Raw genomic sequence first — 115,343 nt, 5'->3', positions numbered from 1 at the left:
CAGGCTCCCAGGCGATGGGCTACCGAACGCGGATTGACCGGCTTGCCCGGCGCTGGCGCGTCCAGCAGCCACTTGCGGATCAGGAAGTTCCAGATGGCCACCACCACGGTGGCTGTGATCTTGGCAATGTTGGAGTAGAGCAGGTAGCGGGCGTGCATGGTGGTAATGGCATCAGGGGGCAGCATGGCAGTGCCCATCCACAGGATCACTTCGTTGATCCCCAGGCCGATTACCGAGGAGACCAGGAAGACCGCCATCTCCATCCACCGGGCCATGTCCTCACGATGCTTGAAGACGTAGCGCATGCTGGCCAGATAGTTGAAGACCAGGGAGATCAGGAAGGAGATGGCCCCGGCCAGGACATTGTTCAGGTGCGGTCCCATGATCAGCAGGTTCATGATACCGATGTCGATCAGGAAGGCGATGACGCCCACGATGCCGAACTTGAGCAGCTGCCCGATTAATCTACGCACGGTAGCCCATTCAACCATTCCTCTTGCGCTGGCGCGGTATGGGGAGCCGCTTGTGCGCAAAAGCCTTACGTTACGCCCTCAGGCGGGCAACTCGGTCAGGATGGGTTCCTCGGTGCTGTTGCGAATTTGACGGAAGCCTACGAAGGCGATGGCCAGCGAGGTCAGAGCCAGAGTAGTGACCACCCCGAACCCGCCCTGGGAGCCGTAACGGTCGATGAACTGTCCGGCCACAGCCGAACCGGCCGAGGAACCGATCGAATTCATGGCGCTCAGCCAGGCCATACCCTCAGTGAAGCGGATGGGGGGCACCAGATGGAGCATAAGCTGGTTGCCGTTGATCCAGGTGGGTGCCTGACAGACGCCGATGACCAGGTAGATGACCATGATGGTCCATAGATTCCTGGCGAACATGAAAGTGCCGATGCCTAGGTTGACCACCAGCAGGCAAAAGTAGAAACGTTTCCAGAGGGGGATGGTCCAGTTCTTGGCCCCGTAAAGCAGAGCGCCGACCAGGGAGCTGAAGGAGAAGCAGGCGAAGACGAATCCGGTCATCTGCTTCATTCCCTGCTCGGTGGCGAAGGCGATGATGGAGATGGATGCTGCGCTCTGGAAGGCTCCCAGGCCGAACCATGTAGCGCAGACGACGATCATGCCGGCACTCCAGAAGGCGCCGCTGCGGCCGTTCCCGCCTTCTTGGGACCGCAGACGAGCCACCTGCTGAGCCTGCCGCTCCCGATACTCTTTGCGGGTGATGCCTTGGGCGCGAGCCATGTCCGTCTGCGAGGGCGGCTCGGTTTCTCGACAGGAGAGGAACATAAAAGCCCCGACCAGCACGCAGATCCCAGTGAAGGAAAAAGCCAGCACGCCTGAAATGACCGCCAAGATGGAAGCCAGTGGGTTGCCGATCACCCACATGGCCTCGTCGAAGACCCCAGACAGGGAAAGGGCTTGGTTGGTGGCCCTGTGGTCGCCACGCAGCAGATGCGTCCACCGGCTACGGCTCATGGCTCCCCAGGGCGGAATGGCCGCCATGAAAGGGGTGACCAGATAGAGCACCCAGGTGGGGGCGTGGGCGGTGATGGCCGTGATCAGTACCGTGGCCGCGACAATCCAGACCAGAACCGTGGGAATGGAGACCTGTCGTTGACCGAACTTGTCAACCAACTTGCCCAACATGGGGCTTACCAGGGCCAGAGCTACGGCTTGGATGGCGGTCAGAGCCCCGGCCAGGGAATAGCTGCCGTAGTAGTGCTGCACCGAGATGGTGATGGTCATGCCCACCATGGGGAAGGGCATGGAGGCGATGACTGACCCTACTGCGAATCGCGCAGTGCGAGGCAGCCGCAGGAGCGCGGAGTACCCTCCGAAGACTCTGTGTACAGCTTCGACCAGAGCCGCCTTCAATTGCCGTGGCATGGACTGTTCGTCTCGCTTTCTTTGGATGCTTTCACAGTCCCGAAGTATGTCTGCATGCAGGATTTCCAGATGCATAGAGAGGTGTGGGGATAATCGGGGTACTGCTACAGTGGTAACCATATCGGCGTCTGATGGGCGCCATTCGAATACTGAAAATTCTACCCCTCGCTATGGTCTTTCATGGGGCCCGCTGGGGGTTTTGGGAGGTGGGTTGTGCCCGCGACGACCATTCATTTCGTCCGCCATGGCCAAGTTGATAATCCCGACCATATCCTCTATGAGCGATTGCCGGGATTCCATCTGTCCGACAGAGGCAGGGCCATGGTCGATGCGACGGCCCGTTTTATGGCCGAAGCTCCCGGCATGCGTGATTTGGAAGCTGTCTATTCCTCTCCGCTGGACAGGACCAGGGAGACCACGGCCATTCTGCTTGAGCAGATCAACCCCGCACGTGTTCAGCACGGTTTGAAACCGTTAAAGCCTATTTACGACCGCCGTCTGATCGAGGCCGGTAACGAATTCCGCGGCAAGCGCATCGGTCGTGGGCAAGGAGCCCTCTGGCGGCCCTCCAACCTGCGGCTGATCCTGGACTTGCGCCGTCCCAGCTGGGGGGAGTCCTATCGGCAGATCGCTCGGCGAGTGGGGGATTTCGTTCGGCAGATGGTAGTCAGCCATCCTGATGCGCAGATCCTAGCCGTCTCGCATGAGTCGCCCATTTGGTCATTTCGTCATCTCTTGGAGACCGGTCACCCCGAGCACAATATGCTTCTGCGGGCTACCGCTCTGGCCTCGGTAACCTCTATCACCCTGGACTGTGACACCGGCAAAGTGTTGGGAATCACCTATGCGGACCCAGCGGCAAGCGTGTGAAGACTGCTTGAGCGGCCTAGGATGGCTAGGGATACTGTCGTGGACGACTGTCCGAGAACCCGATGAAGGAGCGTGATGATCATGGTGGATGTACAGGCGAGCACTGAGGCGATGGCCGGACGGCCTGCCGTGGCTGAGGCGGCTGAGCAGGGAGCCAGACTTGTAGATCTTTGGCCCTTGACGGATGCCGGGCATCTGGCCAACGATGCCAAGTATGCGGAGGACCTGCAGGTGCGCATCAGCATGGTGTTGGCGCAGCTGATGACGGGCGAGGATGTGACCATTCCTGACGCTGAATACGTCTATGAGGGGGCTGAAGACATACCTGGTCGTCCCCAGGAACTGGTGGATGCTCTCATGGCGGCCAACGATGCCATCGAAAAGGCTGCACAGGCGCAAGGTGATCCGTCCAAGACGCTTGCGGATTTGGCTGAAACATTGGGCAGCAGCTGGGATCAGGCTCGGCAGCAGGATGTGGCTGCTGGCGTAGCCAATGCTGAGCGGTCCTTGAATGACCAGAACGAATCCCCCAAATTCCCGCATGACAAGGAGGGGGTGGCCCAGGCCCTGGCTACGAGTCTGGAGGTCTGTCGTGATCTGCTTCGGCGTGCAGGCGCTGACCCTGGCCATGCTGTGGACGCCGCGCCAATCCTGGTCTATGTCAATGAGCTCAATGAGCGACTGGGCATTCCCCGGGGCTTCCTGTCCGACGAGGATGTCACCCGCGCCCTGGGGTTGCTGGATGATCCGGAGGCTTTCGCGGATCTGCTGGCCCCTCTGACTGGTGCTGAGTGGGACCATCATCGTCAGGAAGTGCTCTGGGATCCCGAGGAGGCCAAGCGTAAGGCCAAGGAGGATGACGAGCGCAAGAGCCGCGAGGCCTTGCAGGCCAAGTTTGCCCACGTGCCTGAGGACCCCAATAAGCCTCACGTAGAACTTTGAGAACCTCTATCCCCCGCCTTGGCATAGGTCGGTGCGAGGGACAAGCCTGGACTCAGCGGTCGAAGCGGGCTCCTCGTGGATCGCTGGGCCGGGCCAGCAGAATGATCCCGGTGACGGTTCCGGCGATTATGAGCAGTATGCTGAAGCCTAGCAAGGAGAGCGAGGATCCCGGATGCCCGTTTACGGCAGCCAGGATGGCGAAGACCAGAGGAATGCAGCCCACCAGATCGCATACGAAGGGCAGGAGTATCCAGAAGCCGGACAAGTTGGTGTCATGAAGTCGCCGTATGCCCACTGCCAGATTGGGTATGAAAAGTCCAAGGGAGACAAGGAAAGACAGGATCTGTCCCAAGACGAGGGATTCTGAGGAGATCAGCGAGAGCGCGAAGTCGATGAGGAAGGTCATGAGAACAGGCCACCAGAATTCTCCTCGGGAGGCCCTTCCGGAGAAGACGAAATACTTGACGAAGAAACGCTTGCAGGCATTTACGAAGTCGATGCCGTGCCAGGGCGCGTTCAGTGGCGGCTCGCCATTGAATCCGGCATCTGCATTGGGGTAGGCCGGATACTGCGGAACTTGGGGTCCAGGCTGGTAGCCTGCTTGATATCCCGATTGATAGCCTGTCTGTGACCAACTCCCGGGCGACTGATAAGGGTTGCCTGATGCATAGCCAGCCGGAGATGTTGTGCCATTGGGCTGACCATTGGCCTGGACAGGACTCGGACCTTGCCCATAGGGCCCCTGCGGCTGTCTGTAATGCTGCTGTCCATAGGGCTGTTGCTGGTTATAGCCTGGCTGCTGACCGTAGGTTTGTCCTTGGTAGGGCTGTTCTTGGCGATAATCGGTGGCGGGGTTCTGAGCCTGACTGATTGGGTGGTAGATGTCGCTCTGGCCCGAGGCTGCTCCCGTGTAGCTGGATTGTTCTGGCTGGGGCTGGTTCGGATAGGCTGCGGGTCCTGAGCCGGTTCCGTCCGCTTGGTTGTTCTGTGCCCAGCGGTTGGCCGAGCCTTGATCATTGGGACCCTGGTTCACACTGCCTGCATCATCGGGATAGCTCATGGATATCGTCCCTCTCATCCTCTGTTGATAATTCTGGATCTGACTTATCCGTAGATTCCTATTATGGCAGACAGGTTCTTCTGCGCGCCGGCCATAGATAGTGCAGTGGACAGGGAGTTCGCCACTCTCATTCGGGTCGGTCAGTCACATTCGGCACCTGGTTGTCGTTGCAGGATGCTTCAACCATCGTCCGGATTAACCATATGATCATCGCCGGTATCGCCCAGCAGTAGGTCTTCAGCCAGGTTAATCAGGCCCAAGAGGAGGGCGGTCAGCAGGATGATGACCAGCGTGGCCGAGAAGATCAGCGGAGTTCTAAAGGAGTTGAAGGCCGTCTGCAGCCATATGCCCAGGCCGTTCCTGGCGCCCAGATACTCCGAAGTGGCCGCTGTAGCGAAGACATAGGCGGCACTGATGCGCAGTCCGCCGAAGATCTGCCCTGCAGCCACCCTCAGCTTGACGTGCCAGAGGGTCCAGGTTCGGGTTGCCCCGCAGTTCAGCGCCACATCCTGGTAGAAGCGTGGTACGGACTTGAGACCCCGGTAAGTCTGGACCACGATGGGGAAGAGGGCGAAGACGGCCACGATGACCACCTTGCCCAGGGGCTCGAATCCGAACCAGATCACGAACAGAGGGGCAATGGTGATCAACGGAATCATCTGTGCGCCTGCGATCAGGGGGTAGAGGGCATCGTGCAGGGTTCGCCAGCAGTAGAGGACCAGGCCCGTCACCAGTCCCAGGGCGGTGGCCAGAAGGAAGCCCAGCAGTCCTTCAAGGGCGGTGATGGCGGTGGCGGGCAGCAGCTCCTTCCGGGACTGCACTGTGGCAACCAGGATTTGGCTGGGAGCTGGCAGAGCCTGTTCGCTGATTCCTCCCAGGCGGGCAGCCAGCTCCCAGATGACCAACAGCGCCAGCAGAGTGAGTATCGGAGGCAACGCCCGGGCTCTGCTCCGCTCATGCTCCTTCATCGACCGGCTGCTTCCCGGACGTAGCGATCGGTCCACAGATCACTGGCCTGTGGGGCCTTGTTGGGGTCGCCTTTCTTGGCATCCCGATAGGTGCCCGCCTTGAACTGGAAGTCCAGATAGTCCTGGGCATCCTTAACGTTGATCAGTCCGCTGATGTTCTTTTGATCCGGGCTGTCGACCCAGTACCCCTCCTTGACGATGCTCTCCATGGAGTGTTTGGCCAGGGTTGGATCGATGGCCGATCCCTTGGTCTCCTGGACCAGGATGTCCGCTGCCTGGTCTGGGTGGCTCAGGGCGTAGTTGTAGCCCTTCAGACAGGCCTTGACGAACGCCGTCAGGGCACGACGGTGGCCCTCCTGCTGCAGCCAGGAATTCTTGACCACGAAGCCGAGTTGGTCGGGGTTGCCGGGCACCCCCCAGTCGGCCTGGGTGAAGCAGTGCAGGGCCGGGCCCTTGAGCTCGCTCTCTACGCCCTCCCAGTTGGCGTAGAAGCCGGCGAAGTCGCCCTTGCCGCTGGTCAGGGTGGCGAAGGTGTTGGTGCCGCTGGTCACCCGCTTGAAGTCGCCCTTGCCGCCTGCATACCGGATCATCTGCTTGACTACGGCAGTCTGTTCGGCCGAGCCGAAGCTGACGAATGTCTTGCCGTCGAAGTCCTTGGGGGTCTGGATGTCGGTGCGCGAGGCCAGCGAGCACCAGCGCGCCACGGAATGCTGGCCTATGTTGAAGACCTGCCGCAGGTCGGCTCCCTGGGAGTTGAAGGTGGCCAGGTTGCTCAGCTTGGAGAAGCCCACATCGGCAACCCCGTTCTGGACGGAGGTCTCGGCTCCCGCCTGAGCCGTGGGCAGGATGGTCAGCTTCAGACCGGCCTTGTCGAAGTAGCCCAAGTGCCGGGCTACGTAGATGCCGACATGGTTGGTGTTGGGTGTCCAGTCCAGCATGAAGGAGAGTTTGGAGCTGTCGTCAGCCTTGTCCTCTGCTCCCTTGGCCCCGCAGCCTGCGCTTACAGCCGTCAGGCAGAGCGCTGCTGCTAGGGCGAGCGCCCGTACGATCAGCCTGTGGTTGAAAATTCCCTTGAAGCTGCTGCTCTCCGACATGCTCATCACTGTCACCTTGCCTCTCCGGCACCTCTAGTGCCCATCCGCATCGGGGCCGCTACGGGAAGGTGAGGAGCCCGCGCGACGATCCGGTACGGTCTTGACCGATGGAATTCTGCGATGCGTGCCACGGCTGCTGCCACCAGCCGCGCGAACAAGACCACTCTAGTCCAACCCAGCCGATCCTGCCTCGCCGTGATAAAAGGTTGCATCATATGCCTCTATACTGGAAACTCACGAGAGGTCTGTGCGGGCCGGCCAGCGTCGGTCTCGTCCGGAGCAAGACAACCGATTTCGGTAGGGGTCGACGGAGGGTTCCCATGTCGGTGACCATCAGTGATGTGGCCAAGCAGACGGGCATGTCCGTATCCACGGTCTCCCAGGCGCTTAACGACAAGGGGCGCATCTCACCGCCCACCAAGGACAAGGTGCGCCGGGCGGCTATGGAGTTGGGCTACATCCCCGACAGTCGAGCTCGTTCCATGCGGTCCTCGCGTTCTCATGCCGTAGGTCTGCTGGTTCCTGATATCCGCAACCCCTATTTCTCAGAGCTGGTTTACGCTGTCCAGGACCAGCTCTACTCGGCAGGCTACGCGCCCCTGATCGGCGTGTCCTCTTGCCAAGCCAGCAGGCTGGAGGACTATTACCGCATCCTCCTGTCTCGGCATATGGATGGCGTTCTGGTCGTGCCTGACGGGCCCACGTCGCCTATGCTGCGCACCATGCTGGCACAGGAATTTCCCGTGGTTTTCGTGGACCGCCCTGACCAGGCCCTGCCCGGTGTCCCTCTAGTGGATTCCGACCCTGTGCCTGGCATGGAAGCGGCTCTGGACGCTCTGGCAGCCAGGGGATGCAGACGAGTGGCCTTCGTTCCGGGCCCAGAAAGCCGCTCATATACTTTCCGCGAACGCGAGCAGGCCTTCCTGGCTGGCGTGGAAGCCCGCCCAGGACTGACAGGATCGGTGGTTCGCCAAGGGTTCGAGGACCGTCCTCAGGCGGCCGCGACCATGCGCCACCTGCTAGGCAAGGGTGTGGACGCGGTCATCTTCGGCTACTCGGCCGATGCCATCAAGGCCGTCGCCATGGAATGGGACGGCGACTTGCGCTCGCGTTTGTCGCTGGTCTCCTTTGATGACCTGGAGGTCTTTCAACTGATCAGCCCCCAGGTGTCGGTCATCTCCCAGCAGGTGGATCGCATGGGCCGCCAGAGCGTTGACATGCTTCTGTCCATAATCGAACCGGGGCGGCAGGCTCCGGAGGGCATGAGTGTGGATCGCCGTCTGCGCACCCAAACCCTTTTCGTACCCAGGGGTCTGCTGGCCTAGGTCTATTCCTGCTTGGAAAGGGGACGGGGCTCGACAAAATGTGCGCGTGTCGGGAGGCTGTGTCGTCCTCGTAAATGATTTCCACCGACCTTTCGGCCATTTGCCGCCTTTGTTCAGACTTTCCAATTTGTGACTCAGTTCACAAAATATGAGAATTACTAAATATAGTCGACTAATCATCCTCAGGCACTACATATGGTGGTCAGGGCGTGATAGAGTGAGTCTTGTCAGCAATAATAACATCCATGTGATTCGCCGTTCCTGGTATGGAATTCGGGAACGCCAAAGCAACTGCACATGAGCAATCGTATGAGGTATTGAGGAGTGACGATGGATACTGAGGTCATGACCGATCCCGTGAAGGAGCGTGGCATTTCGGATCGCGATGCTGTCGAAGGCATTCTGGTTGAGAAGCGCGACGGCCGGATCGTCGATTTTGATCCCGTCAACATCATGAACGCCATCGAAGCCGCCTTCAAGGATGTCAAGCACGAGGTCAGCCCTGAGGATCGCCAGCAGATCCGTGGTATGGCCTTGACCGTTCAGTCCGAGATCACCGATCGCTACACCAACCCGGTCAAGATCGAAGACATCCAGACCCTGGTCGAGCATGCCCTGGTCAATGCCCATCTTTACGAGATCGCACGCTCCTATACCTCCTACCGTCTCGACCGCGACATTCAGCGTGCCAAGGCCACTGATGTCAACGAGGCTGTTCACCGCCTGACCAGCAAGGACGAGACCTTGGTGCGTGAGAACGCCAACAAGGATGCCAACGTCTACGCCACTCAGCGCGACCTGCTGGCCGGAGCGGTCTCCAAGGCCTCGGCTTTCGCCATGCTGCCCAAGGATGTCTCCAATGCCCACATGAAGGGCGATATTCACTTCCACGACGCGGACTACTCGCCCTTTACGGCCGAGACCAACTGCTCCCTGCCTGACTTCGGCGACATGCTGGCCCATGGCTTCGAGCTGGGCAACGCCATGATGGACTCGCCCAAGTCCATCGGTACAGCCGCCACGCAGATCACCCAGATCATCAAGGACATCGCAGGCTCCCAGTATGGCGGCCAGACCGTCAACCGCTGCGACGAGATGCTGGACAAGTATGCACGTCTGGACTACAAGAAGAACTATTCCATGGCTGAGGCTGTTCTGCCGGACGAGGAGCCCATTGACGTGGCCAAGGATGTCGTCCGCGGCCTCAAGGCTCGGGAGGCCGACTGGCTGCACCTGGACGATCGCGCCCCCATCGGCGAGGATGCCCCCTTCGATCTGGATGCTCCGCAGATCGTTCGGCTGCGTCAGGTCTATGCCAAGATCCTGACCCGCAAGAACATCTACGATGCCATGCAGACCATGGAGTACCAGATCAACTCCAACCGTGTCAGCAATGGACAAACACCTTTCGTTACCGTTGGCTTCGGTCTGGGCACCTCCTGGTTCGCCCGGGAGATTCAGCGGGCCATCTTCCTGATTCGCATCCGCGGACTGGGCAAGGATCGCCACACCGCCATCTTCCCCAAGCTGGTCTTCACCATCAAGCATGGTCTGAACGCGGACGAGGGCGATCCTAACTACGACATGAAGCAGCTGGCCCTGGAGTGCTCGACCAAGCGCATGTATCCTGACGTGGTCTTCTACGAGAACCTGGTCAAGATCACCGGTTCCTTCAAGGCCCCCATGGGCTGCCGCTCCTTCCTGCAGGGCTGGACCAACCCTGAGACGGGTGAGGACGAAGAGGACGGCCGTATGAACCTCGGCGTCGTCACCGTCAATATCCCGCGCATCGCTCTGGAGTCCCGCGGGGACAAGGATCGCTTCTGGAAGATCTTCGACCAGCGCATGGAGGTGGCCCACCACGCTCTGCAGTTCCGCATTATGCGCTGCAAGCAGGCCACGCCCATCAATGCCCCAACTCTCTACCAGTACGGCGCTTTCGGCAGGCTGAAGCCGACCGACAGTGTGGACACCCTCTTCCGTAACAGCCGCGCCACTGTTTCGCTGGGTTATATCGGTCTTTACGAGGCCACTAGTGTCTTCTACGGCAAGGACTGGATGAAGGACCACAGCTGGGATCCGGATGGTAAGGAATTCGCACTGAGCATTGTGCGCCGGATGAACCAGCTCTGCAAGCAGTGGGAGAAGGCCGAGGGATACCATTATTCGGTCTACTCCACCCCGGCCGAGTCGCTGACTGATCGCTTTGCTCGTATGGACAAGGAGAAATTCGGCGTAGTCGACGGTGTGACCGACCATGACTTCTACACCAACAGCTTCCATTACCCGGTCTGGCTGCGGCCCACGCCTATGGAGAAGCTCAGCTACGAGCGGGACTTCCCCTATCTGGCCTCGGGCGGGTTCATCAACTACTGCGAGTTCCCCTCCATGCAGCAGAACCCCAAGGCCCTGGAGGCGGTCTGGGACTACGCCTACGACATCGGCATCGGCTATCTGGGCACCAACACCCCTATCGACCACTGCTTCGTATGCGGCTATGAGGGTGATTTCGAGCCCACTGAGGAGGGCTTCAAGTGCCCCGAGTGTGGCAACGATGACCCTGACAAGTGCAACGTGACCAAGCGCACTTGCGGCTACTTGGGCAACCCCGTTCAGCGGCCCATGGTCCACGGCAGGCACGAGGAGATCGCCCACCGCGTCAAGCACATGGAGGGTGAGACCGGCCATGTGGTCCTCAAGGACGGCTCCACCAAGGAGTGGTTCGACGACAAGGCCGAATAGGCTCTGAGAAGACGCAACCAATGGCGGGCCGGGCAGTTTGCGGCCCGCCATTGTCATGAGGAGGATCAGATGACAGGCAAACAGGGGGGCATGAGAAAGACAGGCGGCCACCGTGACTTTGCGGCTGATGAGCAGGGGCGCGGTCCAGGGGTTCCCTCTGTGCTGACCAACAATCCCAAGGCCGGCCAGTGGGACGGACGTCGGCTTAGCCGCGGAATTGTGGCGGACTATAAACGACTGGTCATGACCGATGGCGAAGGCATCCGCTGCTCCCTATATGTCAGCGGTTGCCCCTTCCGTTGCCAGGGGTGCTACAACTCATCCATCTGGGACTTCGGCGCCGGGCACCCCTACACCCAACAGCTTGAGGACCGCATCATCACGGACCTGTCGTTGTCTTATGTGCAGGGCATCACCTACCTGGGCGGGGAGCCTCTGCTCAACACCCCCATGCTGCTTGGCCTTTCGGAGCGGATCCGGCGTGAGTTCGGCCACGAAAAGGATATCTGGTGCTGGACCGGCTACACTTGGGAAGAGCTGAACCGGCCGGGGGAGACCCCGGACAAGGCCCAGCTGATCTCCTATCTTGACGTGCTGGTGGACGGACGGTACTTGGAGAATCGGAAGAACAGCCTGCTTCAGTTCCGAGGCTCCGACAACCAGCGGATCATCGACGTACCGCGTTCTTTGGAGCAGGGCCAGGTGGTCATCTGGTCCAAGCTGCACGACCAGACCAGGTTTATTCCGGAGAACTACAGCAAGGACCGGCAGCAAGAGCAGCAGCGGGGCTAATGCTGGCTCCTGCCCGGTCTTGGTCAACGTCGCCTTGCCGGGGCACAATGGGTGTCATGACTGATGAGCATGATCACGACGCTAAACCCGACCTGCCCAAGGACCTGAGGGTCCGCTTCTGCCCTTCGCCGACCGGCACCCCGCATGTGGGCATGGTCCGCACAGCCCTCTTCAACTGGGCCCAGGCACGGCACTCGCACGGCACCTTCGTCTTCCGCATCGAGGACACGGATGCCCAGCGCGACAGCGAGGAGAGCTACCGGCAGATTTTGGACGCTCTCAAGTGGCTGGGGCTTGACTGGGACGAAGGGGTCGAAGTAGGCGGTCCGGACGGCCCCTACCGGCAGTCGGAGCGCGGCGACATCTACCGCCATGTTGCTCGGCAGCTGCTGGATGCCGGCTACGCCTACGAGTCCTACTCCACCGCTGAAGAGATCAAGGACCGCAACCTGGCTGCCGGCCGTCCGGCCGCTTTCGGCTATGACGGCTATGACCGCGACCTGAGCGAGGAGCAGCGGCAGGCTTTCCGCGAACAGGGCAGGCGCCCCGCCCTGCGCATCCGCATGCCCGACGAGGACATTGCCTTCGACGATCTGATCCGTGGGCATATCGAGTTCAAGGCCGGATCCGTGCCCGACTATGTGATTGTGCGCCCCAATGGCGATCCACTTTATACTCTGACCAATCCGGTCGATGATGCCCTGATGCGCATCAACGTGGTCCTGCGCGGCGAGGATCTGCTCAGCTCCACACCCCGGCAGATCGTCCTCTATCGGTACCTGATGAAGCTGGGCATAGCCCGGGCCATGCCCCTGTTCGGGCACCTGCCCTACGTCATGGGCCAGGGCAAGAAGAAGCTGTCCAAGCGCGACCCTGAGTCCAATCTTTTCCTTCACCGGGAGCATGGCTTCATTCCTGAAGGTCTGCTCAACTATCTGGCCCTGCTGGGCTGGTCAATCGGTCCGGATCGTGATGTCTTCTCCATGGATGAGATGGTTGAGCACTTCGACATCCGCGATGTCAAGGCCAATCCGGCCCACTTCGACATCGACAAGGCCGTGGCCATCAACGCCGAGCACATCCGCATGCTGGAGCCGCAGGACTTCCTGGACCGGTCCCTGCCCTACCTCAAGCGCGACGGGCTGGTGAGCGCCGAGCACTGGCAGGACCTGAGCGATCGGGAGCAGAGAATTCTGACCGCTGCCGCCCCCTTGGTCCAGCCTCGTGTGCGCCTGCTGGGCGAGGTTTCCGGCATGGTGGGCAGTCTCCTCAGCCAGGAGGAGTACCTGGAACCCGAGCCGGATGCCCGCAAGCAGCTCAAGGATTCCGCCGGACAGGTCCTGGACTTGGCTATTGCCGCTCTGCAGGATGTGTCCACCCAGGACTGGAAGACCGACCACCTGCACGATCTGCTTACTCGGGCGCTGGTGGAGGAGGGCGGCTATAAGCCCCGCCTGGCATTCGGTCCGGTCAGGGTGGCGGTCTCGGGAAGGCGGGTCTCGCCGCCTCTGTTCGAGTCCCTGGAGATCCTGGGCAAGGACACAACACTCCGAAGGATGATCAACTTGCGCCAAAACCTCTGATCGGGTATATTTCTTTTTTGTTGTGCTACTGACCTGTTGAACCGGGTTCGTACGCGGCGAAAAGTGAAGCCCCCGTCGTCTAGCGGTCTAGGACTACGCCCTCTCACGGCGCCAACACCGGTCCAAATCCGGTCGGGGGTACGACATGTGGCAACCGTCCAAGCGATTGTCGCACAGCCAATTGGGGTATGGTGTAATTGGCAACACAGGTGATTCTGGTTCATCCATTCTTGGTTCGAGTCCAGGTACCCCAGCGGTAGAGACATCAAGTCTCAAGGAGCGGAACACCGACACGGTGATCCGCTTCTTTTTATTTACGGATTACCATAGTTCTTAGGATTGCTTCCGGTCCGCAAAGCGGCGGCTGGATGTGTCCACGAAAGTTGCCTGCGGTGTGAGCAAGCAAACAAAAAGAGGAGGCCCGGCAGACTGCTATGTCAGAGTTTCCGATGATGGAATCTGCTACTTTGAGCATAGAGGCTTGAGTGATGGACCCAATCATCGGCTGATCGGGCAACATCACCCGGTATACGAATTATCGTACGATTTTTTTGGTAGAGGTGTGTGATTATGACGACAATCATGGTGTTGGGAGCTGGTTATGCGGGTCTTCGCGCAGTCAAGAAGCTGGCTCATGCAAAGACTGATGCCCATGTAGTCCTGGTCAATCAGAATGAATACCACTACGAGTCCACCCAGCTGCATCAGGTGGCGGCGGGCACCAAGGAGCCGGCGGACGTAGTCTTCGACCTCCGCAAGTCCCTGCCTGATTCGGTGGAGCTGATCGTCGACAAGGTGGTCGGCATTGATCGGGACAACCGCCGGGTCAGCCTGGAGCATCATGATCCCCTTTCCTATGATTATCTGATCAATGCCCTGGGATTCGAGTCCGAGACTTTCGGCATCAAAGGAGCCGATGAGTACGGCTGGCCCATTATTGACGTGGATACAGCCCTGGCGGCCCGCAAAAAACTGGAGCAGACGCTGGCTCGCTACCAGACCAGCCATGATCCGCTGGATCTGAGCATCGCGGTATGCGGCGCGGGCTTCACCAGCATCGAATACCTAGGTGAGCTGGTCTACCGGCTGCCTCAGCTGTCCAAGCGTCTGGGCTTCCCTATGGATCAGGTCAAGGTGGACTGCATAGAGGCCTCGCCAAAGATTCTGCCCATGTTCAGCAAGGACCTGGTCGACTGGGCTGTGGATTACCTGCGCAAGCGGGGAGTTACTTTCCATACCTCGACTCCTATTACTGAGGTCAAGGAAGATGCCGTTGTCTCCAATGGCCAGGAGTTCAAGGCCCATACAATCATTTGGACAACGGGTGTGCGCGGCAGCCACATCATTGCCGACTCCGGGTATAATCAGAAGCGTAACCGTGTAGTGGTCAGGGATGACCTGTCGGTGGATCAGCATCCAGAGGAATTCCTAGTGGGTGATGTCAGCGCCGTTCCCGACCCCCAATCGGGTCGGCTCTACCCCACTACTGCACAGATTTCGATGGCCCAGGCTGAAACTGCAGCCGCGAATGTCCTCGCCAGACTGCGGGGGCAGGAGCCCCAGCGGTTCACCTTCCGAAGCCTAGGGACCGTGTGCTCTCTCGGTCCTCACGACGGGGTTGCCGAAATCGACCGAATGGGCACGCTGAAGCTCAAGGGCAAGGTTGTTTCGGTTCTGAAGTGGATCGTCAACGAGCGGTCGGTTCTGGAATTGGCCGATGTGCGTACCATGTTGGAGAGCAACTGAACCGCCGTTGCAATGGACGCAATGGGTAAGGCGATCAGGGAAAGGAGGACGAACATGGTTCATGCCATGAGGATGTTGCAGCATCGTTCTGCGATGAGAAGCATGTCCGCCCCACTCCTGCCTCGAATCGGCTCGTCCTTGTCGACGATGGCCCCCAGTCCCGTGTTCATTAAGAGTATTGACTACCTCCTGCTCTTCCTCTTCCAGGTGGGAACCGTGGTCGGCTGCGGTCCCCGCCAGGATTGCGGAGATTCCCGTGCTGGTACGCGGATCGGCAGGAGCGAGAGGAGAGTGGTATTAGCATGAGTTTCCTACAAGGTTTCTGGTTCTTCATCATTGGTCTGCTTTTTGCAGGGTTCCTTCTGCTGGAAGGGTTCGACTTCGGCGTTGGCATGGCCACCAGGTTCGTGGCTCGTGACGGTGATGAGCGCGCCACTTTCATGAGGGCTATTGGCCCCCATTGGGATGGCAATGAGGTCTGGTTGATTACCGCCGGCGGCGCTATGTTCGCAGCCTTCCCGCTTTGGTATGCTTCCCTCTTTTCGGGGTATTACCTCCTGCTCTTCCTGGTGCTGGTCTCTCTGATCCTGCGCGGCGTCTCCTTCGAGTTCGCCTCCCATGCCCTGACCAGCCGTGAGCGTGGCGTCTGGCAGTGGGCCAACTTCATCGGCTCCCTCTTCGCTCCTTTCTTCCTGGGCATGATGCTGACCAGCCTGATCCAGGGCATTCCCATGGACAAGAACGGTGATGCCTGGCCCGGGTTCTTCGACGTTTTCAACTGGCTGTCTGTGGTTGGCGGCATTGCTGTAGTCTTCTTCAGCTTCGTTCATGGCCTGCACTTCCTGAGTTTGAAGCTGGGTGCCATGGACTCTCGGCGGATGCTCAACGTCAGTGAGAAGGCCTACTGGATCGCCTATCCGGCCCTGGTTGTCTTTGTGCTTCTAGCCATTTTCAACACTGATTTCTACAAAGCCCGCCCCCTGTCTACCTGGCTGATCACGGTGATCATCCTGGCGTCGGTCATCGGAGGCCATGTTGCCGACTTCAAGAAGCGCGGCGGCTATGCCTTCACTTGCTCGGGCATCACCTTGATGGCCATCATCGCCTTTATCTTCAACGGGCTCTTCCCGCGCGTGATGATCGCTGACGACCCGGCCCACAACCTGCTGATCCAGGATGCTTCGGCTTCTCCGTTGACCATGAAGATCATGACTGTGGTGCTCTGCATCTTCCTGCCCATCATGCTGGCCTACTTCATCTGGAGCTACTTTATCCAGCGCAAGCGGCTGGACACCGATGGCGCCCATTTGACCACGCCTGTGGCTCCTTCGGCCACTGTGGCTGAGACCCTCTGAAAATCAACGGGGCCAAGGGGACAGTGCTGGCAGGACCTGAGCGTATCCAGAGGATGATGCATTGATCGATAAGAGTCTCTTCCGTTTCGACGGCGTCAGGTCCACCCTGGGCCTGCTGGCCGCACTGTCCCTGGTCCAGGGCGTCGGTGTAGTGGTACAGGCCTATGGGCTGACCTTGGCTTTGGTCCGTATTTGGCACCTTCAGAACCTGAAGGTGCTGGTGGCGCCAGTACTGATCTTCTTGGCTGCCTATACCTGTCGACAGCTCTGCGACGTGGCCAAGGACCGTATCGCCACAGACCGTGCTGATGCCATTGTGTCCGAGTTGCGGCCGAGCATCCAGGACAAGGTCTTTTCGCTGGGACCATCGGCTCTGGCTCGGCGTGGCACGGGTTCGGCCGTCACCATGCTGGTTGACGGACTCGATCAGGTGCGTACCTACGTGCTGACGGTTCTGCCGAAGATGATGGATCTCATCTTCATCCCCCTTATTGTCCTGGCGGTGGTCTGGACTCAGGATGCGGGTTCTGGGCTGATCCTCCTGCTCATGCTGCCCCTGCTTATCTTCTTCATGGTCATCCTGGGTCTGGCTGCCAGAGACCGCTCCAGTCGGCAGTACGCCCAGTTCCGCAAGCTCAACACTAGATTCATGGATACGGTCCTGGGTCTGCCGACCCTGAAGATGCTGGGCATTGATAAGGAGTATGAGGACGAGATCTATTCGGTTTCGGACCGCTTCCGCAAGAGAACCATGAGCGTTATCCGCGTGGCCATGACCTCCACCTTTGCTCTGGACTTCTTTGCTACCTTGGCCATCGCCATCATGGCCGTCTTCCTGGGCAACAATCTGATCAATGGCAAAGTGGAGCTCTTTCCTGCTCTGCTGGCTCTGATTCTGGCTCCTGAGTACTTTATGCCCATCCGTCAGTTCGGAGACGACTTCCACGCTACTCTGAACGGCAAGAATGCCCTGGATGACATCGTGGATATGCTGGCACAACCTGAGCCTAAGCGCTTGGAGAAACTGGACTGGTCCGGGTGGACGGAAGACAGCCACCTGCGTCTGGAAGGAATCGACTTCGCCTATCCCGGCCCCAAGCCGGTGGAGAGCAACGCTTCAGCCGGCGCTCAGATGGATGCCATGGCCAAGTCCGAGAGTCAAAAGAGCAGCAAGAAGAGCCACATGCCCAAGACATCCAAGGTTCATGACGGTGATGGGACGCTGGTTTTGTCTGAGTCCGGTTCTACAGCACCACAAGGAACCAGAGTCGAGGCTGCTGCGGATTCACCGATCAGTGGGTCCGAGGTGAGTTCGGAGGGGCAGCCTCTGGCATTGAGCGGTCTGGACTTCAACCTGCATGGTTTTTCGAAGGTGGCCATTGTCGGCCGCTCGGGAGCCGGCAAGTCCACGCTGATGGATCTGCTGGCCGGCTTTGACCAGCCCAAGGCAGGCACCATCGATCTTGATGGTCATCAGCTGGAGCACTGCAACGTGGCTGCTTGGCAGCGGCACATCAGCTATATTCCGCAGAACCCCTTCATCTTCCACGGCACTGTGTCCGACAATATTCGCTTCTACAACCAAGATGCAGATGATGACCAGGTGGCCCGCGCAGCCGACCGGGCTGGACTGACCGACTGGCTGAAAACATTGCCCGACGGTCTGGGTACCCAAATCGGAGAGGGCAACCGCGGCATCAGCGGAGGCCAGGCCCAGCGAATCGCCTTGGCCAGGGGGATCCTGGACCCCTCACGCGAGATCCTGTTCTTTGACGAGCCCACAGCCCACCTGGACATCGAGACCGAATACGACCTGAAGCAGACCCTGCTGCCCATCATGGACGGGCACTTGGTTGTCCTGGCCACCCACCGGCTGCACTGGCTGGCCAACATGAACTGGGTGATCATGCTGGAGCATGGAAGAATTGTGGCCCAGGGCGATCCGCGCAAGCTGATCGGTCAGGGCGGACCCTTGGATGCGCTGATCGATGAGATGGGAGGGAACCAGATTGCCGACTACCAGCAGGACTGAAACCGCCGGAAGAAATGGCACGGGAACGTCGCAGTCCTCCCGCCGCGGCCGCGGGCTGTCAGGCTACATGCATATCTGGCACCGGGATCATTGGTTCTGGCCCTACCTGCGTGAAAACAAGGGGCTGCTTGCCCTGATCTTCTTCCTGGGAACCATCACCTTCGTGTGCGCGGCTGGACTGATGTTCACATCGGGATTCCTGATCAGCAGGTCGGCCCGCCATCCCTTCAACATCTTCGCCGTATACGTGCCGGTGGTCCTTACCAGGGCTTTCGGCATCGGACGACCCACATTCAAGTACATGGAGCGCATCAAGAGCCATGATTGGGTGCTCCGGGTGGTTTCCAAGCTGCGTGTTCAGCTCTACCGCACCCTCTCGCAGGATGCGGCCTTCCTGAACGAGCATGAGCGCACAGGCACGGTCCTGGGCATGCTCTCGGACGACCTGGACCATCTGGAGAACTTCTACCTGCGCACCATCTTCCCCACGGTCGTAGCCTATATGATGTGGGTGGTGGTGACCATTGCCGTAGGCGTCTTCTCCTGGCTGACCTCGCTCCTGCTCTTCCTGCTTTTCGCCCTGATCTTGATCCTGATCCCGCTGGTCTCGCTGGCTTATTCAGACGGGCGTTACGACATGGAGAAGGCACGGCGGCAGGATCAATACACTGCAGTGACCGAGAGCTACATGGGCCTGGGGGATTGGGTGATTACCCGCCGTCGGCGGCGCTTCGTGGACACGGCGTCCGGTGACTTCAACGACATCGCCACCGGCCGCAAAGAGCAGAAGCGGTTTGAACGCTGGCGCAACTGCGGCATCCAGATGATTTTCGCCCTCATGGTGGTGGCTCTGATTGTAGGAGCGGATCTGCGTATGACCAGCTCCACCTCTATTGCGGACTTCGCGGCAGCCGTGGTCCTGGCGGTTTTCCCCCTGGTCGACTGCTTCATCGTGGTCTCCCAGGCCGTGGCCGAGGTTCCCCTCTACACAGACTCGCTGGACCACCTGAATGATCTGACCGAGCGGGTCGAGTCCCGGAGAATTGAGCCGAGCGCCCAGACCAGGCTGGAGGGGCCGATCAAGTCAATCGTCTTCGACCATGTCAGCTTCTCCTATGGTCCTGATGACCCCCTGCTGCTGGACGACTTCAGCCTGCGAATCGAAGGTGGGCAGCGCGTGGCCCTGCTCGGTCCCAGCGGCGAAGGCAAGACGACGGTCCTTCAGCTGCTCCTGGGCGACCTGCGCCCCACCAGTGGCCGCATCCTGATCAATGGAATACCGGTCGATGCCTTGCAGGATCAGCGTCCTGAGCTCTTTGGCTACCTGAACCAGCAGGCCTTCCTCTTCAACACCACTATTGCCTCCAACGTGCGTCTGGGCGCTCCCCAGGCCGATGATGATCAGGTTCGCCAGGCCTTGAGGGCTGTACAGCTGGATCAGGTCGTGGCTGGCATGCCCCAGGGGATAAACACGTTGGTGGATGAGGCTGGTGGCCGTCTTTCAGGTGGCCAGCGCCAGCGTCTGGCCCTGGCCAGGATTGTGCTGAAACGCACGCCGATCATCCTTCTGGACGAGCCTACCATCGGTCTGGATCCTATAACCGAGCGTCGGCTGATGGCCATGATCTTCAAGATCAGCCAGGATCGCACACTTCTTTGGGTGACCCACCACCTGCAGGGGCTGGAGGAGGCAGACCAGGTCATCTTCATGCAGGACGGTCACATCGCCATGCAGGGCCGCCCGGTTGATTTGTACCGGGAGAATGCCCGTTTTCGTGAACTTTATCGCATGGACGTCTCCGACGTGGACAAGGACGACGGTCAAGGGATATACTTGGGAAAGCAGTCAGATTCAGATGGACGGACCCCTGTTGAATGACCATCAGGCTGTTTCCCGAGCAATGAATTTTGCACGGTTGTCGGGTCGTCGATCCTGGCGGATGGCTTCCCGGCCGGTCACTGTGCGCCGTCGGTTCATGGACTGGACGGTATGGAGGCCGGAGCCCGTGGAAGCGACCAGGTCGCGAAGTCGGGGAGAACTGAAAGGCTCTCTTGGGCACAAGCTTGGTCATATCTGAATCTGCTCGGATTCGACCCGTGTACCCGCGCCCGACGAACCCTGCAGAGAGATTGGGAGGAACGATGTTCACTGTATTGGGATTGTCCAGATTCCAGTTCGCCATGACGACGATATTCCACTTCTTCTATGTCCCCATGACCATCGGTCTGGCCCTCGCTGTCGCGATCATGGAGACCATCTATGTGGTGACCAAGAAGGATGTCTACAAGAAGATGACCATGTTCTGGTCGAAGATCTTCCTGCTTTCCTTTGCGGTCGGCGTTGTCACCGGCATCATCCAGGAGTTCCAGTTCGGCATGAACTGGTCCAACTATTCCCGGTTTATGGGCGATATCTTTGGCGCCCCTCTGGCTATTGAGGCCTTGCTGGCATTCTTCCTGGAGTCAACCTTCATCGGCGTGTGGATGTTCACCTGGAATCGGTTCAAGCCGGCTGTGCATGCGCTCTTTATCTGGCTGACTTTCCTGGGCTCCTCTATGTCGGCCATCTGGATTCTGGCTGCCAACAGCTTCATGCAGCACCCGGTCGGCTTCGAGATCAACCAAGCAACCGGTCATGTGCGACTGCGCAGTTTTGGTGACGTCATGTCCAATCCTCAGCTGTGGATCGAATTCCCCCATGTCTTCTTCGCCGCCGTCTGCACAGGGGCCTTCGTGGTCATGGGCTGCAGCGCTTTCAGCTTGCTGAGGATGCATATGGGGAACAAGGACAAGGCTGTGGCCGCTGTCGAGGCAGACTCGGAGAAGCAGGCCAAGGTCAACCTGTTCACCAAGTCCATCCGTCTTGCCGCTCTGATTGGGCTTATTGGCTCCATCTGCGTGATTACCTACGGCGATCTGCAGGGCAAGTACATCGTGACTGATCAGCCCATGAAGCTGGCCGCCACTGAGGGCATCTACGAGGACACTGGCGATCCTGCTCCTTGGAATGCCGTGGCACTGATCAATGAGAAGGATCATAAGATCGAAGGGTCCATCGAGATTCCCGGGGCCATGTCTCAGCTGGCTTACGGCAAGAAAACCGGCGCTGTCAAGGGAATGAACTCCATCAACAAGGAGCTGCACGAGAAGTACGATGCCAAGTATGGCAAGGATATGAACTACTACGTGCCGGTCACCACCTTATTCTGGGTCTTCCGCCTGATGGTCGGGATCGGGTTCTCCTTCGCGCTGATATCGGCATTGGTGCTTTGGTTCACGCGCAAGAAGAAGAATACGCTGTTCACCACGCGTTGGAAGCTCTGGATCATGGGCATCTTCACCTTTGCCCCCTTCGCTGCGACGACCAGCGGCTGGCTGGTGACGGAGCTGGGACGCTATCCTTGGCTGGTTTATGGTTTCCAGACCATCGCCGATGGAGTTTCACCCACTAGCACCGTACCGAACCTGCTCTTTACCTGCATTGTCTACTTCCTGCTCTTCCTGGTCCTAGGCGGAGTCATGATCTTCTACACCAGGCGGACCCTGCATCAGGGACCCTTCTATAAGCCGGATGACGGCAATGGGCCGCAGACAACCAAGGTGCATGGCGCACCGGCCCGTGTGGCCTTGGCCTGACGGTCGACTAACTCAAAACGCTTCCTTCCCCTTCGGCGAATCCCCCGCTTCGGACCCTAAGGTTCGGGGCGGGGGATTCGCTGTCGTCGAGCTTTGCTGCCAGTGGTGGACGGCGTGAAATTCAGAGAAGAGAGCGATCCTGAGCATGAAGTGAAAGTTGCGACGGATGTTCGGCTTATGCCTGATACCGGACTGGTCTCACCCGCTTTGCTTTGATCACACGGGTTCTGTCACACCGATTTGGTCAGACCTGGGCGGTCAGCTTGGCTATAATTTGCTGCAACAGCTCACGCAGGCTCGGGTCCATGAGGGAATCCACCAAGCTGTCCGCTGCACGTTGCAGATAGTCCTTGGCGGTTTGCCGACTGCTCTCCATCAGCTGTGGATGGGCTCTGAGGTAGTCGACCACCTGGTCGGGGTCATCCTGCTGAACCAAAGCTCTGAAGTTCTCATCTTCCTGGAATCCCAGCAGAACCGGCAGGGTGTAGATTCCGTCGCGGATATCCTCCAGCTTGGGCTTGCCAGTGTCGCGATCCAGATCGAAATCGTTGATGTCATCGATGATCTGAAAGGCCATGCCCAGATTGCTGCCGAAGTTACTGGCGGTACGCTCCAAAGCCGGGTCGGTTGACTGACCGTCAAGGCGGATCCCGGTAAGACATGCCAGGCGGAAGAGGGCTGCAGTCTTGCCAGAGATGGCTCGGTCGTAATCGTCCACGGTTATATGGGTGTGATGACGTTCGGACTCCTGGTAGAGTTCGCCGCCTATAATCTCGCACACCGTGCCAGCCTGCTCGCGAATAAAGTCCGTGTCAGGAGCGATTGAGGCCATGATCTCCATGTAGCGCGAGAGGATCAAGTCTCCCAGATAGATAGCGGCCTTGTTTCCTCGTGTGGTGTGGACCGTGGGCTTGTTGCGGCGGATGGATGCATTGTCCAGAACGTCGTCATGAACCAGTGTGGCCAGATGAAGCATCTCGATAGCGGCGGCGCCAGTGATGACAGTGTCGTCCAAGTGTCCTTCAGCGTCTGCGTCGGCTCGCGCAAAGAGGACCACCATGGCAGCGCGGATCATCTTGCCGTGGTTGTCCAGCAGTCGACGGTAATCCTCCTGGTATGGGGCCACGTGGGTACGCTCTTGATGCAGGCGGTCGACGACTCGCTCAAGATCCTTGCGCAACAGGAGCTCTTGTCCTTCTGCCATGGAGGTATGCTCCCTCTAACTCGTTGAGAACCGCAACATAACCAATATACCAAGTTCAAGACTATGCGCGGAGATTGTCGGCTTGGTCCTGGCTGTTACCGTGGCCAATGTGGCCAAGCTAACATCAGGCTGCTGTCACGATGAGGTGAAGCCTCAAAATGAGAACCAATCGTAAGGGGGCAGCACAGATCAGCCGAGTACGAAAGCCGAGTGAAGTAGTGTAGGTGTATGAGTCAGCATTACCGCGCAGATCAAGTCTCCCCACAAGGCGGCGAGGAAGAGCATGATCGACCGCTGTCCGTTTCGGCCCGGCTGGGGCGGCTTCAGTTCCATTACTCAGGCAAGTTCAGACTCCTGCAGCTGGCCGACGTTCAGGAAGGCCCCAAGGTCTCCCCGGACACTATCAGGCTGATAGGCGCCGCTTGTGATGCGGCTAAGCCCGATCTGGTGGTCTTCTCGGGCAACCAGGTGGCTGGCTATGACACAGCCTACGAGCGTACCTTTCGTAAAAGGCGTTGGAGCACTCCTCTGGACGGCATATACTCTGCTGGTCTGAGCATGGGGGGTGCCCTGGGGCTTGGCGGAGCCTCCCTGAAGCGCTCCTCCAAGCCCCAGGATGGCCCGACAGCTGTAGACCGCCGGGAACCAGAGCATCAGGGGGGCAGCAGCAGGGATGCCGAGCGTGTACGTCGGCAGAACATCAAGCACACCGAGGATCTGGTTCGCAGAACCGTTGGCCTGATCACTGGCCCGCTGGTTGAACGCGGGATTCCCTTCGTCGTCACCTATGGCAACCACGACTTTCAGTGCGGACTGGACACCGATCAGATGGATGCCATATATCGGGAAGTGCCCGGCTGCCTGAACCCGGAGGCTACGGTCGCGCATCCTGATCGGGTCCATGCGCTGATCGGCTCGGCCCTGCCCTACCAGACGGCCTTCGTCTGCGCTCCTGGCACCTTCGCCCTGCCTGTGGCGGATTGCGATGGTCGTGGAGTGGTCATGGGCCTGGTCCTGCTGGACTCTGGCGACTATGCCCGCGCAGGCGGCTATGGCTCGCCTTCGGCCCAGGCTCTGGACTTCCTGGCGGCTGCTCCTGATCTTCTGGGCAACCGATCCATAGTCTTCCAGCACATGCCCATTCCCCAGTTCTATGATCTGCTCAAGCCGGTGCCGGCCACCACAGCCTATGCAGTCCAGGGATACCGAAGCTTCGACTCCCGGTGCTACATCCTGGACGAATCACGCACCTGCCCGGGCTCCTACCTGGGCGAAGGCGTCTCCTGCCCGGATGAGGACAGCGGCGAGTATGACCTGCTGACCCGGAAACGGGGCTACTTCGCTCTCTTTGCCGGGCATGACCATCGCAATGGCTTCGTCGGTCGCAGCGGGGATCTGACTCTGGGCGCTACGCCTACATGCGGATTCGGCTCCTACGGGCCGGTACCCGGCAAGCGGGCGGCCCGGCTTTTCGAATTCGACATCCGCCATCCCCATCATCCTCGCACCCAGCTCCTGGAATTCGGGCAATTGGTGGGGCGCCCCGGATCCCACAAGGTCTATACCTTCGCTATGAGCCACGTGCCCACCTCAACCGGGGACGCGGTCAACCTCTTGCGTCGGCCCGGGTTCTTGGCAGGCGGCCTGACGGCCCTTGCAGGGCTGATCGCCTCCTGGGGCTCCACCCGGCGGCGGTAAGGACGGAGATAAAGGCCAGGAATCCGCTCAGACCCTACGACGTGCGGGGGACGAGGCTCGCAGCAGGGCCTCGGTCAGGTATTTGCCAGCGGCCATGACCAAGGGGGCGTAGCGTCTTCCTGGCGTGGTGGACATGCGGTTGACCGGTCCGGAGATGGATATGGCAGCCATGACCTGACCTGATCCATTGCGGATGGGGGCCGAGATGGAACAGACACCCTCTTCGCGCTCGTTGATGGACTCGGCCCAACCGCGCTTGCGGACTGAGGCCAGAGTCGCTGCGTTGAACTTGGCGTGTCGCAGACCCTGATGAAGACGCTCAGGCTCCTCCCAGGCCAGCAGAATCTGCGCTGCCGACCCGGCATCCATGGACAGCAGGGCGCCTACGGGGATGGAGTCGCGCAGGCCCGAGGCGCGTTCCACTGCAGCGATGCAGACCCGGACCTCCCCTTGGCGACGGAAAATCTGGGCTGATTCGCCCGAACGGTTGAGCAGTGTATGCAGGATGGGCCCCGAAGCGGTCAGCAGTCGATCCTCGCCGGCGGCAGCAGCCAGTTCGGCAAAACGGGAGCCTAGGACGAAGCGGCCATGCGCGTCCCGCAGGACGAAGCGGTGGCGCTCCAAAGCTATGGCCAGTCGGTGAGCCGTGGGGCGAGCCAGCCCGGTGGCGTTGACAAGCTGGCCCAGGGTCATGGGTCCAGTCTCCAAAGTGTCCAGAATTCGCACCGTCTTGTCCAGAACGCCGACGCCCGAATGAATCTCCTCCTGATGCACGGTCTGATCGTTTGTGGAGGGGTATTTGTCGTCGTCGTTCAAAGAAAGTGTGTCCATGGTTGAATTATGCCATCTCAGTATATGAAATGCAAAAGTTCATAACGCTTGGGCAGTTCCATACTCGGTGGTAAGAGGCCGGCGGGGTGCCGATAAGGTTGGCGCCCTGGCCGGTCGTAGACTTTCAGGAGGCGATATGGGACGCACAATGGCGGAAAAGGTCTGGACCGATCATTTGGTCAGAAAGGGCCAGGGAGGCGAGCCCGATCTGATCTACATCGATCTGCAGCTCATGCACGAGGTGACCAGTCCACAGGCCTTCGAGGGTTTGCGTATGGCAGGTCGAAAGATCCGCCACTTGGATCAGGTCATCGCCACTGAGGACCACAACACCCCCACCATCGATATCGATCGGCCCATTGCCGACAAGGTATCAGCACTGCAGATCTCTACTCTGGAGCGCAACTGCCGCGAGTTTGGGGTCCGTCTGCATCCATTGGGGGATGCGGACCAGGGCATCGTCCATGCTTTTGCGCCCGTCCTGGGACTGACTCAGCCAGGCATGACCATCGTCTGCGGTGATTCGCATACCTCGACCCACGGGGCCTTTGGAGCTCTGGCCTTCGGCATCGGAACTTCCGAGGTGGAGCATGTTCTGGCCACTCAGACCCTGAGCCTGAAGCCTTTCAAGACCATGGCCATCACCGTCAAAGGACAGCTCAAGCCGGGGGTGGGTGCCAAGGACGTCATTCTGGCGGTCATCGCCAAGATCGGCACCGGCGGCGGCCAAGGACATGTTCTGGAGTACCGCGGTGAAGTCATTCGACGCATGTCCATGGACGCGCGCATGACCATCTGCAATATGTCCATCGAGGCCGGGGCTCGTGCCGGGATGATCGCGCCGGATGAGACCACCTTTGCATACTTGGAGGGTCGGCCGCACGCCCCCAAGGGAGCCATGTGGGAGCAGGCCTTGGACTACTGGCGGACCCTGCCCACCGATCCGGATGCCGTCTTCGACAAGGAGGTCATTCTGGATGCCGACCAGCTGACCCCCTACGTGACCTGGGGCACCAACCCCGGACAGGGCCTGCCCATTGCCGCTGACGTGCCTGTGCCCGGAAAGATCGCCGACCCGGCCAAGCGCCAGGCAGCTCAGGAAGCCATCGACTATATGGGTCTGCAGCCGGGTATGCCCATCCGGGACATCGCTGTGGACACCGTGTTCATAGGCTCCTGCACCAACGGGCGCATCGAGGATCTTCGTGCTGCTGCGGCCATCATGAAGGGTCACCACAAGGCCAAGAATCTGCACCGCGTCTTGGTAGTTCCGGCTTCTTCGCGAGTTCGCATTCAGGCTGAAAAGGAGGGGCTGGACCGCATCTTTGAGGACTTCGGAGCCGAATGGCGCAACGCCGGCTGCTCCATGTGCCTGGGGATGAACCCGGACCAGCTGGTGCCGGGGGAGCGTTCCCTTTCCACATCCAACCGCAACTTCCAAGGTCGTCAGGGCAAGGGCGGCAGAACGCACCTGGCTTCGCCCGAGGTGGCCGCGGCGACGGCCATCAGGGGGACCATCTGCTCCCCGGCCGATCTGTAAGCCCATCAATCATTCATCATCGTCATCCAGCAGGCAGGAGGTCATCATGGAGCCACTTTCCGTTGTAACCGGGGTTGGAGTGCCCTTGCGCCGCTCCAACGTCGACACCGATCAGATCATCCCCGCCGTATTCCTGAAGCGGGTGAAAAAGACCGGCTTCGAGGATGCCCTCTTCTACGCCTGGCGAAGGGATCCGAATTTCGTGCTGAACCGGCCTGAATACTCAGGTGCACGCATTCTGGTGGCCGGGCCGGACTTCGGCATCGGCTCCTCGCGTGAGCATGCGGTCTGGGCTCTGCGGGACTACGGCTTCCGGGTGGTAATTGCTCCCCGCTTCGCCGATATATTCTATGGGAACACCGCCAAGAACGGTGTTCTGGCCGCCATCATGCCCCAGGAGTCAGTGGAATTGCTCTGGAAGCTCCTGGAAGAGGATCCCGGCACCGAGATGACCGTAGACCTGGGCGCGCGCACAGTCACCTGCACGGACGTGACCCTGCCCTTCCAGGTGGACGACTATGTGCGTTGGCGGCTTATGAACGGCTATGATGACATCGATCTGACTCTGCAGCATGAGGATGACATCCGCGCCTATGAGCGCATGAGGGCCGAGCGCTTCCCCTTCAAGCCACGCACCCTGCCGGCCCAGCACCTGGCTGAAGAACCGGTCACTCCGGCCAGGGAGGGCCAGATCGACTGGCCTGGACCGCTGGCTGACCGCGGTATCATCTGACCGACTGGCCGGTGCCCTCATATGAAAGGCATTCGCCCTCTCTTCGCTTAGCATGGACTATGACAGCCGGGCCGGCCATGACCCGCTGGCAGCGAAGAAGGGCGGTAATTATGAGGCACAGCAGAGGTGATGTGCACGGCTTGGGCGTCAGACGGGCGGTGAACGTTCTGAGCGCCTTTGCCTTCGTTTATGTGGCTATTGAGACTCTGGCGGGCCTTTTGGGAGCCAAGGTGGTTCTGCCTGCCCTCTTCCCGCACGCTTCCAAGGCGGAGCTCAACGGTCGCCTGGGAGACTGGACCGTAGTCGCCTCTGTAGTGCTGGCCCTGCTGTTTGCTTTGATCAGTCAATGGCCGGTCATCGTGGGCCGCGAACGCCATGGCCAGGACCAGGTGCGATGGGTGACCGCTCGACGATTCAGCCTGCTGGCATTGATCATCGCCTTGGCTTGCTTCTTCCTCAGTCAGCTGGCGGCTGGAGTGGCCGACTCCGGGCTGAGGACCGTCCTCTCCGGTACTGGGCTGCACCCGCCGGCCGCATCCAGCGACGGCGGCCTGGACACGCCGATCATGCTCTTCTATGGCATTCTGCTGGGGCCCTTTGCTGAGGAGCTGGTCTTTCGCGGGGTCATTATGAATGGCCTGCGCCGCTTTGGCCGGGTCTTCGCTATTATTACTTCTTCTTTACTCTTCGGCTTCATGCATGGTTCCTTGGTCCAGGGTCTGTTCGGCTTCATTTCAGGCCTGGTTCTGGGTTATCTGGCCATGGAGTATGGGCTGGTCTGGTCCCTGCTGGTGCACATGCTCAACAATGCCTTCTCCTCGGGCCTGCTGGCCAAGTACATGCCCTTGGCGCCCGAGGTGCTCCGCATCGGATTGGGTCTGCTCATGATGCTGGTCTTGCTGATCGGGGTCATCGGCCTGCTGGTCAAGCTGCGCGCCCTGCGAGATTACTGCCGTGTCAATCGTGCTCCCAAGGGTATTTATGCCTCTTGGAGGGCGCCGTGGTTCCTGCTCTTCTGCCTGGCCTGCCTGCTGATGGCCCTGAGCGAATTCGTGCCAGGACTGGGGTGACCGGGCGGTCGATCTTGCTGGCTTTTTGTCGGGATTCCTTTAAGGAGCGACAATGTAGGGCTGCATCTGGTTTGTAGTGCCAGTGACATGAACGTGGGGAGCGATTCATGCCGCTGGGCGCCCTTATGGCCGTTCGGTAGTGTACAAGGGGAAAGGATCGTCGACGCATGAGGGATGATGAGCATCGCAACAGCGGTAGCCAGCCTGCCGATGTCCGGCACGATCAGAAGCACTGGAAGGTGTCGCGCCCCTCTTTTGCTCTCAGGACCGCAAGTCGCACCGGCGACAAGGATTTTGCCCGTCACTGGGACTATCGGGAGGAGTCTGTTGAACCGCCGCAACCGAGCCTGCCAGGGGAGGCTGTGGATGACGGCGTGGTCGATCCAGGGCGGATTGCGCATCGAACGAATACGTTTCTGCAAACTGATGACGGGTGCAAGGGGGCTTTGCCAGTTGGCGAACAGCCTTCGGCGCTTCCAGAAGCCGGTGATTTTCTGGCCTCGGTCACTAAGGCCAGTCAGTTGAAGGTTTCCGCATCTACTCCGATGGATCCGCCGGTCGATGGGCACGATCAGCATGGGTCTGGCCAGGGGCCGGGCCTGCGGCATATAGCGGTTCGCCCAGAGTCGGGGGCTCCAAAGGCCATGGATATTCCGGAACAGCCGCAGCGGCCTGCCGACAAGGTCGTCTGGTCATGGGCCAGGCCGGAGACACGCAATGCTCAGGTCTTCTCCTGGAATACGCGCAAACGTCATAAGTCGTCTGCAAGCAGACGCGCAGACAAGTCCGTGGCTTCCGTCGCCAAGGCTTCGTCTGCTTCCGCCTCTTCTCTTGCCGAGTCGGCCGAGTCCAATTCGGCAGTCGCGGATGGGGCAACTTCGACTTATTCCAATGAGAATTCAATGCCTGCGAAGCCGGATCGCGTACCCCCTGCACCTGCAGCCGCTGATTTGGCAGAGAAGCCCGCAGCTTCGGTTCAAGTGTCTCCGACTCCTCTGGCGTTCGCTGATCAACCGGTTGCCATCCGTCCCCTAGACACCGACTGGGATTCGCTTGTCGCTGGTTCAGAGATTTCGGAACAGGACGGTGCTCTTGCCGGATCCATTGCCGATGAAACCAATCATCGGCGGCGTTGGGCCCGTTTTACTCGACGGGTCGTTGCCCAGCATAAGGCAGGTGTCGGTGACGACGCTGATAGTCAAGCCGTTTCGTCCTCTGCTCCTGGCGGTCAGGAAACGGTGACCGCTCAGGTGGCAGACAAGTCCACCTCCTACAGAGCCAGTGCGGGGGTGTTGCACGCCGTCAACGGTCACGCAGCCTTTGCCTTCGTCTACCTGGCCATATCCGTTCTGGTGATCATGATTGGTTCAGGGATGATCCAGCCGCTCCTCATGGAGCGGAGCAAGGCGCCTGAATTCGCCTCCCTCTTTTCTGACGGGGTTACCCTGATATCGGCCCTGCTGGCGCTGACCTATGCCTGCATTTCAGAGTGGAGCGTTATTCGAGGTGTGGATCAGCGAGGTCAGGACGCCGTCCGCTGGCACATTGGTCGAAAAATGACGCCTGCGGCTCTGTTTGCCCTTGCAGCGGTGCTTCTGCTGGGTCAGGGAATGGTTTATGAGCTGAACAAGTTCTTCAACTACTTCTGCCCCCTGCTGCACATCCCTTCCCTGGCCTCGCGCAGCATGCTGATTACCGCAGCATCCTCGCCGATCATGATCATATACGCCCTTCTGTTGGTTCCTCTGTCTGAGGAGCTGGTCTTTCGCGGCATTATCCTCAACGGACTGCGCCGGTTTGGACGGGTCTTCGCCATCCTGACTGCGTCCCTGCTCTGCGCCCTGTTGCAGAGTGATTTCGTCTCCGGGTTTTGGATCTTTCTACTGGGGCTGGCGCTGGGGTACTGCTCCCTGGAGTATGGTCTGATCTGGGCCATCGGAGCCCGTATGGTCGGCGATCTGCTTTTCAGCGGCCTGCCTGAACGTTATCTGGCCAGCGCCCCGCGAACCGTTCGCTTGCCGGTTTTGGCAGTGGCGCTGGCGCTGGTCCTGGCTGGTTTGGTCATGTTCTTCCTGCACCGCGTTAGTTTGTTGGAATACCGGCGGCGTTATCGAGCCCCTAAAGGAACATACGCTTCCTGGAGGCAGCCCTGGTTCCTGTTCTATTCGTTGCTCTGCCTGCTGCTGACCGTTTTCAAGTTCGTCCCCGGCCTGCTTTAGAGCGTGTCATATTGGTGCCGCCAGTGGTGGCGTAGACTTGGACCAGCTGGAGGCCGGTACCGGATGGCCAAACCTGCAGAGGAGCATGAAAGGGCATGGTGATATGGGGCAGACAGCGATGGCGGCCAATGCGTCGGTGATCGGGCAGACTCAGAAGCCCAGGCGCGGCATGGCGGATCACGTATGGATGAGTGCCGCCAGGGAGATGCTCAACCGTCAATCCGCCTTGTTGCTGGTATACCTGCTCGTCACTGACAGCGTCGGCTGTCTGTTCGGTGTCATGGCTCAGATGGAGTGGAATGCCGTCTTCGATCCGGTGCGTGCCCACTCCGGGTTCATGTATATCATCGATCATGCCGAAGATGAATACGGAGGCATCATCAACCTGGTCGCCTCTTGCACCGCACTCTGCTTCCTGGTATTCACACGACGTCGCCAGATCTGCAACTCAGGCCCTCTGGGCATCTTCCACACCGATCTGCATCCCATGACTTGGCAGGTTCTGCTGGGGTGTTTTGCGCTGACGCTTACCGGGCAGACCCTGGGCGACTGGTATCAGTCAGGCATGGACTGGACTGCGGCTCGGCTGGGAGTGCAGCAGTCCTGGACCACGACCGAGCAGATTCAGCAGGCCTCAGGTACCATACCCATGTTCATCTACGCTGGTCTGCTGGCCCCCATCATCGAGGAGCTGGTCTTCAGAGGGGCTATCATGCACGCATTGAAGCCCTATGGCCATGTCTTCGCCATCGTTACCTCTGCGGTAATGTTCGGCTTCTTCCACGGTGACCTGGGCCAGGGATTCTTTGCTTTTATCATGGGTCTGCTTTTAGGCTATCTGGCTTGCGAATACTCCATATTCTGGTCCATAGCTCTGCACATGTTCAACAACTTGGTTGTCAGCGACGGGCTGGAATTCCTCCTCAGCTTTATGAGCGACAACATGTCCTCCTATGTGATCGTGCTTATGATGCTGGCAGGCATGCTGGCGGCCATCCTGGTCCTCTATTTGGGCCGTCATCGGATTGCCGCCTTCCTGCGGAACAACCGCACGTATGCGAATGTCTATGGCGCCTGGGCCTGCCCTTTCTTCATCTTCTTCCTGCTGATCATGGGCTTGACCATGCTCATCCCCTTCGTCCCGACCGGCGCCTGAACAGTGTCTGGCCGGTGTGGACGATCTATGCCTCAGGCGACAATTCACGGTGTCCCCACACCCCCTGTGGCAGACTTGCAGATAGGGGCCGATGATGCGCCAAAGCCCGGCTCTGAGCGGATACGAGAAAGAAGCCGATGTATGCCCAAGGTGAATACACAGAATGATGTGCTGCATGTGGTGGGCGGCAGGCCCCTGCATGGCACTATACAGGTCCGCGGGGCCAAGAACTTCGTCAGCAAGGCCATGGTGGCTGCTCTGCTGGCTCCTGATGTGTCGGTGCTCAAGAACGTGCCTGAGATCCGCGATGTCCATGTGGTCTCGGACCTGCTGAGGCTGCACGGGGTCAAGGTGGATGTCCGTCCCCAGGAGGGTGTGGTCACCATCGATGCCAGTCATGTGGAGCTGGCCGACGTGGCTGATGTGGACACCCTGTCGGGCTCTTCCCGCATTCCCATCCTCTTCTCCGGACCGCTTCTGCATCGGATGGGGGAGGCGTTCATCCCCGTTCTGGGTGGATGCCGCATCGGCAGCCGGCCCATCGATTTCCATCTGGAGACCCTGCGCAAGCTGGGTGCCAATGTCGATAAGGAGCATGAGGCCGGCATCCACATCACCGCGCCGGACGGGCTGCACGGAGCCAAGATCCACCTGCCCTACCCCTCTGTGGGCGCGACGGAGCAGACCCTGCTGGCGGCCGTCCTGGCCGAAGGCCGTACCGAGCTGTCAGGGGCGGCTACTGAACCCGAGATCATGGACCTGGTGGCGGTCCTGCAGAAGATGGGCGCCCAGATCTCGGTGGACGTGGACCGGACCATCCGCATCGAGGGGGTGCCCTCCTTGAAGGGCTTTACCCATACCTCCCTGCCCGACCGGATTGAGGCCGCTTCCTGGGCCTCAGCCGCCCTGGCCACCCATGGCGACATCATGGTCAAGGGTGCCCACCAGCCCGACATGATGACCTACCTGAATGTCTTCCGCAAGATCGGCGGCCAGTTCGATGTGCGCGATGACGGCATCCGATTCTGGCATCCAGGCGGCGACCTGCGGCCCGTGGCCATCGAGACCGATGTGCACCCCGGGTTCATGACCGACTGGCAGCAGCCCCTGGTGGTGGCCCTCACCCAGGCCAAGGGGCTTTCCATTGTTCACGAGACCGTCTATGAAAATCGCTTCGGCTTCACCGAACCGCTGATTCAGATGGGCGCCACCATCCAGCTCTACAAGGAGTGCCTGGGATCCCTGCCCTGCCGCTTCCAGCAGCGCAATTTCAACCACTCGGCCGTCATCTTCGGGCCCACCCCGCTGACCGGCCAGGACATCGACGTGCCCGACCTGCGTGGCGGCTTCAGCCACCTGATTGCTGCACTGACGGCCTCCGGCCCCTCTACCGTCCATGGCATCTCCCTGATCGATCGCGGCTACGAGGACTTCCGTGACAAGCTGCTGGCCTTGGACGCGCAGATCGACTGATCCGGCAGACACTGATGGCTTCCAAAGGCAAACCCTCTCCTCGGTCTGCAGTGCCTGCCCTGTCCGACCAACAGGTGGCACTGCTGGCCCAGCGGCATAGGTTAGTGGATCCAACCCGCTATTATCCCACTGGCCGCCGCACACCGGCCCTGGACGAGATAGACGGTCAGCACCCGGTGGGCACTACCCGTCTATTGCGGGGGGTCTCCCAGGTGGTGCGTGACTCCTGTCGGGTCTATGCCTGGGGACTGGAGCAGGTGCCGCAGACTGGCCCCTTTATCACTGCTGCCACCCACGTGACCCAGTTCGACGTCTTCATTCCCATGATGGCCCTTTTCCACCAGGGTCGTCGTCCCCGCTATATGGCCAAGGCCGAGATGGCCCATTGGCCCTTGATCGGCAGCTGGTTCCGTATGGTGGGCATGCAGCCGGTCGAGCGTAAGTCGGGCAAGGCCAGACCGATTGAGGAGGAATCGATCGGCATCATCACCTCGGGCAGGCCCTTGACCATTTGGCCGGAGGGCACCGTGACCCGTGACCCCCTGAAGTGGCCCATGTCGCTCAAGCCCGGGGTCGGATTCATTGCCTTGGAGGCCTCGCGGCAGCTTGGCCGAATGGTTCCTCTTTATCCCAGCATCACCTGGGGGGCGGCTTCGATCAACCACAAGTGGCCCTGGCCTCGCAAGAACGTGGTCATGTGCTATGACCGACTTCTTGACTATTCCGACCTGCTTGAAGATATGGATCAGTGGGGAGCGGAACCCCCCAAGCAGGCCGTACATGCACTCTGTGTCCGCTTGCGCAACAGGATGGAGGAGGTCATGGCCGAGATCCGTGGCGAGGAGCCCCCTGCAGCTGGGTACTTCGATTATGTGACTATGACCCGTCGGCCCAGAAGCGAACAATAAGGCGGGAACCCACATCCAATTCCCCTGTCTGGCGGTCGTGTCATAGGATGGGAGGGACAAGAATGAGGTTGCTGGTCGGCGTTCCCGTGCGCACGGCATTATGCAAAGGAGAATGATGACGAAGATCGCGGTATTGGGAGCAGGCGCATGGGGAACCGCTTTTGCCCAGGTACTCGCCGATGCAGGCAACCAGGTGGTCATGTGGGACATTGACCCGGATGTCGTAGCGGAAATCAACAGTCAACATTCGAATGCCCGTCGTCTGCCGACAGTGAAGAGGCTGCCCGATGCCATCACCGCTGAGGGCGACCGGACCAAGGCCGTCGCGGGGGCTGAAATCGTGGTTGTCGCCATAGCTGCTCAGCATGCCTGCGAGGCCTTGAGAGAATTTAAGGATCTGCTGGGTCATGATGCTCTTGCGGTTTCCCTGATGAAGGGGATTGAACGGGACACCGACAGGCGGATGGATCAGGTGGTCTGCCAGACGCTGGATCTGGATCCGGTCAGGTTTGCAGCCGTCTCCGGACCCAACCTGAGCAAGGAGGTGGCCGCCCGTGAGCCGAGCGCCACTGTGGTTGCCAGCGCTGATGCCGACACCGCTATGAGAGTGGCCCGTGCATGCACAACCGACTATTTCAAGGCCTTCGTCTCGGATGATGTGATCGGCTTGGAAATGTGCGGGTCGCTGAAGAACGTCACTGCGCTGGCTGTGGGGATGGCACGGGGGGCTGGATTCGGAGAGAATACGGCCGCCATGATCCAGGCCAGGGGCCTGGCTGAGCTCACTGCCCTGGGGGAAGCCTGTGGTGCCAAGTCCAAGACCTTCGCCGGTCTTGCCGGGGTCGGCGACTTGGTGGCCACCTGCGGATCACCTTTGAGCAGAAACTACACCTTCGGTTTTAATCTGGGCCAGGGCAAAAGCATTGAGGAAGCCACTCGCGTCAGCAAAGGCGTAGCCGAAGGCGTTCCCACAACCGGTGCTGTCGTCGCCTTGGGCAGGCGTTATCGGGTGGCGACCCCGCTGGCTACGGCTATGAGCCATGTACTGGATCAGGGTCTGAGCTGCCGGGGCATGATCAACGAGCTGTACGGTGGGCAGATTACTGCAGAATGAGTCCGACGACCATCAGAATGGTGCACATAAGAAAATCCTGGGGGCTATAGGGTGTACGAAGGTTGTGAAGCGTGAGCTATCGACCTTTTGATCGGTGATAAACGGTTTCCAAATCGAGCTGCGCGTCTGGTTTGCCTGGTTCCTGTATCAGCCCTATCATGCCTGTTCGTGCCAAGCTTGTGGATGAGCGACTGTGTCCAGGTCTCGCAGCCTGCCGAGGGGATATTCTGCTGTCTTGAATGATGTATCTGCTCGGGCAGGTGCGTGAGGTTGAAAATCATGTCCAGGATGAGGAAAGCCGAGGGATGATGGTCAGGAAACGTGTTGTGGTGCTTTATGGCGGACGTGCCGACGAACATTCCATATCCTGCGTGTCGGCGGCCGGTGTGCTCAATGCCATCGATACCGACCGATATGAGCCCATCCCCATCGGCATCACCAAGGACGGTCGATGGACCATAGGCGGTCAGGATCCCAGGCAGTGGAGTCTGGGCGGTGCCAGTCTGCCAACGGTGCAGATAACCGAAGGCAGCCGTCCGGTCATCCTTGACATGGCCCGTGGCAGGGAGGGTTTTCTGATCGGCGATCATGCTGATCTGATCTCTGGTGCCCAACCTTCCAGCACAGTCGGCTCCTTGGAGCCTTTGGGACATGTTGACGCGGTTTTCCCAGTGCTTCACGGCCCTTACGGTGAGGACGGCACCCTGCAGGGCATGCTTGAAATGATGGGTCTGCCCTACGTCGGATGCGGGGTCTTCGCTTCTGCCGTATGCATGGACAAGCACTACACCAAGATTCTGCTCAGCCAAGCCGGTATACCCGTGGCTCCCGGCCTTACTATTGACTCCCGTCAACAGCGGTCCGGGGCCGACCTGCTGGCCACAGTAGAGAAGATGGGGCTGCATTACCCGCTCTTCGTCAAGCCTTCCCGTGCAGGATCCAGCTTTGGTGTGGTCAAGGTAGAAGAGCCCGAAGGCGAAGCCCTGGCTGCTGCAGTCGACGAGGCCGCAAGGCACGACTGGCGGGTCCTGATAGAGGAGGGCATCGAAGGGCGGGAGATCGAGTGCGCTGTGCTCGCCTTCGGCAAGGACGGAAAGCCCCGTACAGCCTGGCCTGGCGAGGTGGTGCTGGACAAGGCTGGTCAGGATGAGGCCTTCTATGATTTCGACAGCAAGTATGTAGACTCGTCCGCATCCCATGTAGAGGTTCCTGCGGACCTGCCAAAGGAGACTCTTCAGAAAGTTCGCGACCTGGCCGCCAAGGCCTTCAGAACCGTGGACGGGGCCGGTCTGAGCCGTGTGGACTGCTTTGTAACCCCCGAGGGCAGGGTCATTGTCAACGAGATCAACACCATGCCTGGTTTCACGCCTATCTCCATGTATGCCAAGGCTTGGGAGGCCACGGGGATCACCTACACTGATCTGATCACCGATCTGATTGAGGGCGTATCGGCCTGAATGTGGCAGTGAGTGCTTCCTATAATGGGAGCGTTCGCCGTTGTACTCGCTGGTAAGGCAAGGTTCCCCATGGATGCTGGTCCCGTTGAACTGCTGAGTCTGATTGCCGATAGGGGCAAGCGCTTTATCGTCCCTGTATATCAGCGCCCCTATTCATGGGATGAGCAACAATGCGAGCAGCTTTGGAACGATGTGCTTGATATTGGGCGTTTAAGCAAAAGCGCCCATTTCATGGGTTCAGTGGTATGGATCCAAAAAGGCACCATGGGGGGCCGATGGGGTGACATCTGCCTTTATTATCGACGGTCAGCAGAGAATCACAACTGTCAATCTTCTCCTAGCAGCCCTTGCTGACTATGCACGCAGTCATCAAGATCAGGGCAATGAGCTGCAGTTTTCCTGCGAAAAACTCAAAAGCGAATATTTGATCGATTCCTGCAGGGAAGGCGAAGGGCATTATCGTTTGTGCCTTTCACAGGGTGATCGTGACACATACAGGTCCATCATCCACCATTTGGAAGATCCTAAAGCTTCGATTATGGGTGAGTCCCATAGACTCATCGACAACCTCTGTTGGTTCAGCCATCAATTAGAGGACATGAAAGACCCGAACAGTGTGTGGGCCGGACTCAGGCGCTTGGAGGTGGTATCGATCTCCTTGACGCAGGGTCAGGATGATCCACAGGCTATTTTCGAGTCCATGAACTCGACTGGCAAGGAGCTATCGACTGCAGATCTGGTTCGTAATTATGTGCTCATGAGGCAGCCCTTGGAGATGCAGGGAAAGTTGTATGAAGATCACTGGAGACGAATTGAAATAGCGCTTGGCGTGGACGTCTATGATGACGTTTTTGATGACTTTCTCCATGACTGGCTTGCCATTATCAACGCACCTAGACCAGTGCCTGCACGCGACGTATACCAGTTCTTTAAAGACTATGCGACCAACAACGGCTACGATAACGATGGTCAGATAGTCGGACTCCTTGATCAGATGATTAAGTTTGCCGGGTACTATTCGCGCATTGCTTCAAGCTCGGGGGAAGATCCTGAAATAGATCGATTGCTTGGCCGTATTCATGCTCTGAATATGTCCGTCATCAACCCCCTGCTCATGACCCTTTTGGATGATTACCAGGAGGGGGACGGTCTCTTCAGCCGCAGTGATTTTGTATCCATGTTGAAGCTATTGGAGAGTTATCTCTTCCGTCGCATTGCCTGTCAGATATCGAGCAATGGGCTGAACAGGTTTTCACTTTCGGTCATAGCGCGTCTCAGGCAGATAAAGGAGGATGGGTCACCCGGCTATCGGCAGGCTTTCGAGGCAGCCTTGCTGGGCGGTGATGGAACAAGCCATCGGATGCCTGATGACAATGAATTTCGTCAGACTCTTCTTTCGCGCGACTTCTATCCCTTTTCGCGTTGTTATTACATGTTGACGACACTGGAAAATGCGCACCATCCTAAGAATCCTATTGACTTTTCCTCAGGGAGCCTCACTATTGAGCATATTCTGCCTCAGAATGCGCTTGCTCATGAACAGTGGCGGCAGATGCTGGGCGCTGATTGCGAAAGAGTCTTTGCTGAGCATGTTAATAAACTCGGAAATTTGACGCTGACCGCTTATAACTCTGAACTCTCAGATGGGCTTTTTGAAGCGAAACAGCGTCGAATTGTCGGCGGATATCAGAATGAATACCTGTTTATTTCGCATGGGTTGGGTGATGCCAAGACTTGGAACGCTGAATCCATCGAGGCCAGGACGCGCCTACTGGCAGACGAGGCTCTGACAGTCTGGCCTATGCCCAAGATCGATCGAGCGACTATCGACAAGTACCAATCTGATAAGCAGGCGAAGATTTCGGCAAAGACGGTTTCTTTGCACATGTTGGGTGCTAGTGGCCTGCTGAAACCCGGCGATCAACTTGAAAGTCTTTCCCGCAAGTATGAGGCCAGTGCTCTCATAACTGAAGAGATGATGATTAAGGTCTCGGACGAGCGTGAATTTGACAGTCCCTCGTCAGCGGCTTCGCATGTTCTCAAATTGGCTGGGGCGAGCAGCAGCTCAATCAATGGCTGGACGTTCTGGGGACGTGGAGGCATCAGCCTTGACGATCTTCGTTCTCGTTACCGGGTCTCGCAAGGTGATATGGAGTCTTTGGACCGTTCGAAGTTGCGAGCCATGTTCTGGGATGGATTCGTTGACTTCTGCAAAGCCAGGAATGACTTCATGGCCGCTTTTGGCTCGGCCTTTACCAGAGCCGACCATACGAGGTACCTGCTGAGCTTCGGCTCGCCTGTGTCCGGCTGCAATCTGGCAGGCCTCATCGGCATCAGGGACGGGTACGCCACTGTTGAATTCCTCTTTCATGATCCTGTGCAATATGCGGACTTCCTTGAGCAAAAGTCTCAAGTCGAGAGTGACTTGTCAGGCCAGGAGGGTGACTTGGACTGGGATGATCAGGACGTAGACAAGAAGTCACGCCACCTGACTTTGACGAGGCATACTGATTACAAACAAGATCAATGGGATGACGTTTACCTTTGGCTGGCTGATGCCTTGCTGAAGATGAAAGGTGTCAGCAAATATGTCCGCTAGGTGATTCAAAGCGAAGACCTACAGCAATCAGTTGACTTGGCCTATACTTTTCCCCGATTGAAGCTCGGCCTCCTGGACCAGGTAGTCCTGGCCGGCCAGAGCACGGGTGGCGGCATCCTGTATGTCGGCGGCGATGACACCCTGCTTGGCGAACATAACCACTTGGCCCTTGATGCCATAAGGGGTGAAACCCTGTAGCTGGACAATGGGCGGGTTGGCTGGCATGGCCATCTCCCTGGTCGCATGGGCCACCACCTGTGCAATGGAACGGGAGGACACGGCTATATTGGCATCCCCTCGCAGGGTGAAGGGGACCGTGGTGGCGGCCTCGCCGGCCTCGGTGATTTTCTCAAGCGCCGTGGTATTGAGGATGGAGTTGGGGATCAGCAACTGGTTGCCGGTCCTGTCGATGATGATGGTATGCCGCCAGGTCACATCGCGGACGGTTCCGGTGGTGCCCTGGATGGTGATGATGTCTCCTGGCTGAACCACCTTGCTGACCATCAGTCCGAAGCCGCCGACGATATTGGCGATCGTATCCTTCAATCCGAAGGAAAGGGCCAGACCGCTGACGCCTAGGGCGGCGACCACTGTGGATGGGTTGATTCCGAAGACGGGTTGCAGGACTGTGGCAGCAGCGAAGATCCATATCAGGGCGCGGACGATGTTGACGAAGATGGAGGCACTGGGCAGGTTGGTCCGTTCCAGGGCACGTCGCATGGCTGCTGTTACGATCTTCGAGATCAGCGCGGCGCAGACAGCCACGACGATCAGAAGGACGATCTTTCCGAAATTCTGGCGGAACCAGTAGATGACGGCATCGCTGAAGCTGGAAATGGCCTGTTCTGACCTTCCCATGGGATCCTTATTCGTGGTGATGCTTGTTCTGGCTTGGGCTGAAACTTTGCTGGCAAAATTGATGGTCAGATTCATCGGGCCTGGTCCTCTGACTCGTTTCCGACACCGACCGTTAGATGCTTGTCCATCCACATGTGCGGGCATCCCTCGTCCTGGTCGTGAATGTCCATGTCCCTATAGCCCAAGGACTTATAAAAGCCCGCCACCCGTTCCTGGGCGTGGAGTGTGAGCCGGTCGGCCCCGTGGTTCCGAGCGGTTTCCTCAGCCTTGGCTACCAAATTGGCGCCCAGGTGCTGACCGCGGTAGGGCTTCAGAACGGCCAGCCGACCAAGGGTCCATGTCTTGTCGCGGTCGGGGAAGATTCGGCATACCCCGACGGGCTTATCCCCGTCATAGGCCACGATGTGGAGACTGGCATCGTCGGTTCGATCGAACTCGTTGTGAAAACCCTGCTCCTCTACGAATACGGCCTCACGAATGGCCTTGGCGCCCTCGGGAATGGCCTCGCTCACCTCATACCGCATGTTTCCTCCTCGCCATGGTCCGCCGTTGACTCCAATCTACCAAGCCTGATCCTTGGCATGAACGGATGTCCGCAACCGGATGACGAATGAACAAGAGGGTTCGCTGTCTGACCCGGACGATTACATGGATAGAGAATCTGCAAGCAGTGCAAACTTGCACCAGTGACAGTGAAGTAATGCTGGAACGATGGGATGGCCATGGACGAGGACTCGAAACTGACAGGTGCGGCTGGCGGAGCCGGTAAAGGGACTTGGCGCTCGCAGAGGGAGCGGATGCTTGCTGGCGAGCTCTATGACGCTTCGGATCCCGAACTGGACCAGCTGCGAGTCAAGGCTCACGAACTTTGCCGTCTTTTCAACGCGTCTTCGGAGCAGGAGCGGGACCTGCGCAGTCGGCTCTTGAACGAGCTGGTGCCCGAACATGGTCAGGATGTCGACTTTATGGGGCCCATCTACTTCGACTATGGGTGCTTCACCAAGCTCGGCTCGCGCATCTTCGCCAATTTCAACTTCACTGTTCTGGATACCTGTCCTGTGCAGATTGGCGACGATGTGATGATCGGTCCCAACGTCACCCTGGCCACCCCCCTGCATCCCCTGCGGTGGCAGGAGCGGAATCTGAGGCGCCATGAGGATGGTTCCCTCTATGACTACGAGTTGGGCGCTCCGATCACCATCGGATCCAACTGCTGGCTGGCATCAAACGTGACCGTGGCTGGGGGAGTGACCATCGGCGATGGGGCGGTCATCGGGGCCGGATCCGTGGTCACCCATGACATCGCGCCTGACTCCCTGGCTGTGGGCGTGCCCTGCCGGGCAATTCGGACCATTACTGAGGCTGATCGGATGGATCTGCCAGGGCAGGGCTGAAGGCCTCCTGGTTTGGAACAGCATCCATGCTGGCCAGCTGCTGGGCTATGGTCTGTGGGTCTCCGCCCGGGCAGACTGCCTGAATGCGCCCGTCCTTGAGGAAGATGACGCGGTGGGCCCGGGCGGCGATGTTAGGGTCGTGGGTCACCATGAGGATGGTCTGGCCGCTGCGGACGGCCAGATCGAAGAGGTCCATGACCTCCCGCGAGCTATGGGTGTCCAGGGCTCCGGTGGGCTCGTCGGCCATGATGATCTCCGGACTGGCGGCAAGAGACCTGGCGATGGCTACGCGCTGCTGCTGGCCTCCGCTCATGTCGGCCGGATAGGTGTTGGCGTAGCCTTCCAATCCGACGTTTGACAGGGCAGACAGGGCTGCTTGAGCGGGAATCCTCCTGCCGCCGAAGAGGCTGGACAGCATGGTGTTCTGCAGGCAGGTGAAGGCGTTGACCAGGTTGTAGTCCTGGAAGACGAAGCCGATATGGTCGCGTCGGAGTCGAGTCAGCTCCTTCTCTTTCATTCGTGTCAGGTCCTCCCCGGCGATGGTCACCCTGCCCTGCCTGACCTGGAGCAGCCCCGCGGCGCAATAGAGGAGGGTCGATTTGCCGGCGCCGGAAGGACCCATGATGGCTGTCCAGGTCCCTGCCTGACATTCCAGGCTGATTTCGTTCAGCACCCTGGTGCCTTGCTTCTGCCGGGTTCCGTAGTCGTAGCAGACCTTGTCCAGAATGAGCGGAGTCTGTGCGTATGGATCCTTGGGTGTCCGATGCTGCATCCTTGCCTTCCTTTCGGTCATTGTCTGCCCTGCCTTGGCTTCAATTCAGCTTGAATTCGGAACCCGGCAGGCGGCTCTTCCCCTATAAGACCATGGCGGGAGCTCCTGTCAGGGTGTTTTCAGGGTCGAATCGGGGACGATTCAGGGTGGGGTCCGCAGGATTCGCATTCTCTTCCGAATCACATGTATCGTGGAGGACGAAGGATGCATTTCTTGCCGGAGGAGGGTGTTGACGGGCGCGCCGTCATCAAGCTGATGGGGATTCATTGACCACTTGCTTCCTTGGAACTGCAAGGATGCAACCGCCAGTTGACGGCTAATGTCGGTGTCTTTGCCAGGCGCAACCTAAAGCTGGTGGCGCTCGGAGCCTTGCAGGTTTCATCATGGTCTTGTTGCTGGTTGAATCGGCATTGCGCCGATCGGGAGAAAGTACATCATGAGTTTCAGAACCAACGTGCAGTATCTGCGTTCGCAACGCAACATGACTCAGGAGCAGCTGGCCATGTTGGTGGGGGTGTCCCGCCAGGCGGTGTCCAAATGGGAGTCGGACAAGGCATACCCTGAGATGGACAAGCTCCTGGCCATCTGCGACCTCTTCGGCTGCACCCTTGACGACCTGGTTCTAGGCGATGTTCGGCATCCGGGTTCCGGGCAGCATGCGTCCGTGGCAGACCATCAGGAGCCCGCTCAGACGGCTTTGACGGCACATGTCACTATGCCTGTCCAGTCTGCTATGGAAGACGTGACCGGTTACGCATCCTTCAGCAATGCCTACAGTCTTCGGATGGCCTTCGGCATCGCCCTTATCATGCTGGGACTGGCTTTCAGCGGTCTCTTCGCCGCAGTCGGCCAGCCGACCGACGCACAGAAAGGCCTGGCCTTTCTTGCTCTGATGATTGGCATCGTACTGGGTCTGGCCTGTCTGATACTGGCATCTTCCGCCAGGAGGGATTTTCGCCGCAGGCATCCCTATGTAGCGGATTTCTATACCAATGAGGAGCGTTCGCGGGTGTACCGGCAGACTACCTGGGAACTGGTCTGCGGTCTGGCTGTCGTGCTCTTGGATGTGGGGCTCAACTCTGCCGGATTCCTGATCTGGGGCTGGTCCAATCAGGTAAGGGGATTCGTCTTCTTCCTGCTGCTGGCTCTGGGGATCTTTCTGCTGGTCCATGCGGGAACCGTCCACAGGATGATGAATCTCCGCGCCTACAACAGACAGACCGATTCCGCCGACGATGTTCGTGGGGATGCCTATCGGTATGAGCATCGGATAAGCAATGCCATCAGCGGAACTGTCATGGGCCTTTGCACTCTGGTGGCCCTGACTATGCTCTTCTCCGGCAATTACGACAACCTCTTCGGTTGGCGCATCCCATTTTGGGCCATCTGGATCATCGGAGGAGTGTTCTGCGGAGTGCTCCAGTCTCTGATCGGCATCTTCCGAAGGCCTCCTCGTGCCTGAGACTGTTGATTTGCCTTACTTGGCGGAATGTAGTAGTCTAACAAAGTTGTGTGTTCATCCGTAGCCTTGTGCTGCGGCCTGGAGCACCTGGGACGACTTGGAAAACAACGTAAAGGAAGTCATCATGGCAGCTCGTTGCGCGGTGTGCGGCAAGGGCCCGCAGACCGGTTACAGTGTTTCTCATTCGCATATCCGGAACAAGCGCATCTTCCGCCCCAACCTGCAGTCGGTGCACACCACCGTTGATGGTGAGAACGTGCGTCTGCGCGTCTGCGTCAAGTGCCTCAAGGCCGGCAAGGTGCAGCGCGTCGCCGCCTGAGGGCGGTTCGTCGGTCGTATTGGGACCCCCGGGGGCAAACTCCGGGGGTTCTTGTCATCCTGAGGGATGATGATCGGCGCTTGCGGGAGGTGATCGGGTATGTCGGCAGTGGCTCGTGTTGGTCTGCACAGCACCGTGGCCTCGCTGGTGGCCAACAGGCGTCGGGTGAGCGCTCTCAAGGCTCTCGGCGTGGTCACGGTCGAGGATGCGCTGACCTATTATCCTTTCCGTATCACTGATCCCATGCAGGTCACCACTATCGCCGGCATTCGGCTTGGTGCGCCCTGTGCCTTCGCTGCCAGGGTAGATCAGGTGCATTTGGTGCCGCTGAGCGGTCACCGGGGCTTTCGGCTGGATGTGATGGTGGACGACGCAGCCTTCGCCGGCAGACGGGGCGGCACTCCGCTGGCGGTCAGGTTGGTCTTCTTCTCCCATAAGAAGCCATATATGGACTGGATGGTCCGTCGGCTTCAGGTGGGGGCGGATCTGGTCGTGGCCGGTGAGCCCGGCATCTACATGGATCAGCTCCAGTTCACCCATCCAGAGACTCTGGTTGTGGCCGATGCCGATCAGGAGGTTTCTGACTCTTCTCGGCCCGAGTCTGCCAGCCTTGACGAAGCTTTGGAACGTGTCAGTCGGCCGCGACCGGTCTATCATGCCAGCTCCCGCATCTCCTCGGACCATATTCACGATGTCATTCTGGGTTTTCTGCGTGTGCTGGCGCAGTCCGGTGGTTCAACTGGATCCATTCCTGTGGTCGCTGCCGCCGAAGAGGGGCAGACCAGTGCCAAGGTCCGCATCGATCCAGAAGCCTTGGGCCGATCTATACCTGATGTGTTGCCCGAGCAGGTCCGTGTCGACCAGGGGCTGATGCATCGTGCTCGTGCCCTCTTGGGCATGCATGCGCCCGACAGCCCTGACGACTTTGCCGCCGCACGCAAGACCCTGCGCTACGAGGAGGCTTTCGTCTCGCAGACAGCCCTTCTGCAGACCCGCCGCCAGACTCAGCAGCAGCCCACTTATCCATGCGCGGATTCGGGAGCTGACCGTGCAGATACTTTGCCAGCCCGTTTCATCGACTCCCTGCCGTTCCAGCTGACCGATGGCCAGCGTCAGGTCATCAATGATATCGGCGTCGACATGGCCAAGGATCAGCCCATGCAGCGACTTCTTCAGGGCGAGGTCGGCTCTGGCAAGACCGTGGTGGCCCTGGTGGCCATGCTCCAGGCGGTCCAGGCTGGTCATCAGGCGGTTTTGGTGGCTCCGACCCAGGTGCTGGCCGAGCAGCACTATGCATCCATTGGTGCCATGCTCAAGGCCATGGGCACCGATGTGACCTCCAGTGCTGTAGAAGGCCGTCATAAGCCTGTGGATAACGTCACCATGATTCGCATGACGGATCAGTTGGTGCTGCCTCTGGTGCTGCTGACCGGAGGCATGAGACTGGCCCAGCGTCGCTCTGCTTTGGCTGTCTCGGCCTCGGGCCGACCCTGCATGGTCATCGCCACTCATGCGGCCTTCTCCAAGACTTTCCAGGCGCCCAACCTGGCTCTGACCGTCATAGACGAGCAGCATCGTTTCGGGGTTGAGCAGCGCGAGGAGCTGCGCCGCAAATCCGAGCGTGTTCCCCATCTGCTGATCATGACCGCCACGCCTATCCCGCGCACGGCCGCTATGACCTGGTTCGGCGATCTGGACATCTCTGCCCTGACCGAGCTGCCCAGCAACCGTAAACCAGTGCGCACCCACGTCATCGCCGAGTCTGACGGGGCGACCATGGGTGCTATGTTCCTGCACCTGCGTCGACGGATCGAAGCTGGGGAACGAGCCTACGTCATCTGCGCCCGAATCGACGAGGAGGATGACCCTTCTGCTGTCTCGGACCGCCCTGTACAATCCGCCGGATCCGATTCCCAGCCACAGCTGTTGGCTGATGATGACCAGGGGGGTGGCCAGCGTCCGCCTCTGCACTCGGTGGCCGAAATGAGCCAGCGCTTGGCCGCCCTGCCGCAGTTCCAGGGCATTGCCATGGCCACGCTGACCGGGCGAGACGACGATGCCACCAAGAATGCCGTCATGGCGGACTTCGCCTCGGGACGCACGCCTCTGCTGGTGGCTACCACTGTAGTGGAGGTGGGGGTGGATGTGCCCCAAGCCTCCTGCATTGTCATCTTCGATGCCGATCGATTCGGACTCTCCCAGCTTCATCAGCTGCGCGGCAGGGTGGGACGCGGCGGCACTGACTCTTGGGCCTTCCTGATCTCGCGCGCCCCTGCGGATTCTCCGGCTGCCGAGCGGCTTGAGGTCATTCGCGATACCACTGACGGAGCCAAAATCGCCGAGGAGGATATTCGTATCAGGGGAGCGGGTGACGTGCTGGGCGATGCACAGTCCGGCGGTCATTCCTCCCTGAAGCTTCTGCGGGTGGTCACCGATGCGCCCATGATCTCCCGTGCCCGCACCCAGGCAGGCCAACTCCTGGAGTCCGACCCTGCTCTGGCCGGACAGCCGCAGCTGGCCGGCGCCGTTCTGGACTTCATGAGGGGCAACGAGGGTTTCCTGGTCTCCAGCTGAAAGGACAACAGACCATATGCACATCATCGCCGGCCGCTTCAAGGGATTCCCTATTCCCGCAGCCCTCAAGGGCACCCGGCCCACCACCGATCGGACCAAGGAGGCCATTTTCTCCCATTTGGAGTCCGAAGACCTGTTGTCCGGCGCTCGGGTCTTGGACCTGTTCGCCGGCACAGGGGCCTTGGGATTCGAAGCCCTATCCCGTGGTGCCCAGAGCTTGGTGGCTGTGGAGTCTTCTGGCCGTGTCGCTGGGCTGCTGTCACGTTCGGCCGCAGGGCTGCGCCATCACCCGGCCTGGGATTCAGCCATGGACATTCGCGTCAGCAGAAACCGTGCCGAGCGCTTTGTCCGTCCCCTCTCGTCTGGTCATGAGGATGCCGGTCTGTCCGAAGCCTGCTTCGACCTGGTCTTCATGGACCCGCCTTATGACCTGTCGACTGCGGACTGCCAAAGCATTATGACCGGTCTGATTGGCCAAGGAATGGTGGACGATGGAGGCATGATCGTTCTGGAGCGATCGACACGCACACCGCCGCCTGCGGCTCCTGAAGGATGGGCCATTGATCAGGCCCGCACTTACGGGGAGACAGCAGTCTACTATCTGACGGCTCGCTGATATCCCTGCAACAGGACGGCTGATCAATTTGATGGCTGGTCTAGAGGCCTCGGATGCGTTTCATCTGTGTCCCAGCCCAGTTCCTCCAAGAGACGGCGGTCATGCTTATCGAGGGTTGAGCAGTCCAATCGGGCAATCAGGTCGGGACGGATCCGACTGGTTCGCCTGATGGCCTCATCGCGTCGGAATCTGTCCACCTTTCCGTGGTCGCCACTGGTCAGCATCTCGGGCACGGCCATGCCTCGCCAGGTGGTGGGGCGTGTGTACTGGCGATATTCCAGCAGCGGCTCATCTCCTGTGTAGGACTCTTGCACGATGGATTCGGGATTGCCCATGAATCCGGGCAGGAGTCGGGTGATCGCCTCCAGCATGACCGAGACAGCCACCTCGCCCCCATTGAGCACGTAGTCGCCGATGGAGTACTCTCGGACATCGACCCCTTTGCTTCGGTAGTAATCGGGGATGCGTGCGTCGTAGCCCTCGTAGCGGCCGCAGCCGAATACCAGCCTCTTCGCCTGTGACAGTCTGGTCGCATCGGCCTGGGTGAACAGGGGCGCGGATGGGTTGGGGAAGATCAGGACTGGTTCGGTCACGCCAGCCTCGTGGCTGTCTGCAGATGAATCTGCCTCGGATGCTATGCCATCGCTTTTGTCGCCAGAACTCTTCATTGTTTGTTCTCTAACATCAGCGGTGCCGGCTGTCTGGTCCGTGTGCGGTTGTTGCTGAGCCGATCCGTCTGGCATGTCCAGCAGTTCATCCAGGCACTGGCCCCAGACTTCGGGTTTCATCACCATGCCTGCCCCGCCGCCTACCGGCGTATCGTCAACGGAGTGATGCACGTCATGGGTCCAGTCGCGCAGATTGTGGGCGCGGATGGTCACCAGGCCTTTCTCCTGGGCCTTGCCTAGCAGGCTGAGTCCAGTCACGTCAAAATATTCGGGGAAGACGGAGACGATATCGATTTGCATGTCACCAACTCTACCTAAGCCTGTCTAGGTCGAACATGGTCGTGGATCGGTATGCCTGTGGGTGTTACACTAGCTGAGTCTTCAAGTCGCGGATGAAAACGGCACGATATGGCGCTCGGCCATCGAACCGGTATCGGCTTGAGAGATGTCATCAACGCAGCCAGAGAGCTATAACCGTTGCGTAAACAGCAATGAGAGTGGCATCGGATGATGCCATGCCGTACGGATCCGTGGTGATGGCTATGCGAACAGTCTGATGCGTTAGGAGCGGACGGTCCATGGTCGACCATGTTGACAAGAGAACAAAACTGCTGATTACCGGCACTGCCGGGCTCGCCTTCTGTGGGGTCCTTCTAGAGACCTCGCTCAACGTCACCTTTCCGGAGATGACCCGATACTTCAACACAGGGCTGGGCACGGTCCAATGGCTGACCACCGGCTATCTGCTGGTGGTGGCCTTGACGGTTCTGGCTGCTGCCTGGCTGGAGCATTCATTCACGACTCGCACATTGATCCTGGCCAGCGTTGGAATATTCCTGGGCAGCGATCTGATGTGCATCCTCGCTCCACGCTTTCCTGTCCTTATGGCGGGACGCCTCCTGCAGGGCATCAGTACTGGTATCGTTCTTCCCCTAGTGTTCTCCCTGATTATGAGGAAGGTCCCTCTTCACGTTCAGGGTCGCTACGTGGGCAGCGCCGGCATGGCGGTAGCTTTGGCGCCCTCCCTGGGTCCAACCTTTGGCGGAGCCGTTATCCAAGCCTTATCTTGGCGAGCCATCTTTCTGATCGTGCTGCCCATAGAGCTGGTATTCGGGATTATCGCCCTTATCTCAGTTGACAGGGAGAGCGCCCATGTCGGCCCCTTCGCCTGGCTCCAATTCCTTCTTCTGGGTATTTTCCTGACCGGTCTGACCATGGGGCTGAGCACCCTGGATGTCCATGGCCCTATCACCTGGCTATCCCTGTTCATCGGTGTTCTAGCCCTTGCTGCGGGGATTTGGACTCTTACGCACCAACGCACCAGGCTGATCAACATCGCGGTCTTCCGGAACCGTACCTTCACTCTGGCCCTGATCCTCTACTTCCTGGTCCAGTTCGTTCAGATCGGCCTGACATTCATCCTGCCCAACATGGCCCAGTCCGTCCTGGGCGAGACCTCCACCGTGGCTGGCATGCTTCTGCTGCCGGGGAGCCTGCTCTCTGCGCTCTTCCAGCCCGTCACAGGCGGCTATCTGGATGGCCATGGCCTGCGCGGACTGCTCGCGGTGGGAAGCACTGGCTTCTTTCTCTCGGCCTTAGGCTTCCTGGTCCTCAGCCGGCACTTGTCCGTTCCGCTGATGGTTCTTCTCTACGCCTGCTACATGGTCGGGCAGGCTTGTGTCTTCAACAACCTGCTCACGGTCGGACTGCAGCATATTCCGGCGAAACTGGTGCCCGACGGCAACGCCCTCTTCAACACCCTTCAGCAGTATTCAGGTGCTGCCTCGACTGGCGTCCTGGCTGCCATCATCACTGGCATGCCCAAGGCCAGAGGAATCCATGCCGAAGCTCAGGCCTTCCAATTCGGAGCCGTCTGGGCTTTCGCCTTCGTCTTTCTCATCGTCCTGGGCATCCTCCTGGCGGCATGGTTCCTGGAGCGCAGCCTGGCCAGTCAGGATGGGAATGGGGTTCAGGTTGCATGACCTCTGATTCCTTCTGAAAGGCTAATGGTTTTAATGCAGAACTGAAATGCCGACCCAGACGGCCCAGCCTATCGCAAAGACCAGGTAGGGCCACAAGTGCATGCGGGTGATGGCCACGAACTCCCGGATGAAGGCGGTCGGCCAGTAGTAGCCCTTGGTGTGCGAACCGATTCCGTCGGCATTGAGCCCGACCTTGCTGGCGTATTCGCTGGCCCGGAAGACGTGGTAGTCGCTGGTGACCAGGGCCACCCGGTAATGCTCAGGCCCGGTGCCCATCTGGTAGCGGTCATCCAGGATCTGCTTGGAGTAGCGCAGATTCTCCAGAGTTGTGGTCGACCTGTCTTCCATGATGATGGCCTCGGCTGGCACCCCACATGAGTTGCGCAAATACTGAGCCATGGCTCTTGCCTCGCTGATGACCTCATCGGGGCCTTGCCCGCCGGAGACCACGAAGCGTCCCAGCCTCCCCTGCCGCTTCCAGAGGTCTACAGCCTTGTCAAGCCGTCCCTGGAGCAGAGGTGTGGGCTCTTCGCCGCGCAGACCTGCCCCGTGGACGATGATGTAGTCGTAGCGGCGCTTGCGGGGCAGCAGCCTGTAGAAGTTGGAATAGAGCAGCAGGGCCACGAAGGAGAAGAAGAACCAGGTGGCTTCCAGATCGATCAGCCCGGCCAGCTTCTGCAGCCAAGAGGGGGCGCCCAGCCCATCCAGGAGGGGCGAAAGAATCATGTAGACCACCACGGCCAACGCCAGCAGTCCAGGCAGCAGGGTGGTCAGGGAGGCCCCCTCGTGTCGGATGACGATGACCGTATTGGTCAGCAGGAAGCAGATCACCAGCAGGGGAGCGGCGATGAGCAGGATGACCAGGGGCAGGATCAGCCAGCGCATGCCGAACTGCAGAAGAAGCGCTCCGCCCAGGGTCAGCAGCAGAAGCAGAAACCAGATGGCGTTGCGGAACTGCCGTGGCTCCTTGTGCAGGTCCCAGAGGAAGAGCAGGCCGAAGATGATGGCAGGTGCATAGAGCAGGAGAAGTTGCAGGTGGTTGGACATGCGCCGATTGCCCCTTTCACGAGAATGACCGCGCAGGGTCTGCCTCCACTGTAGCGAATCGGCTAGCAGCCTCACATCCTTGACATGCCGCAGGCTCCCAGACTGTAGTGGTAACATACATATGGTAAATTTCACGTGTTCCAAAGCTAAGCATGGACGATTCCCGACAGCGCGAATTCCAGGTCGATACCATGATAATGACGGGTCCTTTCAGGATTGCGCATCGGTGTCCGCATGGACGTGGACAGTCGCAGGGCAGCGATGTGCTTGGAGGACCAGGGGTTCAGGTGATCTTGGGCTCCCCTGTGATCCGGAGACGGTCCATACCTGGCATACAAGGTTGTAGAGAGGTGTGGTAATGAAAGTAGTGATATTCTCCACATGCGTGGTGGACCTCATGTTTCCGAACGTGGGGAAGGCCATGGTGGAGGTGCTGGAGCGGTTCGGCTGTGACACTTATCTTCCCAAGGAGCAGATCTGTTGCGCTCAGCCTACTTTCAACAGCGGGTACGTCAAGGAGAGCATGCAGGTCATGCGCAACGAGGTCGATGCCCTGCTGAGCGTGGATGCCGACTACATCGTGGGCCCGGCGGGCTCCTGCGTGAATATGCTCAAGGAGCTGCCCTTCCATTTGCGGGCCGACCCCGTTTATGCAGCCAAGGCACAGGCCATGGCTGACAAGACCTATGAGTTCTCGCAATTCCTTTACCGAGTGCTGGGCGTGCTGGATGCGGGCGCCGAACTGGACGCTGTGGCCACCTACCATCGCTCCTGCCACATGACCCGGCTGCTGGGGGAGCGGACTAGCCCCTTCATCCTGCTGGACCACGTCAAGGGCCTGACCATGGTCCCCCTGCCTCATATCGAAAACTGCTGCGGGTTCGGCGGCATGTTCTCCATGAAGGAGCCTGAGATTTCCAGGCAGATGGTGGATGAGAAGGTGAACGACGTGCTCAGCACCAATGCCAGCGTTCTCATCTCCTGCGATCCGGGCTGTCTGATGAACATCGGCGGCCGCTTCAACCGGCGCGGCGAGAAGATCACCATCATGCACCTGGCTGAGGTGCTCAATCACAAGGTGGATATGAGCCGCGTCAAGTATGTGGAAGGCCGCTCTGCTGGCGATGGGGCTGCGGGCTCCATCAGAGCCGCCAAGGAAGAGGGGGCTCTGGTATGAGCAGCATGGTCAATGGCAAGAAGGCTGCGCAGTATCTGCGGACCAGCAAGGCTCCCTTCCTGACCAGGGTCAAAGAGTCCGAGCAGGACCAATTCGCCCAACAGGCCGTGGCCAAAGCCCAGGATGCCCAGTGGGTCAAGCGGGAGGCCGCCCGCCAGGAACTGGGCAACTGGGAACAATGGCGCGACTTGGGCGAGCAGATTCGGCAGCACGTCATCCGCTACCTGCCTGACTACCTGGAGGAGTTCGCCGACAACGTGGAGAAGCGCGGCGGCCATGTTTTCTTCGCTCAGACCGACGACGAGGCTGCCCAATACATCAAGCAGATCGCCATCGAGAAGAAGGCCAAGCACGTCGTCAAGAGCAAGTCCATGGTGACCAGCGAGATCAACCTGGATCCCACGCTGATGTCCGTGCCCGGCCTGGAGGTGCTGGAGACCGATCTGGCCGAGTTCATCCTGGAGGAGGACGACTGGGATCAGCCCACGCATCTGGTCTTCCCTGCACTGCACAAGAACCGCGAACAGGTTCGTCAGGTTTTCGAGAAGAAGCTGGGTTACAAGGGCGACAACGACCCTCAGCACATGGCCCGGTTCTCGCGCAAGGTTCTGCGCAAGCATTTCCTTGAGGCCGACATGGGCATCACGGGCTGCAACTTCGCTGTGGCTGACACGGGCATGATCAACCTGGTGACCAACGAGGGCAACGCCGATCTGGCCATGTGCATCCCCAAGACCCAGGTGGTGGTCATGGGCATGGAGCGTCTGGTGCCGACCATGAAGGAGGCCGAGACCATGGACAACATGCTGGCCCGGTCAGCTGTTGGCCAGAAGCTGACCTCCTACCTGACCTACACTGCGCCGCGCACCGGCCAGGAGTCGGACGGGCCAGACGATGTCTATGTGGTCATTCTGGACAACGGCCGCTCAAACGCCCTGGGAACGGTCTTCGAACCCATTCTCCAATGCATCCGCTGCGCCTCCTGCCTGAACGTCTGCCCCATATACCGGCACATAGGTGGTCACGGCTACGGATCCATCTATCCCGGTCCTGTAGGCTCGGTGCTCTCGCCGGTGCTGGACGGAGGCTATGACGATTTCGGAGACCTGCCATACGCCTGCAGCCTGTGTGCAGCATGCACGGCCACCTGCCCAGTGAAGATCCCCCTGCATCAGCTCATGATCGAGCACAGGCGGATCATGATGGATGACCAGTCCAAGGCCAACCTGATTGATGACACGGTCATGAGGGTCATGGGCCTGGGAACCGGTCACTCCTCCTTGTTCCGCACGGCCCTGGGTCTGGATCACACCATGCTGACGCCCATTTCCAAGAAGCAGCCGGAGACAGCCAAGAACCTCTTCGCCAGTGATCGGCATGTGGAATGGATGCCCTTCGTCTTCGGCGGTTGGACCAAGGTTCGTGATCTGCCCGATCCGCCCAAGCATGGGCAGAACTTCCGCAGTTGGTTCGCTCATCACAAGAAGGAGCAGCAGGCATGACCGATCGTGAGGTATTCCTGGACTATCTGGCCAAAAAGAGCGGCCGGCCTCGCCACCAACTCAAGGATCATCCTCTGGTGCCGGTCAACGACCTGCCGGAGACCACTCTGTCGGGCCACACCCAGGATGAGCTGCTGGAGATCGCCCGGAAAAGCAGTGAGGCAGTCCATGTGGACTTCCGCACTTGCACCAAGGCTGGTCTGCCCGCCGCCCTGGATGAGTTCATTGATTCGCGCAAGGACGACAGCGACCATGTGATGCTGCCCACCTCCGACCTCTTTGCAGATTTCGGCCTGGAGGAGTGGAGGGATGGGCTGAACCCGCCGGCCACTTTCTGGAAGCCCGGAGCCAGCCGCGAGGAGAACATCAAGACCGCCGACGAGTCCGGGACGGCCATCGCATTCGCAGACTTTCTGCTGGCCGAGTCGGGCACCATTGCTGTAGCCACCACCCCGGGTCAGGGTCGTGCCTTCCACTTCCTGCCTGTGCACTATCTGAGCATCATCCGCAAGTCCAAAATTCTGCCCCGAACCCGGCAGGCCATGGACTACTATGATCCAGCCTTGGTCTCAGGCGAGCTCAAGACCTCCAACATCAACTTCATCACTGGCCCCTCCAACACGGGAGACATTGAGATGGTGATCGTGGTTGGCGTGCATGGCCCGCTGGATATGACATATCTGGTGGTTGAAGATATGTAGCTTTGCAGCATTTCCTGCTTAGGCAGGCGTATTTCCCGCAAGTGGGGAGTCAGCGGCTCGAAAAAGGACGCTGGCTCCCCACTTGCGGTTTTGCTCTATGACTTTACTCAAAGACGGGTTCAGCCCAGGCCGGGCAAAAGTCCTCCGGGTGGATCAATGGTCACGTACCCATTTTCAATGTCAACCTGGGGCACCAGGGCTTCGACGAAGGGTATCAGCCCTTCCGCATCATCGTCGCTTTCTTCGGTAGTCATGCGGATCTGCAGCTGCTGCTGGGCGACGCCGTCCAGCACATCGCTGACTTGGCCGACCACTCGTCCGGCAGGCTCACCCAGTGAGTTGCCCGGGGCCATGCGAACCTTGAGTCCGATCAGGTCCTCGGGGTACCAGGCATCCTCCTGCGCCAGCTCCTCGGCTGGATCAGCCTGGACGTACAGTTCAAGGCCGTTCAGTGCTTCGGCGGCGTTCCTGTCAGCCACTCCTTGGAAGAGGATGATCCAGCGCTGTTTGAAGCGGCGGGAGGAGACCACCGTGAAAGTCTGTCCGTCATTGGTCTGCAACTGAGAGCCGGGGGCGAAGCGCCGCTCGGGCTCGTCAGTGTAGGCATATACGTTGACCTCGCCCTTGAGTCCCTGGGCGCGGCCGATACGGCAGACCCTCAACAGCCTTTGCTGCTGAGGGTCTGGACCCTGTGGGTCGTGATTGGTGGACCAGCTTGGGCTCACCGGCGCACGTCCATGATGTCGACGCGCACCTTGTGGTCAGCCAGCGCTTGGATCACGGTACGGATAGCGTTGGCGGTCCTGCCGCCCCTGCCGATCACGCGGCCAATATCCTCGGGGTTGACCCGCACCCGCAGCAGCTCTCCGCGAGAGTTCTCGTGGGACTTGACCGACACGTCATCGGGGAAGTCCACGATGTTCCTGATCAGGTGCTCAACGGCCTGTGCAAGCATGATAGCCGGTCCTTCCAATCCTCAGTAAATGTGCCCTACTCAGCTGCCTGCTCGGCCTGGGCGGCATCTGCCGACTCATCGGCCTTGGGGGCTTCCTTCTCCGCCTCGGCCTTAGCCTTGGCCTCAGCCTCGGACTTGGCGGCCTTGAGCTTCTGGGCTTCGTTCTGTGCCTGCTCGATGCGGGCCTGGGCATCCGCCTCGGCCTGCGGCACCTTAAGGGTGCCTTCCTTGCCGGGCAGATCCTTGAACTTCTGCCAGTCGCCGGTAATCTTCAGAAGGTTGAAGACGGGGTCGCTGGGCTGAGCGCCTACGCCCAGCCAGTACTGGGCGCGCTCGGAGTCGATCTTGATTGAAGAGGGCTGAGTGTTGGGATCGTAGGTGCCGATCTCCTCAATGACCTTGCCATCGCGCTTCTTGCGGGAATCGACCACGACCACGCGGTAGAAGGGGTAGAACTTCTTGCCCATTCTCTTCAGACGAATTCTGGTTGCCAAAACGGCTCTCCTTGGTACTTGGTGTGCCCGGCGGCGTCTCCATGTGGGGCATGGTGGCGCTCCTGGCGTGTTCCTCACGGCCGTCGGAATGAGAGGGCTCCTTCGGACATGAATAACAGCAAAAGTATACCTCACCTAGGGGATAAGGCAGGTATGAGCCTATTTCGTATTCAGAGCTGGCCAGGCAGGGTCAGTTGGGCTATCAGGGCTCGGTGGTCGCTGCCGCTGATCCGATGAGCATTCATGGATTCTGCGGTCAGATCACCGTCTGTCAGGATGTGGTCGATTTCAATCAACGGGGGCAGCAGCCTTCCCGAGGGAAAGGTTGGGTGACTGCCAGCTTTCAGATATAGGGAGGCATCGCGCAGTCCTGATTGCGCCAGCATGGCGCGGAAGGTCGGGTGTTGCATTGTGGCGTTGCAGTCGCCCATGACGATGGTCGGGGTGGACGGATGGGCCAGTTTGGCCAAGGCGGCAATGCCCATGCCCCACTGTCTGGCGCCGCGTTGGGGCGATTTGGGGTGAACGCTGGCCACTCGGACCGGTCCGCAGCTGGTCTTCAGCTCGACCAGAGGCACGGCCGCCGCTGGCAGGTCCAGGGCTGAGGGATAAGCAATCGTGGGTCGGGCCGCCGAGAGGATGACATTGCGGCCGCCGTTGTCATCGGGGCCTGCAGTTCCCTGCGTCAGGTAGGGCAGGAGCTGATGTATGCCTGCGGTCTGAAGCGATTCCAGCAGATTTCCCTTCACTTCCTGCAGGGCCAGCACTTCCACTTCATAGGAGCGCACCCAACGTACGACCTCTTCAGGATCGGCTCGGCCGAAGCGGCAGTTCAGAGTCATGACGCTCAGCCCATGATCGGTGGACGACTGGCTGGTCCGGTCTGCTTGAGGCAGCAGGTAGCGCAGGCGGTGGCAGCTGACCAGAGTAAGCTCTACAAGCGCCAGCAGGCCTTGGAGCCAGGCATGCATAAGAACCGTCAATATCAATATGGCCAACAGGGGAACAGCCAGTAGATCGATCAGAGCGATCAGCTCAACCAGTGGGCGATGCCAATCAGCCCCAGCCGGCAGGAAGCGCAGGGCCATCCACAAGGCGATGAGCCCCAAGAGAATCCAGAGAAAGGTGTTCACGTGCCATTATCTCCTGCAGGAGAGGAGGGGCCCTAGCGGCCGCCGAAGAGACCGCCCAATCCGCCGCCCAAATTAGGGGGCAGGTCCGGCAGGCCCTCAGGCATCTGCGGAGTCTCGGGGCGCTTGGCGAAGGCCGAGCCTCCGGAGGATTTGACCTTGCCTGACAGGCGCTCGCGCAGGGCCTTCTCTTCGGCCTCCCGCTTCATGGGATTGCCTGAACGGGAACCCTTGCGGCCTTTCTTGCCTTTTTTGCCCTTCTTGCCGCCGCCAGCGCCCATGCCTCCCATGCCTGGGATCGAGCGGCTGCCATTGGTCATTCGCTTCATCATCTTGGCGGCTTGCTCGAACCGCTGCAGCAGACCGTTGACGGCCGAGACCGTAGTTCCAGCGCCATAGGCGATCCGGGCCCGCCGTGAGCCGTCGATGATGCTGGGGTCGCGTCGTTCCTGAGGAGTCATGGACTGGATGATGGCCTGGGTCCGATCCACCTCCTTTTCATCGAACTGTTCAAGCTCCTTGCGATGTTGGGCCATGCCTGGAATCATGCCCAGGATGCTCTTGAAGGAGCCCAGTTTGCGGACCTGCTGGAGCTGCTCCAGAAAGTCGTCCAGGCCGAAGCTGCCCTCGGACATCTTCCCGGCGGCCTTACGGGCCTCCTCCTCGTCGAACTGGCGTTGGGCCTGCTCGATCAGCGTCAGGATGTCGCCCATATCCAGAATGCGGGAGGCCATGCGGTCAGGGTGGAAGACCTCGAAGTCCTTGAGGCCCTCTCCGTTGGAATCGAAGAGGATGGGCTTGCCGGTCACCGAGGCTACCGACAGGGCCGCGCCGCCACGAGCATCGCCGTCCAGCTTGGACAGGACCACGCCGGTGAAGTCCACGCCCTGGTCGAAGGCCTTGGCTGTAGCGACCGCATCCTGGCCGATCATGGCATCGATGACGAAAAGAATCTCATCGGGGTGGACGGCATCGCGAATATTGCGGGCCTGCTCCATCAACTCCTGGTCCACGCCCAGCCGACCGGCTGTATCAATAATGACCACATCGTAGAGTTTGTCCTTGGCCACTCTGATCGAGTCGGCGGCCACCTTGACCGGATCGCCCGTGACCTGTCCTGGGGCCGCCAGCTCGGAGCCGCTGGTCTGTACGCCTGGTTCAGGGGCGTATACCGGTACTTCTGCGCGTTCGCCGACTACCTGGAGCTGGGTGACAGCGTTGGGCCTTTGCAGATCCGCCGCCACCAGCAGAGGGGTGTGACCGGCATCCTTGAGCCAGTAGCCGAGCTTGCCTGCCAGCGTGGTCTTTCCTGCGCCCTGCAGGCCGGCTAGCATGATGACTGTAGGCGGGGTCTTGGCGAAATTGAGCGGCCGATCCACTCCCGCGCCCAGGATGTCGGTCAGTTCTTCGTAGACGATGGAGACCACCTGCTGGGCCGGGTTAAGAGCCTTGGAGACCTCTTCGCCCAGGGCGCGTTCTCTGATGCGTCCGGTGAAGGAGCGCACCACATCCAGGGAGACATCAGCATCCAGGAGGGCGCGCCGGATCTCGCGGATTGTGCCGTCGATGTCGGCCTCGGTCAGCTTCCCCTTGGAGCGCAGATGGGTGAAGGCCTGGGAGAGGCGATCGGTCAAAGATGAAAATGCTGCCATAATGTCCCAAGTCTACCTGTCAGCCGGGAGAATGGCCGCTGGCCGCTTCTGGAATGAAATGATGGCTGAGCATGGATGCGTTGATTGCGACGAGGACAGCGCAAAGGATCGAAGAAGCTTTATCAAGCGGATACCGGTGTACGTTGCGTCTTCTTGACATCAGCCTCTGCGAGCTTCTATACTGAGTCGAAACGATTCGACATTTCGGATGCATCGATGGAGATGGTCAGAGTCCTGCAATACACCCGAAGTCGAAACCTTTCGACATGCTGAATCGTGGTAACTGGATGCAAGGATGCAAGAAAGTGTTAGGAGCCATCATGAAGATCAGAAGAGGGATCGGAGCGGCCTTGGCCCTGGCCATGTCGATCCTGCCGCTGGCGGCCTGCGGATCGGGGGGCGATGCTCCCCAGGAAGCCCATCCGTCCAGCATCAAAATCTGGTACTACGAGGAGCCCAGCAGCGGTCAGGCCAGGGGCTGGCTGAAGGCTGCAGATATCTTTACCCGGCAGACTGGCATCAAGGTGGACTTCGAAGTCAAGTCCTTTACCCAGATAGCCCAGAATGGCAGCCAGTTCCTCAACTCAAACGATGCTCCGGACGTCATGGAGTCCAATCGCGGCAACGGCTCGGCCGGGGTCCTGTCCACTCTTCAGCTGCTGACCGACCTGAAGCCCTATGTGCAGAAGTACGGCTGGGACAAGAAGGTGCGCGGCCAGGCAGCAGCAGTGGGCAAGTACGACAAGCGCGGCGTCATGGACGGGGATACCTGGTACGGGGTTTCCTCCTATGCGGAGATGCAGCGCGTCTACTACAACAAGGACCTGTTTGCCAAGTACAAGATCCCCATCCCGCAAACCTTTGACCAGTTCGTGGCAGCCCTCAAGGCCTTCAAGAGCCACGGCGTCACGCCCATAGCGGCCGATGCCCAGGAATATGGGGTGCTCTGGCTCTGGTGGCAGCTGGCCATGACCAAAGCCGATGCCCAATTCGTCGACGACTGGCAGCTCTACAAGCATCCGGTCAACTGGCGCAGCAAGCCGCTGACCTTCGCCACCAACACCATCCGTGACTGGATCGACAAGGGATATATCTCCAAGAACGCCACCGGCATGAAGGCCGAGGACACGACCACGGCATTCATCAAGGGGACCTATCCCATCTACCAGACCGGCACCTGGAACCAGACCCGCTTCATGGAGCAGGTCAAGGCTTTCGACTGGACGGCATCCATCTTCCCGGGGGCCAAGATGGTCGAGGGCTGCGCGGGCAACCTGCTGGTCATCCCGCAGAAGTCACGGCGCAAGGATGCCGCGGCCCGCTATATCAATGTGGTCCTGTCCAAGGAGGTTCAGAACTACATCGGCAACAAGGGCGGCGTGCCAGTGGCGGCTGACACGGCGGCTATTACCAACCCCAAGAGCCGTGATCTGGTCAATGAATACACCAAAGCCTCGGACGCCAGCCGGATGAGCTACTATCCCGACTACCCTGCGCCCAACCTGACCGACGCCATGCCGGCCGCCTTCCAAGAGCTGGTCAACGGCACCAAGAGCCCCGACCAGGTTTTGGACACCCTGCATAAGAACTACGACGACGGCGTCGCCCAGCTCGATCTCGATGACGACTGAGCTGCGTCAATCCGCCAAGGAGAGTACAAGCATGTCTGACACACATAGCAGGAAGAAGGCGCAGTCCCGCATCCCGGGCAGTGCGCCCTCGCGGTTCGTTCCTTATCTGATTCCCGGTCTGATAGGCATCGTGGCCATCGTCATCGTGCCCATCTTCTGGAACATCTACCTGAGCTTCACCCGCTGGAGGGGGGTGGGGCCGACCAAATGGGTGGGTCTGCGCAACTGGCGACGACTCATGGGCGACTCGACCTTCTGGGTCTCATTCGGGCACACCCTCTGGATCATCGTGGCCATCGTCATTATCCCCACGGTTCTGGGTCTGCTGATCTCCTCGGCCCTGACCGACGTGATCCAGAAGAAGTTCGGCCCCCACACCTCCTCGACCCTGCGGGCCCTCTACTACCTGCCCCAGGTCCTGCCTGTGGCCGTGGCAACTATCATCATGGGCTGGATCTTCAGGCCTGAAGACGGTGCGGTCAATGACCTGCTGACCAAGATCGGCTTGGGCGGACTGGCCCACAACTGGCTGGGCTCGACCACCACGGCCCTGCCCATCCTCATGGTCATCCTGATCTGGATCCAGCTGGGTTATCCCATCGTCATTTTCATGTCCGGACTGCAGCGGGTGGATCCCGAGCTCTACGAGGCGGCCAGCCTGGATGGGGCCAACTGGTGGCAGAAGTTCCGTGTCATCACCCTGCCCTCCATCATTCCCGAGCTGCTGGTCGTCATCCTCACCTCCACCATCGGTGCCCTGAAGACCTTCGCCCCGGTCTATCTGCTGACCAAGGGCGGGCCCGGCACCTCCACCATGGTTCCCTCCTACTACTCCTACAACCAGTTCTTCCAGGTGCAGCAGGTGGGTTACGGCGCCGCCATCTCGACATCCCTGACCGTGGTCATCGTCGTCTTCTCCATCGTCTTTACCATCGTGCAGAAGCGCGTGCAAAAGAGCATCGCCTGAGGAAGGCTAGGAAGCACATCATGAATAATCAAGCCACACTGCAAGCTGACGCCCGGGTGTCCTCCCGGCACGCCCGTAGAATCCGCACCTGGGGGGACTGGGCTGGTCTGATCCTGCTGATCGCCGGAGCTGTAATCATGCTCTTCCCCCTGCTGATCCTGGTCCTGAACGCCTTCAAGACCACGGCTGACTACAACGCCACGGGCCCCCTGTCCGTGCCCGCCCACTTCAGCATGGACGGCATCATCTCCTTCTGGAACAAGAGCAATTTCCCGCTCAAGCTGGGCAACTCTCTGCTGATCTCCCTGGTGGTGGCCGTGGTCGGGGTTCTGCTTTCGGTCCTCAACTCCTTCGCCTTGGGCATCGGCAGAGTCAAGGGCAACACGGTTATACTCCTGTTTATCATGCTGGCCAACATGGTTCCCCAGGAGGCCCTGCTCTACCCGCTCTACGTAATGTTCAAGTGGATGGGCTTCTATAACTCCCAGTGGTCCATCATCATCATCTTCACCATCATCCAGAGCGCCTACGGCACCTATCTTCTCTCCTCGGTCTACGGGACCTTCCCCCAGGCCATCCTGGAGGCGGCCACCGTTGACGGGGCCTCGCGCTGGCAGATTCTGCGCAAGATCGTGCTGCCGGTGTCCTGGTCGACCATCAGCGTCCTCTTCGTCTTCTTCTTCATCTGGACCTGGAACGAGTACATGATCCCCATGGCCTTCCTGATGAGCGAGAAGACGCAGACCATTCCGCTGGCCTTGGCGACCATGCAGGGGCAGCACACCATGGCTGCTACCGACCTGGCCTCTGCCTCCCTGCTCAGCATCATTCCCACCATCATCTTCTTCATCTTCTTCCAGAGGAAGCTCTCGCAGGGAATAGTGGCTGGCGCTGTCAAGTAATCGCCGCTGCACAAGTACACTGAACATGGCCGCCCGTTGCAAGAAGGCAGAGGAGGGGAGCGGGCGGCCCGAATATGAAAGGCAACCACAACCATGGGCATGACCATGCCGAACATCACCAACGGCCTTGAGGCGCTGACCCGCCCATCCGCTGACCGCACCCGCTGCATCAACGCCGAGAATCCCCGGGGAGGCAAGGGCAGGGCAGCCATGACGGCCAGCAATCTCGGTCCATCCAGAAAAGGAACCCCCTGCCTGAGGAATATTCCTCCCGGGCAGGACATGGTCCTGGCCGACCTGTCCGGTGCGGGCGAGATCCGTCATATCTGGATGACTGTGACCGATGCCACCTCGCCTACCGGGCCCAACGTCCTGCGCAATCTAATTCTGGAATGTTACTGGGATGGTGAACAGACGCCCTCCGTCTGCGTGCCTTTGGGCGACTTCTTCTGCTGTGGCCACGCCCAGGCCTGCCGGGTGGAGTCCGTGCCTGTGGCCGTCTACCCACGCCGCGGCTTCAACTGCTACTGGCCTATGCCCTTCCATGACGGGGCCAGGATCGTCCTGCGCAACCGCCACAACGAGCCTATCGAGGCCTTTTTCTACCAGATCGACTACGTGGAAAAGGACGAGTTGCCCGAGGATGTCATGACCTTCCATGCCCAGTGGCGCCGTCAGCGGGTCACCGAACTGGGTCAGGACTACGTGATCCTGGACGGGGTGCATGGCCGGGGCTCCTACGTGGGCACCTATCTGGCTCTGACTGCCCTGGAAAGCCGCTGGTGGGGCGAGGGCGAGGTCAAGGTCTATCTGGACGGAGACAAGGACTATCCCACCTGGTGCTCCACAGGCAGCGAGGACTACTTCGGCGGCGCCTGGAGCTTTGCCGGGCAGGACGCGGATGGTCGCATGCACGAGGTCACCTACAGCGGGGCCTACATGGGATTTCCCTTCCACTCCAGGCAGTTGGACAACCGCGAATCCCAGTACTGGGATGCCGACACCCCGGTGACCAGGGGGTTCTACCGCTGGCACATCCCCGACCCCATTATTTTCGCCAGCGATATCAAAGTGACCCTGCAGCAGATAGGCGTGGACGAGCAGGGCTACTTCGAGCGTCAGGACGACCTGGCCAGCGTGGCCTACTGGTACCAGCAGGAGCCCCACCAGCCCTTCCCGCAACATGTGCTGGAGACTGGAGAGCGGGATCGTCGGCCCCGCTGAGCGACTCTGGGGGCCTCCAGCTTCTATCGGCTGATGGAAGAGCGGTCGATCAGCCTTGGTCGCTCCAGTTGGACTCGACCTGCCAGGGGGGCTCCCTCCTCCACAGCCTGGGTCAGCAACTCCGCAGCCTTGGCACACAGTGAACGGGGTGTAAGGGGAATCTCAGAGATTCCTTGAAGCTCAAGAGTGGGGCTGACCTTGCCTGCAGCGCAGGACAGGACGGCCACGTCATCGGGAATGCTCACGCCGTCCGAGCGCATGCGGATCACCACGGTGTCCAGCAGCGAGGGGCGGATCTGGCCAATCAGGCCATCAATGTGGCCGTGATGGATGACATCCAGCACCTGCTGGGTGTAGGCCAGATCGCTGCCGGTAGGTCCCGGCTGAAGCTGCAGATCCATGCTTAGGCGGCGAGCCCAGGTCTTGAGACTGCGTAGCAGGATAAGACGGAAGCCGGACCTGCGCCGGTATTCGCCCTCGAGATCCTCAAGAAAGAGCAGGCGTTTACGTCCGGCTCGGGCCATGATTTCCACTGCCATGCGGCCCATCAGGTCGAAGTCCAGATCCACGCATGCGCAGGCTGTGTGCTGCCGAGGTAACCCCAGGGCCACGCAGGGGCGTCCGTATGAGGCGGCCTGGGCGGCACGGATGTCATCGTCCACCAGATCCATCAGGACCACCCCGTCAGCGAGATTGCTACGGGTGACCCGCCGAATATCTTCGACGCCGTTCTCAGCGGTCAGCAGCAGGGAGTCGTAGCCACGAGCATGTTCACAGCTGGCCATCTCGATGAAGTAATCCGCGTAGGAGACCCGGTTCTGCCCGGGGCGAAGAGGGGCGCTCAGGGCGACGATCTGATTACGCTTGGCCCGCAGCATCCGGGCGCCGGCATCCGCGGCGTAGTCCAGTTCGTCGGCGGCTTGCATGATCCGCTGGTAGGTTTCCGGGGAGACGGGACGTTTGCCGGAGAAGGCATAAGATACTGTGCTGACCGAGACCCCGGCCCTTCTGGCGACGTCGCGTATGTCGGACATGGGTTCAGCGGCTCAGGTCCCAGGTGCTGCCAGTTGGTGCATCGGCCACGGCCACGCCGGCCGCTGCCAACTGGTCCCGAATGGCATCAGCACGGGCGAAGTCGTGATCTTTTCGTGCTTGATCACGTTCCTGCAACTGCTGGTGTACCAAGGCGTCCAGGGTGTCCATGGCTCGATCGTCACGGTCGGCTGCGGCTCCTGCCCAGTGGGGATCGATGGGATCAAGTCCGAAGACATCCAGCATGGCTCTGACCTGGAGAAGGGCACTGGCCAACCACTTCCGATCCAGAGCATCCGGGGCCGCATCCATAGCCGCGTTGGCTTGACGAATCAGCACGTAAAGGGCAGCCAGACCGCCTGAGACGTTGATGTCGTCATTCATGGCCTGCACAAAATCCTCTGGCAGATCGTCCGCACCCAGTCCCGTTACCTGAGCACGCTCGGGCTGTGCTCCCAGGATTCGTCCAGCCCGGTCCACGAAGTTGCTGATGCGCTCGTATGCGCCTTCGGCCTCCTGCAGAGACTGATCGGACCATTCCAGCATGGACCGGTACTGCACCGAGACCAGGGCGTAGCGCACCACCCAGGCCGGATGCTGTGAGAGCACCTGGTCCACGGACAGCCCGTTGCCCAAGGACTTGCTCATCTTCTCGCCCTTCTGGGTCACCCAGGCCGTGTGCATCCATCGATGGGCGAACCCCCAGCCTGCCGCGTGCGATTGGGCCATCTCGTTCTCGTGATGAGGGAATCGAAGGTCAAGACCGCCTCCGTGGATGTCGAACTCCGCACCCAAATAACGGTGGCTCATGGCTGAGCACTCCAGATGCCAACCAGGCCTGCCCGTGCCGAAGGGGGTTTGCCAGCGAGCCGTGGCCGGATCGGTAGGCTTCGGTGCCTTCCAAAGCGCGAAATCGCGGGGGTCGCGCTTGCCGGGCTCCTCATCGGCGTCGGTATTCTGCCCGTCGGTGTCGATGCTGGGTCCCAGCCGGTCGTTGGAGGCGGCCAGTTCGTCAGCGGGCTGGGTGCCGGTCTGCTGGTGGGTCAGGGCACCATACTCAGGCCAGGAGGCCACGTCGAAGTATACATTGCCTGATGGGCGGCCCTGCTCGTCGGGCACCACATAGGCGTGGCCGCGGTCGATGATGCGCTGTATCAGGTCGATCATCTCGGGGATGTGCCCGGTGGCTCGAGGCTCGTAAGTGGGCGGCAGGACCCCCATGGTCTCGTAGGCATGGGTGAATTCGCGCTCGTAGATGTAGGCACGCTCCCACCAGCGCTGGCCGTCGGCTGCCGCCTTGGTCAGGATCTTGTCGTCGATGTCAGTCACGTTCCTGATCAGGGTCACCTGGTATCCCAGCCTGAGCAGCCAGCGTCGGATCACGTCGAAAGCCAGGGTGGTCCTGATGTGGCCGATGTGAGGCGAGCTCTGCACCGTGGCCCCGCAAACGTAGATGCCGACCTTGCCTGGTTCGATAGGCCTGAAGGGGGTCACCTGGTGATCAGCCGTGTCATACAGACGCAGATCTGCCGCGGCCAGACTGACCAAAGCCTTGGAATCCTGCGGTTGCGAACTCGTATTCATATCCTTGAGCCTACCAAGGCTTGTTGACTGTCCAAGGGGAAATGCTGAGCCTGCGGACCCGTCCGACGGCATATGTGCAAGAATGGAGTCATGGCGAAACCTAGGGTGCTGGTAGTTCAGCATGTGGATTGGGAGAAGCCGGGCCGTATTCTTGACAACCTCCAGGAATGCGGACTGGACACCGAAATCATCAATATCGTGGATGAGAAGAATCCCATGTTGCCTCGCTCACGAGAGCTTGCAGGACTGGTCATCATGGGCGGTCCTATGTCGGCTGACGACTACTCACATCACCCCGGACTCAAGGCGGAGACCAAGCTCGCCAAGGCGGCGATGGCTTCCAACAAACCCATTCTGGGGATCTGCCTGGGCCATCAGATTCTGGCGCGGGCCCTCGGAGGCACTCTGATACGGGATCAGAATCCTGAGTACGGCATGGGGCCCATCCGCTGGGTGGGGCAGGACGACGACGTGGCCATGTGGAGCAAGAACACAGACGTGCTGCACTGGCATGCCGACCAGGTGACCCTGCCGCCGGAGGCTAAGCTTCTGGCACGCTCCCGAGCCACCAAGGTCCAGGCTTTTAGACTTGGATCGGCACTGGGCCTCCAGTTCCACCTGGAGGTGACGGCGCCCATCTTCGAGGAATGGATGCAGGTGCCGAGCATGGTCGGCACAATGAAGAAGTCCAAGATCGTTCGGATGCGCAACGAATTCATGGAGGGGATGCCGCAGATGCAGCCTCTGGCCGATGCAATCTTCTCTGCCTTTGCGGCCCGATGCTCGACCCAGGCCGCCCAGCTGGCTGCCGCCTGAGGTTACTCCAGCTCCTCCCCGATGGTCAGCCACTTCTCCTCAAGCTGGTCCGACTGCCCGGTCAGATCCTTGAGCTTGCTGTTGAGTTCGTTGAGACCCTGGTAGTCGCCGGGGTCATGCTCAGCCATCTGCCGTTCAAGATCCTTTCGCTGGTCGGCCAGCTTGGCCAGCTTGCGTTCGATGGCTGATGCCTGCTTGCTCAGATTCCGTTTGGCAACACGTTCGGCCTTGGCCTGATTGGGATCCTCGGCCTCTTTGGCTGATGCACGGCCTGACGCATCCGCATCCTTCCGGTCGGTCGATTCGACCATATCCAGGTAGTCTTGGACGCCGCCTGGCAGATGAACCACCTTGCCGTTGATCAGCGCGAACTGCTGGTCGGTCACCCTTTCCAGCAGGTAGCGATCATGGGAGACTACGATCAAGGTGCCTGGCCATGAGTCGAGCATGTCCTCCATGACGGCCAGCATGTCGGTGTCCAGATCGTTGCCTGGCTCATCCATGATCAGCACATTGGGCTCGTCCAGCAGGATGAGCAGGAGCTGCATGCGGCGCTTTTGGCCGCCAGACAGGTCGCTGATCCTGGTCATCAGCTGGGAGCTTTCGAAGCCCAGCCGCTCCATCAGCTGGCCCGGTGACACCTCCCTGCCCTCCACCAGATAGGTGGGCTTGTAGCGGCTGAGAACCTCCTTGATTCGATAACGACCGAGTTTCTCCAGTTCATCCAGACGCTGGGTCAGCACTGCGAAGCGGACCGTCTTGCCCACCTTGACGTGTCCAGCCGTGGGGGCCACATTGCCGTCGATCAGACCCAAAAGGGTTGACTTGCCCGCTCCGTTGGCGCCTACGATGCCGAATCGGTCGCCGGGTCCGATCAGCCAGGTCACGTCGTCCAGGACTTTGTGCCCGCTGATGGTGATGGTGTCGGCCGCCGCTGTGCCTGGGCGGTCCTGGACGTCTTCATCCTCCCTATCGGGGTCGGCGGCCACGGTCACCGAGCCCATCAGAGGACGCTCGGCATGAGGGGAGGGGACCCGGTCGTCCTTGCTTCCGGTGGCATCAGAGCCGGCTCCTGGATAGATCTTGGTCACGTCGACCAGGTCCACCACCTGTTTGCCCAAGCGTGATGTGGCCATCCGCTTGAGTTCCAGACTGTTGCGCATGGGTGGCACGTCGGCAATCAGCTCCTGTGCGGCCTTGACATGGAACTTCTGCTTGGTCGAGCGTGCCCGGGCGCCTCGGGTCAGCCAAGCCAGTTCCTTGCGGGCCAGGTTGCGGCGCTTGGTCTCGGCCAGATCCGCCTGGCGCTCGCGCTCCACCCGTTGGAGCATGTAAGCGCTGTAGCCGCCCTCGAAGGGGTCGATGGTTCCATCATGCACCTCCCACATGGAGGTGCAGACCTCGTCCAGGAACCAGCGGTCGTGGGTGACCAGCAGGAGGGCCCCGGAATTCTTGGCCCAGCGGTTCTTCAGGTGCTCGGCCAGCCAGTGGATGGTGAGCAGATCCAAATGATTGGTCGGCTCATCCAGGGCCAGGATGTCCCAATCCTGAAGCAGCAGCCGTGCCAGGTCTGCCCTTCGGCGCTGACCGCCTGACAGGGTGCCCACCTTGGCCTCCAGCTCCATGCCGCCCAGAAGGGACTCGACGATCTCGCGGGATCTGGGGTCGGCAGCCCATTCGTAGTCTTGTCGATTCTCCAAGGCCGCCTTGCGGACTGTGTCCTCGTCCTTCAGAGGATCACGCTGGTCCAGCATGCCGAATGTGAGTCCATTGCGCATGGTCACCCGTCCCTGATCGGGCTCCTGGGTGCCTTTCAGCAGGTGCAGCAGGGTGGACTTGCCGTCGCCGTTTCGACCCACGATGCCGATCCGGTCACCTTCGAAGATGCCCTGTGTCACATCCGTAAAGATGGTTTTGGTAGCGAAGGATAGAGCGACGTGTTCCAGACCGAGATCATAGATGGGCATGATTCCCCAATCTACCGCCAGCCTTGGATGGAATGAGCTGCGGGCTTTTCAGGTGCTTATTGGTCCTGGCCGGTCTCCTGGTCCCGCTGACGGATTCTGTCCAGGTAACCCGTTCTGTCTGCATCGGTGATAGGCCGCAGGACAGTGCAGGGGTTACCGACCGCAACTACCTGATCGGGTATGTCACGGGTGACAACGGATCCTGCTCCGATGACGGCTCCACGGCCAATCCGCACTCCTCCCAGGACGACTACGTGACCGCCCAGCCAGGCGCCCTGGCAGATCTCGATGGGTCCGGCCTGGCAGGCGCCAGCCTTCCGCTCCTCATAGTCCAGGGCATGGTTGGTGCAGAAGAGCTCAGCGCCCGGGCCTATCCACACGTTCCTGCCTATGGTAATCGGAGCGTTGTCCAGCATTACGGCCCCGTAATTGATCAGCGTCTGACTGCCGATCCGTATGTTGCAACCGACTTCGCATCTGAAGTCCGGATTGATGACGACATCCTGCCCCACCTGGCCCAGCAGGTCTTCCAGGATCCGTCGCCGTTCCTGCTTCTGCCCAGAGCTGGTCCTGTTGTACTCCCGGAAGAGGTTCTCGGCCCGGTCCCTTTGACGATCGATGTCGGGATGGGTGTCCTGATAGACCTGACCGGATACCATCCGCTCCCATTCGATTCGGCCGGTTTGGCTCATTCCTGCCGTCACATCGTCAGTCATGGGCACCGCCTTCCAGGTTTTCAAGATGAGTCAGCGCCCGGTAATCTGGGAACCCAGTACCTTCTCGCTCAGGGCCCGGGGTCCCCGAGTGACGGCCACGGCGCCCGAACGGACAAGCTCGATGATGCCGAAGGGCCGCAACAGCCGCAGCAGAGCTTCCAGCTTGCCCTCGGCCCCGGTGGCTTCGATGGTCAGGGACTCGGGGTGTACGTCGACCACGCGCACGCGGAAGAGTTTGACGATCTCCAGCACATCGGAGCGGTTGCGTTCGTTGGCCTTGACCTTGATCATGACCAGCTCGCGTTCCACGGCCTCGTCGCCCTTGAGCTCAACGATTTTGAGCACATGCAGCAGCTTGTTGAGCTGTTTGATGATCTGCTCCAGGGGGACGGCCTCGACGTCTGCTGTGACCGTAATCCGGGAGATGTCGTTTCGCTCGGTGGATGAGACGGACAGGGAGTTGATATTGAAGGCGCGCCGGGCGAACAGGCCGGCCACCCTGGCCAGGACGCCGGGGCGGTTCTCGACCAGGACGGAAAGGGTGTGCCGTTCGGAACCGGGCTTGGATGCTGGATAATTGGCCATGTGGTGCCCCTTTCCTACTTGTTCATGCGACCGGCGGCGTCGCTGGCCTGGGCTGCCCGGTCGGCTCCGGTCTGCTCATGCGGCTCGGCCTGCTCCTGCTCCGGACGGATGCCGGCCAGGGGCTGCACGCCTGGCTTGTAGATGATGGTGTCGTTGGAGGCGCCAGCCGGGACCATGGGCCAGACCATGGCATCCTTCCAGACGCGGAAGTCAATTAGGACTGGTCGGTCGGTCACCGCGTTGGCCCGGTCGATGGACTCCAAAGCCTGCTCTTGGGTGAAGGCCCGCAGCCCCAGGCAGCCATAGGCCTCGGCCAGCTTGACGAAGTCAGGGATGCCGTTGCCGTCTGCGGGCTTTGCGCCGCCGTCATCCAGGTTGGTCTGGGAGTAGTGGCTGCCATAGAAGAGGGTCTGCCATTGACGGACCATGCCGTAGACCGAGTTGTTGAGTATGGCGATGCGGATGGGCAGTCCTGCCTGCCTGGCCGTGGCCAGCTCCTCGGAGGTCATCTGGAAGGAGCCGTCCCCGTCGATCAGCCAGACGGACCGCGGATCCTCCTCTTCCCTGGTGCCGATGGCAGTGCCTATTGCGGCAGGCAGACCGTAACCCATGGTTCCTAAGCCGCAGGAGGAGACCCAGGAGCGGGTGCGTTCGAAGTCGATGAACTGGCTGGCCCACATCTGGTGCTGACCTACGCCGGATACCCAGATCGTGTTGGGATCGGCCTTGTTGCTCAGGGTCTGGATGACCCACTGGGGGGCCAGGGTGCCGTCCGGGCTGGGTTCGAAGGTGGTGGGGTAGTCGTGCCGCCAGCCGTCGATCAGCCGCCACCAGGGCTTGAGGTCGGGCTTGCCCCAGGTGCGCTGGGCCGCCTTGAGCGCTGGGATCAGATCGTCCAGCACCTGGCCCACGTCACCGACGATGGGCACGTCCGCCTGTCGGTTCTTGCCGATCTCAGCCGGATCGATGTCGATGTGTATGACTCTGGCCACCGGGGCGAAGTCCTCCAGGCTGCCTGTCACCCTGTCGTCGAAGCGAGTGCCGACGGCCACCAGTAGGTCGGAGTGCTGGATGGCTCCGTTGGCGGCTACCGTGCCGTGCATGCCGGGCATTCCCAGAACAGCTGGATCGGAGTCAGGCACGATGCCCCGTGCTGGCAGGGTGGTGACCATGGGGGCGCCGGTAGCTCGAACCAGTTCCTGGACCTGTCGACGGGCGTCCGACCGTACTGCGCCGCCGCCCACATAGAGGACGGGCCTGTGAGACTGGACCAGGAGCCGGGCGGCATCGTCCAGGACGTGCCCGTGTGCCCGTGTCACCGGGTTATAGCCGGGCAGAATCATCTCTTGTGGCCAGGAGTAGAGCATTTTGCCGTTCTGGGCTGTCTTGCTCAGGTCCACCACCACTGGGCCGGGCCTTCCCGAGCTGGCGATGTGGTAGGCCTCGGTCATGACCCGGGGGATGTCCTGGGCTTTGGTCACCAGATAGGAGTGTTTGGCCACTGGGTAGGTGATGCCCACGATGTCGGCCTCCTGGAAGGCGTCAGTGCCGATGGAGTCCACGCCCACCTGTCCGGTCACTACTACTAGGGGAACCGAGTCCATCATGGCATCGGCTATGGGGGTGACCATGTTGGTCGCCCCGGGTCCTGAGGTCACCAGGCAGACTCCGACCTTGCCCGTGGAGACAGCGTAGCCCTCGGCTGCGTGGCCAGCGGCCTGCTCGTGGCGGGCTAATGTGAAGTTGAAGCGCACCTGCTCGTCGATGGCATCGTAGGTGGGCAGAATGGCGCCTCCCGGAACACCGAAGACCTGGGTGACCCCAAGATCCTCCAGGGACCGAATCAGTGCCTGGGCTCCCGTCATGGGTTCGCCCTGGGCAGGGACATCCTTGTCGTCATGGTCCCAGTTCTTGGGTACCGAGCTGAACGCTTGCAGAGGTGTCGGCAGACTCATGTTTCCTCTCGACCTCCAGACTGCGCGCCGACCTGCGGCCGTGCATGTCGAAATACGAACCTGTGGGTGCGTCGGCGGGGTAGGCGGACGAATCCCGATCAGGAGGAGGCGTTTGAGCCGTTCGTGACGGCAGGCCCCCGGGTTATGCCCATAGTCTAAACAAGGGTCTGGTCGGGGTGCTGCCGCAGTACCGTATGCCGGAATTCCAGCCAGGGCCTCAGGAGGATTGTTCGGCGTGCAGGGTCGCAAGCAGATCTTGGTCGTCCAGTTGCTTCCACCCCTGGGCTGCAGCAGCCAGCTGGGCTTTTCGCTTGCTGCTGGCCCGTCCCTTGCCGATCACGGTCCCGCCGTCCTGCAGGCGCAGCTCTGCGGTGAAGACCTGGGCATATTCCGGCCCAGATACCGCCATGCTGTACCGGGGCTCGCCCAAATCCAGCTGGTGGGCCTTGACGGTGATCGAAGTCTTCCAATCCAGCGCCGGCCCCTCGGTGGCGACCTCGGCCAGGGTGTCGTCAAGAAGGGTGTGGACGGTGGTCCGGGCACCCTCGATGCCATGTTCCAGAAAGACCGAGCCGATCAGGGATTCGACGGTGTCACAGAGTATGGAGTCCTTGTCGGCTCCGCCGTTTTCGCTCTCTCCCCGGCCCAGAAGAATATACTGCCCCAGGCGCAGTTTCTCTCTGGCGATGGCCGACAGGGCCTCCTCGGAGACTGCCTTAGCCCGCATCTTGGCCAGCTGGCCCTCGGTCATGTCGGGATGAACCTTGTATAGGGTCTCGGTGGCCACCAGTTCCAGAACAGCATCGCCCAGAAACTCCAACCGTTCGTTGTTGGGCATCCCCGGGTGCTCATGGGCGAAAGAGCGATGAGTCAGGGCGTGCACCAGCAGCTCCGGGCTGATCCTGCCGCCCAGGGCTTGGAAGAGCTCCTCGGCCGCCTGGTTGTCGGGGTCCAACTGCCCCTGTTCGTCCTGCTGCATATAGCTTTTGCGGTCCTTCCTGGAGTGACTTGTCTGCATGGCCCCACTCGCTTTCTCGGTCTTTCCGCCCGATGATATGGAAAAACCCCTGCCACCCGTCGATGGCCGGGGTTCTCTCATTGCGTGCTGATCGCCGATCGGCTCACTTGCTGAACTGCGAACGAATCGCGTCACGGTAGACGCGCCCACGATACATGCCGCAGCTGGGGCATGCCATATGCGGCAGCGCAGGAGCTCCGCAATTGGGGCAGGTCACCGTAGCGGCGGCCTGGGTCTTCCAGTTGGCGCGCCGGGAATGGGTGTTGGCGCGCGAGGTCTTGTACTTTGGCAGTGCCATATCGTCCTCTGTTTCGATCGAATATTTCGAGCTTAAGCGTAGAGCAGTCTACCGCAACCTCCGGTCATTCGCCAGCCTGGCCGTCGCCGCCGGGGTTCTCCTCCTGCTCCAGACGCTGCTTAAGCCCCTCCAAGGCCGCCCAGCGGTCATCCAGCATCTCGTGGTGATGATCAGGGTGGTCATTGAGATCTATGCCGCACTGTGGGCACAGGCCTCGGCAGTCTGGTCGGCACAAAGGCTGTAGGGGGAGGGCCTCCACCAGGGTGTCGCGCAGCAGGGCCTCCAGATCCATGAATGCGCCTCCGCTGGCTAGCGGGTAGGTCTGGCCGCTGGCCTCCTCCTGATCGGCCAGGATCTCCTCCTTGCCATGGGTCGGCTCCGGCTCGGGCTCCTTGTAGGGGAAGAAGACCACAGGATCGTCCTGGATGCTGGTATTGACGGGTCTCAGGCAGCGGGTGCATTCCGTATTCAGGGGCGCACTGATGTGGGCCTGCAGCAAGAGCCCATCCACCAAGGAGTCGATGTTGCCAGCTACATGCACGGGTGTTCCCGCAGGGATGCCCACCACCTGGTCGCCGATGCCCTCCGGGGCTGGGAAATCACGGTCCACCGGGGTGCTTTGCCCTGCTCGCGTCGACACTTGGGCCACTGAAACCGCCCAAGGGGAATCCTCCGGTCTGCTCATTCCCGCGTCTCCTTTCCCTCGTCAGAGGCTGACGCGTTCATGCTACGCGCCGCCTCCTGCTCACGCTGGTGGAGAACCTCCAGGCCGGCACGCACATCCTGGCCCATCTTGTTCAGCTGGGTGTCAAGCTCGCCCATGACCTGGGCCGCATATCCGTTGGCTCCCTGGACCAGACGGTCTGCCTGAGCCTGGGCCGTGTCGATGATGGTCTGGGCCTTCTGCCGAGCTATGGCCACTACGTTCTCCTGGCCGGCCAAAAAGCGGGCCTGTTCGCCGGCCTCCTTGACGATGTCTGCAGCCCGGCTCTGGGCATCGGATATGGTGGCGTTGGCCTGAGTCTGCGACGTGCTGAGCCGACGCTCCGCCTCCCTCATAAGCGCCGAAGCCCGCTCTAGTTGCACTGGCAGCATCTTCTTGAGTTCGTTGAGGTCATCGGCCAGCTCGTCACGGTCTACCTTGACCAGTCCCGGACTGAAAATAGGGGCCTTGGCCTCATCTAGCATGGCCTGGATCTGGTCGATGATGTCATAGACGGTGGTGAATTCCGAACGAGGATTCCTGCTGTCGCTGCGATCCTCCTGCAGATCGGGCAGGTCCTTCATGTCGACTGCGTGCCTGGGGCCGCCCGCTCTGGTCGAGTCATCGATAGGCTCGCCATCGTCCCTTTCCTGGGTCTGCTCGTTCATCATTGGCTCTTTTCCGTGTGCGGTATGTCCTTGTGCAATGTGCTGATCAGCGCGTCCACGACGCTGTTGGGGACCATGCCGGTGATGTCTCCTCCGTGCCTGGCCACGTCCTTGACGATGGTGCTGGAGATGTGCTCCCGCATCGGGTCGGCCGGCAGGAAGAGCGTTTCCACCCCGGACAGCTTGCGATTGACCAGAGCCATGCCCAGCTCGGCCTCATAGTCCCCGTTCTGCCGCAGTCCCTTGACGATGACCGAGGCTCCAACCTTACGGCAGTAGTCGGTGATCAAACCGTCGGTCGAGGTTACGGTGATGTCCGGGTATCCGTCCTCGTCCAGGGCATGGCGAATCATAGCCACCCGTTCCTGCTCGCCGAACATGGGGGTCTTGGCAGCGTTCACGGCCACAACAACGTGGACCGTCTCAAAGAAACAGGCACAGCGTTCGATCACATCCATGTGGCCGGAGGTAACCGGATCGTATGAGCCAGGGCATACAGCGATAGTCATGGTTCTCAGCGTAGCGCGTCATAGGGAGCGAACGTGCAGGTTGCCGCCGTACCATGGATGTCATGACTGTAAGCAAGAGCATTCGCATGGAGGATCCAGAGCGCGAGCAGAATCCCGACCAGGGCACTGGCACGGCCATTCTGGACCGTCCGGACACCGAGACTGCCGAGAAGACCCGCCTGGATGACCAGGGCGATGCCGATCGGTTCGCCCACTATGTCTCCCGTGAGCGCATCGCCGAGTCCAAGCTGACCGGTCGACCTGTCGTGGCCCTCTGCGGCAAGGTCTGGGTGCCCAAGCACGACCCATCCCAATACCCGGTCTGCCCGGACTGCAAGCGCATCTACGAACAGATGACCGGCGGCACCCACTGACGGTCCAGACTGCTTCAGGACTGTCGGTCCAAGGCGATCCGGTCGATCGTTTCCAACTCTTCCTGGCTGAAATCGGGCGACTGGACAGCCTTGAGGTTGTCGATGATCTGCTCGGGCTTGGAGGCGCCAATGAGCACTGAGGTGACAGCCGGGTCCCTGAGCAGCCAGGCCAAGGCCATGTCAGCCAGACTTTGGCCGCGTTGGCGTGCCAGGTCGTTCAGAGCCTGAATCTGCCTCAAGCGCTGAGGAGTCAGCGAGGACTCCTTGAGGAAGCGACCGTCGGCTCGAATCCTGCTGTCCTCGGGGATCCCGTGCAAATAGCGGTCGGTCAGCAGCCCTTGGGCCAGCGGACTGAAGGTAATCAGTCCCTTTCCTTCCTTGGCCACTGCCTCTTTGAGACCGTTATTCTCGATGGTTCTGTCGAAGATGGAATAACGGTTTTGGTTGATGACGAAGGGGACGTGCATCTCGGTCAGGATGGCCGAGGCCCGTTTCATGGTCGGCCCGTCGTAGTTGGACAAACCCAGGTAGAGGGCCTTGCCGCTGGTGACCGCCTGGGCCAGGGCACCCATGGTCTCTTCCAGGGGCGTATCCGGGTCGGGGCGGTGGTGGTAGAAGATGTCCACATAGTCCAGTCCCAGCCGTTTCAGGCTCTGGTCCAATCCGGACAGGAGGTGCTTGCGCGAGCCGAGGTTCCCGTAAGGGCCAGGCCACATTTCATAGCCGGCCTTGGTGGAGATGACCAGCTCCTGGCGGTGGTGGCTGAAACACCGCCGCAGGATGATCCCCATGTTGCGCTCGGCAGCGCCCGGTCCTGGGCCGTAGTTGTCAGCCAGATCGAAGTGGGTGATGCCGTGGTCGAAGGCCGTCGTGCACAGCTCCTGCATCCGTTCCAGTGGCGTGGTGTCGCCGAAGTTGTGCCAGCAGCCCAGACAGATGGGAGGCAGTTTCAGGCCGCTGCAGCCACAGCGCCGGTAGGTTGTGGAATCGTACCGGTTAGGGTCGGGCAGGTAGGTTTCGGATTGCGCGCTCATCAGATGCTCCTGACCAGGGTAGGAAGGACCGGTTCGCCCTTCATCAGGCTCAGGGCGTTGATGGGCAGCTCCTCAAGGGCCTTGGCCCTGTGCTCTCGGGCGTCCAGGACGGCCTGCCCCCCTTGGTAACCTGGCATGCTCTGACCATGGTCCACGTAGGTGACCAGCAGATCCCGCCAATCCTGCTCGGGTGTATAGGCGGCCAGAGCCTCCTCGGCGCCTGAGATCACGTGCTCGGCGTCGGCTACCCCGTTGTGGTATGAGCGATAGGCCAGCTTGCGCCCTGGCACCGAGGCCTTGCCCACCGACTTCTTGGCTACGGCCTCCATGTTTCCGCTGGAGTTCTCGCGCTCGGTCAGCTTGTAAACCATGGCGCAGGTGGGGGCCCCCGAACCGGTGACCAGCATGGTACCGACCCCGTAAGAGTCCACCGGGGCGTCCTGCAGGGAGGCTATGGCGTACTCGTCCAGGTCGTTGGTGACGGTGATGGTGGCCTTGGCGGCTCCCAGGGAGTCCAGCTGGGCGCGGACCTGCTGGGCCAGCGAGCCCAGGTCTCCGGAGTCGATGCGTACTCCGCCCAGCTCTGGTCCCGCCACTCCGACGGCTGTCCTGACGGCCTCCTCAATGGAGTAGGTGTCGGTCAGCAGGGTGGTCCCTTTGCCTAGGGCTTGGATCTGACTCTGGAAGGCCTCGCGCTCGCTGTCATGCAGGAGGGTGAAGGAGTGGGCTGCGGTTCCGATGGCCTTGAAGCCGTATCGCTTGGCCGCCAGCAGGTTTGAGGTTCCCTGGAATCCGCCGACTATAGCCGCTCTGGCTGCGGCCACAGCCGCGTATTCATTGGTCCGTCGCGCGCCCATGTCCATGCAGGGCCGACCCTTGGCCGCGGTGACCATACGGGAGGCAGCCGAGGCCACGGCCGAGTCGTAGTTGAGTATGGAAAGGATCAGGGTCTCCAGCAGCGTGCATTCGCCGAAGCCGCCTTCGACCTGCAGAATGGGGGAGTCAGGGAAGAATATCTCGCCCTCACGGTAGCCGCGGATGGTGCCGGTGAAGCGGAAGTGCTCCAGCCAGTCGATGGTGGTCAGACTGACGATGTGATGGTCGGACAGGAAGCGAAGCTCGTCCTCGCTGAGGTGGAAATCCGCCAGTGCATCCAGAATCCGTCCGGTGCCTGCCACCACTGCGTAGCGGCGTCCCGCAGGCAGGTGCCGGGTATAGACCTCAAAGACGGATCGACGCCCGGCCGTACCGTCCTGCAGGGCGGCATCCAGCATGGTGTATTCGTACATGTCGGTCATCAGAGCCGTAGATGCTCCGGTGTTCTCGCTATTGTTTTCGGCGTTCATATCTTCCCCTTTGTGGGTGGAAAAAGCCCTTGGTTGGCCCCCAGTCTAATCTTCTGCTGACCTCTTGGCCTGCCCTGCCCTCCCAAGGTCGGGCTAAGCTGGTCCGCATGAGATTCGTCGTGGGCATCTACCGATTGCTGATCGCTTTCTTCTGCTTGGGCGGCACCTACGAGGCCTGGCTGCTGGGGATCGGCAACAAGTGGGTTTATTTTACCTTCCAGACCAACATCGCCCTGGGCCTGGTCATGCTCTGGGCTGGTGCGGCCACCCTGCTCAGGGGCATCCAGCCTCCCGCCTGGCTCAAAGGCTGCCTGACGCTCTACATCGTCATCACCGGTCTGGTGGCCTTCCTGGTCCTGGGATTGAACAGCACGGACTACAAGCTGGTCCTGGGCATCCGGACCACATGGATGATTCACGTCATCAGCCCCATCCTGGCATCGGTGGACTTCCTCTTGTTCGACCCTCATCGTCGTTTCCATTGGCACAACGTGCTGACCTGGCTGATCTATTTCCCCTTCTACGTGGCCTTCGTGCTGATCCGCGCAGCCATCTGGCCTCATTCAGGTCCGGAGCCGGGGGGCAACCCCTACCCCTATGCCTTCCTGGACCTCGGGCACCTTGGCTGGGCACAATTAATGGTCAACCTGGCTGAGTACATGGTCGTCTTCTTCGCCCTGTCACTGGTCATCTTCCTGATCGATCGCATTTTGCCGACCAAGACACCGTTGACCATTGACAGGTAGACGGCTGACGGAATAATAGGAGCCAGACCAGGGGGAGCCTGGGCGGAATGGGAAAGGATCATCACTGATGGTTGCTATCAAGGACATGCTCGAGGAGGGTGCCGTGTTGCGGCCTGATGGCAGGGCGGCCGATGAGTTGCGACCGGTCGTCATCACCAGGCACTGGACGGAGGCCCCCGAGGGATCGGTGCTGATCGAATGCGGCAAGACTCGGGTCATGTGCACGGCTTCTTTCACGCCGACCCTGCCTCGTTGGCGCAAGGACTCAGGCCTGGGCTGGGTCACGGCCGAGTACGCCATGCTTCCCAGGGCCACCAGTGACCGCACTGCACGCGAGTCGGTCCGGGGAAAGGTTGGCGGCCGCACCCAGGAGATCAGCCGGCTGATAGGCCGCTGCCTGCGCGGCGTGGTGGATATGAAGGCCTTGGGCGAGAATCAGATCCAGCTGGACTGCGACGTGCTTCAGGCCGATGGCGGGACCCGTACTGCCTCAGTCACCGGCGCCTATGTGGCCATGGTCGATGCCCTCCGATGGGCTCAGGACCATCATCACATCCGCAGTGCCGACAAGGTGGCCAAGGATTGTGTCTCGGCTGTCTCTGTGGGCATCATCGATGGCAAGCCCATGCTCGACCTGCCCTATCTGGAGGACAGCCGGGCCATGACCGATATGAACGTGTCCATGACCGGCTCCGGCGACCTCATAGAGGTACAGGGAACAGCGGAGCATCGCCCACTCACCCGTCAGGAGCTGGGCCTTTTGCTGGACTTGGCATCCAAGGGGAACAAGGAGCTGCAGGCTGCTCAGCGCAAGGCTCTGGCGACTGACTGACGCCCGGGGCGGGCATTTCAACGAGGAGGATCAGTATGGGCCAGGCCAGAAGAGTGGTTGTTGCCACGCACAACGAGGGCAAACTGCATGAGCTTCGTCGCATACTTGACGGCTTCCTGGCCGATGAGGGGCAAAGGATCGAACTGGTTTCAGCCGGCCAGCTAGGTCTGCCCGATCCAGTGGAGACCGGCACCACCTTTCAGGAGAATGCCCTCCTCAAGGCGGGGCAGGCTGCCCGGCAATCAGGCCTGCCCGCACTGGCGGACGACTCGGGGCTGGTTGTTGATGTGATGGGCGCCGCTCCAGGGATCCTCTCGGCAAGATGGAGCGGCCGCCACGGCGACGACCAGGCCAACATGGATCTCTTGCTGAACCAGCTTCACGATATTCCCGACGGCCACAGGGGAGGGCGGTTTGTCTGTGCTGCCGCCCTGGTCGTCCCGGATGTGCCAGGATACGCCGTTCGTGGGCGTCAGGTGACCAGGATCGGCGAGATGTCCGGGAGCATCATCCGCAAGGCACGAGGGGAGAATGGGTTCGGCTACGATCCGATCTTCGTGCCGAAGGATCAGCCGCAGGGTACCGGCAAACAGCAACTGCTGACCTCGGCGGAAATGACTTCAGACCAGAAGAATGCCATATCGCACAGAGGCAAGGCATTGGCGGCCATTATGCCGATTCTCATCAGCTGGGTGCTGGGGGAAGGCCATATCAAAGTTTGATAGGCCCGGCGGATCAAGGACCGCGAACGGTCGCGAAACACCAGTTGTGAAACACCCCATCTGAATCCCCGATCATGCTTTCAGTTTCGGTACTCTTAAATCTTGTAAAGGGAAAAGAAGACATCATAAATGACGATGTGATACTTGAGCTCTGCAGTTGGTTGGCCTGCATTGTGGACAAATCAAGTATGCAGTTCATCTGATCTTGGTGATGTTCTTCTGGTGATTCGGGGGTAACGTATTGAAGCGATTGCAAGAACGGGGCACAAAGGGCGCACTACATGCGGACCGCTCGATCATCGCTGCTTTGATAACCCTACTGACGACGCTTGCCATGGTTGTTCCGCTAGGGCTGGGTGCTTTGTCGGCCAATCGGGCCAATGCCGCAGATGGGCAAGGCGAAACGGCAAGTACAAAGCCTGTTCTCTATAAACTTCTGGCGTATAACGACAAGATCGATTCTTATCAAGATGAGCTGCGCATGGACTTTGTCCTGCGTGTGAAGCACCGCGCCTTCGATCCGCAATGCCAAAATGGGGACGATTCCTCTGCTTATGGAACGCAATCCTGCACTTTGTCCTTCTTCTACGAGTTTGAGGGAGAGACCAACAAAACGCACTATCGGCGACTGCGTTATATGCAGACCATACCGTCGGACAGCAGTGATCCCAATAGTCCAACCACTATTGCCAACCCTAGCGCCGGTGCAGTGAAATGGGCCTATAACCAGGATGAGTATTTTACGGTCCATAAGGTGATCAACTCTGGTCTCTATGACTTTTTGGTAATCTCCATAGAAGGAGATTTGTCTTATGGGGACAAAAACGACAATCCGCAATACTATCAGACGGGGGGATATCCTCAGCCGCTCAACCTCTATGCGGTTGTTGGTCCGCAGAACACGTTGACCTGCGGCTCTTCCCAGTGGTCTTACGGTGACAATGATTGCAATGACTTTCATGCTGAATCTTTGACCGGTTTAGGCGATACGGTTTCCAATATCACTGCGGATCAGGGCAAAAACATAAAACTGTATATGGGCGATTGCTACGCCAACGATCCGGATCGCTGCAGCGGGCCTGCCTCCTTTGTCGGCTGGGACAATTATCCGCCGCTATGGAGCGGGCATCAGGCCAACTGGGGGCTGGTGACTGATTATGGGCTTTCAGTTGATCTGGGCAACAATCAAAGCCAACCCTATAGTCCAGGGGTAGCGCCGCCTAAATCCTTCTTCGTCTTTTGGTTCAATGTCCGCGGCGGGAGCAACACATGCTCCAAGACCGATTCTTACTACTACCAGTGGGTTGGCCTTAAAAACAGCCAGTGGATGCCCGTCGATTCCTTGACCCCTAAGCCTGTACTGGTAGGCAATAAACAACAAATCAGCCAGAACAACCGAATGACAACCTCCTGGGGCATTCAATACAATGTGGCAACCAACAACCCAGATAACTCTGGCGTTCAGTCATCGAATATAGCGCAGCCGGCTACAGGTCCAGCAAACGAGCTGAACGTGAACGCGGCGAATCCGACGGGCCCGCAAGCAAAAGACGGATCAATCGATTTCAAGCGCATCAAGGAGCGAGAGGGCTTCGACGGGTACTTCAAGCTGGTTACCTGGCCTGTGACCAGGAATATGAATGACACCGGGACCAGCAACAACTGTACGGTCAATCCCGAGGTATACAACCCTATGAAAGCGGGCCTTGCCGGCATAACGGACAATATGGATGATGCCCAAAAGGTCAGGAATCTGGACACGGGGTGGACCATTGACACTGCATTCTATAAGTTTGATGTGCCTCGTCCCAGTGATCCGACTATCACCAGTGTCGAAAATGGCGTCAACAGTCCTTGGGATCCCTCAGGAAGCGTCTATACCAGCAAGCTCAATCCTGTAGTGAGTGGTGAGTGCACTCCCTCCAATGACACCGCTCGTCCCAATAAGGTCACGCTTTACGGCGAGGATCCCAATAATGCTTTCAAGGAGGGGCAGGGCAAGAACGGCGAGGACTTGGTGAAAAACTCGGACTCCTGGGGATTCAAACTGGGAGAGACTGAATGCAAGCCTGATTCCACCAGCAAACAGGGAGGATCCTGGCAGATACAGGATGACAATAAACAATATCCGTCGCCCGATCCAGGCAACAAGTACAACGGGTACAGGCGTTACCACGCCTGGGTGACCGAAACCGCCTCCGGGTTCGGGTTGACTTCGTTCTTCTCGAACATAAAAACAGCCTATTTCGTCTCCAATGAGAAGGTTCCGGACGGCAAGCTCTCCGTTACAGTGCCCCATACGAAAAACGGGAATCTGCCGGCAAACTCGGTCGTCTCCTTCAAGGGGGAGGTGTCGCCGATAAATACAGCCTGGACCTCAGGAAAACTGGGAATGGCCGATTCCAGCATGGCCATCTCCATGAAGCAGAATGCAGCTTCAGACTGGACCAGCCTGGTGACTACTCCAATCGGCACCTTCCAGAGGAATTCAGCGATCAATGCCTCGTCCACATACACGGATCCTGCATCACGCTCTGTATTGAAGGTGGTAAAGACGGCAGCGTCCACCTGGTCTTGGACGCTGAACATACCTGTTGACAAATTCAATGGCTATAACGGTGACGACCAAACGGAAAAGTACACCTTCCGGGTTGTGATGACCAACCCGATGAATGTTCCCTCAGATCCTGCTTTGATCAACCGAAAGGTCGATATCACTCCTACCACCCTGTCCTTGGCGCGGTTCGATGTCGCCCAGGTAGCGGGCAAAGCCTATAAGTATGTCAACGGAAGCAAGAAGGTTCCTGAGACCAAAGGCACAGTGGTCCATATAGTCTGGCCAGACAATACCGGCACGGACGTCACTGTGGGAGATCAGGGTTCATGGCAGACGAGCCCGCCTGAAGGCATAAAGCAGGGGGTATTCACTGTTCAGGTTTCTTCTGATGATGCTGAAAGCACCGATTCCGCCAGCGGCAGCTTCCGGGGCGGAAACGAGTCAGCACTGAAGTCGTACACACTGGAATCCCGGCCAATCATCTCCTCCCTGCCTTTCGCTGGAGGATGGCCGCTTTCCGTGCTTAAGATCCTGTTGATGCTGGCGCTGGGGCTGGCCGGCTTTGTCGCCTGCCTGAGGAATAAGCAGGAGAGCCGGTACTGACCCTAACGGGATAAGGCAAAGCCTGCACTCACCTCATCAAGTTCGATGGATGAGAGCAGGTCTTGCTGGTGGATCCTGTGCGCGAGATGGGACTCGAACCCACACGTCCGAAGACACAGGAACCTAAATCCTGCGCGGCTACCATTACGCCACTCGCGCGTACGACATACCTTACCGCTCCGAAGGAACTAGTGAAAGAGCCACTTGACAGAATCGAACTGTCGACCTTCTCATTACGAGTGAGACGCTCTGCCAACTGAGCTAAAGTGGCCTTGGCCTCCTGCCCGGATCTGCCGGATGAAGACAACATGCTACATCATACTGGATGCACGAGATAAAAACGCCTTGGCTTTCGTGCGGGGTGTACAAGCTTCTTGACACAATAGAGGGCATGGATCTTGATGATTTCTATGCCGTCATTCCGGCCGGTGGTGTGGGCACCCGGCTTTGGCCATTGAGCCGCCAGGACCGGCCCAAGTTCCTCTACGACCTCCTGGGGTCAGGCAGAACGATGATCCAAGGCACCTTTGACCGGCTGGCTGGCATCTGCGGAGCCGACCATGTGGTCGTCTCCACCGGACAGCGGCATGTGGACCAGGTTCGTCAACAGCTTCCGGATCTTGCTGAGGACGCGCTCTTCGCCGAGCCGGTTCCCCGCGATTCCACGGCGGCCATAGCCCTGGCGACTGCCGTGCTGGCCCAGCGGCACGGCGGAGAGATCGTTGTGGGCTCCTTCGCTGCCGACCACGTCATTCGAGACGACCGCGCCTTTGCTTCGTCGGTGGGGCAGGCGGTGGCTGCGGCAAGAGCAGGCTACGTGACCACCATCGGCATCGCCGCCTCCCGCCCATCCACCGCCTTCGGCTATATTCACCAGGGTCCCTCCCTGGCCGATCGCATTCCCGGGGCCCCGGATGCCCGCCTGGTCAGCGAATTCGTCGAGAAGCCGGATGCCTCTACGGCCCAGGCCTACCTGTCCACAGGAGAGTACCGATGGAATGCCGGCATGTTCGTCATGCAAGCGCAGGTGCTCCTGGGCTGTCTGAGCCGTTACAAGCCGGACCTTTACGCGGAGGTCATGTCCATCGCTCGGGTCTGGGACCAGGGTGGGCAGGCCCGCAGCCGGGCCATGGGGGAGCACTGGCCGGGTATCGAGAAGATCGCCTTCGACTATGCCGTAGCCGAGCCGCTATCGGCGGCTGGCGGAGTGGCTGTGGTGCCCGGGGGGTTCGACTGGGACGACATCGGTGACTTCAATTCAGTGGCAGGTTTGCTTCCGTCATCCAATAGGCGCAACATCAAGATTCTAGGGGATGCAGACCGGGTCATGTATCTGGATTCTGCTGGAGATATGGTCGTTCCCGGTTCCCAGCGCACGGTCGCCCTCCTAGGTGTGGATGACATGATCGTCGTCGACACTCCTGACGCTCTCTTGGTGGCACCCCGGGCCCGAAGCCAGGAGGTCAAGGACATGGTGGGCAAGCTGGCCCAGTACGGCCGTGACGACATACTCTGAAAACAATCCAGCCGTCGAACAATATTGACCAATTTTGTTGTCTTCTGTCTGCTTTTGTGAGTAGTTTGGGGTACAGAACCGGGTGCTCGGCAGACCGGGCATCACGTCAGGAAAGGACCCGAACAACTATGGCCATCAATCCTCCAGTGGATGCTACCAGCACCAAGGCCTGGGCGGCCTTGCACCAGCATTTTGACGACATGCAGCGGCAGGGGATCGATCTGCGCGCATGGTTCGCCAAGGACCCGCAGCGCACCGAAAAGCTCAGCTTCGAGCTGGGCGATCTCTATATTGACTTCTCCAAGAATCTGATCCAGCCCGAAACCCTGTCCTTGTTGGCTCAGCTGGGCCGCGAAGTCGGCCTTGAAGAGCGGATCGAGGCCATGTTCAACGGCGAGCACATCAACAACACCGAGGACAGGGCAGTTCTGCACACAGCCTTGCGCCGACCCGAGGAAGATCGTGGTCGCCTGATTGTGGATGGACAGGATGTGGTGAGCGATGTCCGCGACACCCTCAAGCGCATCTACGCCTTTGCCGACCAGGTCCGCTCAGGCAGCTGGACCGGTTTGACCGGCAAGCGGATCACCACCGTGGTCAACATCGGCATCGGCGGCTCCGACCTTGGCCCGGTCATGGCCTATGAGGCCCTGAAACCCTATGCGGATGCAGGCATCAGCGCTCGCTACATCTCCAACATCGACCCTAACGACCTGGCCGAGAAGACGCGCGATTTGGATCCTGAGACCACGCTCTTCATCATCGTCTCCAAGACTTTCACCACACTGGAGACTCTGACCAATGCCCGCCAGGCCCGCGCTTGGCTCTTGAAGAGCCTAGGGGAGCGCGGATTGCTGTCCGAGGGCGGTGAGGACCGCTCGGCAGAAGCGATCCGTCGGCATTTCATCGCCGTCTCGACCGCATTGGACAAGGTGCGTGACTTCGGCATCGATCCAAACAACGTTTTCGGCTTCTGGAACTGGGTCGGCGGCCGGTACTCGGTGGATTCTGCCGTGGGCACCTCCCTGGCCATCACCATCGGCCCGGAGCGCTTCGAGGAGTTCCTCAAGGGCTTCAACACTGTCGACCGCTACTTCCGTGCCACCCCTCTGGATCGGAATGTGGTAGCCCTGATGGGTCTGCTCAACGTTTGGTACGTCAACTTCTTCGGCGCCCATTCGCACGCCGTGCTGCCCTACAACCAGTATCTGCACCGTTTCCCGGCCTATCTGCAGCAGCTGACCATGGAGTCCAACGGCAAGTCCGTGCGCTGGGACGGCACGCCGGTGACCAGCCTTACCGGCGAGATCTTCTGGGGGGAGCCCGGCACCAACGGCCAGCACGCCTTCTACCAGCTGATTCACCAGGGCACCCGTCTGATCCCCGCAGACTTCATCGCCTTTGCCAATACCCCCAACCCGGCCAAGGACGGCGACCAGGACGTGCACGAGCTCTTCCTGGCGAACTTCCTGGCCCAGACCAAGGCATTGGCTTTCGGCAAGACCGCCGATGAGGTCCGCGCCGAGGGCACGCCTGAGGCCATCGTCCCGGCCCGGGTCTTCACCGGCAACAGGCCCACCACCTCCATCTTCGGCGATGCGCTGACCCCGGCAGCTCTGGGCGAGCTGATCGCCCTTTACGAGCACATCACACTGACCGAGGGCACAGTCTGGGGCATTGATTCCTTCGACCAGTGGGGAGTTGAGCTGGGCAAGAAGCTGGCCCGCGAGATCACTCCGGCCATCTCCCGGGACGATCAGGCACTGGCCGATCAGGACCAGTCCACTAAGTCCCTGATCGCCTTCTACAGGGCCCACCGCCGCTGATGTCATTCCGGGCACATGCCGGTCCGGTTGGTGATATATTATTGCACAGTTGTTTGCCGGAAGGGTAGCTGCCGCATGGGCTCCCTTCCTTCCAGGTCCAGCCGGATGCTCCGGCGGATCGGCACCCCCGACGGCAGACCGTCGGGTTCCGTCCAGGAACGCATCCTTTGCAGATGCGGTCCATGTCATGGGTCGATGTGCGGCGGCCATGGAGGAACAGCATGAACGCGATTCAGGAATTTGACGCCAGCCACATGAAGCCTGCGGAGCAGATCCCCGACTTCCGCCCCGGCGACACCGTCGAGGTCAACGTCAACATCACTGAGGGCAACAACTCCCGTATCCAGGCTTTCACGGGCGTGGTGATCGCCCGTCAGGGCTCCGGCGTGCGCGAGACCATCCTGGTGCGCAAGGTCAGCTTCGGCGTGGGCGTCGAGCGTCGCTTCCCCCTGCACTCCCCGCAGATCGACTCCATCAAGGTGCTGCGTCACGGCCGCGTCCGCCGTGCCAAGCTCTACTATCTGCGCGGACTGCACGGCAAGGCCGCCCGCATCGTCGAGCGGCGCGACAACAAGGCTGAAGCTGCTAAGTAGGATTCGACAAAGGCGATTAAGCCCAGGCTTGGCCCCAGACACCCGGGATGCAATTCTCCCGGGTTTTTCTATGCTTGAGTGTGTACGCTATGAGACATGCGGAGCCTATTTGCGTGCGGGTTTCGGTGGATGACAAGGAGTGAATATGGCCTTTCGGGATGAGGAAACGACCCCGTCAGGACTCTGGTATCCGGATGGCAAGCAGGCCACCTCAGCCCCGGTACCGCCCCGTCACGCCCTGGACCGCACCGGTGGGCGGGGCTCCGCCAAGAGCAGCCACCCGCGACTGGGCGAGCGTGGCTTCCTGCCTGACTTCTTGTTCGAACTGCTGGTCTTGGTGGTCGTCGTTGTCATTCTGCGCGTCTTTTTGTTCGGTATCTACATCATTCCCTCCGGCTCCATGGAGAACACCCTGGGCATTGGTGACAGGATCCTGACCACGCACAGGCTGACCAGATCCATGGTGCCTCCCCGTCGAGGGGATGTAGTGGTCTTCACTGACCCTGCCGACTGGCTGGGTGATGAATCCAAGCCCAACTTCCGCGGCAATCACCTGGTCAAGCGCCTTATCGGCATGCCTGGCGACACGGTGGCCTGCAAGGGTCACGGCGCTCCGGTCACCGTCAACGGCGTAGCTCTGGACGAGAGCTCCTATCTGCGCCCAGGCGTAGAGCCCAGCTCATTCCCCTTCAAGATCAAAGTCGATCCCGGATATGTCTTTGTCATGGGCGACAACCGTTCCAACTCCGCCGATTCTCGCTTTCACAAGGAGGACGGCCACAACGGTCTGGTCCCCATGGAGAACATCAAGGGTACAGCACTGCTGACCTATTACCCTGTGGGCAGCTGGAAGCTGCTCAACAACCAGCACAAGGTCTTCGACGCCGTTCCCGAGCCTAGCCAGGGCTGAGCCGGCTGTGCGAAGGATCCTGCCGACCCTGGCCACTGAGGCCGCTCTGGCCAGCCGGGGAGCCGAGTATGTGCTGGGCTTGGACGAGGTTGGCCGCGGGGCTCTGGCGGGTCCTGCCATGGTCGGCGTGGTGGCGATTCGGTCCGCCGACTTGCCCCATTTGAATGTCCCTGCCGGTGTTGCGGATTCCAAGATGCTGACGCCTGCGCGTCGGCTGGCCATCTACCGTGACCTGGAGGACTGGGCTGCCGGCTGGGCGGTAGGATCCTGTTCCAACCACGAAATCGACCAGTGGGGCATTGTCCATGCTTTGGGCATCGCCGCCCTGCGTGCGCTGGCCGAGCTGGAGCATGGGATGAAACTTGATCCGGATTGCCCTTTGGCCGCAATCCTTGACGGCCCCCATGACTACATCACCCCAGCCGCCGACAGCTTTGACGCCCCTGACCTCCCGGTTCTGCCCAAGGTTTCAACCCAGGTCAAGGGTGATGCCCACTGCGCCAGCGTGGCTTGCGCGGCGGTCATCGCCAAGGTCACCCGTGACGACCTTATGGTCCGATTGGCTGCCTCCGACCCTGCCCTGGCTTCCTACCAGTGGGAGCATAACAAGGGCTATGGGTCGCCCGCACATCTGGAGGCCATTCGCCGTCTAGGACCCAGCCGCCTGCATCGGGTCAGTTGGCATCTGCCTGCATCCGGTCCCGGCAGCGGCTAATATCGAAACGGTCGACACGGCTATCGGGAAGAAGGTCACATGCCCGCAGGCAGCGAGGGCAGGTCACGATCCAAGCGCCCCTCCATGTTCGAGGTTGCCCGGCTGGCCGGGGTCTCCCACCAGACCGTGTCCAGGGTCATCAACAATTCCAAGGATGTTTCTCCGGCAACGCGGATCAAGGTTCAACAGGCCATCAGGAAGCTGGGCTACCGCCCCAGCAATTCCGCGCGCGCCCTGGCATCCAGCCGCAGCCGGACCATCGGACTGGTGGCTGGCGGAGTCAGCCTCTTCGGGCCTGTTTCATCGATTACGGCCATTGAGACCGTGGCCCGTTCCCATGGTCTGTTCATGTCGGTCATGATGGTGGACGAGTCGGCCTGCACCCTTGCCGGATTCCAGGAGCTCTGTGGCACCTTCCTGGAACAGAATGTGGATGCCTTCATCTTTCTGACCCCTACTGACACCATGTTCCAGGCCGCCTGTCAGGTGGAGGTGAGCCAGCCTCGTGTCATCGTCACCTCCACCCATGGCATCACCAGCGTCGAGGAAGCCCTGAGCCGCAGACGGGGTGACGGCCGTATTGCTCTGACAGGAATCGACCAGTGGGGGGCTGTGCAGCGGCTGGCCCGGCTGCTGGTCTCCCGGGGCCATCGGCGAGTGCTCTATATGGCCGGTCCTGCGCACTGGCGGGATGCAGCCACCCGACTGGCCTCCTGGAAGGTGGCCTGCGCCCGCTGCCGCATACGGACGGCTGTGGTCCACGCCAGAAGCTGGGAGGCGGGGGAGTCCTACACGCTGATGAACCACCTGATCGATCAGAGGGGCATGAACGGCACATCCCTGCCCTCGGCCGTGGTCACCGCCAACGACAACCAGGCTGTGGGCGTGGCCCGGTCGCTGCAGGAGCACGGCATCCGCATTCCCGGCGACATCAGTCTGGTGGGCTTCGACGACGTTCCCACTGTGGACAATATGTTTCCGCCCCTGGCAACGGTTCGTCCCCGCTTCGAGGAGCTGGGCGTGGCCACGATGCGGCAGGTTCTGGCCCTGCTTCATCAGGGGCAGCCTGTGGACTTCCCGGTCACCCATCATGGGGTGGGGCTGATTCAGGCGGATGTGATTCAGCGTCGGTCCTTGGGCTACGCAGTCAAGCGTGTCTGAAGGCGGTTGGTCCGCATTCCCTCGGGCTTGCCTGACGCTCTGGTCTTGGATACAATCGTAACCAGACTATGTGAGCGTTAACATATCAGGCAAAGGAGCAGACATGGTTGTTGGCGAACAAGGTGTCATCGTGAGTGAATTAAAGGAGGGCGCGACCAGTCTGGGCATCGAATTTGGCTCCACCCGCATCAAGGCTGTGCTGATCGACCATGACTACCGGACGCTGGCCACCGGGGACGTCGAGTGGGAGAACCGGCTGGAGGACGGCCTCTGGACTTACTCCATGGACCAGATCCATCAGGGTCTGCAGGCGGCCTATGCGGCCCTGGCCGAGGATGTCCGTCGTCAGTACGGGGTGACGCTGACCAAGATCGGCGCTATGGGGATCTCGGCCATGATGCACGGATACCTGGCCTTCGACAAGGATGGCCAACTGCTGGTGCCCTTCCGCACCTGGCGCAACACCAACACCCGCCAGGCACATGAGGAGCTGTCGCAGGCCTTCAAGATCAACATTCCCGAGCGTTGGTCCATCGCCCACCTCTACCAGGCCGTTCTGAACGGCGAAGAGCATGTGCCCAGTGTGGCCTACATCACCACCCTGGCTGGCTACATGCACTGGAGGCTCTCCGGACGCAAGGTCATCGGCATCGGCGATGCCTCGGGCATGTTCCCCATTGACTCCTCCCGCAAGGAGTTCGACCAGGGCCTGCTGGACATCTTCTCTAGACTGCCCCAAGTCCAGGCCCAGCCCTGGGACATCCACGACCTGCTGCCTGAACCATTGACCGCCGGCAGCGATGCGGGCGCACTGACCGCAGAAGGGGCCGCCCTGCTGGATCCCAGCGGTCATCTGCAGCCCGGCGTGCCCATGGCTCCGCCCGAGGGAGACGCGGGAACCGGCATGGTGGCGACCAATGCTGTTCGTCCCCGCACCGGCAACGTTTCTGCTGGCACATCCATCTTCGCCATGGTGGTCCTGGAGCATCCCCTGCGCGATTTCCACCCCGAGGTGGATCCGGTCACCACACCGGCTGGGGATCCAGCGGGCATGAGCCACGCCAACAACTTCACCTCGGACCTGAACGCCTGGGTGGGGCTGTTCGGACAATTCGCCAAAGCCGCCGGTCTGGACCTCAAGGGGGATGCGCTTTACGCCACCCTGTTCAACCAGGCGCTCCAGGCAGACAAGGACGCCGGCGGACTGATCAATTACTGCTTCTATTCCGGGGAGTTCCTGGCTGGTCTGGAGGAGGGCCGCCCGGTCTTCGCGCGCGGCCCCGAGGGGCGGATGACCCTGGCCAACTTCATGCGGGCCCAGCTCTTCTCGGCCTTCTCGCCGGTCACCATCGGCATGGATGTGATAACCCGCCAGGAGCATGTCCAGGTGGACACCATGGTCGGCCACGGCGGCATCTTCGCCACCCCCAAGGTGGCCCAGCGAATCCTGGCCGCCGCCTTCAACGCCCCCATCAAGGTCATGTCCACTGCTGTGGAGGGGGGTGCCTGGGGCATGGCTGTCCTGGCCGACTATCTGGGTCATGCCGATCAGACCCTGGCTGACTATCTGGATGCCAATGTCTTTGCGGGTGTCCAGTCCACGACGGAGCAGCCGGATCCGGCCGATGTGAGGGGCTTCAGGACCTTCTTCGACCGCTTCACCAAGGGCCTGCCCATCGAGCAGGCGGCCGTGAAGACCATCCCCCTGCAGAGGTGAGACCGGGAGCTGAAAACGTCAAGCGGCCGGATCAGCAGGATCGGGCCGGGAAAAGGAGTTGCAGATGGTGTCCTTGGCTGATTATTCACCCGAGGTGCGCGACGAGGTGAAACTGGTGCGCGAGCAGGTGGCCACCCTGCATGCGCAGTTGACCAGGTGGAATCTGGTGGTCTGGACGGCGGGCAACGTCTCGCAGCGGTTGCGCTCTGCCGATCTGATGGTCATCAAGCCCTCGGGGGTGCGCTATGAGCACCTGACCCCAGGATCCATGGTGGTCACCGATTTGGACGGCAACGTGGTGGACGGCGCTGAGGCCCCGTCCTCGGACACGCTATCCCACGCGTATATCTACCGGCACATGCCCGAGGTCTACGGCGTGGTCCACACCCATTCCACCTATGCCACCGCCTGGGCGGCCACCGGCAGGGACATTCCCTGCGTGCTGACCATGATGGGCGACGAGTTCGGCGGTCCCGTGCCTGTGGGGCCCTTCGAGCTGATCGGCTCGGAGGCCATCGGCAAGGGCGTGGTCGACACTCTCAAGGATCATCCGGGCTGCCCAGCTGTGCTCATGCGCAACCATGGGCCCTTCACCGTGGGAGCCGATGCCGAGGCAGCGGTCAAGGCGGCGGCCATGACCGAAGAGGTGGCCCATACGGTCTGGGCAGCCGAGCAGATCGGCACGCCCAAGCCCATCGATCCGGCTGACATAGCCAAGCTCAATGACCGGTACCAGCACGTCTACGGCCAGCACTGAGCTGGCTGGGCAATAGCACTTGACAAAGGCATAAGCAAAGGAGCAAGTATGAGCATGAACAATCCCTTCGAGGGCAAGGAGCTCTGGTTCGCCGTTGGTTCGCAGGACCTCTATGGTGAGGAGACACTGCGCCAGGTAGGCATCCAGGCCGCGGACATCGCCAAGTCCCTCAACGACTCGGGGCGGATCCCGGTCAAGCTGGTTCTCAAACCCACTTTGAAAGATTCGGATTCCATCCTGAATTTCATGATCGATGCCTCGTCGAACCCGGCCTGCATCGGCGTGGTGGCCTGGATGCACACCTTCAGCCCGGCCAAGATGTGGATCCGCGGTCTGGAGAAGCTGCGCAAGCCGCTCCTGCAGCTGAACACCCAGCATCATGTGGAGATCCCCTGGGACACCATCGACATGGACTTCATGAATCTGAACCAGTCGGCCCATGGCGACCGTGAATTCGGCTACATCCTGACCAGGCTGGGAATTCCGCGCAAGATCGTGGTCGGCCACTACACCGACCCCGAGGTTGCCGGTAAGATCGGCGTCTGGGCGCGCGCCTGCGCCGGCTGGGATGCCGCCAACAACATGAAGGTCTGCCGCTGGGGCGACAACATGCGCGACGTTGCCGTCACCGAGGGCGACAAGACCGAGGCTGAGCGGGTCTTCGGCGTCTCTGTCAACACCTGGCCGGTCAACGAGCTGGTGGACCATGTGAACGCCGTCACCGACGATCAGATCAAGGATCTGATCGAGGACTACAAGCGCAGCTATGAGGTGGCTCCCGAACTTCTGGATTCCCGGTACGACTCCCTGGTGGTGGCCGCCCGCGAGGAGCTCGGCATGCGGGCCATGATGGAAGAGGTGGGCGCCACTGCCGCCGTTGACAACTTCCAGGATCTGGGAGGCCTGCGTCAGCTGCCCGGCGTGGGGGCCCAGCGGCTGATGGCTGACGGGTACGGATTCTCGGCAGAGGGCGACTGGAAGACCTCGGTCCTTATTCGGATCGGCAACGTCATGGGCTACGGGCTCAAGGGCGGCTGCTCACTCATGGAGGACTATTCCTACAATTTCGTGCCCGGCCATGAGGAGATCATGGGCGCCCATATGCTGGAGGTCTCGCCCACGCTGCTGACCGAGGGACGGCCCCGCCTGGAGATCCACCCCCTGTCCATCGGGGACAGGGAGGACCCGGTGCGTCTGGTCTTCACGGCCACTCCCTGCACCGATGCTGTGGTCGTCTCCCTGGCGGATGTACGCGAACGCTTCCGCCTGGTCATGAACGTGGTGGATGTGGTCGAGCCCGGCGGATCCCTGGCCAAGCTGCCTGTGGCGCGCGCCCTCTGGAAGCCGCGGCCCTCGCTCAAGGTCTCGGCTGAGTGCTGGCTGCGCGCCGGCGCGGCCCACCATACCTGCATGACCACCACCGTGGGCCGTGAGGCCTGGGAGGACTTCGCCCGGATGGCCGGCGTGGAGCTCGCCGTCATCGACGAGAACACCGAACCCCGGCGTTTCGAGGACGACCTGCGTGCGGCTGAGCTCTACCATCGGCTGGACAACCGACACTGAGCGCCTGTTCCAGATAAAATTGCAAGACCCCGACCACTTAGCGTGGCGGGGCCTTTGCATATTTGGCTTGTCGGTTTGCGTTGTCTATATTTTGCCGGTACAGTGATGATTAGGCAATGGGAACAGTGGCATGTCCTAAAGTTGACATATTGCCAACCCCCCTGAGTCGGGGAAGTGAACGGTTGGGGAGGCGAAGATGTGCCTGGCCATCCTGTGCCTATTTATAAAGAAGGGAATGCGTGCATGCACATGCAACAAGATAAAGAAGGGGTAAGGCTCCCTAAGCTTTTAGGCTTAGCGGTTGCCGGAGCTACGCTCCTGGCAGGCATGGTTGTCTTGCCGGCCACCCAAGCTTCAGCCGATGAAGGCAATGGATTCACTAGCGAGGACCAGTTTGTACCCGGGGCACTGGACGAAACCAAGGTCCCTCAGCTGACGGTCACCAAGTATCTGTCCATGAACGAAGGATTTGCGCCTACCGGCTCTGCCACCGATGGCGATCAGTTGAAAGATCTCACTCCTGCCCAGGGCATCCTCTTTAACGTTCAAGAGGTTCAGCCTAAGGGAGAGGGTAAGACCTTGGCTGATATCAAGGCCGATGATCCGGAAACCTGGCAGGCCAAGAGCGGGACGACGCTATTTGCTGGTGTCACCGATGGTCAGGGTGTCATCAACACATGGTACCAAGGCGATGGAAATGGGAAGCCGACCCGTACAGTAGCCAACTTCCCTGCAGGCAAAGGTCATTACTATATTCTGAGTGAGAATACCGCCAATTCTCCTGCTTTCGATCCCGCAAACAAGCATAAGCTTGATCAGAACAAGTACAAGACTGCTGCCAATTCCTTCTTTGGTCTGCCCTATGCAACTAATACGTCGGATGATAGCCAGACTCGTGGTTTTGTCTACCATCTTCACCTGTATCCGAAGAACGTCACCAAGCAATCTTTCACTAAGACTGTGCAAAGCGTGGCGGACGCTGACGGCAACGTGAAGGATCAAATCACGGCGGTTGCCGGTGATACTGTCACCTACAAGCTGTCTCAGAAGCTCTACAACGAAGGCTCTCCCAAGCAGAATGACGGCAAGCTTGATGTCAAGGAGCTGAAGGGTGATGGCAAGGATGTAAGGCTCGCTGATCGTATGTCAAGCTCGCTGCAGGGTAATCCAGAATCCGTCAAGGCTGATATTCGGGATAACGCCGGCAATGTGACGCCCTTAGCCGCTGAGGATTTCACCAAGGATGTCACTACTAATGAGAATCCTGCTCGTCTGAACGACTCCGCAAAGAAGATGTTTGCGGATGTGCCTACGAGTGACGTAACTTACTACGTCTTCGACTTCTTTACCGCCAGCGGTGCTTCCAAGGCACAGGGCGTCGGAGCATCGGTGATGGAGTTGGAGGTTACCTATACAGCAAAGGTGACCGGCAATGGCGATTCCACAGGCACCGGTGGCGTGGTTAACGACGCGGCATCTGACTACAGCGAGAACAAGAATGATGACGGTACGCCCAAGGACCCTGAACAAGATCATACGAATGTGACCAATGCCGCAATCGCTTTTGGCTCTGTTCAGAATAAGAACACGAATTTCGCAGCCCTGCCCGGTACTGAATACCGTTTGGTCGAGAATGCTGATTCCATAGACAAGTATCTGGCTTCGGATGGTCATTTCTATGCCGAAGGTGCTGCCCCAAACGGTGTCCAGCTTTACAAGGCTACAGCCAACGATAAAGGTCTGGTGACCTTTGCAGCTCTGCCTATCTTTGGAGAGGCTCAACCTTCAGCTCAAGCGGCTGATAAGACTGTCCAGAATGTAAACTGGACGTTGGTTGAGACCAAGACTCCAAAGGAATGGCGCAACCCCGGTGTCCCCTTCCAAACGATTACTTACGCGGATGCAGGTAAAACTGAGACTGAGATCGTTCAGCAGTATGGACGCAATGCCACTATTCAGCCAGACTACAGCAAGCTGAACTTTGGTAAGTTCGATGCTCCTGCTGAGGGTATACCTGCAGAGACCAAGATGACATTCAACAACGAGACTGTCTCCAAGTACTTGGCTCACTACAAGACAACCGAAGGCGACTCGCCATTGGCTCTGCCTCTGACTGGTGGCCGTGGCATTGTGCTGCTGCTGGTCGTTGGCGCCCTGATCATGGGTGGAGCTCTGTACGCCCGTAGCCGGCGCAACAACGCTGCTAGGGCCTGATGATCACGGTCACGTCAAGTATTCTATGAGGTGACCACATGGCGGATGGTTCCTCCGTGAATCGTCCGCCATTTTCATACGGACCGTAGATTTCAGTCGGTTTGTACTTGTCGGAACGCCGGTCTGGTTTCTTTCGGACTGGCGGATCCGACGTAACCACGTCGTCGAAAGGCGGCCTTGGAAGGGAAGGTTTATGAAGGGAATTGCCTTGCCGAAATGCCTGGCTCACCGGGTCCTGCCCTGTTTGATCGCGGCTTTGGCCTGTTTAGGTCTGGTTGCTTTCGTTGTAACGCCGACGGCAGAGGCGGCGACGGTCAACCCGACCCTGACGGTGCAGCTCAAGAAAGGACACTCAGCTCAAGGTGGACAGAGTGACATCCTGCCGAGACCTCCTGTATCTGCTGGGTCAGGTTATGTCTTTCGTGCTCTGAAGCTGGATGCTGCCACTCTTAAAAGCCGGGTGGAATCGCTTGACAGCAATCCCGGTGTTGATAAAGCTCAAGCAGCGCTCAGCAAAGAGGTGGCTGCCGATCCGAATGCATTCAAGGACAAGACACAGCCAGCTGAATATTACGGTGTCTCTGACCAGAACGGCACTATAACCAATGCGGCTGAAGCAAAAGCGCAGGGCGTTTGGCTCACCGGAGCTCAGCTCGATCTTGACACGCCTACCCTGATTGGAGGAAGTCCCGCTGTTTTTGATGGCGACTACTTCCACGCCTCCTACTGGTTGGTTACTTTAGCGGCCGCGCCCAAGGGCGAAAAGGTAAAGGTCGACCCTGTGGTCGTGCAGTTGCCGCTCTACCGGGAGCAGGGTGATGTCAATCCGCTATATGATGTGACCATCAGCCCCAAACTCGTGAATGTGCCTCAAGAGGTCCCAATTGTGCGCCCCGGACCGGGGAAGTTGGCTGCCACTGGTGTATCCATGTTAGCGCCCGGCATTCTGCTCATGATTTTGGCCGCATTGGGCCTTTATCTGGCAGTGGTCGCACGATCCTGGAACAGGGATGAGCGTTAGTTATCTCCATGGAAGTGCCGGAATTCTGTCACTAATTGGCATCGAAGGCATTCATGTGGATGCATAAGGACCGGCGGTATCATACGGGTGCCGCCGGTCCTTGCATGTCTAGGACTATCAAACTGGACTGTTTGAAAAGCAGACTGGGGAAAGGACATAATGGACCTGAACTCTGATCCGGTGATTCTGAACGCGATCCATGCCAACGACAAGAGCGATGGTACCTCCAGCTCCTCCACTCCTATTGATTCTCCATCAGGCGCGCATGCGGAGAAAGCGGACATGCCTCTTGTCTATCATCCCAATTCCGCTGCCGCGCCAACCCATACGGCCTTTAAAGTCGATGAAAGTCATGGTGCAGAGCAATTAGCCTCAGATTTCCCAGAAGCCTCAGATGCAACGGGGGCTCCGATGAGTGATTCGAGTGAAGCACAAAAGTCGGCTCCGATAATTGTTGCTGGAAGGCACCGCGCCCATGGTGAGGGTCAGCAAGGAATTCCGAATCAAGTGGCAGCTGTAGCATCACCAAAGGCTGATACCAACCAGTCGGGGACGAAGAGCGGTCGTACGGCCGCCAAGTCAGGGCGAGGGTTCGGGCTCCTGGAGACTTTAGGCTTCCTGATCGGGCTGGGAATCTTTCTTTACCCGTTGCTGGCCGCTTATGTCAATTACTCCGAAGATTCCGCAGCAGTGGACAACTATGATCAGATTGTGGCCGCACTGTCGCCGGCCCAACGCCGAGCCATGTGGCAAGATGCCAAGCAGTATGATGAGGAACTGGGCAAGCCCACCCTGAGAGATCCTTTCAAGTACAAAGAAGTCAAGGAACCGCTGGGCCGCTACTACAAGATCCTCAATGTGGATGGCAAGGGGATGATGGCCTACGTGGACATTCCCAAAATCAATGTCAAGCTACCTGTGCGGCACGGTACCAGCGATGAGGTACTCAAGGACGGCACCGGTCACATCGCCACCACCCACGTGCCTACAGACAACCGCACTATCCACGCTGTCATCACGGGACACACTGGCGAGGTCGGCTATATGCTCTTTGACAACCTGACCCAGCTGCGCAAGGGCGATGTCTTCCAGATACGGGTGCTTACACGTCATATGAGCTATAAGGTTGACCAGATCAAGGTCATCAAGCCCACCGATGTCAGCGCACTGCAGCCTATTCAGAATTCCAACTACGTGACCCTGCTGACCTGCTATCCCTATGGCGTCAATTCCCACCGTTTGATTGTTCGCGGACACTACATCGGCGATGATGTGCCTCCGACCAAACCCAAGGGGGCACCCCTCTACATGGTCTGGGTGCTTCTGGCCTTGTTTGCGGCCTGCTTGTCGGGCTGGTATCTTCTTTCGCGCCGCCGCCGCAACTGCCGCCATGACTTGGAGCAGATGGAGCATCTGGAGTCTCGGGCGACAGCACACGGGACCATGGGGGAGCCGCTGGCCACGATCATGGTCAGCCATGAGCAAGAGACTCGATCCGCGGCCACCCGCCGTCGTCGGCTGATCAAAACCCGAAAAACCTGCAGCGCCTTCATGTGGCTGCTGGCCCTGCTTGCTCTCTTCTTCGCCTGGGGCGCGGTCGGAATGATGATGCGGATCAGCCTTCTGCCTGTGTTTGATCTGGGTTACCATTGGTTCGATACCCACCTGCTGTACTTCTTCGGCATCAACAAATTCTAGGCTGGTGCATGGGCTGGCAGGTTTGTCCACATGGGTCTGTTCGATCGTGACCGCGCTTGTGCCTAGCTCTAGAATGGAGCGAGCATGGCCCGGCAGACTGCTGGGTCGTATTCTGGGAGGTTGTGGACCATGACGGCAGTTCCCGACATTCTATTGTCTGATGGCAACCGCATTCCGCAGATTGGCCTGGGGGTTCTCAGAATCGACGATGATCAAACCGCAGGAGTGGTGCGCTCTGCCCTTGAACTGGGGTATCGTCACATCGATACTGCAGCGGGCTACCGAAACGAAGGCGGCGTGGGCCGTGGCCTTAAGGACTTCGGCTGCCAGAGTGGTCCCGAACGTGCCCGCCTCTGGCTGACCACCAAGCTGCGTGACTCCGAACAGGGCTACGACAGCGCGCTGCGGGCTTTCGACCGCCAGCTGGCCCTGCTGGGCACCGACTATGTCGACATGTATATGATCCACTGGCCCACCCCGTTCGATTGGCGGGCCGATCAGGTCTGGCGCGCATTCCGTCGGCTGCGCGATGAGGGACGGGTGCGGACCCTGGGGGTCTGCAACTTCCTGCCGGAGCATCTGGAACGTCTGCACAGGGAGACGGGGGAGTATCCCGCCGTGGATCAGATCGAGCTGCACCCCAGCTGGCAACAGCGCACGGTGACAGCTTTCTGCAGGGAGCACAACATCGCCGTCCAAGCCTACTCGCCACTGGCACGCGGAGCGGATCTGGCAGCCGGCGGCGAAAGGCTTGGAAATATCGCTCAGGCTCACGGGGTAACGCCAGCCCAGGTGGTGCTGCGCTGGCACATTGAAAACGGAACAATCATCATCCCTAAGTCGGTCCACAGGGAAAGGCAGTCGGAGAACCTGGACCTGTTCGGCTTCAGTCTGAGCGCTGAGGAGCATGCCGCCATTGATGCCATGGACTCCCCGGTGCGTGCAGGGCACGATCCGATGACCTACGCCTACGCCTGACCGCTATGATGGATGATTCATGCATGCATTTGACATAGGAGGTATCGGCGGTAGATGACCGGTCCGAGACGCAGAAGATATCGGTATCGAGGCCGCGGCCGGTACAGTTCGTTCTGGCGGAATCCCGCCCCGGCCCGTTTTCGCCGCGAGTCGCTTACGGAACGGGTGCTGATCCTTCTGGTGGTCGCTGTGGTCCTAGGCATCACCATCGGGTTGATTCTTCCGAGGGTCAACGGTGGAGTCGGACGGCTGACCGGACGATATACAGCAACGGGCGATGCGGCTCAGACTCTGCAGGGTCTGACGGTGAACGATCAGAACCGCCCCGGCCGCCAGTACCGGCGCGAGGCCTTCGGTTTCAAGGAGACCGATGAGGACGGCAACGGCTGCAATGTACGCGAGGATGTGTTGACCCGCGACCTGACTGACCTGCGTACCACGACTCCTGGAGGGTGCAAGGTAGCCAGCGGTCGTCTTCAGGATCCTTATACCGGGCGGACCATCGAATTCGTCAGAGGGCCGAAAACCAGCTCGGCCGTGCAGATTGACCATGTGGTCGCCCTGGAAAACGCCTGGCGATCAGGAGCCAGCAAGTGGGACACGGCCCGCCGCTACCGTTTCGGCAACGACCCCTATAATCTTCTTGCCGTGGACGGTCCAGCCAACCAGGCCAAGGGAAGTGCTTCGGCCGACTACTGGCTGCCGGCGAACAAGGATTATCAATGCTCCTATGTGGCCCGTCAGATAGCGGTCAAGGACAAGTACTCCCTGAGCGTCACCAGCTCGGAAAAACAGGCTATGCTGGCCGTTCTCCATACCTGTCCCGGCCAGCCCCTCCCGCAGGATCGCTGAGCATCAGCTTGTAGAGGCCTGATCCCTCTATAGAAAAGGCTGGCTTGCAAATGGCTTCGTGTATTTACTGGCCTGCCGATCTTGTAGTTTGCGATCGGCTTGCTCAAATCCAGTAGAAGCTGGAGAAAGACTCTACGTTAATCAGTCCTGGGCCTTGGAATCGCCCGAGGACGTGATAGCGGCAGTGGTGTCGGCGTGGATGATATGCATGTGGCGCAAGAGCATGCGGGTCATCTGACGACCGGAGCCAGCGCCGTTTCCGCGAACTCCGAAGTAGACCAGCAGGACCATGCCCAGGCAGATCAGTGCCGAGATGCGCAGAGCCCACTGCACGCCGAAGATGTTGGCGGCGATCTGGGTGGAGTGGCCGCCGCCCAAGGCGTTGTGGCGCAGGGTGGTGATGGTCTCCATGAGGATGACCAGGATGGGCGCTCCGACAGCGCCAGCGATCTGCCGGGCCGTGTTGGTGACGGCTGAACCGGCTGAAACGTCTTTGGGAGCCAGGTTGTTCAGGGACCAGGTGGTCAAAGGCATCAGGGTGAAGCCCATGCCGATCTGGCGGATGAACTGGCAGATGGAGACCAGGCCGATCCAAGTGTTGGCGCTGATCATGCTCATGGCGATGGTGCCCAGCAGCAGGACCGAGCAGCCGGTCATGGCCACGGGTCGAGCGCCCCAGCGGTCCAGCAGACGGCCGCCGAAGAACTGGGCGATGGCCGTGCCGATGGCACCCGGCAGCATGACCAGGCCGCTCATGGTTGCCGAGAAACCGCGATCCGTCTGGATATACATGGGCAGGATGACGGTGACCGAGCTGAAGGCGAAGAAGGACATGGAGGCGATGATGGTGCCCACAGTGAAGTTCTTGATCCGCAGCACATGCAGGTCCAGCAGGGGCTTGTCGTGGTGGAGCTGGCGAAGAACGAACCAGATGATCCCGATCAAGCCGACCAGCATGAAGGGCCAGGTCATGAGGGAGGTGATGGGGAAGTTCTCGATGTTGGTGAAGCCGAACATGAGGCCGCCGAATCCGAAGATGGACAGGGCCACCGAGAAGAAGTCCGCCTTGACGCTGGTGTCGCGCTGGCCGAAGTTGCGCAGGCCGAAGATTGACAGGAGCAGCGCCACGGCCCCGCAGATGCTCAGTGTCAGGAAGATGGAGCGCCAGCCGTTGGCGTCGGTCTGCCAGCCGCCGAGAGTAGGCCCGATGGCCGGGGCCACACTCATGGCCAAGCCCACGGTGCCCATGGCCATGCCGCGCTTGGCCAGCGGATAGATGGAGAAGACGGTGATCTGCAGAACGGGCCACATGGTTCCCGTGCCTATGGCCTCAAGGATGCGGCCCAGCAGGACCAGGGCGAAGGTCTGCGACTGCCAGCTCAATAGGGACCCCAGGGTGAAGACAGCCATGGAGGTGATGACGATCTGCCTGGTGGAGAAGCGTTTGGTCAGAAAGCCGGTCAACGGAACCATGACGCCCATGACCAGCTGGAATACCGATGTCAGCCACTGGCCGGTGGTCAGGGTGATGTGGAACTCGTCCACGATGGTAGGCAGGGCCGAAGCCAGCTGCAGCTGGGTGAAGTTGCCCAGGAAGGTGATGACGGTCAGGATGGCCAGCGAAAGGAAGGCTTCATGGGTGAGCTTTCCATTGACGAAGGCTCCATCCTTGCTGAGGGTCCGCCCTTGTTTGGCGAGCTCCTGCTTCCTCATGCACCACCACTTCCTTTGGGTTCAGTTTTCGCTGCGCATACCGCTCCCTGTGGTGCCGTCCCAAAAAGGAAATCAGGGCATACCGATACCGGTGACACTAAGAAAAGAACAAGAGAGCTAAGCGTCTGACAATGACCTTATAATATACCCGGCTGTGGATTGTGATCGGGTTTTTCCACATGGCTGACGCGGATGTGACGACCTTGTCCGGCGGTCAGCGTTTCCAGTATGCTGTGTGAGGCGAGCTTCGGTAATGTGAATACGGGAGGGCCCAACACGGGCTGATGAGGACGGACGTTTGAAATGCAACGGCGGTCAAGGTAGGTAGCATGCACGCACATGGTCACGGTCGTGGTAGGTTCCCGGCCCTCCTCATGTCCCTGGCACTGATGATTTCCCTGGCGGCCTGCGGCGACAACGTCCCCGTCGGAGGCAGCGGATCAGGCAATACCGCAGATCAAACCCTGTTGCAGGGCGAGTTCGCCGGATCTGGCGCATCCTCCCAGCAGAGCGCGGACGAGGCCTGGATAGCAGGATTCCGTAAGCAGCATCCGGAGGCGCGCATCTCCTATGATCCGGCCGGCTCCGGTGCTGGAGTCAACGCTTTCCTGTCCGGTTCGACCATCTGGGCCGGCACCGATGCGCCGCTGACAACAGAGCAGCTTGAGCGTTCGCGTCAGGTCTGTGGTTCCGGTACAGCCATCGACCTGCCCGTCTACGCCACCCCGATCGCTGTGGCCTACAATCTTCCTGATCTGTGGCCGAAGGGCTCAGAAGGCCATCTGCGGATGGATCCTGCTCTGATCGCTATGATCTTCTCCGGAAAGGTCACCAACTGGCGTGATCCGCGCATCGCAGCCCTCAACCCGGGGGCCAATCTTCCTGATCTTGACATCACGGTGATTCATCGTTCGGACAAGTCCGGCACCACGAAAAGCTTCCTGTCCTATCTGCACGACACGGCTGGGTCAGCATGGCCCTATCAAGCGGGCGAGAATTGGCCCAACGACCTGGGGCAGGGCGCCAAGGGCACTGCCGGGGTGGTCATGACCATGAACCAGGCGACGGGCACCTTTGGCTATGCGGACGCAGCCCAGACCACCGGACTGGGCACAGTGGCCGTCCAGGTGGGGAAGACCTGGCAACCGCCTACGGCCAAGACCGTGGCCAACCTGTTGGATGCTGCCCAGCGGGATCCTCAGGCTAATCAGCCTGGCCGAGTGGTCCTGACTGTGGACCACCGCACCAGCCGGGTGCATACCTATCCCATCGTCCTGGTCTCCTACGACGTGGTCTGCACGGCCTATCGACATGATCCAGACGGATCCAAGGCCCGTTTCGCCAAGGATTGGCTGACCTATCTGCTGAGCGAGCAGGGCCAGCGCATGGCTGCGGCCAACGCGGGCAGCGCCGAGCTGGGGGAGGGGCTGCGCACTCAGGCCATGGGCTCGGTGGAGACCATCGGGGGGAAGGCATGAGCGACAAACCGAACAAGACCGCAACCCTGAATAAGGCCAAGCGGATGGATCGGATCTTTAAGGCCTGCGCCATCGGGGCAGGCATCCTGATCCTGCTGGCCCTGGCTGCGGTCACGCTCTTTTTGATCCTGCGTGCTTTTCCGGCGTTCACCGGGGATCCGGATTCCCGCACCCAGGCCATACTCTCCCTGAGCGGTGGACGTGCGCGCAGTTTCCTGGGCTATGTGGGCCCGCTGGTTTTCGGCACTATTCTGATTGCGGGCCTGGCTCTGCTCTTGTCCTTCCCTGTCTCTCTGGGCATCGCCCTTTTTATTGGCTACTATGCTCCATCCCGCCTATCCACGCTGCTTAGCACTGTGATCGATCTGCTGGCCGCTGTGCCCTCGGTGATCTACGGACTCTGGGGGGCTCTGGTCCTGGTTCCCAATATCACCGGCTTCTGGCGTTGGCTATCCGTTCATCTTGGCTGGATTCCATTGTTCTCCGGTCACGTTGCAGCCCCGGCACGGTCCGTGGCAACCGTGGCTCTGGTGCTGGCGGTCATGATTTTGCCTATCATCACTTCGGTCACCCGTGACATTCTGATCCAAGCCCCTCGACTGCAGCAGGAGGCGGCCTTGGCCCTAGGAGCCACCAAGTGGGAGATGATTCGGCTTGCGGTCCTGCCCTTCGGCCGCTCAGGAATCATTTCAGCCTCCATGCTGGGGCTGGGGCGCGCCTTGGGCGAGACCATGGCGGTGCTGATGATCCTCTCGCCAGGATTCAGCTACTCTCTGCAGTTGTTGCAGGCTTCAAAAAGCCAAACCATTGCCGCCAACATCGCCGCCCAGTTCCCTGAGGCGGACTCCCAGGGCGTTGCCCTCCTGGTGGCCACTGGTCTGGTCCTCTTCATCATCACCTTTATCGTCAACTATCTGGCGCGCAGGATCACAGCAAAGGCGGGGGCATGATGGCAAGCCGAACTGATCGCGGACCGGTCATCGATTTTGACCGCTTCAGACCCACCAGATCCTCCATCCGGGCGCGCAAGCGCAAGGACCGGCTGATGACCGTCCTAATCGGGCTTTCCTTCCTGGTCGCCCTGATCCCGCTGGTCTCGGTGCTCTGGGTCAGCCTGTCCAAGGGGATGCAACGGCTGACACCGGACTTCCTGACCCACAATATGAGCGGGGTGGTGGGCGGCAATCCCACGCCGTCAGGAGGATATGGCGGCATTTTGCACGCGGTAATCGGCACTTTGGAGATCACCTTTGGATCCATGGTCATCTCCATTCCCGTGGGCGTCATGTGTGCGGTCTATCTGGTCGAATACGCTCATGGGGGCCGTCTGGCCAAGGCCATCGGTCTCATGGTGGATGTGATGAGCGGGATCCCCTCCATCGTTGCTGGCCTCTTCGCCTTCTCCATGTTCGCCCTGGTGGTCGGGCCGGGCACGGTCAATGGATTCGCTGGTTCGGTGGCCCTCTCACTGCTCATGCTGCCCACGGTGGTCAAGACCTCCGAGGACATGCTGGCTGTGGTCCCCAATGACCTGCGCGAGGCGGCCTATGCCCTGGGGGTGACCAAGCAGCGGACCATCACCACCATCGTGCTGCGCACGGCCCTGCCCGGCATCGTATCGGGCACCATCCTGGCTGTGGCACGGGTCATCGGTGAGACGGCGCCCCTGCTGATAGCTTCGGGCTTCATCGCCACCACCAACCCGAACCTGTTCTCCGGGAGGATGACCACTCTGCCGGTCTTCGTCTACAACGAGTATTCCCAGGGTCTGGCCGTCTGCGGACCAGGTGCCGACCCAGGATGCCTGACCGACATCCATATGCAGCGGGCCTGGGCGGCGGCCTTGGTGCTGATCCTTATCGTTCTGCTGCTCAATCTGCTTGGGCGGCTGGTCTCGCGCATCTTTGCTGTTGGACGGACCCGTTGAAAACCGCAATGAGAGGAACGGAGGCCGGAACATGGGCCAACGCATAGACATCAGCCATCTCAACGTCTACTACGGAGACTTCCTGGCCGTTCAAGACGTGAACATGCGCATCCAAGCCAACAAGGTCACTGCTTTTATCGGTCCTTCCGGCTGTGGCAAGTCCACGGTTCTGCGCACCTTGGACCGCATGCACGAGATCACCCCGGGAGCGCATGTGAGCGGGCAGGTGCTTTTGGAGGGTCGAGACCTTTACGGACCGGATGTAGACCCGGTCGAGGTGCGACGGGATGTTGGCATGGTCTTCCAGAGGGCCAATCCCTTCCCGACCATGTCCATCCGGGAGAATGTTCTGGCTGGCATACGGCTCAATAAGAAGCACATCGCCAAGTCGGACGCGGACGACTTGGTGGAGTGGGCCTTGCGCGGGGCCAATCTTTGGAATGAGGTCAAGGACCGCCTGGATAAGCCGGGCGTCGGGCTTTCGGGCGGTCAGCAGCAGCGGCTCTGCATTGCCCGTGCCGTGGCCGTGCACCCCCAGGTCCTGCTTATGGACGAACCCTGTTCGGCCCTGGACCCCATCTCCACCCTGGCTGTGGAGGATCTGATCAACGAGCTCAAGCGGGACTATACCATCGTCATCGTCACCCATAACATGCAGCAGGCCGCCAGAGTCTCCGACTACACGGCCTTCTTCAATCTCAAGGCGGTGGGTCAGCCCGGCCATCTGGTGGAGATGGACGACACCACCACTATCTTCTCCAACCCGCACGAGCCGGATACCGAGCGCTACATCTCCGGCCGTTTCGGCTGAGACGGAACCGGTCTGCGCGGCCGCCCGTCAGCTATCATGGTTCCGGCATCCATGGAAGGAGAGACGGCATGGAAGTATTGCTGGAACCGGCCACCCTCTTGGGCATCATCCTGGTGGGCTACCTGTTCAAGCGTTCTGGCCTCTTTCGTCCGCTGGACTACCGGGTACTGCAGACCGTTGTGTTCGACCTGGTTCTGCCCGGGGCCATCATCTACTCCTTCGCCACCAACCCTCACGATCCCAGCATGCTTTTGGTTTCGGCTTTCGCTTTCGTGGCCTCGCTCATTCCGCCCCTGGCCATCTTTCTGACGAGCAAGCATCGGTCCAAGGCTCAGCGGGCTTTTCTTATGCTCAACGGATCAGGCTTCAACATCGGATGCTTCTGCTTCCCCATGCTCCAGTCCCTGCTCGGTACGGCGGCCCTGGTGCCTGCCGCCATGTTCGACATCGGCAACTCGGTCATGGTTTCTGCCGGGACCAACGTCATGACCCAGGGGCTCCTGCATATTCGACCGGGCCAGTCTCTGGATCCTGATGCTGGAGAGCCGGTCAAGCTGGATGACCCTGATGCCCGGAAGCTCCATCGCAAAGCCGCGGCCATCTCCATAGCCAGGGGCTTCCTGAGCTCGCCCTCCTTCGATACCTACATGGTCATGGTGGGCTTTACGCTGACTGGGGTCTCGCTGCCAGGCTGGTCGGCCCAGGTGACCCGGCCCCTCTCGACGGCCAACGCCTTCTGCTCCATGCTGATGGTCGGCATGCTCATGGAGTTGCCCGGCGGCCGGGATGACGTCAAGGCTGTACTGCAGGTCCTGGCCTGGCGGTTGCCTTTCGGCATCCTGTTTGCTGCAGCCGCATGGTATCTATTGCCCTTCGGGTCCTTGGTACGTCAGGCCGTGGCCCTGTGCTGCCTGGCTCCGACTGCGGTCTTCGCCACCATGTTTACCGACAAGGTTCTCGGCAACGCACGCCTGGCAGGATTTACCCTGGCCCTGACTGCGCTGATCGGTGCCGTGCTCATGGTTTTGGCCCATCTGCAGATGGGCGCCCTCTGAGGATTCAGTCTTTCTTGCTGTCTATGCCCTGGTCGTGGCGCTCCTGCTCCTGACGTAGGGTACGGCCTTCCCGGGTGCGCTGCTTGTTGACCGTGGCGGCTGCAATCCGCTCGGCGGTGCGCTCGTCCTGTCCACGATCGACTTCGCTGTCGTGCACATGCTGGTATTGCTTCTGATCGTCCTGGTCCCAGTGATTGTCCCTGGCCATATACCCCTCCTTGAAAGGCACAGCACCTTCGATTGATCCCATCCTGGGACGGCTTCAGAGCCGTGCCAGTATGCTGATTATAGGCGGGTGAAAGGCTCTGCAAAGGTATTTGAGCTCGATATGGGGGGACTTGTAACAGAAAAGCCGAGTGCTCGTGATATTCTTCTCTTGTCTCATCGCCAAATAAGACAATAAGGATCGAATATGCATAAGCTATTTCGGCTTTCGGATAATAATACCACAGTCTCTACGGAAGTGGTAGCAGGCATCACCACTTTCTTTGCCATGGCCTACATCATCGTGGTGAATCCCTCGGTGCTCTCCACGGCGGGCATGCCCTGGGGCGCTGTATTCCTTGCCACATTGATCGCTGCGATCATCGGCACCCTGATCATGGGGCTGGTGGCCAATGTGCCATACGGCGTGGCGCCAGGGGTCGGGCTGGACGCCTTCTTCACCTTCACTGTGGTCAAGGGCTTGGGCTTCACCTGGCAGCAGACCATGTGCATGGTCTTCCTGTGCGGCCTGATCAACATCCTGGTTACGGCCACCAAGCTGCGCAAGATGATCATCCAGGCCATTCCGCCCATGCTCCAGCACGCCATCGGCGGCGGAATTGGCGTTTTCATCGCTTATGTGGGCCTGCTCAATGTGGGCATCATCAAGTTCACCCCCGACAAGACCTCAGCGTCCGGCGCCAACCCTGGGCTGACTACCTTTAACACCCCTGGGGTCATCCTCTTCGTCATCGGCTTGCTGCTGACCGTTTTCCTCCTGATCTTCAAATTCAAGGGCCACTTGGCCTTCATCAACAAGGGTGCCTTTGTCATCGCCATCATCGCGGTCACGCTGCTGGGCATTCCCATGGGGGTCACCAGCATGGCCAAGTCCGTTGATCTAGGTCAAGCCTGGTCGCAGCTGCCGCAGACTTTCCTGGCCATTTTCAGTCAGGACGGATTCCCCGCTCTCTTCTCCGACCCTGCCAAGCTGCCGGTGGTGCTGGTGACCATCTTCGCCTTCTCCCTGTCTGACACTTTCGACACTATCGGCACCTTCGTGGGCACTGGCCGACGCTCAGGCATCTTCTCTGCTGAGGACGAGCAGGCTCTGGAGAGCGGCCGCGGTTTCAGCTCCAAAATGGACAAGGCCCTATTCGCCGATGCTACTGCGACCTCCATCGGCGCCCTCTTCGGCACTTCCAACACCACCACTTATGTGGAGTCCGCAGCGGGCATCGCAGCTGGTGGTCGTACCGGCCTGACCTCGGTAGTCATCGCCATCTGCTTTGCGCTCAGCGCCGTCTTCGCTCCATTGATCTCGGCTGTGCCTTCGGCGGCCACTGCACCCGTGCTGGTCATTGTGGGCTGCATGATGATGAGCTCCTTCGCCGAGATTGAGTGGGGCGAGCTGTCTGAAGCCATTCCGGCCTTTTTCACCGCCATCTTCATGGGTTTTGCCTACTCCATCTCCTATGGTGTGGCCGCCGGCTTCATCACCTACAGCCTGACCATGGTCTGCAAGCGCAAGGGCAAGGAGGTTCATCCCATCATCTGGGCGGTCTCGGCCCTCTTCATCCTGGACTTCGTGCTCCAGGCTGTCCTCTAGAACAAGGTTATCGAATTCCAGGTCTATCCGTGCAGGATGCGGTCTAGGTCATCTGCTGGCTAGGGGAGGCTGAGAGAGAAAAATAAACAATAAATAAGATAGCAGTAGGGCCTCGCCACATGTGAGTGGCGAGGCCCTACTGGTTCGTGGTCTGGTTGAGCGGCATCAACCGGCAATCCTGTTATAAAACGAGCTGGAATCCCTCGCCCTCATCCCTTGGCAAGGGAAGGGGGGGGCATTTTCATGGGTTGCAAGGTCGCATTGAGCTTCAAGACGGTGTCTCCATTTTCGGCGCGGGTCTAAGGGGCTGGTGCGAGGACAGTCCGGCTTCTGCTGATCCGCTCTGAAGCGCTTGGGTGGTTTCCTGCGTTTTTGAGGACGACAAAAGGTGTCCGGTCGATAGGAGGGGCATCTGCAAGTGAGCAAATAGGCTGGGTCATATGGCCGACCAAGGGTCTTGGCTGCAATGAGTCCTGGCCGTTGTCTGCCATACTGCTGATCTCGTGGCGGGCATACATTGCGATGAAGCCCAAAACCGATAATCAAATGACCTGATCATGAGTGGCCTTGCATAGAAAATCCCCGGCAGGCTATGGGAAGTCCATCGGGGATTCCTGTTTTAGATGATATGAGAATGGATCAGTACCAGTTGCTCGCTTGTGAGTGGGACCATGCGCCGCAAGGGGTTCCGTAGCGGCCCTGGATGTAACCCAGTCCCCAAACTATCTGGGTCTGGGCATCGGTCTGCCAGTTGGGGCCGGCCGAGGCCATCTTGCTGCCGGGCAATGCCTGGGGGATGCCGTAGGCGCCCGATGGGTTGGAGGCGGTGGTCCGCCAGCCGGACTCCTTGTTCCACAGCTGCACCAGGCAGGTGAACTGGTCTTCGCCCCAGCCGCGCGAAGTGACCAGACCATGAGCGATGCTCTGGGCCTCGCCCACAGGGACTGTAGTGGTGGTGGAGCCGGCCTGTGCAGGGGCGCCGCCGCCAGTGCCTACCAGGATTACCTTGTCGACGGGGACAGTCTTGACGAAGGAAGCAAAAATATTGCTGGTCAGATGCTTGCTGCCAGCCGCCGTGACCAGGCTGGTGGTTTCCATGACGCCGTCCTGCCCCTCCGTCTTTACCTTGGTGGTGCCTGCCGGGAGGGCGCTGGTCTTCTCTTCTATGGTGTTGAAGGGAATGGGCGACTCGTCCGTTTTGACCTGGGCGCCGGCTCGGTCGATACGGATGACAGTCTTCTCGCTGACGCGGGTAGTCAGGGACGGGGTGATCTGATCTCCTGGCTGCAGGGTGATGTCCCCGGCCTCCAGCACGGATTTGACATCGGTAAAGCCGGTGCCCAGGACCACCTTGTTCTTTCCGTTAATCTGCACATTCACATAGGAGGTGTTCGCGTTGGCGCCGCCCGCACCGTTGCGGATGGCCTGCCTGGTACTGCCGCGGGACACGGTGCCCCTATTCTCGGTGGCGGAATAGGATGTCACCCCTGCCTTGGCTGAGCTCTCAGCGGATGTGTAGAAGTCGCGCGAAACAAAGCCTGCGCCAACAACCATGCCGAGAACGGTTACGCCGGCAGCCAACCGCAGCCACTGACGCTTCGTCAGGGCTTTGACCGCACTCATCCGTCTTCTACGGTGGTTCGCCATTACTCTCCTCTGTTGGACGACAGATCCTCAGTGATCAGTCGACTTATCGTTTCCTATCGACTATAGGCCGTATGCCTCCGGTAAGGCCGAAATGGTCACTGGACAAACACAGCTCTACTGTAGTGCAAACCTGCCTTGGAACCAACTCACCCGGCTCAGGCCTGTGCCGGTGTCGACAAATCGGCCTTGCGTGCCTGGTCGATCAGATCGTCCAGGTCCGAAGACCTGAGGGCTCCGGCCTGCTTGAAGATGATCTGCCCCTGCTTGGTGATCATCAGGGTGGGCACCGCCTGGATGTCGGCGGCTGCGGCCAGATCCTGGTTCTGGTCGATGTCCACCTTGCCGAAGACGATGTCGGCGTTGGCCTGCGAGGCCTTCTCGAAGATGGGGCCGAAAGCCTTGCAGGGGCCGCACCAGGTGGCCCAGAAGTCGATCAGCACCAGGTCGTTGTCCTTGATGGTTTGCTCGAAGTTTTCCGAGGTGATAGTCGTGGTGGCCATGATAACGCTCCTTGAAGTCGTTTGACTGTCGCGCGGGAAGCTCCCGTGCTTAGCAACCGCTTTCAATCATCAGCATTCCATCAAGGCTGGAGAAAGCGCCCGAATATGCTCTGGGTGGAGATGTCCGCCGGGGTCCCGTGGGCGGTCAAGCCTAATGCGGATAATGGAGCCATGCCAGTGCTGAACGACGAGATTCCCGATGATGACGACTTCGATGCCGATCGCGACCGTGGCGCTTTCTCCCACATCACCCCGGAAGACTTCAACCGGGGTTTTTCGGGCTCGAATCCACCCGGATGGCTGAACCGTGATGCCATCGACCATGCGCGCCGCTGCCTGCCCATGCCCTATGTGGAGGTAGTGCCTGTTCGTGTAGACGACATGAGTGCCGTCACCCAAGTGGGCACCCTTCTGCGTGTGGACGATCAGGGCAACATCGAGCGCACCCTGATCACTGGACGGATCCTTTACCACGAGACCATCAGGGAGGCCCTGGCCAGAAACATCGCCAAGGATCTGGGCCAGCTGGCCCTGCCCATGCTGCCTGCCAGCCCGCAGCCCTTCACCGTGGCCGAGTTCTTCCCCACGCCAGGTGTCTCGGAGTACTACGATCCGCGCCAGCATGCTATCGCCCTATGCTATCTGGTGCCGGTAGCAGGGGACTGCAAGCCCCAGGACGAGACACTGGACGTGGAGTGGATCGATCCCAAGGGCGATATGTTGGAGTCCTTTATGAGACAGATGCCCGGCGGGCACGGCAAGGTGCTGATGAGCGCTCTGACCTGGGCCGGTGCATTGTGAGCCGCGAATCGTCGGAGACGGGCATGACCATCGCCAATACCGTATATCGCCACGGGGCGGGGCTGCCCTTGGTGCTGGTCCATGCATTCCCTGTGGACCACCGCATGTGGGATCGGTGTGCAGCCTCGCTGATTGCCCAGGCGGATCGTGCGGGTATGCCCACCTTCCCTGTCTATGCCCCGGATATGCCCGGAGCAGGCGATAGCCTCCTGCCTGAACCGACGGCCTGTGGCCCGGCAGACTCTGATGGCGCCCTGCCTGCTGCGCTGGATGCCATGGCTCGTGCCTTTGTGGACATGGTTGCCGCAACGGGAGCGCAGAAGGCCATATGGGTCGGACTTTCCATGGGAGGCTACCTGGTCGAGGCCGTAGCCAGGCTTTACCCGCAGATGGTGGCTGGGCTGGCCCTGTGTGACACCACCATGATGGCTGACCGTCCAGCATCCCGGGCCAACCGGCTGCAAATCGCCCGAACCTGTGAGGAGAAGGGGACGCTTGATCCGGTCATGCACTTCGCCAGGCCCCAGGAGGGCGACTCCACAGTCAAGCGTTCACCCGTCTTCGTGCAGACCATGACCGAATGGATACGGTCCCAGGATCCCCGGGGCATCGCTTGGCGAGAGCGGATGGCCGCAGGCCGCCCAGACCAGAGCGATCTGGTCGGCCGCATCAGGGTGCCTGCTGCCCTGGTCAGCGGCCGCTGCGATCCATCCAGCCCCCCGCGTGCCATGGAGCCTTTGGCTCAGGCCATGAGTCAGGCTGGAACCGATGTCACTTTCACTGCAATAGACGACTGCGGCCACTTCAGCGCTGTTGAGCACCCTGACCAGGTGGCTGCTGCCCTGCTGGACCTGGTCCATCGCGTAGAAAGGCAGTCATGAGCGATCCTGAAACGGTTTTCTCCCCACTGGCTCTGACCGGGACCTTGCCCTTCCTGCCTCTGGCTCAAGGTGATGTGGACTACGACACGGCATCGCGGCAGCAGCCTGGTCTGCTTGGCCAGCTGCTGGCTCAGGAGGGCACTGGGGTCATCCTGGTGCGTGGCGACAAGGTGGCTGTACCCAGAGGCAAGGGGGCGCTGGCTGGTCGCACCGGGGCCAGCATCCGCCTGACCACCCTCCCCGCTGCTTATTTGCAGGGTCCCCTGGCGGGTTCGTCAGACCAGTCTGAGCTGCCTTGCTACTACTTAGGGAGGGCAGACCGGCAGGCCTGGCTGGCCCTGGATCTGGATCTTGCCTGTGCTCATCAAGCTGCCGGGGATGCTCTTGGCAACCTGATCCAGGCTGCTGATCAGCGTTTCGACTGGCTCGCCTTGCGAGAGTATGCCCCTCATGGTCGTCCGCGCCAGGTTGGCCTAGCCACCTGTGCAGTCGCACTGTCCGTATGGCACGGACACCAGGTCTTCTGTCCCCAGTGCGGCGCACCGGTCCGTCCCAGTCAGGCCGGCTGGGCCCAGCTTTGCCAGGGGGATGCCTCAAAAGATAGGCACCTGCTCTTTCCCCGCATCGAGCCAGCGGTGATCATGGCCGTGGTGGACGGCCACGATCGACTTTTGCTGCAGCACAACCGGAAGTGGGCTCCCGACTTTCGCTCGGTCACTGCCGGATTCGTCGAGGCTGGTGAGAATCTGGAGCATGCAGTTCGGCGGGAGACTCTGGAGGAGGTGGGTCTGAACCTGGGGGAGATGCGGTACCTGGGCTCCCAGCCCTGGCCCTTCCCGTCCTCGCTGATGATGGCCTTCAGGGCAAGGTCGCTGAATACGGACATCCGAGTGGATGGCCAGGAGACCGATGATGCCTGCTGGTTCACCCGGGAGGAATTCGGTGCTGCTTTGGCGTCCGGTCGGCTGCGCATACCTCAGGCGGCTAGTGTGGCCAGATACATGATTGAGCAATGGTATGGCAGCGAGCTCTGATTCGCTAGTATGGCGTCGCGCTCCTGGACCTGGT

At 60.0% G+C, this 115,343-nt stretch carries 98 protein-coding genes, 4 tRNA genes and 1 pseudogene (1 of these 103 running past the window's edge); 67 read left to right on the top strand and 36 right to left on the bottom strand.

The features are described from left to right. Positions 1-473: the 5' portion of a GtrA family protein gene (locus ACGG9J_RS03675; protein ID WP_390135303.1), read on the bottom strand. The gene continues 34 nt to the left of window position 1, outside the view; 473 of the gene's 507 nt are visible here — the first part of the coding sequence; its start codon is at positions 471-473; the stop codon falls past the left edge of the window. Between the two features lie 78 nt (positions 474-551). Next, positions 552-1,889 carry an MFS transporter gene (locus ACGG9J_RS03670; protein ID WP_390133716.1) on the bottom strand — a complete coding sequence of 446 codons (1,338 nt, stop codon included), beginning with the start codon at positions 1,887-1,889 and terminating at the stop codon, positions 552-554. A gap of 213 nt (positions 1,890-2,102) precedes the next feature. On the opposite strand from ACGG9J_RS03670, the gene ACGG9J_RS03665 reads away from it, so the two are divergent. Further along, positions 2,103-2,759 carry a histidine phosphatase family protein gene (locus ACGG9J_RS03665; RefSeq protein ID WP_390133714.1) on the top strand — a complete coding sequence of 219 codons (657 nt, stop codon included), beginning with the start codon at positions 2,103-2,105 and terminating at the stop codon, positions 2,757-2,759. 81 nt (positions 2,760-2,840) lie between these two features. Next, on the top strand, positions 2,841-3,701 hold the full coding sequence (locus ACGG9J_RS03660; RefSeq protein WP_390133712.1) for a hypothetical protein: 861 nt from the start codon (positions 2,841-2,843) through the stop codon (positions 3,699-3,701). 52 nt (positions 3,702-3,753) lie between these two features. Here ACGG9J_RS03660 and ACGG9J_RS03655 read toward each other — a convergent pair whose 3' ends face one another. From ACGG9J_RS03655 to ACGG9J_RS03645, 3 genes are all read right to left on the bottom strand, one after another. After that, positions 3,754-4,761: a DUF805 domain-containing protein gene (locus ACGG9J_RS03655; RefSeq protein ID WP_390133710.1), complete on the bottom strand. Its 1,008-nt coding sequence runs from the start codon at positions 4,759-4,761 to the stop codon at positions 3,754-3,756. A gap of 179 nt (positions 4,762-4,940) precedes the next feature. Then, on the bottom strand, positions 4,941-5,729 hold the full coding sequence (locus tag ACGG9J_RS03650; RefSeq protein WP_390133709.1) for an ABC transporter permease: 789 nt from the start codon (positions 5,727-5,729) through the stop codon (positions 4,941-4,943). Next, entirely contained in the window at positions 5,726-6,829 is a 1,104-nt protein-coding gene (locus ACGG9J_RS03645; RefSeq protein WP_390133707.1) for an ABC transporter substrate-binding protein, read from the bottom strand. Before ACGG9J_RS03645 ends, ACGG9J_RS03650 begins: the two co-directional genes overlap by 4 nt. A gap of 314 nt (positions 6,830-7,143) precedes the next feature. Between ACGG9J_RS03645 and ACGG9J_RS03640 the strand changes: the two genes are divergently transcribed. From ACGG9J_RS03640 to ACGG9J_RS03590, 11 genes are all read left to right on the top strand, one after another. Then, positions 7,144-8,148, top strand: a complete 1,005-nt coding sequence (locus ACGG9J_RS03640) for a LacI family DNA-binding transcriptional regulator (protein WP_390133705.1) — start codon at positions 7,144-7,146, stop codon at positions 8,146-8,148. A gap of 345 nt (positions 8,149-8,493) precedes the next feature. Further along, the gene (nrdD, locus tag ACGG9J_RS03635) at positions 8,494-10,890 is read left to right on the top strand and encodes an anaerobic ribonucleoside-triphosphate reductase (RefSeq protein WP_390133703.1); all 2,397 of its coding nucleotides are present in this window, start codon (positions 8,494-8,496) and stop codon (positions 10,888-10,890) included. Between the two features lie 69 nt (positions 10,891-10,959). Beyond that, entirely contained in the window at positions 10,960-11,682 is a 723-nt protein-coding gene (gene nrdG / locus ACGG9J_RS03630) for an anaerobic ribonucleoside-triphosphate reductase activating protein (protein WP_390133701.1), read from the top strand. Positions 11,683-11,738: 56 nt separating this feature from the next. Beyond that, positions 11,739-13,265, top strand: a complete 1,527-nt coding sequence (gltX, locus tag ACGG9J_RS03625) for a glutamate--tRNA ligase (RefSeq protein WP_390133700.1) — start codon at positions 11,739-11,741, stop codon at positions 13,263-13,265. A 68-nt stretch (positions 13,266-13,333) separates the two neighbouring features. Beyond that, positions 13,334-13,406: transfer RNA gene (locus tag ACGG9J_RS03620), tRNA-Glu, on the top strand. A 41-nt stretch (positions 13,407-13,447) separates the two neighbouring features. After that, positions 13,448-13,519: transfer RNA gene (locus ACGG9J_RS03615), tRNA-Gln, on the top strand. Positions 13,520-13,835: 316 nt separating this feature from the next. Beyond that, entirely contained in the window at positions 13,836-15,011 is a 1,176-nt protein-coding gene (locus ACGG9J_RS03610) for an NAD(P)/FAD-dependent oxidoreductase (protein ID WP_390133698.1), read from the top strand. A gap of 302 nt (positions 15,012-15,313) precedes the next feature. Further along, positions 15,314-16,366, top strand: coding sequence for a cytochrome d ubiquinol oxidase subunit II (gene cydB / locus ACGG9J_RS03605; protein ID WP_390133696.1), 1,053 nt, complete (start codon positions 15,314-15,316; stop codon positions 16,364-16,366). Between the two features lie 61 nt (positions 16,367-16,427). Beyond that, on the top strand, positions 16,428-18,398 hold the full coding sequence (locus tag ACGG9J_RS03600; RefSeq protein WP_390133693.1) for an ABC transporter ATP-binding protein/permease: 1,971 nt from the start codon (positions 16,428-16,430) through the stop codon (positions 18,396-18,398). A gap of 67 nt (positions 18,399-18,465) precedes the next feature. Further along, a complete protein-coding gene (gene cydC / locus ACGG9J_RS03595; protein WP_390133691.1) occupies positions 18,466-20,277 on the top strand; it encodes a thiol reductant ABC exporter subunit CydC in 1,812 nt (603 codons plus the stop codon). 263 nt (positions 20,278-20,540) lie between these two features. Continuing rightward, the gene (locus ACGG9J_RS03590; protein ID WP_390133689.1) at positions 20,541-22,034 is read left to right on the top strand and encodes a cytochrome ubiquinol oxidase subunit I; all 1,494 of its coding nucleotides are present in this window, start codon (positions 20,541-20,543) and stop codon (positions 22,032-22,034) included. A gap of 244 nt (positions 22,035-22,278) precedes the next feature. Here the strand turns inward: ACGG9J_RS03590 and ACGG9J_RS03585 are convergent, their stop codons facing one another. After that, entirely contained in the window at positions 22,279-23,238 is a 960-nt protein-coding gene (locus ACGG9J_RS03585) for a polyprenyl synthetase family protein (protein WP_390133687.1), read from the bottom strand. 228 nt (positions 23,239-23,466) lie between these two features. Here ACGG9J_RS03585 and ACGG9J_RS03580 point away from each other — a divergent pair, with 228 nt between their 5' ends. After that, complete coding sequence (locus ACGG9J_RS03580; protein ID WP_390133685.1) at positions 23,467-24,936, top strand: metallophosphoesterase family protein; 1,470 nt, start codon at positions 23,467-23,469, stop codon at positions 24,934-24,936. Between the two features lie 27 nt (positions 24,937-24,963). Here the strand turns inward: ACGG9J_RS03580 and ACGG9J_RS03575 are convergent, their stop codons facing one another. Further along, entirely contained in the window at positions 24,964-25,767 is an 804-nt protein-coding gene (locus ACGG9J_RS03575) for an IclR family transcriptional regulator (protein ID WP_390133683.1), read from the bottom strand. Between the two features lie 136 nt (positions 25,768-25,903). Here ACGG9J_RS03575 and leuC point away from each other — a divergent pair, with 136 nt between their 5' ends. From leuC to ACGG9J_RS03520, 11 genes are all read left to right on the top strand, one after another. Next, positions 25,904-27,307 carry a 3-isopropylmalate dehydratase large subunit gene (gene leuC, locus ACGG9J_RS03570; protein ID WP_390133681.1) on the top strand — a complete coding sequence of 468 codons (1,404 nt, stop codon included), beginning with the start codon at positions 25,904-25,906 and terminating at the stop codon, positions 27,305-27,307. Between the two features lie 46 nt (positions 27,308-27,353). Beyond that, positions 27,354-28,040: a 3-isopropylmalate dehydratase small subunit gene (gene leuD, locus ACGG9J_RS03565; RefSeq protein ID WP_390133679.1), complete on the top strand. Its 687-nt coding sequence runs from the start codon at positions 27,354-27,356 to the stop codon at positions 28,038-28,040. Between the two features lie 110 nt (positions 28,041-28,150). Continuing rightward, positions 28,151-29,110 carry a CPBP family intramembrane glutamic endopeptidase gene (locus tag ACGG9J_RS03560; protein WP_390133677.1) on the top strand — a complete coding sequence of 320 codons (960 nt, stop codon included), beginning with the start codon at positions 28,151-28,153 and terminating at the stop codon, positions 29,108-29,110. A 167-nt stretch (positions 29,111-29,277) separates the two neighbouring features. Then, entirely contained in the window at positions 29,278-31,329 is a 2,052-nt protein-coding gene (locus ACGG9J_RS03555) for a CPBP family intramembrane glutamic endopeptidase (protein WP_390133675.1), read from the top strand. Positions 31,330-31,432: 103 nt separating this feature from the next. Continuing rightward, positions 31,433-32,485 carry a CPBP family intramembrane glutamic endopeptidase gene (locus ACGG9J_RS03550; protein WP_390133673.1) on the top strand — a complete coding sequence of 351 codons (1,053 nt, stop codon included), beginning with the start codon at positions 31,433-31,435 and terminating at the stop codon, positions 32,483-32,485. A gap of 141 nt (positions 32,486-32,626) precedes the next feature. Continuing rightward, positions 32,627-33,958, top strand: coding sequence for a UDP-N-acetylglucosamine 1-carboxyvinyltransferase (gene murA / locus ACGG9J_RS03545; protein WP_390133672.1), 1,332 nt, complete (start codon positions 32,627-32,629; stop codon positions 33,956-33,958). 14 nt (positions 33,959-33,972) lie between these two features. Further along, the gene (locus tag ACGG9J_RS03540; protein WP_390133670.1) at positions 33,973-34,866 is read left to right on the top strand and encodes a lysophospholipid acyltransferase family protein; all 894 of its coding nucleotides are present in this window, start codon (positions 33,973-33,975) and stop codon (positions 34,864-34,866) included. 115 nt (positions 34,867-34,981) lie between these two features. Further along, entirely contained in the window at positions 34,982-35,980 is a 999-nt protein-coding gene (locus tag ACGG9J_RS03535; RefSeq protein ID WP_390135302.1) for an NAD(P)H-dependent glycerol-3-phosphate dehydrogenase, read from the top strand. A 308-nt stretch (positions 35,981-36,288) separates the two neighbouring features. Continuing rightward, entirely contained in the window at positions 36,289-37,437 is a 1,149-nt protein-coding gene (locus ACGG9J_RS03530) for a D-alanine--D-alanine ligase family protein (RefSeq protein ID WP_390135301.1), read from the top strand. Between the two features lie 24 nt (positions 37,438-37,461). Then, complete coding sequence (locus ACGG9J_RS03525; protein WP_390133668.1) at positions 37,462-37,791, top strand: DUF262 domain-containing protein; 330 nt, start codon at positions 37,462-37,464, stop codon at positions 37,789-37,791. Beyond that, complete coding sequence (locus ACGG9J_RS03520; protein WP_390133666.1) at positions 37,718-40,036, top strand: DUF4268 domain-containing protein; 2,319 nt, start codon at positions 37,718-37,720, stop codon at positions 40,034-40,036. The genes ACGG9J_RS03525 and ACGG9J_RS03520 overlap by 74 nt, the downstream gene beginning before the upstream one ends. A gap of 27 nt (positions 40,037-40,063) precedes the next feature. On the opposite strand, the gene ACGG9J_RS03515 is transcribed toward ACGG9J_RS03520, so the two are convergent. Both ACGG9J_RS03515 and ACGG9J_RS03510 read right to left on the bottom strand, forming a co-directional pair. Continuing rightward, positions 40,064-40,894, bottom strand: a complete 831-nt coding sequence (locus ACGG9J_RS03515; protein WP_390133664.1) for a mechanosensitive ion channel family protein — start codon at positions 40,892-40,894, stop codon at positions 40,064-40,066. A 71-nt stretch (positions 40,895-40,965) separates the two neighbouring features. Then, positions 40,966-41,418, bottom strand: coding sequence for a GNAT family N-acetyltransferase (locus ACGG9J_RS03510; protein ID WP_390133662.1), 453 nt, complete (start codon positions 41,416-41,418; stop codon positions 40,966-40,968). Positions 41,419-41,610: 192 nt separating this feature from the next. On the opposite strand from ACGG9J_RS03510, the gene ACGG9J_RS03505 reads away from it, so the two are divergent. After that, on the top strand, positions 41,611-42,288 hold the full coding sequence (locus ACGG9J_RS03505; RefSeq protein ID WP_458859790.1) for a sugar O-acetyltransferase: 678 nt from the start codon (positions 41,611-41,613) through the stop codon (positions 42,286-42,288). Here ACGG9J_RS03505 and ACGG9J_RS03500 read toward each other — a convergent pair. Continuing rightward, complete coding sequence (locus ACGG9J_RS03500; RefSeq protein WP_390133660.1) at positions 42,248-43,060, bottom strand: ABC transporter ATP-binding protein; 813 nt, start codon at positions 43,058-43,060, stop codon at positions 42,248-42,250. The genes ACGG9J_RS03505 and ACGG9J_RS03500 overlap by 41 nt on opposite strands. A gap of 436 nt (positions 43,061-43,496) precedes the next feature. Here ACGG9J_RS03500 and ACGG9J_RS03495 point away from each other — a divergent pair, with 436 nt between their 5' ends. The 4 genes and pseudogenes from ACGG9J_RS03495 to rsmD all read left to right on the top strand — a co-directional run. Next, on the top strand, positions 43,497-44,522 hold the full coding sequence (locus ACGG9J_RS03495; protein ID WP_390133658.1) for a helix-turn-helix transcriptional regulator: 1,026 nt from the start codon (positions 43,497-43,499) through the stop codon (positions 44,520-44,522). Between the two features lie 124 nt (positions 44,523-44,646). Beyond that, complete coding sequence (gene rpmB, locus ACGG9J_RS03490; RefSeq protein WP_390133656.1) at positions 44,647-44,841, top strand: 50S ribosomal protein L28; 195 nt, start codon at positions 44,647-44,649, stop codon at positions 44,839-44,841. Positions 44,842-44,940: 99 nt separating this feature from the next. After that, on the top strand, positions 44,941-47,415 hold the full coding sequence (locus ACGG9J_RS03485; protein WP_390133653.1) for an ATP-dependent DNA helicase RecG: 2,475 nt from the start codon (positions 44,941-44,943) through the stop codon (positions 47,413-47,415). A 10-nt stretch (positions 47,416-47,425) separates the two neighbouring features. Then, a pseudogene (gene rsmD, locus ACGG9J_RS03480) lies at positions 47,426-48,031 on the top strand (16S rRNA (guanine(966)-N(2))-methyltransferase RsmD); the annotation flags it as partial. Positions 48,032-48,054: 23 nt separating this feature from the next. Here the strand turns inward: rsmD and trmD are convergent. Continuing rightward, positions 48,055-48,999 carry a tRNA (guanosine(37)-N1)-methyltransferase TrmD gene (gene trmD, locus ACGG9J_RS03475; RefSeq protein WP_390133651.1) on the bottom strand — a complete coding sequence of 315 codons (945 nt, stop codon included), beginning with the start codon at positions 48,997-48,999 and terminating at the stop codon, positions 48,055-48,057. Between the two features lie 278 nt (positions 49,000-49,277). Between trmD and ACGG9J_RS03470 the strand changes: the two genes are divergently transcribed. Next, positions 49,278-50,681: an MFS transporter gene (locus ACGG9J_RS03470; RefSeq protein ID WP_390133650.1), complete on the top strand. Its 1,404-nt coding sequence runs from the start codon at positions 49,278-49,280 to the stop codon at positions 50,679-50,681. Between the two features lie 30 nt (positions 50,682-50,711). Here ACGG9J_RS03470 and ACGG9J_RS03465 read toward each other — a convergent pair whose 3' ends face one another. Then, complete coding sequence (locus tag ACGG9J_RS03465; protein ID WP_390133648.1) at positions 50,712-51,728, bottom strand: YdcF family protein; 1,017 nt, start codon at positions 51,726-51,728, stop codon at positions 50,712-50,714. A 358-nt stretch (positions 51,729-52,086) separates the two neighbouring features. Here ACGG9J_RS03465 and ACGG9J_RS03460 point away from each other — a divergent pair, with 358 nt between their 5' ends. The 3 genes from ACGG9J_RS03460 to ACGG9J_RS03450 are packed head-to-tail and all read left to right on the top strand — an operon-like array spanning position 52,087 to position 55,108. Next, positions 52,087-52,905 carry a (Fe-S)-binding protein gene (locus tag ACGG9J_RS03460; RefSeq protein WP_390133646.1) on the top strand — a complete coding sequence of 273 codons (819 nt, stop codon included), beginning with the start codon at positions 52,087-52,089 and terminating at the stop codon, positions 52,903-52,905. Next, positions 52,902-54,407, top strand: a complete 1,506-nt coding sequence (locus ACGG9J_RS03455; RefSeq protein WP_390133644.1) for a LutB/LldF family L-lactate oxidation iron-sulfur protein — start codon at positions 52,902-52,904, stop codon at positions 54,405-54,407. Before ACGG9J_RS03460 ends, ACGG9J_RS03455 begins: the two co-directional genes overlap by 4 nt. Beyond that, the gene (locus ACGG9J_RS03450; RefSeq protein ID WP_390133642.1) at positions 54,404-55,108 is read left to right on the top strand and encodes a LutC/YkgG family protein; all 705 of its coding nucleotides are present in this window, start codon (positions 54,404-54,406) and stop codon (positions 55,106-55,108) included. Before ACGG9J_RS03455 ends, ACGG9J_RS03450 begins: the two co-directional genes overlap by 4 nt. Before the next feature lie 119 nt (positions 55,109-55,227). On the opposite strand, the gene rimM is transcribed toward ACGG9J_RS03450, so the two are convergent. The 5 genes from rimM to ffh form a co-directional block, all read right to left on the bottom strand. After that, complete coding sequence (gene rimM / locus ACGG9J_RS03445; RefSeq protein WP_390133640.1) at positions 55,228-55,833, bottom strand: ribosome maturation factor RimM; 606 nt, start codon at positions 55,831-55,833, stop codon at positions 55,228-55,230. Continuing rightward, positions 55,830-56,063: an RNA-binding protein gene (locus tag ACGG9J_RS03440; protein WP_015021362.1), complete on the bottom strand. Its 234-nt coding sequence runs from the start codon at positions 56,061-56,063 to the stop codon at positions 55,830-55,832. Before ACGG9J_RS03440 ends, rimM begins: the two co-directional genes overlap by 4 nt. A 35-nt stretch (positions 56,064-56,098) precedes the next feature. Continuing rightward, positions 56,099-56,557, bottom strand: coding sequence for a 30S ribosomal protein S16 (gene rpsP, locus ACGG9J_RS03435; RefSeq protein WP_110451664.1), 459 nt, complete (start codon positions 56,555-56,557; stop codon positions 56,099-56,101). Between the two features lie 170 nt (positions 56,558-56,727). After that, complete coding sequence (locus tag ACGG9J_RS03430; RefSeq protein ID WP_390133637.1) at positions 56,728-57,690, bottom strand: endonuclease/exonuclease/phosphatase family protein; 963 nt, start codon at positions 57,688-57,690, stop codon at positions 56,728-56,730. Between the two features lie 32 nt (positions 57,691-57,722). Further along, on the bottom strand, positions 57,723-59,339 hold the full coding sequence (ffh, locus tag ACGG9J_RS03425; protein ID WP_390133634.1) for a signal recognition particle protein: 1,617 nt from the start codon (positions 59,337-59,339) through the stop codon (positions 57,723-57,725). Positions 59,340-59,659: 320 nt separating this feature from the next. Between ffh and ACGG9J_RS03420 the strand changes: the two genes are divergently transcribed. From ACGG9J_RS03420 to ACGG9J_RS03405, 4 genes are all read left to right on the top strand, one after another. Further along, complete coding sequence (locus ACGG9J_RS03420; RefSeq protein WP_390133632.1) at positions 59,660-60,970, top strand: ABC transporter substrate-binding protein; 1,311 nt, start codon at positions 59,660-59,662, stop codon at positions 60,968-60,970. Positions 60,971-61,001: 31 nt separating this feature from the next. Continuing rightward, positions 61,002-61,937, top strand: a complete 936-nt coding sequence (locus ACGG9J_RS03415) for a carbohydrate ABC transporter permease (RefSeq protein ID WP_390133629.1) — start codon at positions 61,002-61,004, stop codon at positions 61,935-61,937. A 20-nt stretch (positions 61,938-61,957) separates the two neighbouring features. Beyond that, entirely contained in the window at positions 61,958-62,839 is an 882-nt protein-coding gene (locus ACGG9J_RS03410) for a carbohydrate ABC transporter permease (RefSeq protein ID WP_029677718.1), read from the top strand. Positions 62,840-62,938: 99 nt separating this feature from the next. Then, the gene (locus tag ACGG9J_RS03405) at positions 62,939-64,063 is read left to right on the top strand and encodes a glycoside hydrolase family 172 protein (protein WP_390135299.1); all 1,125 of its coding nucleotides are present in this window, start codon (positions 62,939-62,941) and stop codon (positions 64,061-64,063) included. A 23-nt stretch (positions 64,064-64,086) separates the two neighbouring features. Here the strand turns inward: ACGG9J_RS03405 and ACGG9J_RS03400 are convergent, their stop codons facing one another. Then, complete coding sequence (locus ACGG9J_RS03400; protein ID WP_390133627.1) at positions 64,087-65,097, bottom strand: LacI family DNA-binding transcriptional regulator; 1,011 nt, start codon at positions 65,095-65,097, stop codon at positions 64,087-64,089. A gap of 4 nt (positions 65,098-65,101) precedes the next feature. After that, positions 65,102-66,679 carry a cysteine--tRNA ligase gene (cysS, locus tag ACGG9J_RS03395; RefSeq protein ID WP_390133625.1) on the bottom strand — a complete coding sequence of 526 codons (1,578 nt, stop codon included), beginning with the start codon at positions 66,677-66,679 and terminating at the stop codon, positions 65,102-65,104. Positions 66,680-66,769: 90 nt separating this feature from the next. On the opposite strand from cysS, the gene ACGG9J_RS03390 reads away from it, so the two are divergent. Next, positions 66,770-67,495, top strand: coding sequence for a type 1 glutamine amidotransferase (locus ACGG9J_RS03390; protein WP_390133622.1), 726 nt, complete (start codon positions 66,770-66,772; stop codon positions 67,493-67,495). A 2-nt stretch (positions 67,496-67,497) separates the two neighbouring features. Here ACGG9J_RS03390 and ACGG9J_RS03385 read toward each other — a convergent pair whose 3' ends face one another. The 9 genes from ACGG9J_RS03385 to coaD all read right to left on the bottom strand — a co-directional run bounded on the left by ACGG9J_RS03385 (position 67,498) and on the right by coaD (position 75,914). Further along, positions 67,498-69,462 (bottom strand): ATP-binding cassette domain-containing protein, encoded by a 1,965-nt coding sequence (locus ACGG9J_RS03385; protein ID WP_390133620.1) that lies wholly within the window; start codon positions 69,460-69,462, stop codon positions 67,498-67,500. Positions 69,463-69,518: 56 nt separating this feature from the next. After that, complete coding sequence (locus tag ACGG9J_RS03380; protein ID WP_390133618.1) at positions 69,519-70,178, bottom strand: sugar O-acetyltransferase; 660 nt, start codon at positions 70,176-70,178, stop codon at positions 69,519-69,521. A gap of 30 nt (positions 70,179-70,208) precedes the next feature. Further along, entirely contained in the window at positions 70,209-70,763 is a 555-nt protein-coding gene (ilvN, locus tag ACGG9J_RS03375) for an acetolactate synthase small subunit (RefSeq protein WP_390133616.1), read from the bottom strand. Positions 70,764-70,777: 14 nt separating this feature from the next. Then, the gene (locus ACGG9J_RS03370; RefSeq protein ID WP_390133614.1) at positions 70,778-72,718 is read right to left on the bottom strand and encodes an acetolactate synthase large subunit; all 1,941 of its coding nucleotides are present in this window, start codon (positions 72,716-72,718) and stop codon (positions 70,778-70,780) included. Positions 72,719-72,935: 217 nt separating this feature from the next. Beyond that, positions 72,936-73,697: a ribonuclease III gene (gene rnc / locus ACGG9J_RS03365; protein ID WP_390133612.1), complete on the bottom strand. Its 762-nt coding sequence runs from the start codon at positions 73,695-73,697 to the stop codon at positions 72,936-72,938. Positions 73,698-73,839: 142 nt separating this feature from the next. Beyond that, entirely contained in the window at positions 73,840-74,034 is a 195-nt protein-coding gene (gene rpmF / locus ACGG9J_RS03360; RefSeq protein ID WP_015021378.1) for a 50S ribosomal protein L32, read from the bottom strand. A gap of 64 nt (positions 74,035-74,098) precedes the next feature. Further along, the gene (locus tag ACGG9J_RS03355; protein WP_390133610.1) at positions 74,099-74,719 is read right to left on the bottom strand and encodes a YceD family protein; all 621 of its coding nucleotides are present in this window, start codon (positions 74,717-74,719) and stop codon (positions 74,099-74,101) included. Continuing rightward, positions 74,716-75,408, bottom strand: a complete 693-nt coding sequence (locus ACGG9J_RS03350; RefSeq protein ID WP_390133608.1) for an SPFH domain-containing protein — start codon at positions 75,406-75,408, stop codon at positions 74,716-74,718. Before ACGG9J_RS03350 ends, ACGG9J_RS03355 begins: the two co-directional genes overlap by 4 nt. Beyond that, positions 75,405-75,914 carry a pantetheine-phosphate adenylyltransferase gene (coaD, locus tag ACGG9J_RS03345; RefSeq protein WP_390133606.1) on the bottom strand — a complete coding sequence of 170 codons (510 nt, stop codon included), beginning with the start codon at positions 75,912-75,914 and terminating at the stop codon, positions 75,405-75,407. The genes ACGG9J_RS03350 and coaD overlap by 4 nt, the downstream gene beginning before the upstream one ends. A 62-nt stretch (positions 75,915-75,976) precedes the next feature. Between coaD and ACGG9J_RS03340 the strand changes: the two genes are divergently transcribed. Next, entirely contained in the window at positions 75,977-76,288 is a 312-nt protein-coding gene (locus ACGG9J_RS03340) for a DUF3039 domain-containing protein (RefSeq protein ID WP_390133604.1), read from the top strand. Between the two features lie 14 nt (positions 76,289-76,302). On the opposite strand, the gene ACGG9J_RS03335 is transcribed toward ACGG9J_RS03340, so the two are convergent. Next, on the bottom strand, positions 76,303-77,322 hold the full coding sequence (locus tag ACGG9J_RS03335; protein ID WP_390133602.1) for an aldo/keto reductase: 1,020 nt from the start codon (positions 77,320-77,322) through the stop codon (positions 76,303-76,305). Beyond that, entirely contained in the window at positions 77,322-78,668 is a 1,347-nt protein-coding gene (locus ACGG9J_RS03330) for a nicotinate phosphoribosyltransferase (protein WP_390133600.1), read from the bottom strand. Before ACGG9J_RS03330 ends, ACGG9J_RS03335 begins: the two co-directional genes overlap by 1 nt. 107 nt (positions 78,669-78,775) lie before the next feature. On the opposite strand from ACGG9J_RS03330, the gene ACGG9J_RS03325 reads away from it, so the two are divergent. From ACGG9J_RS03325 to ACGG9J_RS03310, 4 genes are all read left to right on the top strand, one after another. Beyond that, positions 78,776-79,414, top strand: a complete 639-nt coding sequence (locus ACGG9J_RS03325) for a Pr6Pr family membrane protein (protein WP_390133598.1) — start codon at positions 78,776-78,778, stop codon at positions 79,412-79,414. Between the two features lie 67 nt (positions 79,415-79,481). Then, positions 79,482-80,246 carry a ribonuclease PH gene (gene rph, locus ACGG9J_RS03320; protein WP_390133597.1) on the top strand — a complete coding sequence of 255 codons (765 nt, stop codon included), beginning with the start codon at positions 79,482-79,484 and terminating at the stop codon, positions 80,244-80,246. 35 nt (positions 80,247-80,281) lie between these two features. After that, complete coding sequence (rdgB, locus tag ACGG9J_RS03315; RefSeq protein WP_390133595.1) at positions 80,282-80,968, top strand: RdgB/HAM1 family non-canonical purine NTP pyrophosphatase; 687 nt, start codon at positions 80,282-80,284, stop codon at positions 80,966-80,968. A 334-nt stretch (positions 80,969-81,302) separates the two neighbouring features. Then, positions 81,303-84,128 carry a hypothetical protein gene (locus ACGG9J_RS03310; RefSeq protein WP_390133593.1) on the top strand — a complete coding sequence of 942 codons (2,826 nt, stop codon included), beginning with the start codon at positions 81,303-81,305 and terminating at the stop codon, positions 84,126-84,128. Positions 84,129-84,206: 78 nt separating this feature from the next. Here the strand turns inward: ACGG9J_RS03310 and ACGG9J_RS03305 are convergent. Both ACGG9J_RS03305 and ACGG9J_RS03300 read right to left on the bottom strand, forming a co-directional pair. Then, a tRNA-Leu gene (locus ACGG9J_RS03305) sits at positions 84,207-84,287 on the bottom strand. A 39-nt stretch (positions 84,288-84,326) separates the two neighbouring features. After that, positions 84,327-84,399: transfer RNA gene (locus ACGG9J_RS03300), tRNA-Thr, on the bottom strand. 120 nt (positions 84,400-84,519) lie between these two features. On the opposite strand from ACGG9J_RS03300, the gene ACGG9J_RS03295 reads away from it, so the two are divergent. The 14 genes from ACGG9J_RS03295 (at position 84,520) to ACGG9J_RS03230 (ending at position 101,649) form a co-directional block, all read left to right on the top strand. After that, on the top strand, positions 84,520-85,644 hold the full coding sequence (locus ACGG9J_RS03295; RefSeq protein WP_390133591.1) for a mannose-1-phosphate guanylyltransferase: 1,125 nt from the start codon (positions 84,520-84,522) through the stop codon (positions 85,642-85,644). A gap of 128 nt (positions 85,645-85,772) precedes the next feature. After that, complete coding sequence (pgi, locus tag ACGG9J_RS03290) at positions 85,773-87,470, top strand: glucose-6-phosphate isomerase (RefSeq protein WP_390133589.1); 1,698 nt, start codon at positions 85,773-85,775, stop codon at positions 87,468-87,470. A 221-nt stretch (positions 87,471-87,691) separates the two neighbouring features. Then, on the top strand, positions 87,692-88,063 hold the full coding sequence (gene rplS / locus ACGG9J_RS03285) for a 50S ribosomal protein L19 (RefSeq protein WP_110451689.1): 372 nt from the start codon (positions 87,692-87,694) through the stop codon (positions 88,061-88,063). A 145-nt stretch (positions 88,064-88,208) separates the two neighbouring features. Next, entirely contained in the window at positions 88,209-88,973 is a 765-nt protein-coding gene (gene lepB, locus ACGG9J_RS03280; protein ID WP_390133586.1) for a signal peptidase I, read from the top strand. 7 nt (positions 88,974-88,980) lie between these two features. Further along, complete coding sequence (locus ACGG9J_RS03275; protein ID WP_390133584.1) at positions 88,981-89,688, top strand: ribonuclease HII; 708 nt, start codon at positions 88,981-88,983, stop codon at positions 89,686-89,688. A 39-nt stretch (positions 89,689-89,727) separates the two neighbouring features. Beyond that, the gene (locus tag ACGG9J_RS03270; protein ID WP_390133582.1) at positions 89,728-90,849 is read left to right on the top strand and encodes a LacI family DNA-binding transcriptional regulator; all 1,122 of its coding nucleotides are present in this window, start codon (positions 89,728-89,730) and stop codon (positions 90,847-90,849) included. A gap of 103 nt (positions 90,850-90,952) precedes the next feature. After that, positions 90,953-92,566, top strand: coding sequence for a xylulokinase (locus tag ACGG9J_RS03265; protein WP_390133580.1), 1,614 nt, complete (start codon positions 90,953-90,955; stop codon positions 92,564-92,566). A gap of 64 nt (positions 92,567-92,630) precedes the next feature. After that, the gene (locus ACGG9J_RS03260; RefSeq protein WP_045923976.1) at positions 92,631-93,323 is read left to right on the top strand and encodes an L-ribulose-5-phosphate 4-epimerase; all 693 of its coding nucleotides are present in this window, start codon (positions 92,631-92,633) and stop codon (positions 93,321-93,323) included. A 48-nt stretch (positions 93,324-93,371) separates the two neighbouring features. Beyond that, on the top strand, positions 93,372-94,886 hold the full coding sequence (gene araA / locus ACGG9J_RS03255) for an L-arabinose isomerase (RefSeq protein WP_390133578.1): 1,515 nt from the start codon (positions 93,372-93,374) through the stop codon (positions 94,884-94,886). Between the two features lie 243 nt (positions 94,887-95,129). Then, complete coding sequence (locus ACGG9J_RS03250; protein WP_390133576.1) at positions 95,130-97,100, top strand: LPXTG cell wall anchor domain-containing protein; 1,971 nt, start codon at positions 95,130-95,132, stop codon at positions 97,098-97,100. A gap of 193 nt (positions 97,101-97,293) precedes the next feature. After that, positions 97,294-98,121 (top strand): hypothetical protein, encoded by an 828-nt coding sequence (locus ACGG9J_RS03245; protein ID WP_390133574.1) that lies wholly within the window; start codon positions 97,294-97,296, stop codon positions 98,119-98,121. A gap of 507 nt (positions 98,122-98,628) precedes the next feature. After that, positions 98,629-99,819 carry a class C sortase gene (locus ACGG9J_RS03240; RefSeq protein WP_390133572.1) on the top strand — a complete coding sequence of 397 codons (1,191 nt, stop codon included), beginning with the start codon at positions 98,629-98,631 and terminating at the stop codon, positions 99,817-99,819. A gap of 129 nt (positions 99,820-99,948) precedes the next feature. After that, positions 99,949-100,797: an aldo/keto reductase gene (locus tag ACGG9J_RS03235; protein ID WP_390133570.1), complete on the top strand. Its 849-nt coding sequence runs from the start codon at positions 99,949-99,951 to the stop codon at positions 100,795-100,797. Between the two features lie 54 nt (positions 100,798-100,851). Further along, positions 100,852-101,649 (top strand): HNH endonuclease family protein, encoded by a 798-nt coding sequence (locus ACGG9J_RS03230; protein WP_390133568.1) that lies wholly within the window; start codon positions 100,852-100,854, stop codon positions 101,647-101,649. A gap of 141 nt (positions 101,650-101,790) precedes the next feature. Here the strand turns inward: ACGG9J_RS03230 and ACGG9J_RS03225 are convergent, their stop codons facing one another. Beyond that, positions 101,791-103,362, bottom strand: a complete 1,572-nt coding sequence (locus tag ACGG9J_RS03225) for an MDR family MFS transporter (RefSeq protein WP_390133566.1) — start codon at positions 103,360-103,362, stop codon at positions 101,791-101,793. A gap of 329 nt (positions 103,363-103,691) precedes the next feature. On the opposite strand from ACGG9J_RS03225, the gene ACGG9J_RS03220 reads away from it, so the two are divergent. The 5 genes from ACGG9J_RS03220 to ACGG9J_RS03200 all read left to right on the top strand — a co-directional run bounded on the left by ACGG9J_RS03220 (position 103,692) and on the right by ACGG9J_RS03200 (position 108,633). Beyond that, on the top strand, positions 103,692-104,840 hold the full coding sequence (locus ACGG9J_RS03220) for a phosphate ABC transporter substrate-binding protein PstS (protein ID WP_390133564.1): 1,149 nt from the start codon (positions 103,692-103,694) through the stop codon (positions 104,838-104,840). After that, positions 104,837-105,790, top strand: coding sequence for a phosphate ABC transporter permease subunit PstC (gene pstC, locus ACGG9J_RS03215; protein ID WP_390133563.1), 954 nt, complete (start codon positions 104,837-104,839; stop codon positions 105,788-105,790). The genes ACGG9J_RS03220 and pstC overlap by 4 nt, the downstream gene beginning before the upstream one ends. After that, a complete protein-coding gene (gene pstA, locus ACGG9J_RS03210; RefSeq protein ID WP_390133562.1) occupies positions 105,787-106,767 on the top strand; it encodes a phosphate ABC transporter permease PstA in 981 nt (326 codons plus the stop codon). Before pstC ends, pstA begins: the two co-directional genes overlap by 4 nt. Positions 106,768-106,798: 31 nt before the next feature. After that, on the top strand, positions 106,799-107,578 hold the full coding sequence (pstB, locus tag ACGG9J_RS03205; RefSeq protein ID WP_390133560.1) for a phosphate ABC transporter ATP-binding protein PstB: 780 nt from the start codon (positions 106,799-106,801) through the stop codon (positions 107,576-107,578). Between the two features lie 68 nt (positions 107,579-107,646). After that, a complete protein-coding gene (locus tag ACGG9J_RS03200; RefSeq protein WP_390133558.1) occupies positions 107,647-108,633 on the top strand; it encodes an AEC family transporter in 987 nt (328 codons plus the stop codon). A 4-nt stretch (positions 108,634-108,637) separates the two neighbouring features. Here the strand turns inward: ACGG9J_RS03200 and ACGG9J_RS03195 are convergent, their stop codons facing one another. Then, the gene (locus ACGG9J_RS03195; RefSeq protein ID WP_390133557.1) at positions 108,638-108,841 is read right to left on the bottom strand and encodes a hypothetical protein; all 204 of its coding nucleotides are present in this window, start codon (positions 108,839-108,841) and stop codon (positions 108,638-108,640) included. Positions 108,842-109,045: 204 nt separating this feature from the next. Between ACGG9J_RS03195 and ACGG9J_RS03190 the strand changes: the two genes are divergently transcribed. Then, the gene (locus tag ACGG9J_RS03190; protein ID WP_390133555.1) at positions 109,046-110,446 is read left to right on the top strand and encodes an NCS2 family permease; all 1,401 of its coding nucleotides are present in this window, start codon (positions 109,046-109,048) and stop codon (positions 110,444-110,446) included. 639 nt (positions 110,447-111,085) lie between these two features. Here ACGG9J_RS03190 and ACGG9J_RS03185 read toward each other — a convergent pair. Both ACGG9J_RS03185 and trxA read right to left on the bottom strand, forming a co-directional pair. Then, positions 111,086-112,093, bottom strand: a complete 1,008-nt coding sequence (locus ACGG9J_RS03185) for an aggregation-promoting factor C-terminal-like domain-containing protein (RefSeq protein WP_390133553.1) — start codon at positions 112,091-112,093, stop codon at positions 111,086-111,088. A gap of 155 nt (positions 112,094-112,248) precedes the next feature. Continuing rightward, a complete protein-coding gene (gene trxA / locus ACGG9J_RS03180; RefSeq protein WP_390133551.1) occupies positions 112,249-112,593 on the bottom strand; it encodes a thioredoxin in 345 nt (114 codons plus the stop codon). Between the two features lie 171 nt (positions 112,594-112,764). On the opposite strand from trxA, the gene ACGG9J_RS03175 reads away from it, so the two are divergent. Genes ACGG9J_RS03175 through nudC form a run of 3 tightly spaced genes read left to right on the top strand, consistent with a single transcriptional unit; the run spans position 112,765 to position 115,309 of the window. Further along, a complete protein-coding gene (locus tag ACGG9J_RS03175; protein WP_390135298.1) occupies positions 112,765-113,394 on the top strand; it encodes an NUDIX hydrolase family protein in 630 nt (209 codons plus the stop codon). A 23-nt stretch (positions 113,395-113,417) separates the two neighbouring features. After that, positions 113,418-114,275 (top strand): alpha/beta fold hydrolase, encoded by an 858-nt coding sequence (locus ACGG9J_RS03170; RefSeq protein WP_390133549.1) that lies wholly within the window; start codon positions 113,418-113,420, stop codon positions 114,273-114,275. Further along, a complete protein-coding gene (gene nudC, locus ACGG9J_RS03165; RefSeq protein ID WP_390133547.1) occupies positions 114,272-115,309 on the top strand; it encodes an NAD(+) diphosphatase in 1,038 nt (345 codons plus the stop codon). Before ACGG9J_RS03170 ends, nudC begins: the two co-directional genes overlap by 4 nt. The last annotated feature ends 34 nt before the right edge of the window (positions 115,310-115,343 follow it).

The sequence above is a fragment of the Bifidobacterium apicola genome (assembly GCF_042846865.1).
Taxonomy (GTDB): Bacteria; Actinomycetota; Actinomycetes; order Actinomycetales; family Bifidobacteriaceae; genus Bombiscardovia; species Bombiscardovia apicola.
Note: the sequence above shows the minus strand (reverse complement) of the source record. Positions and strands in the feature narration are given on the sequence as shown.

What these genes read in the sequence shown, in the direction of transcription:
- ACGG9J_RS03670 (WP_390133716.1), bottom strand. Translation starts at nt 1,889, where the DNA reads ATGCCACGGCAATTGAAGGCGGCTCTGGTCGAAGCTGTACACAGAGTC.
- ACGG9J_RS03660 (WP_390133712.1), top strand. Translation starts at nt 2,841, where the DNA reads ATGGTGGATGTACAGGCGAGCACTGAGGCGATGGCCGGACGGCCTGCC.
- ACGG9J_RS03655 (WP_390133710.1), bottom strand. Translation starts at nt 4,761, where the DNA reads ATGAGCTATCCCGATGATGCAGGCAGTGTGAACCAGGGTCCCAATGAT.
- ACGG9J_RS03650 (WP_390133709.1), bottom strand. Translation starts at nt 5,729, where the DNA reads ATGAAGGAGCATGAGCGGAGCAGAGCCCGGGCGTTGCCTCCGATACTC.
- ACGG9J_RS03645 (WP_390133707.1), bottom strand. Translation starts at nt 6,829, where the DNA reads ATGAGCATGTCGGAGAGCAGCAGCTTCAAGGGAATTTTCAACCACAGG.
- ACGG9J_RS03640 (WP_390133705.1), top strand. Translation starts at nt 7,144, where the DNA reads ATGTCGGTGACCATCAGTGATGTGGCCAAGCAGACGGGCATGTCCGTA.
- nrdD (WP_390133703.1), top strand. Translation starts at nt 8,494, where the DNA reads ATGACCGATCCCGTGAAGGAGCGTGGCATTTCGGATCGCGATGCTGTC.
- nrdG (WP_390133701.1), top strand. Translation starts at nt 10,960, where the DNA reads ATGACAGGCAAACAGGGGGGCATGAGAAAGACAGGCGGCCACCGTGAC.
- gltX (WP_390133700.1), top strand. Translation starts at nt 11,739, where the DNA reads ATGACTGATGAGCATGATCACGACGCTAAACCCGACCTGCCCAAGGAC.
- ACGG9J_RS03610 (WP_390133698.1), top strand. Translation starts at nt 13,836, where the DNA reads ATGACGACAATCATGGTGTTGGGAGCTGGTTATGCGGGTCTTCGCGCA.
- cydB (WP_390133696.1), top strand. Translation starts at nt 15,314, where the DNA reads ATGAGTTTCCTACAAGGTTTCTGGTTCTTCATCATTGGTCTGCTTTTT.
- cydC (WP_390133691.1), top strand. Translation starts at nt 18,466, where the DNA reads ATGCATATCTGGCACCGGGATCATTGGTTCTGGCCCTACCTGCGTGAA.
- ACGG9J_RS03590 (WP_390133689.1), top strand. Translation starts at nt 20,541, where the DNA reads ATGTTCACTGTATTGGGATTGTCCAGATTCCAGTTCGCCATGACGACG.
- ACGG9J_RS03585 (WP_390133687.1), bottom strand. Translation starts at nt 23,238, where the DNA reads ATGGCAGAAGGACAAGAGCTCCTGTTGCGCAAGGATCTTGAGCGAGTC.
- ACGG9J_RS03580 (WP_390133685.1), top strand. Translation starts at nt 23,467, where the DNA reads ATGAGTCAGCATTACCGCGCAGATCAAGTCTCCCCACAAGGCGGCGAG.
- ACGG9J_RS03575 (WP_390133683.1), bottom strand. Translation starts at nt 25,767, where the DNA reads ATGGACACACTTTCTTTGAACGACGACGACAAATACCCCTCCACAAAC.
- leuC (WP_390133681.1), top strand. Translation starts at nt 25,904, where the DNA reads ATGGGACGCACAATGGCGGAAAAGGTCTGGACCGATCATTTGGTCAGA.
- leuD (WP_390133679.1), top strand. Translation starts at nt 27,354, where the DNA reads ATGGAGCCACTTTCCGTTGTAACCGGGGTTGGAGTGCCCTTGCGCCGC.
- ACGG9J_RS03560 (WP_390133677.1), top strand. Translation starts at nt 28,151, where the DNA reads ATGAGGCACAGCAGAGGTGATGTGCACGGCTTGGGCGTCAGACGGGCG.
- ACGG9J_RS03555 (WP_390133675.1), top strand. Translation starts at nt 29,278, where the DNA reads ATGAGGGATGATGAGCATCGCAACAGCGGTAGCCAGCCTGCCGATGTC.
- ACGG9J_RS03550 (WP_390133673.1), top strand. Translation starts at nt 31,433, where the DNA reads ATGGGGCAGACAGCGATGGCGGCCAATGCGTCGGTGATCGGGCAGACT.
- murA (WP_390133672.1), top strand. Translation starts at nt 32,627, where the DNA reads ATGCCCAAGGTGAATACACAGAATGATGTGCTGCATGTGGTGGGCGGC.
- ACGG9J_RS03540 (WP_390133670.1), top strand. Translation starts at nt 33,973, where the DNA reads ATGGCTTCCAAAGGCAAACCCTCTCCTCGGTCTGCAGTGCCTGCCCTG.
- ACGG9J_RS03535 (WP_390135302.1), top strand. Translation starts at nt 34,982, where the DNA reads ATGACGAAGATCGCGGTATTGGGAGCAGGCGCATGGGGAACCGCTTTT.
- ACGG9J_RS03530 (WP_390135301.1), top strand. Translation starts at nt 36,289, where the DNA reads ATGGTCAGGAAACGTGTTGTGGTGCTTTATGGCGGACGTGCCGACGAA.
- ACGG9J_RS03525 (WP_390133668.1), top strand. Translation starts at nt 37,462, where the DNA reads ATGGGAGCGTTCGCCGTTGTACTCGCTGGTAAGGCAAGGTTCCCCATG.
- ACGG9J_RS03515 (WP_390133664.1), bottom strand. Translation starts at nt 40,894, where the DNA reads ATGGGAAGGTCAGAACAGGCCATTTCCAGCTTCAGCGATGCCGTCATC.
- ACGG9J_RS03510 (WP_390133662.1), bottom strand. Translation starts at nt 41,418, where the DNA reads ATGCGGTATGAGGTGAGCGAGGCCATTCCCGAGGGCGCCAAGGCCATT.
- ACGG9J_RS03505 (WP_458859790.1), top strand. Translation starts at nt 41,611, where the DNA reads ATGGCCATGGACGAGGACTCGAAACTGACAGGTGCGGCTGGCGGAGCC.
- ACGG9J_RS03500 (WP_390133660.1), bottom strand. Translation starts at nt 43,060, where the DNA reads ATGCAGCATCGGACACCCAAGGATCCATACGCACAGACTCCGCTCATT.
- ACGG9J_RS03495 (WP_390133658.1), top strand. Translation starts at nt 43,497, where the DNA reads ATGAGTTTCAGAACCAACGTGCAGTATCTGCGTTCGCAACGCAACATG.
- rpmB (WP_390133656.1), top strand. Translation starts at nt 44,647, where the DNA reads ATGGCAGCTCGTTGCGCGGTGTGCGGCAAGGGCCCGCAGACCGGTTAC.
- ACGG9J_RS03485 (WP_390133653.1), top strand. Translation starts at nt 44,941, where the DNA reads ATGTCGGCAGTGGCTCGTGTTGGTCTGCACAGCACCGTGGCCTCGCTG.
- trmD (WP_390133651.1), bottom strand. Translation starts at nt 48,999, where the DNA reads ATGCAAATCGATATCGTCTCCGTCTTCCCCGAATATTTTGACGTGACT.
- ACGG9J_RS03470 (WP_390133650.1), top strand. Translation starts at nt 49,278, where the DNA reads ATGGTCGACCATGTTGACAAGAGAACAAAACTGCTGATTACCGGCACT.
- ACGG9J_RS03465 (WP_390133648.1), bottom strand. Translation starts at nt 51,728, where the DNA reads ATGTCCAACCACCTGCAACTTCTCCTGCTCTATGCACCTGCCATCATC.
- ACGG9J_RS03460 (WP_390133646.1), top strand. Translation starts at nt 52,087, where the DNA reads ATGAAAGTAGTGATATTCTCCACATGCGTGGTGGACCTCATGTTTCCG.
- ACGG9J_RS03455 (WP_390133644.1), top strand. Translation starts at nt 52,902, where the DNA reads ATGAGCAGCATGGTCAATGGCAAGAAGGCTGCGCAGTATCTGCGGACC.
- ACGG9J_RS03450 (WP_390133642.1), top strand. Translation starts at nt 54,404, where the DNA reads ATGACCGATCGTGAGGTATTCCTGGACTATCTGGCCAAAAAGAGCGGC.
- ACGG9J_RS03440 (WP_015021362.1), bottom strand. Translation starts at nt 56,063, where the DNA reads ATGCTTGCACAGGCCGTTGAGCACCTGATCAGGAACATCGTGGACTTC.
- ffh (WP_390133634.1), bottom strand. Translation starts at nt 59,339, where the DNA reads ATGGCAGCATTTTCATCTTTGACCGATCGCCTCTCCCAGGCCTTCACC.
- ACGG9J_RS03420 (WP_390133632.1), top strand. Translation starts at nt 59,660, where the DNA reads ATGAAGATCAGAAGAGGGATCGGAGCGGCCTTGGCCCTGGCCATGTCG.
- ACGG9J_RS03415 (WP_390133629.1), top strand. Translation starts at nt 61,002, where the DNA reads ATGTCTGACACACATAGCAGGAAGAAGGCGCAGTCCCGCATCCCGGGC.
- ACGG9J_RS03410 (WP_029677718.1), top strand. Translation starts at nt 61,958, where the DNA reads ATGAATAATCAAGCCACACTGCAAGCTGACGCCCGGGTGTCCTCCCGG.
- ACGG9J_RS03405 (WP_390135299.1), top strand. Translation starts at nt 62,939, where the DNA reads ATGACCATGCCGAACATCACCAACGGCCTTGAGGCGCTGACCCGCCCA.
- ACGG9J_RS03400 (WP_390133627.1), bottom strand. Translation starts at nt 65,097, where the DNA reads ATGTCCGACATACGCGACGTCGCCAGAAGGGCCGGGGTCTCGGTCAGC.
- cysS (WP_390133625.1), bottom strand. Translation starts at nt 66,679, where the DNA reads ATGAATACGAGTTCGCAACCGCAGGATTCCAAGGCTTTGGTCAGTCTG.
- ACGG9J_RS03390 (WP_390133622.1), top strand. Translation starts at nt 66,770, where the DNA reads ATGGCGAAACCTAGGGTGCTGGTAGTTCAGCATGTGGATTGGGAGAAG.
- ACGG9J_RS03385 (WP_390133620.1), bottom strand. Translation starts at nt 69,462, where the DNA reads ATGCCCATCTATGATCTCGGTCTGGAACACGTCGCTCTATCCTTCGCT.
- ACGG9J_RS03380 (WP_390133618.1), bottom strand. Translation starts at nt 70,178, where the DNA reads ATGACTGACGATGTGACGGCAGGAATGAGCCAAACCGGCCGAATCGAA.
- ilvN (WP_390133616.1), bottom strand. Translation starts at nt 70,763, where the DNA reads ATGGCCAATTATCCAGCATCCAAGCCCGGTTCCGAACGGCACACCCTT.
- ACGG9J_RS03370 (WP_390133614.1), bottom strand. Translation starts at nt 72,718, where the DNA reads ATGAGTCTGCCGACACCTCTGCAAGCGTTCAGCTCGGTACCCAAGAAC.
- rnc (WP_390133612.1), bottom strand. Translation starts at nt 73,697, where the DNA reads ATGCAGCAGGACGAACAGGGGCAGTTGGACCCCGACAACCAGGCGGCC.
- rpmF (WP_015021378.1), bottom strand. Translation starts at nt 74,034, where the DNA reads ATGGCACTGCCAAAGTACAAGACCTCGCGCGCCAACACCCATTCCCGG.
- ACGG9J_RS03355 (WP_390133610.1), bottom strand. Translation starts at nt 74,719, where the DNA reads ATGAGCAGACCGGAGGATTCCCCTTGGGCGGTTTCAGTGGCCCAAGTG.
- ACGG9J_RS03350 (WP_390133608.1), bottom strand. Translation starts at nt 75,408, where the DNA reads ATGATGAACGAGCAGACCCAGGAAAGGGACGATGGCGAGCCTATCGAT.
- coaD (WP_390133606.1), bottom strand. Translation starts at nt 75,914, where the DNA reads ATGACTATCGCTGTATGCCCTGGCTCATACGATCCGGTTACCTCCGGC.
- ACGG9J_RS03340 (WP_390133604.1), top strand. Translation starts at nt 75,977, where the DNA reads ATGACTGTAAGCAAGAGCATTCGCATGGAGGATCCAGAGCGCGAGCAG.
- ACGG9J_RS03335 (WP_390133602.1), bottom strand. Translation starts at nt 77,322, where the DNA reads ATGAGCGCGCAATCCGAAACCTACCTGCCCGACCCTAACCGGTACGAT.
- ACGG9J_RS03330 (WP_390133600.1), bottom strand. Translation starts at nt 78,668, where the DNA reads ATGAACGCCGAAAACAATAGCGAGAACACCGGAGCATCTACGGCTCTG.
- ACGG9J_RS03325 (WP_390133598.1), top strand. Translation starts at nt 78,776, where the DNA reads ATGAGATTCGTCGTGGGCATCTACCGATTGCTGATCGCTTTCTTCTGC.
- rph (WP_390133597.1), top strand. Translation starts at nt 79,482, where the DNA reads ATGGTTGCTATCAAGGACATGCTCGAGGAGGGTGCCGTGTTGCGGCCT.
- rdgB (WP_390133595.1), top strand. Translation starts at nt 80,282, where the DNA reads ATGGGCCAGGCCAGAAGAGTGGTTGTTGCCACGCACAACGAGGGCAAA.
- ACGG9J_RS03310 (WP_390133593.1), top strand. Translation starts at nt 81,303, where the DNA reads ATGGTTGTTCCGCTAGGGCTGGGTGCTTTGTCGGCCAATCGGGCCAAT.
- ACGG9J_RS03295 (WP_390133591.1), top strand. Translation starts at nt 84,520, where the DNA reads ATGGATCTTGATGATTTCTATGCCGTCATTCCGGCCGGTGGTGTGGGC.
- pgi (WP_390133589.1), top strand. Translation starts at nt 85,773, where the DNA reads ATGGCCATCAATCCTCCAGTGGATGCTACCAGCACCAAGGCCTGGGCG.
- rplS (WP_110451689.1), top strand. Translation starts at nt 87,692, where the DNA reads ATGAACGCGATTCAGGAATTTGACGCCAGCCACATGAAGCCTGCGGAG.
- lepB (WP_390133586.1), top strand. Translation starts at nt 88,209, where the DNA reads ATGGCCTTTCGGGATGAGGAAACGACCCCGTCAGGACTCTGGTATCCG.
- ACGG9J_RS03270 (WP_390133582.1), top strand. Translation starts at nt 89,728, where the DNA reads ATGCCCGCAGGCAGCGAGGGCAGGTCACGATCCAAGCGCCCCTCCATG.
- ACGG9J_RS03265 (WP_390133580.1), top strand. Translation starts at nt 90,953, where the DNA reads ATGGTTGTTGGCGAACAAGGTGTCATCGTGAGTGAATTAAAGGAGGGC.
- ACGG9J_RS03260 (WP_045923976.1), top strand. Translation starts at nt 92,631, where the DNA reads ATGGTGTCCTTGGCTGATTATTCACCCGAGGTGCGCGACGAGGTGAAA.
- araA (WP_390133578.1), top strand. Translation starts at nt 93,372, where the DNA reads ATGAGCATGAACAATCCCTTCGAGGGCAAGGAGCTCTGGTTCGCCGTT.
- ACGG9J_RS03250 (WP_390133576.1), top strand. Translation starts at nt 95,130, where the DNA reads ATGCACATGCAACAAGATAAAGAAGGGGTAAGGCTCCCTAAGCTTTTA.
- ACGG9J_RS03245 (WP_390133574.1), top strand. Translation starts at nt 97,294, where the DNA reads ATGAAGGGAATTGCCTTGCCGAAATGCCTGGCTCACCGGGTCCTGCCC.
- ACGG9J_RS03235 (WP_390133570.1), top strand. Translation starts at nt 99,949, where the DNA reads ATGACGGCAGTTCCCGACATTCTATTGTCTGATGGCAACCGCATTCCG.
- ACGG9J_RS03230 (WP_390133568.1), top strand. Translation starts at nt 100,852, where the DNA reads ATGACCGGTCCGAGACGCAGAAGATATCGGTATCGAGGCCGCGGCCGG.
- ACGG9J_RS03225 (WP_390133566.1), bottom strand. Translation starts at nt 103,362, where the DNA reads ATGAGGAAGCAGGAGCTCGCCAAACAAGGGCGGACCCTCAGCAAGGAT.
- ACGG9J_RS03220 (WP_390133564.1), top strand. Translation starts at nt 103,692, where the DNA reads ATGCACGCACATGGTCACGGTCGTGGTAGGTTCCCGGCCCTCCTCATG.
- pstC (WP_390133563.1), top strand. Translation starts at nt 104,837, where the DNA reads ATGAGCGACAAACCGAACAAGACCGCAACCCTGAATAAGGCCAAGCGG.
- pstA (WP_390133562.1), top strand. Translation starts at nt 105,787, where the DNA reads ATGATGGCAAGCCGAACTGATCGCGGACCGGTCATCGATTTTGACCGC.
- pstB (WP_390133560.1), top strand. Translation starts at nt 106,799, where the DNA reads ATGGGCCAACGCATAGACATCAGCCATCTCAACGTCTACTACGGAGAC.
- ACGG9J_RS03200 (WP_390133558.1), top strand. Translation starts at nt 107,647, where the DNA reads ATGGAAGTATTGCTGGAACCGGCCACCCTCTTGGGCATCATCCTGGTG.
- ACGG9J_RS03195 (WP_390133557.1), bottom strand. Translation starts at nt 108,841, where the DNA reads ATGGCCAGGGACAATCACTGGGACCAGGACGATCAGAAGCAATACCAG.
- ACGG9J_RS03190 (WP_390133555.1), top strand. Translation starts at nt 109,046, where the DNA reads ATGCATAAGCTATTTCGGCTTTCGGATAATAATACCACAGTCTCTACG.
- ACGG9J_RS03185 (WP_390133553.1), bottom strand. Translation starts at nt 112,093, where the DNA reads ATGGCGAACCACCGTAGAAGACGGATGAGTGCGGTCAAAGCCCTGACG.
- trxA (WP_390133551.1), bottom strand. Translation starts at nt 112,593, where the DNA reads ATGGCCACCACGACTATCACCTCGGAAAACTTCGAGCAAACCATCAAG.
- ACGG9J_RS03175 (WP_390135298.1), top strand. Translation starts at nt 112,765, where the DNA reads ATGCCAGTGCTGAACGACGAGATTCCCGATGATGACGACTTCGATGCC.
- ACGG9J_RS03170 (WP_390133549.1), top strand. Translation starts at nt 113,418, where the DNA reads ATGACCATCGCCAATACCGTATATCGCCACGGGGCGGGGCTGCCCTTG.
- nudC (WP_390133547.1), top strand. Translation starts at nt 114,272, where the DNA reads ATGAGCGATCCTGAAACGGTTTTCTCCCCACTGGCTCTGACCGGGACC.